The 115,343-nt window shown below is 37.6% G+C and carries 81 protein-coding genes and 2 tRNA genes (1 of these 83 running past the window's edge); 35 read left to right on the top strand and 48 right to left on the bottom strand.

Features of this window, described 5'->3' with window-relative positions; all coding sequences use genetic code 11:
- Window positions 1–189: 189 nt before the first annotated feature.
- The 20 genes from A6733_RS02220 to A6733_RS02320 form a co-directional block, all read right to left on the bottom strand.
- Window positions 190–672, bottom strand: coding sequence for a hypothetical protein (locus A6733_RS02220; RefSeq protein ID WP_141663441.1), 483 nt, complete (start codon window positions 670–672; stop codon window positions 190–192).
- Between the two features lie 22 nt (window positions 673–694).
- Window positions 695–1,114, bottom strand: a complete 420-nt coding sequence (locus tag A6733_RS02225) for a hypothetical protein (protein ID WP_092403386.1) — start codon at window positions 1,112–1,114, stop codon at window positions 695–697.
- A gap of 1,381 nt (window positions 1,115–2,495) precedes the next feature.
- Window positions 2,496–5,459, bottom strand: coding sequence for a hypothetical protein (locus tag A6733_RS02230; RefSeq protein WP_141663442.1), 2,964 nt, complete (start codon window positions 5,457–5,459; stop codon window positions 2,496–2,498).
- Window positions 5,460–6,866: 1,407 nt separating this feature from the next.
- Window positions 6,867–9,428 (bottom strand): LbetaH domain-containing protein, encoded by a 2,562-nt coding sequence (locus A6733_RS02235; RefSeq protein ID WP_092460335.1) that lies wholly within the window; start codon window positions 9,426–9,428, stop codon window positions 6,867–6,869.
- Window positions 9,429–10,781: 1,353 nt separating this feature from the next.
- Window positions 10,782–13,298, bottom strand: coding sequence for a hypothetical protein (locus tag A6733_RS02240; RefSeq protein WP_092460337.1), 2,517 nt, complete (start codon window positions 13,296–13,298; stop codon window positions 10,782–10,784).
- 417 nt (window positions 13,299–13,715) lie between these two features.
- Complete coding sequence (locus A6733_RS02245) at window positions 13,716–16,661, bottom strand: hypothetical protein (RefSeq protein WP_141663443.1); 2,946 nt, start codon at window positions 16,659–16,661, stop codon at window positions 13,716–13,718.
- A 1,147-nt stretch (window positions 16,662–17,808) separates the two neighbouring features.
- Window positions 17,809–20,859 (bottom strand): hypothetical protein, encoded by a 3,051-nt coding sequence (locus tag A6733_RS02250; RefSeq protein ID WP_092460341.1) that lies wholly within the window; start codon window positions 20,857–20,859, stop codon window positions 17,809–17,811.
- A 1,150-nt stretch (window positions 20,860–22,009) separates the two neighbouring features.
- Entirely contained in the window at window positions 22,010–24,256 is a 2,247-nt protein-coding gene (locus A6733_RS02255) for a hypothetical protein (RefSeq protein WP_092460343.1), read from the bottom strand.
- Between the two features lie 412 nt (window positions 24,257–24,668).
- Window positions 24,669–26,900: a hypothetical protein gene (locus A6733_RS02260; protein WP_092411214.1), complete on the bottom strand. Its 2,232-nt coding sequence runs from the start codon at window positions 26,898–26,900 to the stop codon at window positions 24,669–24,671.
- A gap of 160 nt (window positions 26,901–27,060) precedes the next feature.
- On the bottom strand, window positions 27,061–29,478 hold the full coding sequence (locus A6733_RS02265; protein ID WP_092411213.1) for a hypothetical protein: 2,418 nt from the start codon (window positions 29,476–29,478) through the stop codon (window positions 27,061–27,063).
- Between the two features lie 466 nt (window positions 29,479–29,944).
- On the bottom strand, window positions 29,945–32,398 hold the full coding sequence (locus tag A6733_RS02270) for a hypothetical protein (protein ID WP_092460345.1): 2,454 nt from the start codon (window positions 32,396–32,398) through the stop codon (window positions 29,945–29,947).
- Between the two features lie 2,853 nt (window positions 32,399–35,251).
- Window positions 35,252–37,219, bottom strand: coding sequence for a DUF1561 family protein (locus tag A6733_RS02280; RefSeq protein ID WP_176696091.1), 1,968 nt, complete (start codon window positions 37,217–37,219; stop codon window positions 35,252–35,254).
- A gap of 245 nt (window positions 37,220–37,464) precedes the next feature.
- Window positions 37,465–39,741: an RICIN domain-containing protein gene (locus A6733_RS02285; protein ID WP_092402652.1), complete on the bottom strand. Its 2,277-nt coding sequence runs from the start codon at window positions 39,739–39,741 to the stop codon at window positions 37,465–37,467.
- A 707-nt stretch (window positions 39,742–40,448) separates the two neighbouring features.
- On the bottom strand, window positions 40,449–40,910 hold the full coding sequence (gene ybeY / locus A6733_RS02290) for an rRNA maturation RNase YbeY (protein ID WP_092402650.1): 462 nt from the start codon (window positions 40,908–40,910) through the stop codon (window positions 40,449–40,451).
- Window positions 40,907–42,238 carry a tRNA (N6-isopentenyl adenosine(37)-C2)-methylthiotransferase MiaB gene (gene miaB, locus A6733_RS02295; RefSeq protein ID WP_092402648.1) on the bottom strand — a complete coding sequence of 444 codons (1,332 nt, stop codon included), beginning with the start codon at window positions 42,236–42,238 and terminating at the stop codon, window positions 40,907–40,909. The genes ybeY and miaB overlap by 4 nt, the downstream gene beginning before the upstream one ends.
- A 27-nt stretch (window positions 42,239–42,265) precedes the next feature.
- Window positions 42,266–43,978 (bottom strand): pseudouridine synthase, encoded by a 1,713-nt coding sequence (locus A6733_RS02300; RefSeq protein WP_242641464.1) that lies wholly within the window; start codon window positions 43,976–43,978, stop codon window positions 42,266–42,268.
- A complete protein-coding gene (gene scpB, locus A6733_RS02305; protein ID WP_092402646.1) occupies window positions 43,950–44,633 on the bottom strand; it encodes an SMC-Scp complex subunit ScpB in 684 nt (227 codons plus the stop codon). The genes A6733_RS02300 and scpB overlap by 29 nt, the downstream gene beginning before the upstream one ends.
- 9 nt (window positions 44,634–44,642) lie before the next feature.
- Window positions 44,643–45,452, bottom strand: a complete 810-nt coding sequence (locus A6733_RS02310) for a segregation and condensation protein A (RefSeq protein WP_092402644.1) — start codon at window positions 45,450–45,452, stop codon at window positions 44,643–44,645.
- A gap of 23 nt (window positions 45,453–45,475) precedes the next feature.
- Window positions 45,476–46,696: a tryptophan--tRNA ligase gene (locus A6733_RS02315; protein ID WP_278183826.1), complete on the bottom strand. Its 1,221-nt coding sequence runs from the start codon at window positions 46,694–46,696 to the stop codon at window positions 45,476–45,478.
- Entirely contained in the window at window positions 46,693–47,382 is a 690-nt protein-coding gene (locus A6733_RS02320; RefSeq protein WP_092402856.1) for a site-2 protease family protein, read from the bottom strand. Before A6733_RS02320 ends, A6733_RS02315 begins: the two co-directional genes overlap by 4 nt.
- Window positions 47,383–47,793: 411 nt before the next feature.
- Here A6733_RS02320 and gcvT point away from each other — a divergent pair, with 411 nt between their 5' ends.
- From gcvT to A6733_RS09360, 9 genes are all read left to right on the top strand, one after another.
- Window positions 47,794–48,897, top strand: a complete 1,104-nt coding sequence (gcvT, locus tag A6733_RS02325) for a glycine cleavage system aminomethyltransferase GcvT (RefSeq protein WP_175330583.1) — start codon at window positions 47,794–47,796, stop codon at window positions 48,895–48,897.
- Window positions 48,898–48,916: 19 nt separating this feature from the next.
- The gene (gcvH, locus tag A6733_RS02330) at window positions 48,917–49,321 is read left to right on the top strand and encodes a glycine cleavage system protein GcvH (RefSeq protein ID WP_092402858.1); all 405 of its coding nucleotides are present in this window, start codon (window positions 48,917–48,919) and stop codon (window positions 49,319–49,321) included.
- 33 nt (window positions 49,322–49,354) lie between these two features.
- Entirely contained in the window at window positions 49,355–50,713 is a 1,359-nt protein-coding gene (gene gcvPA / locus A6733_RS02335; RefSeq protein ID WP_092402859.1) for an aminomethyl-transferring glycine dehydrogenase subunit GcvPA, read from the top strand.
- Window positions 50,707–52,173 (top strand): aminomethyl-transferring glycine dehydrogenase subunit GcvPB, encoded by a 1,467-nt coding sequence (gene gcvPB / locus A6733_RS02340; protein WP_092402860.1) that lies wholly within the window; start codon window positions 50,707–50,709, stop codon window positions 52,171–52,173. Before gcvPA ends, gcvPB begins: the two co-directional genes overlap by 7 nt.
- 51 nt (window positions 52,174–52,224) lie before the next feature.
- Window positions 52,225–52,317, top strand: a tRNA-Ser gene (locus A6733_RS02345).
- A gap of 886 nt (window positions 52,318–53,203) precedes the next feature.
- Complete coding sequence (locus A6733_RS02350; protein WP_092460348.1) at window positions 53,204–54,661, top strand: hypothetical protein; 1,458 nt, start codon at window positions 53,204–53,206, stop codon at window positions 54,659–54,661.
- A 332-nt stretch (window positions 54,662–54,993) separates the two neighbouring features.
- Entirely contained in the window at window positions 54,994–56,409 is a 1,416-nt protein-coding gene (locus tag A6733_RS02355; protein WP_092402862.1) for a hypothetical protein, read from the top strand.
- A 548-nt stretch (window positions 56,410–56,957) separates the two neighbouring features.
- Window positions 56,958–58,490 carry a hypothetical protein gene (locus A6733_RS02360; protein ID WP_092401056.1) on the top strand — a complete coding sequence of 511 codons (1,533 nt, stop codon included), beginning with the start codon at window positions 56,958–56,960 and terminating at the stop codon, window positions 58,488–58,490.
- A 253-nt stretch (window positions 58,491–58,743) separates the two neighbouring features.
- Complete coding sequence (locus A6733_RS09360) at window positions 58,744–59,103, top strand: hypothetical protein (protein WP_092411210.1); 360 nt, start codon at window positions 58,744–58,746, stop codon at window positions 59,101–59,103.
- Window positions 59,104–59,127: 24 nt separating this feature from the next.
- On the opposite strand, the gene A6733_RS02370 is transcribed toward A6733_RS09360, so the two are convergent.
- The 10 genes from A6733_RS02370 to A6733_RS02415 form a co-directional block, all read right to left on the bottom strand.
- On the bottom strand, window positions 59,128–60,138 hold the full coding sequence (locus tag A6733_RS02370; RefSeq protein ID WP_092401051.1) for a cytochrome d ubiquinol oxidase subunit II: 1,011 nt from the start codon (window positions 60,136–60,138) through the stop codon (window positions 59,128–59,130).
- The gene (locus A6733_RS02375) at window positions 60,125–61,477 is read right to left on the bottom strand and encodes a cytochrome ubiquinol oxidase subunit I (protein WP_092401048.1); all 1,353 of its coding nucleotides are present in this window, start codon (window positions 61,475–61,477) and stop codon (window positions 60,125–60,127) included. Before A6733_RS02375 ends, A6733_RS02370 begins: the two co-directional genes overlap by 14 nt.
- A 222-nt stretch (window positions 61,478–61,699) precedes the next feature.
- On the bottom strand, window positions 61,700–62,386 hold the full coding sequence (locus A6733_RS08780) for a hypothetical protein (protein WP_092401044.1): 687 nt from the start codon (window positions 62,384–62,386) through the stop codon (window positions 61,700–61,702).
- Window positions 62,387–63,040: 654 nt separating this feature from the next.
- Window positions 63,041–63,643 (bottom strand): peroxiredoxin, encoded by a 603-nt coding sequence (locus A6733_RS02385; protein ID WP_092401041.1) that lies wholly within the window; start codon window positions 63,641–63,643, stop codon window positions 63,041–63,043.
- A 236-nt stretch (window positions 63,644–63,879) separates the two neighbouring features.
- Window positions 63,880–64,953 carry an aspartate-semialdehyde dehydrogenase gene (locus A6733_RS02390; RefSeq protein WP_141663008.1) on the bottom strand — a complete coding sequence of 358 codons (1,074 nt, stop codon included), beginning with the start codon at window positions 64,951–64,953 and terminating at the stop codon, window positions 63,880–63,882.
- A 25-nt stretch (window positions 64,954–64,978) separates the two neighbouring features.
- On the bottom strand, window positions 64,979–65,362 hold the full coding sequence (gene rplS / locus A6733_RS02395; protein WP_092401035.1) for a 50S ribosomal protein L19: 384 nt from the start codon (window positions 65,360–65,362) through the stop codon (window positions 64,979–64,981).
- A 40-nt stretch (window positions 65,363–65,402) separates the two neighbouring features.
- Entirely contained in the window at window positions 65,403–66,164 is a 762-nt protein-coding gene (gene trmD, locus A6733_RS02400; RefSeq protein ID WP_092401032.1) for a tRNA (guanosine(37)-N1)-methyltransferase TrmD, read from the bottom strand.
- Window positions 66,154–66,675 carry a ribosome maturation factor RimM gene (gene rimM, locus A6733_RS02405; protein WP_175330557.1) on the bottom strand — a complete coding sequence of 174 codons (522 nt, stop codon included), beginning with the start codon at window positions 66,673–66,675 and terminating at the stop codon, window positions 66,154–66,156. The genes trmD and rimM overlap by 11 nt, the downstream gene beginning before the upstream one ends.
- Entirely contained in the window at window positions 66,662–66,931 is a 270-nt protein-coding gene (rpsP, locus tag A6733_RS02410) for a 30S ribosomal protein S16 (protein ID WP_092401027.1), read from the bottom strand. Before rpsP ends, rimM begins: the two co-directional genes overlap by 14 nt.
- A 91-nt stretch (window positions 66,932–67,022) precedes the next feature.
- A complete protein-coding gene (locus tag A6733_RS02415) occupies window positions 67,023–67,970 on the bottom strand; it encodes a LysR substrate-binding domain-containing protein (protein ID WP_092411208.1) in 948 nt (315 codons plus the stop codon).
- A gap of 172 nt (window positions 67,971–68,142) precedes the next feature.
- Between A6733_RS02415 and wrbA the strand changes: the two genes are divergently transcribed.
- On the top strand, window positions 68,143–68,715 hold the full coding sequence (gene wrbA / locus A6733_RS02420) for an NAD(P)H:quinone oxidoreductase (RefSeq protein ID WP_092401022.1): 573 nt from the start codon (window positions 68,143–68,145) through the stop codon (window positions 68,713–68,715).
- Window positions 68,706–69,086: a DUF2069 domain-containing protein gene (locus A6733_RS09855; RefSeq protein WP_092401019.1), complete on the top strand. Its 381-nt coding sequence runs from the start codon at window positions 68,706–68,708 to the stop codon at window positions 69,084–69,086. Before wrbA ends, A6733_RS09855 begins: the two co-directional genes overlap by 10 nt.
- Here the strand turns inward: A6733_RS09855 and uvrB are convergent.
- Window positions 69,009–71,039 carry an excinuclease ABC subunit UvrB gene (gene uvrB, locus A6733_RS02430; protein WP_278183915.1) on the bottom strand — a complete coding sequence of 677 codons (2,031 nt, stop codon included), beginning with the start codon at window positions 71,037–71,039 and terminating at the stop codon, window positions 69,009–69,011. The two genes, A6733_RS09855 and uvrB, sit on opposite strands and share 78 nt — an antisense overlap.
- A gap of 92 nt (window positions 71,040–71,131) precedes the next feature.
- Window positions 71,132–71,476: a hypothetical protein gene (locus A6733_RS02435; RefSeq protein WP_092401016.1), complete on the bottom strand. Its 345-nt coding sequence runs from the start codon at window positions 71,474–71,476 to the stop codon at window positions 71,132–71,134.
- 202 nt (window positions 71,477–71,678) lie between these two features.
- Between A6733_RS02435 and A6733_RS02440 the strand changes: the two genes are divergently transcribed.
- Both A6733_RS02440 and pyrD read left to right on the top strand, forming a co-directional pair.
- Entirely contained in the window at window positions 71,679–72,893 is a 1,215-nt protein-coding gene (locus tag A6733_RS02440) for a pyridoxal phosphate-dependent aminotransferase (RefSeq protein ID WP_092460352.1), read from the top strand.
- Between the two features lie 9 nt (window positions 72,894–72,902).
- Complete coding sequence (gene pyrD / locus A6733_RS02445) at window positions 72,903–73,937, top strand: dihydroorotate dehydrogenase (quinone) (RefSeq protein WP_092401011.1); 1,035 nt, start codon at window positions 72,903–72,905, stop codon at window positions 73,935–73,937.
- On the opposite strand, the gene pdxH is transcribed toward pyrD, so the two are convergent.
- Window positions 73,926–74,567 (bottom strand): pyridoxamine 5'-phosphate oxidase, encoded by a 642-nt coding sequence (pdxH, locus tag A6733_RS02450; RefSeq protein ID WP_092401009.1) that lies wholly within the window; start codon window positions 74,565–74,567, stop codon window positions 73,926–73,928. The genes pyrD and pdxH overlap by 12 nt on opposite strands.
- A gap of 125 nt (window positions 74,568–74,692) precedes the next feature.
- Between pdxH and aceE the strand changes: the two genes are divergently transcribed.
- The 5 genes from aceE (at window position 74,693) to A6733_RS02475 (ending at window position 83,302) form a co-directional block, all read left to right on the top strand.
- Window positions 74,693–77,371: a pyruvate dehydrogenase (acetyl-transferring), homodimeric type gene (aceE, locus tag A6733_RS02455; protein ID WP_092401006.1), complete on the top strand. Its 2,679-nt coding sequence runs from the start codon at window positions 74,693–74,695 to the stop codon at window positions 77,369–77,371.
- 25 nt (window positions 77,372–77,396) lie between these two features.
- Window positions 77,397–78,611 carry a 2-oxo acid dehydrogenase subunit E2 gene (locus A6733_RS02460; RefSeq protein ID WP_092401003.1) on the top strand — a complete coding sequence of 405 codons (1,215 nt, stop codon included), beginning with the start codon at window positions 77,397–77,399 and terminating at the stop codon, window positions 78,609–78,611.
- Between the two features lie 164 nt (window positions 78,612–78,775).
- Window positions 78,776–79,474, top strand: coding sequence for an outer membrane beta-barrel protein (locus A6733_RS02465; protein ID WP_092401000.1), 699 nt, complete (start codon window positions 78,776–78,778; stop codon window positions 79,472–79,474).
- 89 nt (window positions 79,475–79,563) lie between these two features.
- A complete protein-coding gene (locus tag A6733_RS02470) occupies window positions 79,564–81,258 on the top strand; it encodes a glutamine--tRNA ligase/YqeY domain fusion protein (protein WP_092400997.1) in 1,695 nt (564 codons plus the stop codon).
- A 109-nt stretch (window positions 81,259–81,367) separates the two neighbouring features.
- A complete protein-coding gene (locus tag A6733_RS02475) occupies window positions 81,368–83,302 on the top strand; it encodes an OPT family oligopeptide transporter (RefSeq protein ID WP_092400994.1) in 1,935 nt (644 codons plus the stop codon).
- 41 nt (window positions 83,303–83,343) lie between these two features.
- On the opposite strand, the gene A6733_RS02480 is transcribed toward A6733_RS02475, so the two are convergent.
- The gene (locus tag A6733_RS02480) at window positions 83,344–83,817 is read right to left on the bottom strand and encodes a 6-pyruvoyl trahydropterin synthase family protein (RefSeq protein ID WP_092460354.1); all 474 of its coding nucleotides are present in this window, start codon (window positions 83,815–83,817) and stop codon (window positions 83,344–83,346) included.
- Window positions 83,814–84,452 (bottom strand): 7-carboxy-7-deazaguanine synthase, encoded by a 639-nt coding sequence (gene queE / locus A6733_RS02485; protein WP_092400988.1) that lies wholly within the window; start codon window positions 84,450–84,452, stop codon window positions 83,814–83,816. The genes A6733_RS02480 and queE overlap by 4 nt, the downstream gene beginning before the upstream one ends.
- 131 nt (window positions 84,453–84,583) lie before the next feature.
- Between queE and A6733_RS02490 the strand changes: the two genes are divergently transcribed.
- From A6733_RS02490 to folE2, 4 genes are all read left to right on the top strand, one after another.
- Window positions 84,584–84,656: transfer RNA gene (locus A6733_RS02490), tRNA-Thr, on the top strand.
- Window positions 84,657–84,676: 20 nt separating this feature from the next.
- On the top strand, window positions 84,677–85,000 hold the full coding sequence (gene xseB / locus A6733_RS02495) for an exodeoxyribonuclease VII small subunit (protein WP_141663007.1): 324 nt from the start codon (window positions 84,677–84,679) through the stop codon (window positions 84,998–85,000).
- Window positions 84,984–85,889: a polyprenyl synthetase family protein gene (locus A6733_RS02500; protein ID WP_175330464.1), complete on the top strand. Its 906-nt coding sequence runs from the start codon at window positions 84,984–84,986 to the stop codon at window positions 85,887–85,889. Before xseB ends, A6733_RS02500 begins: the two co-directional genes overlap by 17 nt.
- Window positions 85,890–85,942: 53 nt before the next feature.
- Window positions 85,943–86,779 carry a GTP cyclohydrolase FolE2 gene (gene folE2 / locus A6733_RS02505; protein WP_242641588.1) on the top strand — a complete coding sequence of 279 codons (837 nt, stop codon included), beginning with the start codon at window positions 85,943–85,945 and terminating at the stop codon, window positions 86,777–86,779.
- Here folE2 and A6733_RS02510 read toward each other — a convergent pair.
- Together A6733_RS02510 and A6733_RS02515 are read right to left on the bottom strand one after the other, a co-directional pair.
- Complete coding sequence (locus tag A6733_RS02510; protein WP_092401059.1) at window positions 86,776–87,252, bottom strand: peroxiredoxin; 477 nt, start codon at window positions 87,250–87,252, stop codon at window positions 86,776–86,778. The two genes, folE2 and A6733_RS02510, sit on opposite strands and share 4 nt — an antisense overlap.
- A gap of 22 nt (window positions 87,253–87,274) precedes the next feature.
- Window positions 87,275–88,297, bottom strand: coding sequence for an HAD family acid phosphatase (locus A6733_RS02515; RefSeq protein WP_092400976.1), 1,023 nt, complete (start codon window positions 88,295–88,297; stop codon window positions 87,275–87,277).
- A 625-nt stretch (window positions 88,298–88,922) separates the two neighbouring features.
- Between A6733_RS02515 and A6733_RS02520 the strand changes: the two genes are divergently transcribed.
- Complete coding sequence (locus A6733_RS02520; protein WP_092400973.1) at window positions 88,923–89,354, top strand: DUF1841 family protein; 432 nt, start codon at window positions 88,923–88,925, stop codon at window positions 89,352–89,354.
- Between the two features lie 99 nt (window positions 89,355–89,453).
- Here the strand turns inward: A6733_RS02520 and A6733_RS02525 are convergent, their stop codons facing one another.
- From A6733_RS02525 to lpdA, 5 genes are all read right to left on the bottom strand, one after another.
- A complete protein-coding gene (locus A6733_RS02525; RefSeq protein WP_092400971.1) occupies window positions 89,454–90,440 on the bottom strand; it encodes an L-threonylcarbamoyladenylate synthase in 987 nt (328 codons plus the stop codon).
- Window positions 90,437–91,570, bottom strand: coding sequence for a 5-(carboxyamino)imidazole ribonucleotide synthase (locus A6733_RS02530; protein WP_092400968.1), 1,134 nt, complete (start codon window positions 91,568–91,570; stop codon window positions 90,437–90,439). Before A6733_RS02530 ends, A6733_RS02525 begins: the two co-directional genes overlap by 4 nt.
- 25 nt (window positions 91,571–91,595) lie before the next feature.
- The gene (gene purE / locus A6733_RS02535; protein WP_092400965.1) at window positions 91,596–92,099 is read right to left on the bottom strand and encodes a 5-(carboxyamino)imidazole ribonucleotide mutase; all 504 of its coding nucleotides are present in this window, start codon (window positions 92,097–92,099) and stop codon (window positions 91,596–91,598) included.
- The gene (locus A6733_RS02540; RefSeq protein WP_092400963.1) at window positions 92,092–92,931 is read right to left on the bottom strand and encodes a bifunctional 5,10-methylenetetrahydrofolate dehydrogenase/5,10-methenyltetrahydrofolate cyclohydrolase; all 840 of its coding nucleotides are present in this window, start codon (window positions 92,929–92,931) and stop codon (window positions 92,092–92,094) included. The genes purE and A6733_RS02540 overlap by 8 nt, the downstream gene beginning before the upstream one ends.
- Window positions 92,932–93,018: 87 nt before the next feature.
- On the bottom strand, window positions 93,019–94,755 hold the full coding sequence (gene lpdA, locus A6733_RS02545) for a dihydrolipoyl dehydrogenase (RefSeq protein WP_092400960.1): 1,737 nt from the start codon (window positions 94,753–94,755) through the stop codon (window positions 93,019–93,021).
- 154 nt (window positions 94,756–94,909) lie between these two features.
- On the opposite strand from lpdA, the gene rsxA reads away from it, so the two are divergent.
- The 11 genes from rsxA (at window position 94,910) to A6733_RS02600 (ending at window position 105,880) form a co-directional block, all read left to right on the top strand.
- On the top strand, window positions 94,910–95,494 hold the full coding sequence (gene rsxA, locus A6733_RS02550) for an electron transport complex subunit RsxA (RefSeq protein ID WP_092400957.1): 585 nt from the start codon (window positions 94,910–94,912) through the stop codon (window positions 95,492–95,494).
- Window positions 95,491–96,048 carry an electron transport complex subunit RsxB gene (gene rsxB, locus A6733_RS02555; RefSeq protein WP_092400954.1) on the top strand — a complete coding sequence of 186 codons (558 nt, stop codon included), beginning with the start codon at window positions 95,491–95,493 and terminating at the stop codon, window positions 96,046–96,048. The genes rsxA and rsxB overlap by 4 nt, the downstream gene beginning before the upstream one ends.
- Before the next feature lie 4 nt (window positions 96,049–96,052).
- Window positions 96,053–97,576, top strand: coding sequence for an electron transport complex subunit RsxC (rsxC, locus tag A6733_RS02560; protein ID WP_092400951.1), 1,524 nt, complete (start codon window positions 96,053–96,055; stop codon window positions 97,574–97,576).
- 11 nt (window positions 97,577–97,587) lie between these two features.
- Window positions 97,588–98,592 carry an RnfABCDGE type electron transport complex subunit D gene (locus A6733_RS02565; RefSeq protein ID WP_092400948.1) on the top strand — a complete coding sequence of 335 codons (1,005 nt, stop codon included), beginning with the start codon at window positions 97,588–97,590 and terminating at the stop codon, window positions 98,590–98,592.
- The gene (locus tag A6733_RS02570; protein WP_092400945.1) at window positions 98,589–99,227 is read left to right on the top strand and encodes an RnfABCDGE type electron transport complex subunit G; all 639 of its coding nucleotides are present in this window, start codon (window positions 98,589–98,591) and stop codon (window positions 99,225–99,227) included. The genes A6733_RS02565 and A6733_RS02570 overlap by 4 nt, the downstream gene beginning before the upstream one ends.
- Before the next feature lies 1 nt (window position 99,228).
- Entirely contained in the window at window positions 99,229–99,870 is a 642-nt protein-coding gene (rsxE, locus tag A6733_RS02575) for an electron transport complex subunit RsxE (protein ID WP_175330465.1), read from the top strand.
- A complete protein-coding gene (nth, locus tag A6733_RS02580) occupies window positions 99,863–100,498 on the top strand; it encodes an endonuclease III (protein WP_092400939.1) in 636 nt (211 codons plus the stop codon). The genes rsxE and nth overlap by 8 nt, the downstream gene beginning before the upstream one ends.
- Before the next feature lie 45 nt (window positions 100,499–100,543).
- The gene (gene yaaA / locus A6733_RS02585; RefSeq protein WP_176695531.1) at window positions 100,544–101,305 is read left to right on the top strand and encodes a peroxide stress protein YaaA; all 762 of its coding nucleotides are present in this window, start codon (window positions 100,544–100,546) and stop codon (window positions 101,303–101,305) included.
- Window positions 101,306–101,329: 24 nt separating this feature from the next.
- Window positions 101,330–102,469 (top strand): M14 family metallopeptidase, encoded by a 1,140-nt coding sequence (locus A6733_RS02590; protein WP_092400934.1) that lies wholly within the window; start codon window positions 101,330–101,332, stop codon window positions 102,467–102,469.
- 154 nt (window positions 102,470–102,623) lie between these two features.
- Window positions 102,624–103,172, top strand: a complete 549-nt coding sequence (locus A6733_RS02595) for a hypothetical protein (RefSeq protein WP_092400931.1) — start codon at window positions 102,624–102,626, stop codon at window positions 103,170–103,172.
- 395 nt (window positions 103,173–103,567) lie between these two features.
- Window positions 103,568–105,880 (top strand): hypothetical protein, encoded by a 2,313-nt coding sequence (locus tag A6733_RS02600; protein WP_092460356.1) that lies wholly within the window; start codon window positions 103,568–103,570, stop codon window positions 105,878–105,880.
- A gap of 44 nt (window positions 105,881–105,924) precedes the next feature.
- Here the strand turns inward: A6733_RS02600 and A6733_RS02605 are convergent, their stop codons facing one another.
- The 6 genes from A6733_RS02605 to phaZ form a co-directional block, all read right to left on the bottom strand.
- Window positions 105,925–106,350 (bottom strand): FKBP-type peptidyl-prolyl cis-trans isomerase, encoded by a 426-nt coding sequence (locus tag A6733_RS02605; protein WP_092401940.1) that lies wholly within the window; start codon window positions 106,348–106,350, stop codon window positions 105,925–105,927.
- Entirely contained in the window at window positions 106,337–106,819 is a 483-nt protein-coding gene (gene lspA, locus A6733_RS02610; protein ID WP_176695530.1) for a signal peptidase II, read from the bottom strand. The genes A6733_RS02605 and lspA overlap by 14 nt, the downstream gene beginning before the upstream one ends.
- Entirely contained in the window at window positions 106,812–109,613 is a 2,802-nt protein-coding gene (ileS, locus tag A6733_RS02615; RefSeq protein ID WP_092411204.1) for an isoleucine--tRNA ligase, read from the bottom strand. Before ileS ends, lspA begins: the two co-directional genes overlap by 8 nt.
- Window positions 109,614–109,644: 31 nt before the next feature.
- Window positions 109,645–110,610 (bottom strand): riboflavin biosynthesis protein RibF, encoded by a 966-nt coding sequence (ribF, locus tag A6733_RS02620; protein ID WP_176696092.1) that lies wholly within the window; start codon window positions 110,608–110,610, stop codon window positions 109,645–109,647.
- Between the two features lie 87 nt (window positions 110,611–110,697).
- Window positions 110,698–113,298, bottom strand: a complete 2,601-nt coding sequence (gene clpB / locus A6733_RS02625; RefSeq protein WP_092401929.1) for an ATP-dependent chaperone ClpB — start codon at window positions 113,296–113,298, stop codon at window positions 110,698–110,700.
- Between the two features lie 316 nt (window positions 113,299–113,614).
- Window positions 113,615–114,829: a polyhydroxyalkanoate depolymerase gene (gene phaZ / locus A6733_RS02630; RefSeq protein WP_092401926.1), complete on the bottom strand. Its 1,215-nt coding sequence runs from the start codon at window positions 114,827–114,829 to the stop codon at window positions 113,615–113,617.
- Between the two features lie 231 nt (window positions 114,830–115,060).
- On the opposite strand from phaZ, the gene A6733_RS02640 reads away from it, so the two are divergent.
- Window positions 115,061–115,343, top strand: partial view of a c-type cytochrome gene (locus A6733_RS02640; RefSeq protein ID WP_092401923.1) — the 5' portion only. 362 nt of this gene lie beyond the right edge of the window; only the first 283 of its 645 coding nucleotides appear in the window; its start codon is at window positions 115,061–115,063; its stop codon lies off the right edge, out of view.

Raw genomic sequence — 115,343 nt, forward strand, 5'->3', positions numbered from 1 at the left:
ACATCTCTTAGACTCTTTTTATACGAATCTAATAATCCTGTAATTCCTGGAATATCTTTTCCAATAGCACCCAAAACAGTACCCAAAACCATACTCACCAAATATCTGTTCTCTAAAAGAGACACTTCACAGAGAAATTTACTATTTAAATTTAATATGTTTTGTGCTACCGGAGAGAAAATTTTTCTTTCAAAACCAGAAATCTTTTTGAAAAAAAACCTTCTTTAAAATTTCACAAGAAGTAATCAGTTCTAAAAATATAGGTACACATTTACAAAATGAACCTTCAATTGAATAGGAGATCAAAGATATTAAATCAGCTGTAAAAAGTCTTCTTTTACTTTTTTTATTTTTATCATAAGTTAGAGTCGAAACAGTTTCCGTAATACTTTCTATAAAATAAGGAGTTAACAACTCAAGCTCTGCCCTAAGTAAAGCCATGCTACTTTCTGATAAAAATCTATCTTCAGTATAGCACGAAAGGTGGACATCTGGACACTTTAAAAATCTATAAGCTGCTTTCATTGAAAAAATATTATCAATATAACTATCCAAAGTAATACTAAAAGCAGATTCTATAACTCTCTCCGCATGACCCTTAACCTGCGGAACTACTCCTGGTATATTTTCATAAATACGCAACAATATCTTATCACGGTAAAATTCGAACAACGCACGGAATAACAGTCCCAAATTAAAAATAATTACTGTACATTTTTTCAGGCGGTGCATATTCATATATTTCTTCAAGAGATAAATCTATACCACAAACCGTATCAACACTACAAATGGAATCAACATTACAACTTGGTTCTATATTACAACTGGAATCAGTACTACAACCGGGATCGATAATATGACTGGACTTGTAACTGAAGCAAAACAACGTGGATAAACTATAAGAATGTTCCGAGCAAACTTGCGATTGTAACTCACGATCACAACTTGAACTACACGTATGTCGTACGCTATCAGGTCTCTCATTGGATGATGATAGCATAGCAAGCACTTCCACAGCCTCAGATTCAGCTTCATTTACAGGACACAACGATAACAAAGCAAGAGTTTCTGCAGCCTCTCTTTTCTCTTCGTCTATATAACATAATATTGCCACTTTGACTTTTCACTTACCTTCTTTATCTCTAATTTACCCTTTAACTTCTCTCCTTTGAGACCAAATACAACAAGAAAAAATAACGCATAGCAAACTTCGAGGAACAACACTAACCTACAACCCACACCAGATAGTGGCCCAGTGTATATTCAAAATATTGTTTAATATGTTGATTTATTTTATATTAACGATGATAAAGTAATCTAAATAGACAACATAAGATAATACATCTTTTTACTTGATTTGATCATATCTGCAGCAACAAGAAAAAAAGTAGGAAAACACCACAAAATATTGCATACAACTCACTGCACCTACATGTAAACCCTAGTCACAACTAATAAACACCAACTATCAGCAAAATATATACACCTTATGCCATGAGCGCCCCATCAAAAAAAATGATATCAAAAATCAATACTGTAAACGAATAATAACGTAATATTTACAGTAACTACTTATGCAAAAACTTGCTATTATAAATATAAATTTAAATAACACCTCTATCAACATAAATTACGTCTATAGAAAGTATAGAACATTAGCTCATTACAGAAACAGTTTCCAATAAATTATCTATCGACTTGCATAACTCTAATACCACTCAACTAGATCACATAACAAAAGTTGACTCAGTTACTGCCTCTTAGTAGACCATCCAGATAAAGCATAAATCTATGCTGGTATTGATACGTTAACACCAGATTTCAAATATGGAGCTTCACACAAAATACTTTTCTCGCATTCCAATCTATCATTTTTCTCAATAATTTTACAGAATTAACTTTTGATACCTCAACACTTGATAGATAAATATCAAAGCCATAGAAATAAAATAAGCAATCAAAAAATTTCTGAAATCTAATTCATAATAGATAAAAGATACTTATCTCTTAAAAGTCATATACCAAAAATCATACTTACCAAACATCTACGCTATAAAAAACTCATCTCACAAAAAACATCCATTAAAATCTGATATTTTTTGTAGTGCTAGAGAAAAAAATTTAATGTTCCACCCAAAATCACTTTTGAAAAAGTCTTTTTAAAGACTAATTAGAGACGTAATTACGCGGACACTAGTTCATTAAATGTGATTGCGTTTAATAAAATAATATTACTCAAAGAGTTAGAGATTCCAAAAAAACAAAGAATTGTCGCTAAAAAAACTTCAAACTAAATCATCTCTACAAAAGATTACACTTATGAAGAACGACAAAGACTAAACAACAAATTAAGAACGCAACAGCTTAAAAAGTACCGTGAAAATTAATCTTGCAAATGTCATTAACTTAATATATGCTAGCCGCATAACTACAAAAAAATAATAAAGTCAAAATCACAAACTATGCCTCCGTATGCAGAAAATTTTATTATGCTCTTACTCCCTTCCTGCTTTCCTCTTCTGCTTCCCTACTTTCCTAGCCCTATCAACTACAACACGATCTTCATCAACATAAATTACATCTATAGCGATCGATAAACATTCATCCATTAAAGAATTAGCAATCGCTTCCAACAAAGTTTCCAGCAACTCTCCTGACTCTGATATTACTCCATCTGAACTCAAAACCAAAGTCGATTCTGTAATTACTAATTTAATTTTCCCACGTAACCACGCCATAAACTCGCCAGTTTCAAATTTATCAGAACTCAATTCAAAGTTTACCCCTCTAGCAGGAAGAAAAAAATCTGGTGTTCTATGAAATACTCTACTCATATAATATGATATATCAATTTTATTAACAATTTTACAAATTAAATCCAATTTTATAGGATAAATTTTCGATATATCCACATTTGATACAGCAAAACAGCACTCACCAAATCCTTTAAAAAGTGTCTCTTCAATATAAAAAATTAAAAAATCTTTTCCTATTACAATGTTTTTCATTTTCTCACAAAAAATACTGGCGCAACTTTCGAATGTACGATTAATCATATCTTCGGTAATACTCACACTCCTACTTTTAACTTTACTGTCGATAATTGATATTGTTCTAGGGAAAAAGCTTTTAAACGACTCAACAGTAAACGAGCTAATAACAGCTTCCTTGACAGCTAAAATCATATTTTCAGAAAATATATCGTCACACAATTCACAAAGATTCATACCTACATGAGGAAAAATTTTTTCAAGTTTTTTGTCTGCTTCACTCAGAATATCCATGCCTGATAAAACATAAAAAATAAAATCAAACATTCCATAACGTACTCTTGACTCTAACCTAAAACAGGTTGATGAACTCAATTCACCACCCACACTACAACCAAAAATTTTATTAACATCGCGCGCTACTGACACACATATGGGAGTAAAAACACTCATTAGATAGTAACTAAATCCGTTACCAACATAATTTTTTCTATTAAGAATTACATCATTCAATGATTTATAAAAATCATCCTCTCCCCCACTTGGCCCATCTAATTCCCAAAAACCAAGTATTCGTAATCTGTCCCTAAAAATCTTCTTTCTAGAAGTAATTCTAAGAGATGTCTCATGCCTTAAATGATCACATGCTCCTTCTATTACAGGCATAAAAGCTTTCAGTGGTACAATATCACCTGACGAACCCACGGCAAAAAATAACCCCTTAGATGCACTATCAAGTACTATATCTCTTAGATTTTTTATATACGAATCTAATAATTTAGTAATTCCTGGAATCTCTTTTCCAACACCCAAAACAGTACCTAAAACCATACTCACCAAATATCTGTTCTCTAAAAGAGACACCTCACAGAAAAATCTCCTATTTAAATTTAATATGTTTTGTGCTAGCGGAGAAAAAATTTTCCTGTCAAATCCAGGAACGCTCTTGAAAAAAACTCTCTTTAAAAATTCACTGGAAGTAATCAGTCCTAAAAACATAGGTACACATTTATGAAATGCACCTGTAATTGAAGAAGAGATTAAGGATATTAAATCATCTGTAAGCAATGCTTTTTTATTTTTTCTTTTTCCTATACTTTCACTGTCAGATAAAGCTAAAACAGTTTTTGCAATACCTTCTATAAAATGGGGAGTTAACAACCCAAGCTCTGCCCTAAGTAAAGCAATGCTACCTTCTGATAAAAATTTATCCCCAGTGTATCCAGAAAGGTGGATATCTGGACGCTTCAGAAATCTATAAACTGCACCAATCGAAAAAACGTTATCAACACAGATATCGGAAATAACACTAAAAGCATCTTTGACAACTCTCCCTATACAAGCTTTAGACTTAGGAACTAGTCCCGGAACATTTTCATTAATACGCAACAATAACTTATCACGATAAAGTTCAAATAACGCACGAAATAACAGGCCCAAATTAAAAGAATCACTATACATTTTTTCGGGTGTTACATATGCATATATTTCATCAATAGATAAGTCGATACCCCAACTGGGCTCAATACTACCACCAGAATCTGCACTACAACTAGGTTCTACAACACTACAACTGGGTTCAACACTACAACTAGGTTCTACTCTGCCACTAGGTTCAGTACTATAACTTAGTTCGACACCGGCACTTGGTTCAATACTACAACTAGGTTCGACACTACCACTGAGACAGGGAAATTTGTATAAACTGTAAGAATGTTCCGACAAAAAACTGGAATCGACACTAACACTACCAGTAGGTTCAACACTACAACTAGGTTCTACACTGCCATTAGGTTCAATACTACAACCAGGTTCGAAACTACCACTGAGACAGGAAAATGTGGATAAACTATAGGAATGTTCCAATAAAAATCGTGATTGTAATTCTCGCTCACAACCTGAACTACCTGCATGTCGTACGTTATCAGTTCTTTCATAGGATGATGAAAGCACGGAAGGCGCTTCGGTGGCTTCAGCTTCACTTACAGAACAAGTTGATCCACCCAAAGCTCCCAACGCAGAAGCAACACCTTCCTTAAGCAATCCAACTTCTCTAGTCAATAAAGGTGACTCTGGAGAGAAGGAGGAAAGATCAGCATCCCGTCCTGATTCAGATGAAGACGAATACATATATGAAGATGAAGATGCCGGTGAAACCGAAGGTGATCCACCACCTAACCCCCACAACTCAGAGGCAGTATCAATCGCATTCAATCTAACCCCACCTTCACTAGCCGGAGGGGAAGCAGATAAAATACCGGCAGCTAATCCTAATTCAGATGGAGATAAAGACGAAGGTAAAGGTAACCCATCTTCCAAAGCTTCCGCAGCTTCAGATTCCCTAACAGGACACAACGACAACAAAACAAGCGCCTCTGCAGCCTCTATTTTCTCTTCATCTATAAAATTTATTACCACCCCTACCGATCCTTTAATTTCCCATTCAACCTCTCCCTTGAGACCAAACAAAGTAAGAACAATAACTCATAGCAAATTCTAGGAACAATATTAATACATAACACAGAACCGCTACACATACCCAACCCTACCGGCTTCAGCATATATCCAAAATATTGTTTAATATGTTGATTTATTTTATATTAACGATGATAAAGTAATCTAAATAGACAACATAAGATAATACATCTTTTTATTTAATCTGATCATCTCTGCAGCAACAAGAAAAAAAGTAGGAAAACACCACAAAACTATGGCATACAACTCACTGCACCTACATGTAAACCTTAGTCACACAACTAATAAACACCAATTATCAGCAAAATAGATAGACCTTATGCCATGAGCGCCCCATCAAAAAAAAAGATATCAAAAACCAATACTGTAAACGAATAATAATGTAATATTTACAGTAACTACTTATACAGAAACTTACTCTTATAAATTTAAATAACACCTCTATCAATATAAATTACGTCTATAGAAGTTATAGAACATTAGCTCATTACAGAAACAGCTTCTAATAAATTATCTATTGACTTACCTAACTCTAATACCACTCCACTAGATCACATGACAAAAGTTGACTCAGTTACTGCCTCTTAGTAGACCATCTAGCTAAAGCATAAACCTATGATGGTATTGATACGTCAATACCATATTTCAAATCTTGAACTTCACACAAAATACTTTTGTCGTATTCCAATCTATCATTTTCCTCAATAATTTTTCAGAATTAATTTTTGATGTCTCAACACTTCATAGATAAATATCAAAGCCATTAAAATAAAATGAGCAATAAAAAAATTCCTGAAACCTAATTCACAATAGATAAAAACACTTATCTCTTAAACGTCATATACCCAAAATCACACTTACACAATACCTATGCTATAAAAAAATTCATCTCACAAAAAAACATCCATTAAAATCTGATATTTTTTGTAGTGCTAGAGAAAAAATTTAATGTTCCACCCAAAATCACTTTTGAAAAAGTCTTTTTAAAAACTAATTAAGGACGTAAACCACGCGGACACAAGTTCATTAAATGTGATTGTGTTTAATAAGTTGGACTAACAAAAACGGATAAACATTCATATCACTAATTAGGAATGTAGAAAATATCCGTTACACCTACAAACGACGTCGTAACAATGTTACTCAAAGAGTTAGAGATTCCAAAAAACAAAGAATAGTCGCTAAAAAATAACCTTAAACTAAACCACATCTACAAAAGGTTACACTTATGAAGGACAAAGAATACACAACGAACCAACAACGCAACGGCCTAAAAAGTACCGTGAAAATTAACGTTGTAAATGTCATTAACTTAATATACACACATATAATTAAAAAACTAATAAATCAGACAAAGCCACAAACCATGCCACTCAATACGTAGAAAATTTTATTACGCTATTACTCACCTCCCACTCTCCCCTTCTGTTTCCCTACTACCCTAGACCTATCAACTGTAGCACGATTTCTATCAACACAAATTACATCTCTAGCGATCAATAAACATTCATCCATTGAAGAATTAGCAATCACTTCCAACAAAGTTTCCAGCAACTCTCCTAACTCTGATACTACTCCATCTGAACTCAAAATCAAAGTCGATTCTGTAATTACTAATTTAATTTTCCCACGTAACCACTCCATAAGCTCCCCAGTTTCAAATTTATCAGAACTCAATTCAAATTTTACTCCTCTAGTAGGTACAAAAAAATCTGGTGTTCTATGAAACACACTACTCATGTAACATGATCTATCAATTTTATTAACAATTTTACAAATTAAGTCCAATTTGATGGAATAAATTTTCGATACATCAACATTTGATACAGCAAAACAGCACTCACTAAATCTTTTAAAAAGGGTCTCTTCAATATAAAAAATTAAAAAATCTTTTCCTATTACAACATTTTTCATTTTCTCACAAAAAATACCAACACAACTTTCGAATGTACTACTAATTATATCTTCAGCAAGACTCATATTTCTACTTTTACCTCTACTATCGAGAATTGATATTGTTTTAGGAAAAAAACCTTTAAACAACTCAATAGTGAATGCGCCAATAACATCTTCCTTCACAGTTTCAATTATATTTACGTAAAATATATCGTCGAATAATTCACAAATATTCATTCCTACACGAGGAGAAATTTTTTTAAGTTTTTCGTCTACTTCACTAAGAAGACCTATATCTAGCAGAACAGAAAAAATAAAATCAAACATTCCATAACGTACTCTAGCCTCTAACCTAAAAAGGGTTAATAAACTCAATTCACTACCTACACTACGACTAAAAATTTTATTAAGATCACGTGCTACTGACACACATATAGGAGTAAAAACCCTCATTAGATAGTAACCAAATCCCTTACCAACATAATTTTTTCTATCAAGAATTACAACATCTAATGATTTATAAAAATCGTCGTCATCCCCACTTGCCCCATCCAATTCCCAAAAACCACGTATTCGTAATCTCCCCCTAAAAACCTTCTTTCTAGAAGTAATTCTAAGCAATGTCTCACGGCTTAAATAATCACGTACTCCTTCTGTTACAGGCACAAAAGATTTCAGTGGCACAATATCACCTAACGAACCCAAAGTAAAAAATAATCCCCTAGATGCACTATCAAGTACCATATTTCTCAGATTTTTTACATACGAATCTAATAGGTCTGCAATTCCTGGAATCTCTTTTTCAATACCCAAAACCATACTCACCAAATATCTGTTCTCTAAAAGAGACACCTCACAGAAGAATCTCCTATTTAAATTTAATATGTTTTGTGCTACCGGAGAGAAAATTTTTCTGTCAAACCCAGGAATGTTCTTGAAAAAAACCTTCTTTAAAAATTCACGAGAAGTAATCAGTTCTAAAAATATAGGCACACATTTACAAAACGAACCCGCAATTGAAGAGGAGATAGAAGATATTAAATCATCTGTAAACAATTTTTTTTCATTATCTAGAGTTGAAACAATTTTTGTAATGCCTTCCATACAGTAAGGCATCAACAACTCAAGCTCTGCCCTGAGCAAAGCAATACTACTTTCTGATGAAAATTTATCCTCATTGTAGCCTGAAAGGTGAATACCAGGACACTTTAGAAATCTATAGACTGCACCCATTGAAAAAACATTATCAGTATAACCAATCGAAATAACACTAAAAGTATCTTTAATCACTCCCTCTGCATAAACTTTAAACCGCGGAGCTGCTAGTACCGGTATATTTTCATGGATATGCAACAACAAATTATCACGATAAAGATCAAACAACGCACTAAATAACAAGCCCAAATTAAAAAAATCACTATACATTTTTTCAGGTGTTACATATGAATATATTTCTTCAATAGACAAATCTGCACTACCACTGGGTTCAAGAATACAAGTGGAATCGACACTACAAATAGGCTCAGCACTACAACTGGTCTCAACACCACCACTAGGTTCAACACCAGCACTGGATTCGATACTACAACTGGAATCTACACTACAACCTGGATCGACACTGTAACTAGGTTCAACACTACCACTAGGTTCAACACTACAACTGGGTTCAACACTACAACTAGGTTCAACACTACAACTGGGTTCAACACTATCACTAGGTTCAACAATACAACTGGGTTCAACAATACAACTGGGTTCAACAATACAACTGGGTTCAACAATGCAACTGGGATCAAAAATACAATTGGGATCGACACTACAACTAGGACCGATACTACACAATGCGGCTAAACTATAAGAATGTTCAGATAAAATTTGTAATTGTAATTCGCGTTCAAAACTTGAAATTGAGAAATTAGTATGTGGTACCTTAACAGTACCATCGTATGCCGATAGCATAGCAAGCGCTCCCTCAGCTCCAGCTTCACTTACATGAGGAAACAATGATAATGAAACAACCTCCTCTGCATCCTCCTTTTTCTCTTCGTCTGTAATATTTATTACCAATTCGATTCCTCCATTACCTTCTTTACCTCTAATTTAACCTTTAACTTCTCTCCTTTGAGACCAAACACAATAAACATAGCAAACTTCGAGGAACAATACGAACCTATAGCCCCCACCAGATAGTAGGCCAGTATATATTCAAAATATTATTTAATATGTTGATTTATTTTATGTTAACGATGATAAAGTGATCTAAATAGACAACATAAGACAATACATCTTTTTACTTGATTTGATCATCTCGGCAGCAACAAAAAGAAAAGTAAGAAAGGCACCCCAAAATATCGCATACGGCTCACTGCACCTACATGTAAACCCTAGTCACACAACTAATAAACACCAACTATCAGCAAAATAGATACACCTTTATGCCATGAGCGCCTCATCAAAAACCAATACTGTAAACGAATAATAACGTAATATTTACAGTAACTACTTATGCAAAAACTTACTCTTATAAATATAAATTTAAATAACACCTCTATCAACATAAATTACGTCTATAGAAAGTATAGAACATTAGCTCATTACAGAAACAGTTTCCAATAAATTATCTATCGACTTGCCTAACTCTAATACCACTCAACTAGATCACATAACAAAAGTTGACTCAGTTACTTCCTCTTAGTATACCATCCAGATAAAGCATAAATCTATGCTGGTATTGATACGTTAACACCAGATTTCAAATATGGAGCTTCACACAAAATACTTTTCTCGTATTCCAATCTATCATTTTTCTCAATAATTTTACAGAATTAATTTTTGATACCTCAACACTTGATAGATAAATATCAAAGCCATCGAAATAAAATAAGCAATCAAAAAATTTCTGAAATCTAATTCACAATAGATAAAAGATACTTATCTCTTAACCATCATATACCAAAAATCATACTTACCAAACATCTACTCTATAAAAAACTCATCTCACAAAAAACATCTATTAAAATCTGATATTTTTTGTAGTGCTAGAGAAAAAAATTTAATGTTCCACCCAAAATCACTTTTGAAAAAGTCTTTTTAAAGACTAATTAGAGACGTAAACTACGCGGACACTAGTTCATTAAATGTCATTGTGTTTAATAAAACAATATTACTCAAAGAGTTAGAAATTCCAAAAAAACAAAGAATTGTCGCTAAAAAACTTCAAACTAAATCATATCTACAAAAGATTACACTTATGAAGGACGACAAAGACTACACAACAAATTAACAACGCAACAGCTTAAGAAGTACCGTGAAAATTAATCTTGCAAATGTCATTAACTTAATATATGCTCGCATAACTACAAAAAAATCATAAAGTAATCACAAACTATGCCTCCGTATGTAGAAAATTTTATTATGCTCTTACTCCCTTCCTGCTTTCCTCTTCTGCTTCCATACTTTCCTAGCCCTATCAACTACAACACGATCTTTATCAACATAAATTACATCTATAGCGATCAATAAACACTCATCCATTAAAGAATTAGCAATCGCTTCCAACAAAGTTTCCAGCAACTCTCCTGACTCTGATATTACTCCATCTGAACTCAAAACCAAAGTCGATTCTGTAATTACTAATTTAATTTTCCCACGTAACCACGCCATAAACTCGCCAGTTTCAAATTTATCAGAACTCAATTCAAAGTTTACCCCTCTAGTAGGAAGAAAAAAATCTGGTGTTCTATGAAATACACTACTCATATAATATGATATATCAATTTTATTAACAATTTTACAAATTAAATCCAATTTTACAGGATAAATTTTCGATATATCCACATTTGATACAGCAAAACAGCACTCACCAAATCCTTTAAAAAGTGTCTCTTCAATATAAAAAATTAAAAAATCTTTTACTATTACAACGTTTTTCATTTTCTCACAAAAAATACTGGCACAACTTTCGAATGTACGATTAATCATATCTTCGGTAATACTCACACTCCTACTTTTAACTTTACTGTCGATAATTGATATTGTTCTAGGGAAAAAGCTTTTAAACGACTCAACAGTAAACGAGCTAATAACAGCTTCCTTGACAGCTAAAATCATATTTTCAGAAAATATATCGTCACACAATTCACAAAGATTCATACCTACATGAGGAAAAATTTTTTCAAGTTTTTTGTCTGCTTCACTCAGAATATCCATGCCTGATAAAACATAAAAAATAAAATCAAACATTCCATAACGTACTCTTGACTCTAACCTAAAACAGGTTGATGAACTCAATTCACCACCCACACTACAACCAAAAATTTTATTAACATCGCGCGCTACTGACACACATATGGGAGTAAAAACACTCATTAGATAGTAACTAAATCCGTTACCAACATAATTTTTTCTATTAAGAATTACATCATTCAATGATTTATAAAAATCATCCTCTCCCCCACTTGGCCCATCTAATTCCCAAAAACCAAGTATTCGTAATCTGTCCCTAAAAATCTTCTTTCTAGAAGTAATTCTAAGAGATGTCTCATGCCTTAAATGATCACATGCTCCTTCTATTACAGGCATAAAAGCTTTCAGTGGTACAATATCACCTGACGAACCCACGGCAAAAAATAACCCCTTAGATGCACTATCAAGTACTATATCTCTTAGATTTTTTATATACGAATCTAATAATTTAGTAATTCCTGGAATCTCTTTTCCAACACCCAAAACAGTACCTAAAACCATACTCACCAAATATCTGTTCTCTAAAAGAGACACCTCACAGAAAAATCTCCTATTTAAATTTAATATGTTTTGCGCTAGCGGAGAAAAAATTTTCCTGTCAAATCCAGGAACGCTCTTGAAAAAAACTCTCTTTAAAAAATCACTGGAAGTAATCAGTCCTAAAAACATGGGTACACATTTGTGAAATGCACCTGTAATTGAAGAAGAGATTGAGGATATTAGATCAGCTGTAAAAATCTTTCTTCTTTTATTTTTTATATCTTCATCTAGAACGGAAATAGCTTTTGCAATACCTTCTATAAAATGGGGTGTTAACAACTCAAGCTCTGCCCTAAGTAAAGTAATGCTACCTTCTGATAAAAATTTATCCTCAGTGTATCCAGAAAGGTGGATGCCTGGACACTTCAGAAATCTATAAACTGCACCAATTGAAAAAACGTTATCAATACAGTTATCTAAAATAACATTAAAAGCATCTTTGATAACTCTCTCTGTACAACCTTTAGACTTAGGAACTAGTCCCGTAATATTTTCATGAATACGCAACAATAACTTATCAAAATAAAGTTCAAATACCGCACGAAATAACAGTCCCAAATTAAAAGAATTACTATACATTTCTTCTGGTATTACATATGCATATATTTCCTCAAGAGATAAATCTACACTACAACTAAGTTCGACACTACAACTGGGCTCAACACTACAAATAGGTTCAGAACTACAACTGGGCTCAACACTACCACTAGGTTTAACACTAGCACTGGATTCGACACTACAACCGGGATCGATACTACAGCTGGAATCGATACTATAACTGGGATCAAAAATACAATTAGGATCGATACTACAACTAGGATCGATACTACATAATGCGAATAAACTATAAGAATGTTCAGAGAAAACTTGTAATCGTAATTCGCGTTCACAACTTGAAATTGTATGTGGTACGTTAGCAGGCCCATCATATGCTGATAGCATGGCAAGCTCTTCCTCAGCTCCAGCTTCACTTAGGTGAGGAAACAATGATAATGAAACAATCTCCTCTGCATCCTCCTTTTTCTCTTCGTCTGTAACATTTATTACCAATTCGATTTCTCCCTTACCTTCTTTATCTCCAATTTGCCCTTTAACTTCTCTCCTTAGAGACCAAACACAATAAGAAAAAACATAGCAAACTTCGAGGAACAATACGAACCTACAGTCCCCACCAGGTAGTAGCCCAGTGTATACTCAACATATTGTTTATATTGTGTTTAATAAGTTAGACTAACAAAAACAGATAAACACTCATATTACTAATTAGAAATGTATAAAATATCCGTTACATCTACAAACAACGTCGTAAAAATGTTACTCAAAGAGTTATAGATTCCAAAAAAACAAAGAATTGTCACTAAAAAATAACTTTAAACTAAGCCATATCTACAAAAGGTTACACTTATGAAGGACAAAGACCACACAACAAATTAACAACGCAATAGCTTAAAAAGTACCGTGAAAATTAATCTTGCAAATGCCGCATAACTTTATATATGCATATATAATTAAAAACAGCTAACAAACAATAAATCAATACCACAAGCTATGTCTCAGTACGTAGAGCTCTTAATTACTCTTCAGCTTTCTCTTCTGTTTCACTACTTCCCTAGATCTATCAACTGTAACGCGATTTTTATCAACATAAATTACATCTCTAGCGACCAATAAACATTCATCCATTAAAGAATTAGCAATCGCTTCCAACAAAGTTTCCAGCGATCCTCCCAATTTTGATACCACTCCATCTGAATTCAAAACCAAAGTAGATCTTGTAACTAATAATTTAATTTCTTCACGTAACCACAGCATAAACTCACTAGTTCCAATCTTATCAGAACTCAAATTACAGTTTGCCCATTTATCAGGCATAAAAAAACTTGGTTTTGCATGAAACACTTTACTCATGTAATATAATCTATCAATTTTATCAACAATCTTACAAATCAAATCCAATTTTACAGGATAAAGTCTCGATATATCTACATTTGATATAGTAAAACAGCATTCACCAAATTCTTTAAAAAGTGTATTTTTAATATAAAAAACTAAAAGATCTTTTTCTATTACAATGTTTCTTATTTTCTCACAAAAAATACTGGCACAACTTTCAAATATATAATTAATCACATCTTCAGTAAGACTCGTACTTATACTTTTACCTCCACTATCAATAGTTGATATTTTTTTAGGAAGAAAACCTTTAAACAACGTAACAGTGAATGCGCTAATAACATCTTCCTTCAAAATTTCAATTAAATTTACAGAAAATATATCGTCATATAATTCACAAACATTCATACCTACATGAGGAGAAATTTTTTCAAGATTGTTGTCTATCTCTCTCAGAAAATGTATACCTGAAAGAAAAGAAAAAATAAAATCAAACATTCCAGAACGCACGGCGGACTCTAACCTAAAACAGGTCAGTGAGCTCAATTCGCCACTTACACTAGAAGCAAAAATTTTACTAAAATCGCGCGCCATTGATACACATACAGGAGTAAAAATCCTCATCAGATAGTAACTAAATCCATTACCAATATAATTTTTGCCATCAAGAATCACACCATCTAATGATTTATAAAAACCAACACTACCCCCACCTGAACCATCTAATTCAGCAAAATCACGTATTCTGAATCTGTCCCTAAAAACCCTCTTCCTAGAAGTAGTTCTAAGCAATGTCTCATGGCTTAAGTAATCACATACTCCTTCTATTACGGGTTTAAAATCTCCCAGGGGGACAACATTATTTGACGAATCCAAAGCAAAAAATAATCCCCTAGATACACCACCAAGTACCACATCTCTTAGACTCTTTTTATACGAATCTAATAATCCTGTAATTCCTGGAATATCTTTTCCAATAGCACCCAAAACAGTACCCAAAACCATACTCACCAAATATCTGTTCTCTAAAAGAGACACTTTACAGAGAAATTTCCTATTTAAATTTAATATGTCTTGTGCTACCGGAGAGAAAATTTTTCTTTCAAAACCAGGAATCTTTTTGAAAAAAACCTTCTTTAAAAATTCACAAGAAGTAATCAGTTCTAAAAATATAGGTACACATTTACAAAATGAACCTTCAATTGAAGAGGAGATCGAAGATATTAAATCAGCTGTAAAAAGTCTCCTTTTACTTTTTTTATTTTTATCATAAGCTAGAGTAGAAACAGTTTCTGTAATACTTTCTATAAAATAAGGAGTTAACAACCCAAGCTCTGCCTTAAGTAAAGCCACGCTACTTTCTGATAAAAATCTATCTTCAGTATAGCCCGAAAGGTGAACATCTGGACACTTTAGAAATCTATAAACTGCTTTCATTGAAAAAATATTATCAATACAACTATCCAAAGTAATACTAAAAGCAGATTCTATAACTCTCTCCGCATGACCCTTAACCTGCGGAACTACTCCTGGTATATTTTCATAAATACGCAATAATATCTTATCACGGTAAAATTCGAACAACGCACGGAATAACAGGCCCAAATTAAAATAATTACTATACATTTCTTCGGGTGTTATATATGCATATATTTCCTCAATAGATAAGTCGATACTACAACTGGGATCAATAATACCACCAGAATCTACACTAATACTGGGTTCAACACTACAACTAGGTTCAACACTACAAACGGTTTCGGTACTAACACTGGAATCAACACTAGCACTTGGTTCGACACTGGCACTTCTTGGTTCGACACTACCACTAGGTCCAATACTACAACTAGGTTCTACACTGCCACTAGGTTCAATACTACAACCAGGTTCGAAACTACCACTTAGACAGGGAAATGTGGATAAACTATAGGAATGTTCCAATAAAAATTGTGATTGTAATTCTCGCTCACCTGAACTACCTGCATGTCGTACGTTATCAGTTCTTTCATAGGATGATGAAAGCACGGAAGGCGCTTCGATGGCTTCAGCTTCACTTACAGAACAAGTTGATTCACCCAAAGCTCCCAAAGCTCCCAAAGCAGAAGCAACACCTTCCTTAATCAATCCAACTTCTCTAGTCAATAAAGGTGACTCTGGAGAGAAAGAGGAAAGATCAGCATCCCATCCTGATTCAGATGAAGAAGAATACATATATGAAGATGAAGATGAAGATGCCGGTGAAACCGAAGGTGATCCACCACCTAACCCCCACAACTCAGAGGCAGTATCAACCGCATTCAATCTAACCCCACCTTCACTATCCGGAGGGGAAGCAGAGAAAATACCGGCAGCTAATCCTAATTCAGATGGAGATAAAGAAGACGAAGGTAAAGGCAACCCATCTTCTAAAGCTTCCGCAGCTTCAGATTCCCTAACAGGACACAACGACAACAAAGCAAGCGCCTCTGCAGCCTCTATTTTCTCTTCATCTATAAAATTTATTACCACCTCTACCGATCCTTTAATTTCCCCTTCAACCTCTCCCTTGAGACCAAATACAGTAAGAACAATAAGAAACAATAACTCATAGCAAATTCTAGGAACAATATTAATCCGTAACACACACAAAACCGATACACCCAACCCTGCCGGTCCCAGTGTATATTCAAAATATTGTTTAATCTGTTGATTTATTTTATGTTAATGATGATAAAGTAGACCGGCAAACAAGGATTTTAGATTTTATTTAATCAGCTTAGCAAAAACAAATAGAATACAAACACACCACAAAATACAATACACCGCACCAATACACTGCACCCATGTAAAACAAATATCTTAGTTACATCACCCAATAAATACTATCACCACTACCAGCAAAATAAATATATTCTATATCATAAGCTCTGCATCTAAATGCGATATCACAAAAACAATACCGCAAATAAAACAATAACGTAATGATTAAAGTATAAGTAATTAAATTACTTAATTGAGATGGTACAACTCCATTACATCCCTTAACCAAAGTTGAATACCCCCGTTACTGCTCTTGATTTATCACTCAGCCGAAACAAACAAGTTTACTAATATTGATACGTCAATACTATATTTCAAATCTTAAACTCCATACAAAATACTTTTCTCATATTTACAACCTATCATTTTCCTGAATAATTCAGAATTATAATTTTTTTTACCGTCTCAAAACTTGATAGAGAAAGATCAAATACATCAAAAGCAATCAAAAAATTTATTAAATCTGATTCACAATAGATGAAAAACACTTATATCTTTCTCATCGTATACCTTAAAAATAATACTTACCAAATATCTATTCTATAAAAAACTCATACGACAAAAAACCCCTCTAAAATCTATCTAGCATTTTTTAGTGCCAGAAAAAAAATTTCATGCTACACTAAAAAGCACTTTTGAAAAAATTCTTCTTAAAAATTAGTTAAAGATAGTAAATTTTATAGTCATAGATTCGCATTTATTAAATATATTTACAGTTAGTAAGGTGGATCGATAAACAAATAAGCCAAATTACTAATTATAAAGATAGAAAACATCAGCTCTATCTACAAAATGTCACACTCATGGACGACAATGACCACACAACAAATTAACAACGCGATAGCTTAAAAAGTACCGTGAAAATTAACGTTGCAAATATCATTAACTTAATATACACATAATTAAAAAACTAATAAATCAGACAAAACCACAGACCATGCCCCCCATATGTAGAAAATTTTATTATGATCTATTCCACTTCTGCTTTACTCTTCTGCCTCTCTACTTCCCTAGACCTATCAACTGTAACACGACTTCTATCAACATAAATCACATCTCTAGCGATCAATAAACACTCATCCATTGAACAATTAACAATCGCTTCCAACAAAGTTTCCAGCGACTCTCCCAACTCTGATACTACTCCATCTGAACTCAAAACCAAAGCCGATTCTGTAATTACTAATCTAATTTTCCCACATAACCACTCCTTAAACTCTCTAGTTTCAAATTTATCAGAACTCAATTCAAGGTTTACTCCTTTAGTAGGTACCAAAAAATCTGGTGTTCTACGAAACACACTACTCATGTAATATGATCTATCAATTTTATTAACAATTTTACAAATTAAATCCAATTTGATAGGATAAATTTTCAATATATCCACATTTGATACAGCAAAACAGCACTCACCAAATTCTTTAAAAAGGGTCTTTTCAATATAAAAATTTAAAAAATCTCCTTCTATAGCAGTACTTTTTATTCTATCACAAAAAATACTGGCACAACTTTGGAATGTAGAATCAACCATGCCTTCAGCAAGATTCATTCTTATACTCTTACCTTTATCTAGAACTGATATTGTTTTAGGGAAAAAATCTTTAAACGACTCAACAGTAAACGAGCTAATAACAGCTTCTTTAACTGTTTCAATTATATTTTTAGAAAATATATCATCATATAATTCACAAACATTCATACCTACGTGAGGAGAAATTTTTTCAAGTTTTTTGTCTACTTCACTCAGAATATCCATGCCTGACAGAGCAGAAAAAATAAAATCAAACATTCCATAACGTACTCTGGCTTCTAACCTAAAACAGGTTAATAAACTCAATTCACTACCAATCCTACGAACAAAAATTTTATTAACATCGCGCGCTACTGACACACATATAGGAGCAAAAACCCTCATTAGATAGTAACTAAATCCGTTGCCAACATAATTTGTGCTATCAAGAATTACTTCATCCAATGATTTATAAAAACCATCATCTTCTCCACTTGGCCCATCTAATTCCCAAAAACCACGTATTCGTAATCGCTCCCTAAAAACTTTCTTTCTAGAAGTAATTCTAAGCGATATCTCGCGCCTTAAATAATCACTTACTCCCTCTATTACAGGCATAAAAGCTTTCAGTGGCACAATATCACCTGACGAACCCAAAGCAAAAAACAATCCCTTAGATGAACTATCAAGTACTACATCTCTTAGATCTTTTACATGAGAATCCAATAATTCTTCAATTCCTGGAATCTCTTTTCCAATACCCAAAACCATGCCCAAAACCATACTCACCAAATACCTGTTCTCCAAAAGAGACACCTTACAAAAAAATCTCCTATTTAAATTTAATATGTTCTGTGATACTGGAGAGAAAATTTTTCCGTCAAACCCAGGAATATTTTTGAAAAAAACCTTCTTTAAAAATTCACGAGAAGTAATCAGTTCTAAAAATATAGGTACACATTTACAAAAAGAACCTGCAATTGAGGAGGAGATCGAAGATATTAAATCAGCTGTAAAAATTTTCTTTTTATTTTTCCTATTTTTAGCATAGATAATAGTTGAAACAGTTTCTGTGATACCTTCTATACAATGAGGAGTTAACAACTCAAGCTCTTCCCTAAGTAAAGAAATGCTACTTTCTGATGAAAACCCATCCTCAGTGTAGCCCGAAAGGTGAACACCAGGACACTTTAGGAATCTATAAACCGCACCCATTGAAAAAACATTACCAACATAACTATCCAAAGTGGCACTAAAAGCAGCCTTGATAACTCCCTCTACGTAAACTTTAAACCGCGGAGCTAATCCCGGTATATTTTCATGAATGCGCAACAACAACTTATCACGATAAAGATCAAATAACGCACTAAATAACAGGCCCAAATTAAAATAATTACTATACATTTCTTCGGGTGTTACATATGCATATATTTCATCAATAGATAAGTCGATACTACAACTGGGATCAATAATACCACCAGAATCTACACTAATACTGGGTTCAACACTACAACTAGGTTCAACACTACAACTAGGTTCAACACTACAAATGGGTTCGGTACTACAAATGGGTTCGGTACTAACACTGGAATCAACACTAGCACTTGGTTCGACACTGGCACTTCTTGGTTCGACACTGACAGTTCTTGGTTCTACACTGACAGTTCTTGGTTCTACACTGCCACTAGGTCCAACAATACAACTAGGTTCTACACTGCCACTAGGTTCAATACTATAACTTGGTTCAATACTACAACTAGGTTCGAAACTACCACCGAGACAGGAAAATGTGGATAAACTATAGGAATGTTCCAATAAAAATTGTGATTGTAATTCTCGCTCACAACCTGAACTACCTGCATGTCGTACGTTATCAGTTCTTTCATAGGATGATGAAAGCACGGAAGGCGCTTCGGTGGCTTCAGCTTCACTTACAGAACAAGTTGATTCACCCAAAGCTCCCAACGCAGAAGCAACACCTTCCTTAAGCAATCCAACTTCTCTAGTCAATAAAGGTGACTCTGGAGAGAAAGAGGAAAGTAAAGGTGACTCTGGAGAGAAAGAGGAAAGATCAGCATCCCATCCTGATTCAGATGAAGACGAATAGATATATGAAGATGAAGATGCCGGCGAAACCGAAGGTGATCCACCACCTAACCCCCTCAACTCAGAGGTAGTATCAATCACATTAAATCTAACCACACCTTCACTAGCCGGAGGGGAAGCAGATAAAACACCAGCAGCTAATCCTAATTCAGATGAAGATAAAGACGAAGGTAAAGGTAACCCATCTTCCAAAGCTTCCGCAGCTTCATATTCCCTAACAGGACACAACGACAACAAAGCAAGCGTCTCTGCAGCCTCTATTTTCTCTTCATCTATAAAATTCATTACCACCTCTACCGATCCTTTAATTTCCCCTTCAACCTCTCCCTTGAGACAAAATACAGTAAGAACAATAAGAAACAATAACTCATAGCAAAACCTAGGAACAACGTTGATCCACAACACAACCGCTACACATACCCAACCCTACCGGCCTCAGTGTATATTCAAAATACTGCTTAATCTGTTGATTTATTTTATGTTAATGATGATAAAGTAGACCGGCAAACAAGGATTTTAGATTTTATTTAATCAGCTTAGCAAAAACAAATAGAATACAAACACACCACAAAATACAATTCACCTCACCAATACACTGCACCCATGTAAAACAAATATCTTAGTTACATCACCCAATAAATACTATCACCACTACCAGCAAAATAAATATATTCTATATCATGAGCTCTTCATCTAAATGCGATATCACAAAAACAGTACTGCAAATAAAACAATAACGTAATGGTTAAAGTATGAATAATTAAATTACTTAATTGAGATGGTACAACTCCATTACATCCCTTCAGCAAAGTTGAATACCCCCGTTACTGCTCTTGATTTATCACTCAGCCAAAACAAACAAGTTTACTAATATTGATACGTCAATACTATATTTCAAATCTTAAACTCCATACAAAATACTTTTCTCATATTTACAACCTATCATTTTCCTGAATGATTCAGAATTATAATTTTTTTTACTGTCTCAAAACTTGATAGATAAAGATCAAATACATCAAAATAAAACATAAAATAAGCAATCAAAAAATTTATTAAATCTGATTCACAATAGATGAAAAACACTTATGTCTTTCTCATCGTATACCTTAAAAATAATACTTACCAAATATCTATTCTATAAAAAACTCATACGACAAAAAACTCCACTAAAATCTATCTAATATTTTTTAGTGCCAGAAAAAAAATTTAGTGCTACACCAAAAAGCACTTTTGAAAAAATTCTTCTTAAAAATCAATTAAAGATAATAAATTTTATAATCATAGATTCGCATTTATTAAGTATATTTATAGTTAATAAGATGGATCAATAAACAAATAAACTAAATTACCAATTATAAAGATATAAAATATCAGCTCTATCCACAAAATGTCACACTCATGGATGACAAAGATTACACAACAACTCAAAAAGTGCCGAAACAATTAATTTCGCAAACATTACATAACTTGATGTATGCATATGCGATTGTAAAAATACCTAACAAAAAATAAACGAGAAATCACAGACTGTGCTTCAGTAAGTAGAACGTTTTTATTATTCTTTTAATTCCTCTTCTGCTTTCTTCCTCCTATGTTTCATAGACTTATCAACTGTAATGAGATTTTTATCAACACGAATCACGTCTCTAGCTACTGATAAACATTCATCCATTAAAGAACTAGCAATCTCTTTCAACAAATTTTCTAGCGACTCCCCTAACTCTGATACTACTCCATCTGGACTCAAAACCAAAACCGGTTTTGTAACTACTAATTTAATTTCCTCACGTAACCACATCATAAACTCAGCAACTTCAAATTTATCAGAACTCAAATTAAGGTTTGTTCCTTTACCAGACATAAAAAAACCTGATGTCCTAGGAAAAGCACTATTCATGTAATTTAATCTATCACTTTTACAAACAATTTTATAAACTAAATCCAATTTAACAGCAGAAATTTTCGATATATCTACATTCGATACAGCAACACAGAACTTGCCAAATTCTTTAAACAGGGTGTTTCTAATATAAAAACTTAAAAAATCTTTTACCATTACAACACTTCTTATTTTACCACCAAAAATACTGGCACAACTTTCGAACATAAGCTTAATCTTAGCTTCGGTAAGAGTCATACTTACACTCTTACCTTTACTATCAAGAACTGATATTCTTTTAGGGAAAAAATCTTTAAGCACCTTAACGGTAAATGCGCCAATAACAGCTTCCTTAGCAGTTTCAATTAGATTGTCAGGTAATATATCGTAAAATAATTCACAAATATTCATTCCTATGCTAAGAGAAACTCCCCTAAGTTTGCCGTCTACTTCTCTCAGAAGATCCATACCTAACAGAACAGAAAAAATAAGATCAAACATTCCAAAGCGCACACCAGACTCTAACCTAAAATGTGATAATGAACCAAATTCACTACCTACACTACTAACAAGAATTTTAATAACATCACGCGCTACTGACACACATACAGGAGTAAAAATCCTCATTAGATAGTAGACAAATCCGCCACCAATATAATTTGGGCTGTTGAGAATTACATTGTCCAATGATTTATAAAAATCATCACCACCTCCACTTGAAGCATCTGATTCCCAAAAACCAACTTGGAATTTTTCACTAAAAATACCACTCCTAGAAGTCATCCTAAGCGATGCCTCATCCCTTAAATAAGCACCTACCCCTTCTATTACAGGCTCACAGTCTTCCAGGGGCAAAACAACATCATCTGACGTATTCAAGGCAAAAAATACATCATCACATACCATATTTCTTAGACTTTTTTCATATGAATCGAATAACTTTACAGTTTCCGGAATCTTTTTTATATCACCCAAAACCATACTCACCAAATATCTGTTCTCTAAAATAGATAACTCACAGAAAAATTTCCTATTTAAATTTAATATTCTCTGTGCTAGTGGAGAGAAAATTTTTCTGTCAAACCCAGGAACTTTTTTGAAAAAAACCATCTTTAAAAATTCGCAGGAAGTAATCAATTTTAAAAACATAGGTACACATTTATAGAATGTGCCCGAAATTGAAGAAGAGATTACAGATACTAAATCATCTGTAAGCAACACTTTTTTATTTTTTCTTATATTCTCACTGTTAGCTAAGGATAAAACAGTTTTTGTAACACCTTCCACACAATGAGGCATGAGCAACTCAAGCTCTGCCTTAAGTAAAGCAATGCTACTTTCTGACGAAAAACCATCCTCAGTATAACCAGAAAGGTGAATACCCGGACAATTTAAAAATCTATAAACTGCATCCATTGAAAGAATATTATTGATATATCCATCTAAAATAGTAGCAAAAGTATCTCTGATAATTCCCTCTACAAGATCCTCAATCTTAGCAACTAGACCCGGTATATTTTTGTAAATACTCGACAATAACTTATCACAATAAGAATCAAACAATGCACGAAATAACATTCTCAAATTAAAAAAATCACTATATATTTCTTCAGGTAGTGCATATGCATATACTTCTTCAAGAGATAAATCGATACTATAACTGGGATCAACGCTAGAGCTGGGATTGTAACCAACACAAGACAATTCAGATAAACTATAAGAATGTTCCGGGCAAATCTTTGATTGTGATTCAAGTTCACAACTTGAATCACCCATATGTAGTACATCACCATGTCCCTCAGAGTGTGATGACAGAACAGTAAGTGCCCCCCCAGTTTCAGGTTCCCTTTCGGGACATGATGATAATAAAAGGAGCGCCTCTGCAGCATCATTTTTCTCTTTTTCTATAACATTTATTACCACTTCGATTTCTCCTTTAGCTTCATCTTTGGAATAAAAAACAATCGAAACAATAACGCATAGCAAACTTCAAGAAACGAGACGAACGCGATAACACCATGAGGGGCCAGTGTATATCTAACATATTGTTTAATCTGTTGATTTATTTTATGTTAACAATGATAAAGTAAGCCAGATAGACAACATAAGACAACACATCTGATAGGATTTTATTAGATCTAATCAGTCCAGCGGCAAATAGAAAAGTAGAAAAACATCACAAAATGCTGCACCTACATAGAAACCATATGTCACACCACCCAGTAAATACTATCACAAAAATAGACATATTTTATAGGATTGCCACATCAAAAACGATATATCAAAATCAATTCTGCAAATAACAATTAATACATAATATTTACAGTATCATTACTCACTCAAGTTTACTTTTGTAAATTGAAACAACACCTCTATCAACTGAAACTACGTCTACAGCAGTTCTAGCACATTCATTCACTATAGAGCCAGAAATAGCTTCCAATAACTTATCTATTGACTCACCTAACTCTAATACCACTCCATTCGATCCCATAACTAAAGTTGACCTTGTAATTATTGCTCTTAGTTGATCATCCAGCCAAGGAATAAGCTTGTCGAGTATTGATACATCAATACTCGATTTATAATCTGGAGCTTCACACAAAATACGCTTCTCGTATTCTAATCTATCATTTTCCTCAATAATCTTACATAGAAAATCTAATTTTACAGAATTAATTTTTGATATCTCAACATTTGACACGGAAAGATCAAAGTCATCAAACTTTGTAAAAACAGTATTCATAATATAAAAATCCAAAAATACTCGATCTATCACATAACTTCTTACTTTCTCATGAAAACTATAAACGGACTTTCTTATTATTTTAGATACAATTTTACTATTCTTAAAATATAAATATTTAGATTTACTAACTTTACTAGCTCTAGAAAGTAACAATATTTTCTTGGGAAGAATACCTCTAAGTACTGAAAAATTAATTGACCTATTAACATATGACTTTACACGATTGATCATATTACCTCTAAATATTTTTTCACTAATTTCGTGCAAGTTCATCCCTATATGTGGAGAAACTTCATTAATTGCATTATCTATTACACTTAAAAAACCTATATCCGATAGAGAAGAAAAAACAAAATCAAATAGACTAGCACGCACATTGCTCTCTAGAATAAAAAATGATCGATCACTGACTTTATTTACAAAATAACCAGACATCATGTCCCTAACATCATACGCCACCGACATACATATGGGAGCAAATATTTTCATTACATAGTACCTAAATCCATTCCCTATATAATTATTACCATCATCAATTATAGACCTTAGTGATTTATAAAACATACTACTATCAATCGAACTTAAATTAGATGGTAACAAACATTTATCCATTTTACATTTTCTTTTGAGAACTCTCTTTCCATAATATATTCTATGTCGTACATCTTCATATAAAGAAGATACTATTTTTTTCATTAATTCAGGAACAATAGAAGTACCTACAAATGCTATAGTACCATCTGATCTAAGAACTGGAACTTCTTTGCTAAATGTGTCAGTAACTAATAGATCTAAATTTTTTATATGTAAATCTAACAACTCAAAAAAACCTGGAATATCTGTATTAATATCCATGAAATACTTACTTTTAGTTCTTGCACCAATAATGGTACTGGAAAGGTATCTGTTTTCTAAAAAAGATATTTGGCAAAAAAATTTCCTATTAAAACTAGATATAATCTGCGTTACTGATGAAAAAATTTCCATATCAAACCAGGAAACTCTTCTGAAAAACAATTTTTTAAAAAATGCAATGGATGTAACTAATTCCATAAATATAACAACACATTTATTAAATATGTCTGATACTAGAAGGGAAACCGTTTCTTCAAAATCAATTGCAGATACCTTACTAACATCAAACTTTCCAATGATTTCTGTAATTCTTTCACTAAAAATGATACCTTCGAGTTCTGATTTAAGTAAATTAATATCACTTTTGGATAAAAAATTATCTTTTATTGAACGAAAGTTTAGTCCTGGAACGATATTAAAACATTTTATAAATTCATCAACTACATTAATATATAAAATATTATAAATACAATCGTGCAAAGTACTATTAATAACATTGTTTACTATATTTAACTCATAATTTTTGTATTTATTTTTTTCTAGAAGCAATACTACCAATTGCTTGCGATAGGCTTTAGCCAATCTACCAAATAACAATTTTAAACTAAAAAAACTGCTGTTAACTTCTTCAGGTATCAAATCTATATCTACTTTAACTTCATAATCATCACAAGATAATTTCAATAAATTAGAAATACACTCCAAATCAATTTCCATGTCTTTGGGTTGGCAATAAGCTTCTTGCTGGTAGGTGTCCATTTTTTTAGGACACTCTGATAGCAAAACAAGAGCTTCTGCAGCTTCTGTTCTTTTAATTATTTCATCGATATCGATTGCCACTTCTTCAATACCAACATTTCCTACACCAATATCATTACAATCTGTGTCAATAATTTCATTTTCACAACAATCTAAATTATTGCGATCATCTGCTGTAGGTAATAAAGTAATTGATGGGCTCATAATATCGTTCAACTATTAACTTATAAGTAAGTAAAACTAGATTGTATAAATACACAAAAGCTATATGTAGAAACACCATATATTACATAACGAGAAAGATGTAAACACAACCACTAGTAACAATTGCTCTTAGCATACAGGATAATCATTTATTTTTACCTTACTTGCTTTTAAGATTGCTTTTATCAGCGGAAATACGACTTTTATCAACACAAATTACATCTCTCACGGTAGAGACACATTCATTCATTACGGAATTAGATATTATCTCTAATAATTGATCTACTAGAGGTTCTCCCAATTCCGATACTACTCCAGAGTCCAAAACCAAAGTTGATTTAGTAATCATTGCTTTAATTTCGTCACGCAACCACGGCATGAATTTGACTATTTCCAGTTTATTATCATTCAATAAAGAATTTGTTTTCTTACCAGACACAAAAAAATCTGACCTTCTAGCATGCATAATATTTATGTAATTTGACCTATCAATTTCCCTTATAATTTTGTAAAGCAATTCCAATTTTACAGAATTAATTTTTGATATATCTGCATTAGATACACAAAAATCAAATCCATCAAATTTTGTAAAAAGGGTATTTTCAATATAAAAATTTAAAAACTCGGGATATATCAAAACACTTTGTACCTTTTCTCTAAAAACATCAACATAAGTTTTGAATATGTCATGAATCATATCATTAGTAATCCGTTTAATTTTACTATTATCCTCACTAAGAACTGATATCTTTTTAGGAAAAATATCCACAAACAATTCAAAAGTAAACAAACTACTGACACCATTCTTTACATTATCAATTAAATTGTTGGCAAACATTTCAGCACAAACATCGTGTATATTCATTCCTACATGTAGAGAAACTTCGCCAAATTTAGTATCTACATCATTCAAAAATTCCATATCTGACAAAACAGAAAGAATCAAATTAAACATTCCACAACGCAAGGTAGTCTCTAGTCTAAAACATGACTGTGAACTCAATATATTTCCAAGATTAACAATGATTTCCCTGATATCATACGCCACAAAAACACAGACGGGAGTAAAAATTTTCATTAGATAATATCTAAACCCGTTACCAATATAATTCTTGCCATCGCTAATTACAGAGTTCAGTGATTCATAGAAATCATTACTAGAAATGGCTAAACTAGACCTATCTGATTCTGAAAAATTATCTACCTTGTATCTTCTCCTAAAAATCTTCTTTCTAGAAGACATTCTAAATAATACATCCTCCTTTAATGAATGTATCACTCCCTTCGTTAGTTTAGGTAAACCAGAAGAATTAAAAGTTACAACATTACCGTCTGATTTCAAGGCTGGAACCGCTTTCTTAAATAGATCAGTAACTAAACATTCCAGTTTTTTTAAATGCAAATTTACCAACTCAAAAATTTTTGGAAATTTCGCCATTACATATAAAAAATTTTTATGCTTTAACCTTACATCAAAAATAATGTTGACTAAATATTTTCTCTCTAAAAAACATATATCACAAAAAAGTTTCCTGTTAAAATCATGTATTGTTTGCACCAATGGAGAAAAAATCTTTTTATTAGACCAAGAAACACTTCTGAAAAATATGCTTTTAAGAAAGGAGGCAGACGTAACTAACTCTATAAATTTACTGACACATTTATTAAACAAATCTGTGATTGAAAATGAAATATCATCTCTTAAACGACCTGATAATAGGTGTTTATTATCAAAGTATATGATAGTTCTCGCAACATCTTCACTACAATTAGAAAAAACATCTCTAAACTCTAATTTGAGCAAATCAACGCCACTCTCAGACAAAAACCCGCCTCTCACATAATCTAAATTTGTTCCATTGACATAGTAACACTTTAAAAAATTATCAACTGTACTCATTGCAGAAATCTTACAAAGATACATATCAAAAATATTATTAACAGTATTGTCAATGATCCCCGTCATATAAAGGTTACTTGACGACATTACTCCTTTTTTAACCAAAGAAAAAACCAACTGATTTACACAAGATTTAACTAACAATCGAAACAACAAATCAATACTAAAAAAACTACTGTATATTTCTTCTTCAGGTAATACACTAACATCTAAATCTAATTCACTATCACCACGAGATACAACCGATGAACCATGAGTGGGAACTGAGCAATTTTTAATATCTTTTTTATAACTCGTATCCGCTATTTGATGGATCGACGAATCAATCTTTTCAGAATCTGACGATAAAGTAAAGAGTGCATTTGCAGAATTTTCTAGCTTGCCCTCTCCTACCGTTTTATAAGAAGATGAGAGCAAAACAAGCGCTTCTGCAGCTATCTTTATTCCGCTTTCCTCTTTTACCTTATAGGAAGATGACAGCAAAACAAGCGCTTCTGCGGCTCTCTTTGTCTCATTATCTATATCTCCTGCAAAAAATCCTACCTCTGTAGATGCTTTTGCCTCTGGATCCTTAACATAAGTTTTTGTGCATATATCCTGACCACTAACATCATTTTCACAATAATCACAATTAAAACAATCGTGCTCTGCACAAACTAAAGTAACTGATGGAGTCATAGTACGGTCTAAATATTAAATTTGTTTATAAAAAAGAATAATGATACTAAGATTGAGAAAATTTAGTATTACACTATTACACAGTAAGTATAAATTATTATTAATAATATAAATTTTTAAATTAATCGATTTTCACACGATAATAATACAAGTATCTCAAATTTGGTTTTATTATCAAACACATCCAAGCCAAGACAAATATAAACGCGTATCAACACAAATACAGAACATTGAAGACACTGCAATTAAATCAATCTTCGCCAGTGATATCCTAATAGCAAACAATATAAAGCTAAAACTACAAGCACTGAAAACTACAAGCACTGATATGTAATATCAAACTACCTCCCACACTTGCAGTGTGAACCAATATTATTAACCTACTTAATTAAAAATAAACAATAAAATGACAGCAATAATTCCGCGCTATAACGATGATTTTAAGTTAATTTTTATTACACATGCTCTATACTTTATTCATAGCTGCCCTAATTCTATCTACAGAAATAATATCCTTAGCAATTACAACACACTCTTTGACTATATGGTTAGAAAGTGCTGCCAATAATCCTTCAATTAATTCTCCTACTTCTAATATCACTCCATCAGATCCCAAAACCAAAGTAGATCCAGTAACTATTTCTCTGAGTTTGAAATTCATCCACGGCATAATTATGTCCACCACTTCTTTATCAATACATGAAAGCAAATTTTTACCCCCACCTACAATCCTCTTACTGTGCTCTAATTTATCGCTTTCTGCGATAATTTTACAAAGGAAATCCAATTTTACAGAATTAATCTTCGACATCTCCACATTTGATACAGAAAAATTGAAGTCACCTAACTTTGTAAAAAGTGTATTCCTAACATAAAAATCTAAAAATTCCTTTTCCACTGCACAATCTTTTATTTTCTCACAGAAATTATAAACAGACTTTGTAATCACATCAGATATAATTTTACGGTCTTCAAATGACGGGCGCTTGTATTTAGACTGACCAGAGGATAATATTCCCCTAGGAATAATACCTTGAAGGGTATAGGACGAAGTCATAATTGATTCAATCACATTTCTCTTTATGATTGTAATCAGATTTATATCAAAAATTTTGTTACCTATTTCACATAAATTCATTCCCATATATGGACAAACTTGTTTAAATGCATTGTCTATTTCGTCTAAAAATACCATACTTGATAGAGCAGAAAAAACTAAGTCAAACATACTAGAACGCAATTTTCCCTCTAACATAACACACGATCTTACACTTATTTTGTTTCCAGAATAACTAAACAACATTGTCCTTATATCACATGCTATAGAAATACAGATAGGAGAAAATATTTTCATAAGATAGTATCTGAATCCATTTCCAATATAATTGGATCCGTTATTAACTATAGAATTAAGTTCCTTGTAAAACATATTGCTACAAATATTCGATCCCAAATTACTTGAAAAAGTATCCAGTTTAAATCTTCTTTTAAAAACTTTCTTTTTGGCACATACTCTATGGCATATATCTTCACGTAAAGAAGATAATATATTCATTATTAATTGAGGTATAATAGAATTATCCACAGAAACTACAACACCATCTGGCCTCAAAGCAATAACATCCTTCTTAAATAGATTAATAAATAACTGCTCTAGATTTTTTGCGTGAGCATTCATTAACCCAGAAGAATCTATCTCTGCATTAACAGCAGTAAAATGTTTATGTTTCAGTCTTGCACCCATAATAATACTAATTAAATATCTATTTTCTAAAAAACCCACCTCGCAAAAAAGTTTCCTATTTAAGTCAATTATATTTTGTGGCACTGAAAAAAAAATTTCAATGTCAAACCAAGAAACTTTTTTGAAAAATAATTTCTTTAAAAAGTCAGAAGAGATAATTAATTTTAAAAATATAGATGTACATTTATCAAAAATTTCTTTAGCTAAGCAGGAAATAAAATTTCTTAATTTTTTAAAAACTGAAGGGCCAAATTTAAAAGTTTTTAAAGATTCTTCTACGATATCCTTACTATAGCTATTGGGCACACTTTCAAGTTCTTCTTTAAGTAGATTATAATTACTTTCAAGTAAAAATTTATCTGTTACCAAATTAAAATCAGTCTCTGGTGCAATGTAAAAATGTTTTATAAATTCATCAATTGCTTTCATAGAAGTCATATTATCAATGCAAATATTCAAAATATTATTAATGGCCATACTAATAGAAGTAACGTTAGATAATATATACGTTCGCATCTGGCATTCTTCGTTTTCAAAAATCAGATTAAACACCTCATATTGATATGACCTGAATAACCTACGGAACAGTAACTCCAAACTAAAAAAATTATTGACTATTTCTTCAGGTAATAAATCTATATCTACTTTAGATAAATATCTATTGTAAGACAAAGCAAACAAATTAGAAAAATCTTCTGAAGATATTAGTGTATCTTTTTTATGTAAACTTGGACTAACACCACCCTGATAACTTGGACCAGCAACCTCCTGATAACTTGGACCAGCAACCTCCTGATAACTTGGACCAGCAACCTCCTGATAACTTGGACCAGCAACCTCCTGGCAACTTGGACCAGCAACCTCCTGGTAACTTGGATCAGCAACCTCCTGGTAACTTGGACCAGCAACCTCCTGATAACTTGAACCAACAACCTCCTGGTAACTTGAACTATCAATTCTTTGTGAAATATAGCTTCGTTTATAAGATGACGACAGTAAAATAAGGGCTTGTGCGGCTAATTCTATTTCATTTTCTTCTACTGATCTTATGTCATGTTCCTCTACGTCACCCATATCTACTGTCGCATGGCAACCCGGATCACTAATTTCAGTTTCACAACAGTTGCAATTGTAACAATCATGTATGGCACATGCTAAAGTAGCTGATGGGGTCATAATATAGTTCCAATATTAACCTATTTATCCAAAATTCATAATACTAAGATTAAGTAAATTTAATGAACATAAATTACACAGTTACTACTTGCAGGTAATACTTTATACAAAGTTATATATTATAGATATGACATAAATTGCTTTATAAAAATTAATGACTATAATATAATATTTTTTATTATAATTAATTAGCATGGCTTAAAAAATTATGCCGAGTAAGCATCTAAAAAAACAGAAATTCTGTCCCCATCATAAAAGTTAACTCCCACACACAACATATATGCACGATAACTAGCAAAAGAAAGACGAACAAAAAGTTTTGGGCATCAATTATCGTAAATACATATCACTCATACACATAACAATAATCACAAAGCATCAACAATATAATTTTTTAAAATCACATGTTATAACTATATACAGACATCCAATCAAGACAAACGCTTGTTTTTTATTAGTCTTAATTGATTTTTTATTTCGATTATACCTCTAGCACTTCTATCAACAACAATATCTTTCGCAGTTCCAGCACATTATCTCATTACATAATTAGAAAGCGCTGTCAATATCTCCTCCATTAAATCTACCACCTCCAATACTATCCCTTCGGATCTCATAATCAAAGCAGGTTAGGTAATTACCTATCCAAGTTCAGAATGTAGTAACGGCATAAATTTAGCTATTAACTATTTATCAACAAAAAATGCCAAATCTAAGCTTTCAGATAAAATCCTCTTCTCGTGTCTTAATTATTCACTTTTATCTACAATTTTATAAATAAAATCTAATTTTGCAGAATTTCGACATCCATAAATTTGATATGTAAAAATCAAATCCATCCTCTTTTATAAAAAGAGTATTTTTAATATAAAAGTCTAAAAACCATTCATGTACCGTATAACTTCTTATTATTTTTAATAAAACTTAAAACATAACTCTCCACTGCATTTAGTATAATTGCACTATCAATAAAACAGTGCCTTTTAATTGAGTGTCTAGCAAGAATAATTATGCTTTGGGGAAACATATCTTTAAAACATTCTCTGGCTCACTAATGCCTTGTTTTACAGCTTGTACAAGAGTTTACCAAATACTTATGCACTTACTTTTTTATATTCATCCCTTCACAAAGAGACATTTCTTTAATTAAACTGTTTATTGTAACTAAAAAATATACAAAATAGCACAGAAAAAATTAAATTAAACATATTAGATCTGATTTTACTTCCTAACATAGGATCTTAAAATAATTACATTTACATAATTAATACTCATCAGAGAATCAACATCATATGCTAATGAGATAGACATAGGAGCGAGTACCATCATAAAAATACGTACTACTACAAGTACTTACTTCTGAAACATCCTATAAAAAACTTGTCTGATCTAAATTTTCTTTCAAACACCACCTTTACAAGACATATTATATGCCATATATACTCATGTAAGAAAGATGACATTTACTCATTAATTTAGGTACAACAAAATCATATAACATAACTACATATCCATCCGATTTCAAAGCAATAACTTCTTTACAAAACGCACCACTAATCAAACATTTTATATTTTTTATATATAAATTTAATAAGTTAAAAGTTTTTGTGATTTATGTTAGCTCCAATGATCATACTAACCAAACATTTTTTTCTAAAAACCTACCTCGCAAATAACCCCCCATATGAGCTCTATGAAATAGAAAAGGAAATTTCCACACTAAACCAAGAAATTTTTCTGAAAAATATTTTTTCAAGAAAAGAAAATAACTATAAGAAACTTATTACTTTAATAAAGCCATATATTTGATTAAGTAAATCTGAAATTAAAGATAAGGATATTTCATTAAAATAAGCTTCACATAAATCACCATCGCTAAAAATTTTTAATATTTTCTTTGATTATTTCTCCAACTGCTTCAATATAAAAAATGAAATAATTCCTTCTTTGAGTAGTTTAATACTACTTATAGATAAAAATTTATCTTCTATATAAATTCATTACTTAAATAATATTAAAATATTTTAAAATATTATCAACACCACTCATGGAAAAAAATATTTCCAATGTAAGTACCTAAAATACTATCAATAGTTCTATTATTAATTTTAATTTAAAACATCTAATATTAAAACTTTGTTCTCTTATTTCCTCCAAATCATCTGCGGCTAATTGTCTATTATGAATTTTAACTAATCTACAAAAAATAATTTTAATCTAAAAATCTCTTCAGGTGATAAATCTATACTAGCTTTAAGCGCAGTGTTATCACAAGATGGCATGAATAAATTTGATGCTAAATGAAAAAGTGCCTGTAAAGCAGATTCTATTTAGCTCCCCTCTTATGAAGAAGCATCACATTCTACTTCACCCATATCTCTAACATGCATGAGCATCACTATTAACTTCATTTTCAAAATAACTGCAATTGCACAAATCATGAATTAAACAAGGCAAAGTATATAATGTACTCATGATACAGTTCAGACATTAATTTATTTATCCAAAATTAATGATACCGACACTGAGTAAATTTGGCTGATGTAAATTACACAGTTACTACCGACTAATAGTGCATATAATTTGTTGTTATTACAAATCAAGTAATGTATTTCTTAAAATTGCAATACACTATTAACTGCTAATATTTAATCAAATAGAGGGGTTATATTATATTCATAGCAAGCTTACTAGATACTTAATTGACGTTTATAAAAACAAATCATCTTTAATGATCAACTTGTGTATAAACAGCATGGTATACCCCCCAAAAAAAATAAACATATACTGGGTGCAAAAAAATGCCCGACAAATATTAATCATCGGGCAGTTGAAAACAAAATACCTAAATTACTAGTAATACCAGCAACGAGAAGGAACTAAACCACCATTATATTCGTTAGTTGCACACTGGTAAACACTATCCAAGGAAAATCCTTTATTAGTTTCAAGGGCTTGATAATACGAGAAGTCTAATCCATATTCTCCATGCTCTTCATGTTCTGCATGTTCTTTATCGCAATCCCTAAAAGAGTAGAAGAAACTACCTTCATCACCAACCCTATCTGCAACAGAAAATGCATAAACATTATCCACATTCAGATGTTCACTGGCAAAGAATCCCCCCAAATCGTACCCACCGAAAAATGCGTCAGTAAAATTATGAACACTCACTTCATCATTAGGTATATTTGTATCCAAGATTCGTACCCCTTGGAATTTTAATGAAGATTCAGAAATAACTAACAAAATACGCTTCTTCTCTGGATGAACTCTATCCTCAGCTAATACAAGCAATATCCCTTCAGGATGAGAATACACATACCCCATCAGAGTAATGATAGACATGGGGACATCTTTAGTTAAGGAGCTAACCCTGCCAGGTAGTATCTTATCTAGAATCGTATTAAGAAGAATAATCCTCTCCTTATCAGTAACAGGAACCCGACTTATATCTTCCCATAGCGAATGACGAGAAGCCGCTAGAAATTCCGAGACGGTACCATTGTACTGAGAAGGATATAAGGATTCACTTCCAACCGGATGAGTGACAACATACAAAGCGTTAATACCCTGTATAAGGCAAAGTAGGCTATCACTAACACCAACCTCTCTACAGCTAGAAAGACCATCGTTGCGAAGAGCGTAATCCCTTAAAATATCATAGTACTTACCGAAGGTTTTGGGACGCTTTTTAGCATTATCAACAGCCACATCACTGCCAGAACAATACCTACCACTATCACCAAAAATTCCCATAAAAGCTTGAGACTCAAAACTAAGCCAGTCACGACCAACACCAGAAGAAACATTAAACACCGATGGAGTCATCCAAGAATCTTCATAATCAACGCTTTTAGAATTTATTACATAAAGACTGCCGAAATTGTACCCGTATGGGGCAACCGACAAGTAATTACCTTGCGAATCGCGCCAGTAAACATCACCATCCACACTGTACTCAGAAAAGAACCCCGTACCACCAACCCTAATAGGAATCCATCTCTGTTTTGGATCTACATCATCGACAGATCGAATAGTATCATCACAATTCTCCCAAAAAGCCCATGCCCAATTATGATTGCTAACAGATTCATCAATATGGGAGGACAGACACACTTTCTGTGGTATATGATAAATAGCACCGTGAACATGCCCTACACGATACGACTGACTCGTTAATCTTCGTGTCACTGGATCATAATTAATCGACAAGCCTTTTTTAACATTGCTGGAACTCAATCCTTTCGCACCAACATAATACACAAGACCGTTAGTGTACTTCCAGACTAACTTCATTGGAATATCGAGATTAGCTGGATAAGAGTAGTGGCTATCGAAGACATCAGGATGGGTCATGTAAGTGTCATAGCATTCTGATGAACGGTAACATATAGCACCATAAAGAGAAGTATTAATAGATGAACGGCGACTCTGTACTCTAAAACTTGTACCATGTAAAAGAAGCTGGTTACCCTGAACATCCCACTGCTGGTAGCGATTACCAACTTCACATCTATCGAACGACAACCAGCCCCAATCGTTATTCAGTTCCACTGTATCTTCAGGAGCTGTCAGACAGTAATTTGAATTTTCGTATTCGACAGACAAGCGTCCATAAATATCGTACCTAACATTAGGAGCATTGTCACATGAATCAAGATACAGGTATAACTCATTACTAAAGACAGTAAAAATATTTCCTAAACCTGCAGAATAACAATACTCAACTCCGTTATTGTCAGTAACTTCTAATTTATCAGAGAAATCATCTGCCTTGCCACCATGGTAATAAATAGCCATAGCTGGAAAACTCGTCATAACCAAAACTAGATAACACAAAACCATCCTAAGTAAAGGCAACATATACTTTATCTTTCGCATATAATGTAAATAAATAACTAAACAACGCTACCACAAACCTACATTACTCAAAATCACATATATAAAATCTATACTATCAGGAAATTGGACAACAAAAACACCTAAAAGCCAATTATTCCCTCCTTACAACCTTTTTTAGGATATATCAAAACCTTACTAAACGCACGTACCAACAAGTCCAACTAATCTGCTAAAAATGGTACAAGCTTCCAGAACTGACCACTTCTACCATCACAAACATCTATCGTTACAGGATCCATTGCAGTAACACTAGCACTTAAACAAAAATCGCCAAGACTTATGGTACTATCATAGTTGATTCTAAAATAGTTGTTCGCGTGGGTAAAGTTGCTTAGACTAAGTAAAGATCCAGCGCTTAAACTATCAGCAGTTATATAGTAATCTGAGTATGCCCCAAAAGTAAATGATCGGGATGATGCATCAAAACCAAGATTTATTGAAAACAATTGCGAGATATCGGAGGCACACTTTGTAGAAAAAATATGCGCACTGCTATGATAATACGGACTATCAGCCTTAATACATGATTCATTGTAGTTGCTAGCAGTGTTGACAATCGAGAACAGAACATTTGCGTCACGATCGTAGTTTTTAATATTGTAATAGTGATAATTATACTTAGTACTACAATCTACCAACGACATGTAGTGGCCATCGCTATTACCAGGGATAAGACAATTGCCAAATTTAGAATTACGTATCCGTAGACTATTATCTAGGTACCATAATTGTTTGTCATCATTGTATTTACAGTTATAAAATAAGATTGGGCTCTTTGGACCGGCAGCCGTGGCACAGTACTGAACAAATTTTATATTACCTGACACTTTTCGGGAGTAATAATAAATAATTTGAAAATACTTAGAAAACAAGTTTGGGCGGTTAATATATGCTACTTTGTTAAATCTATATGAATCTTCTGAACATAAAAACATACTAAGATTAACATAAGACAAGTCATAAATATCCTCTGCAGCAATACAGTTTCCCTTTTCAGTTATAGTATGTGGAATTCCTATTGGCTTGCTGGAAAATAAAATAAGCATAGGATCAGTACCACCTGCGACCGAAGAATGGAGAACCAAACTAAGCTTTCCTCTACGGTCACTTTCGAGACAAAAGTATCTCCCAGATGAATCCTTGGAAGTAGAACAAATATTCATGACATAAATATCTGAAGTATGACCAACAATATTATATGACCAAACATCAGTTTTACCGGGAACACAATCCTCTTCAAAAAATTCATTATTCTCTCTGGGAACAATGCAGGAATTATGAGAGGTCATGAGGTGAGATACCTGTCTCCCACCTTCTTGCAGCACTGGGAGCACAATCTCAAAATTAGGAACACTATCTATATACCCGGTGGGCAAATAATGCTGATCAGAGAATTCTAATTTAACCCTACGATCCTTATTTTCTGTATAATCTCTAGAAATTACAAGCTTCTTACCAAAAGGAAAAGAATAAAAATTGCCGGCTGAAATGCTTGGGGAAAACAATTCACCCATGTAGCCAGTACAGTCCTTACCTGTAGTAGCGGATATGATTCGCCACTTGGTTGATAATAACTTATCCCAAGCAAGCAAAACTACAAGTCCACTTCCATTTACAGCCATTGCCATATCTCTCATAATAGGAGATGCATACATCAAAAACACAGCATCACTATCACTATCCTTCTTAATGTAAAAATTACCAAAACCTGAGTATAAAAATGGACCATGCACAAGAGGAGAGTTACTGCCATCAAACTCAGGCATAACAAACTCCCCCCAATCATGCCAAAATTGAATATACGAAGAAGAATCAAATGAAGATCCTACTGGAACGATATGCAACAGATAATTATTGGCATAGCGACCATAATCTACACCTAGATATGAATATCCTAAATTGGATAAGACCATGTCATCATTATAAGTATGTAAATAAACATCCCCACATTCTCCAGTAGACAATTGCTTAATATCTTTTTTATGAAGCAACTTATAGACACTATCAATACAATTAGCAGAAGTAGTATGTTCGCTCAACTGAACACGAAAAGCAGCACCAGCCCAATAATTAGGAATGTACTGCATAATAGTTAAATAATTATTACCCTTACCAGAAACAATCCAATTACTTTCATTAGAATCAAAAGACATACCAAGAGATGTTGGGCTAAGCAAATCAAGCGCCAAATAAGATCCAGTACTTGATCCCGATGGCTCTATCCTAAATACACCAGTTGCATTATCAACAATTGAAAAGCTCCATCCACGATCGCGTGCGTTGGATTCTATAACGTTACCGTACTTAATTTTCCACCATTTAGGTGAATGATAAAATTTAATATCAACAACATCACATTCACTACTGGAAGAAAAAACATTGGCTGCTTGAAAAAAAACAATAGTAGCTGTTAACCACAAAAAAAACTTATTTAACATAAATTTCCTCACCAACAGCACCTATAAGCACCCTAATGCAATAGCAAAGTTATGATACAAAAACACAATATATGACACTAAAAACGTTACTTAGGGCAGAAAATTTTCTTTCAAAAATGTCCGCCCTAAATAAGTGTGGATAGTATCATAAGCTTCTCTGCCAAAGATTATTATTTTATAGTCCACTGCAATGTAAATGATATATTTGATTCAGCAAACCTAAAAAACGGCTTCATCTAATAGAGTCTGTAATATATACCATACCCTAAAAAACTTTGGTATGTATTACAATTACTTACGAAACAAAGCTGATTGAGTACATTAGTATGGTAGTTAATGTCATACTTCAATATTACGAGTTATATCATTATAATTATTTTTGTAATTATTATAATAATGCGCACAACATATAAAATTAGAATACATTCCCTATAATTTTGGTCTATAAATTATTGTAGTACACATAGTAGATTACTACTTGTAAAATACATAAGAAAAGAAAAAATTACTCGATTAATTATATTTCTTATAGATAGTTTACTGCGAATTACGCGTAGTAATTTAATAAAAAGACGGTGCATAAAACCACGTATAAAAACACGCTAAGTCATAACAGAATCAAACAACACATGTAGGAAATGGGTGGCTCACAAAAAGCAGGAAAAGATAACAATTACAAATCTAATCTGCAAAATCACAAGCTACGACTAGCCTACTCTAGGATCAGGAAAACTCATTTGGTAAAGAATTTGCCTTTCAAGATCTTCCATGACCTCAGCATCATGATCATTCTCATGATCAAAACCATAAGCATGCAAAAAACCATGAACCAGTAAATGGGCATAATGGTCCCTAAGTATTTTATTTTGTATAATAGATTCTTCGCGAACCACCGGGACGCATAAAACAATATCAGCATAATAATCACCCAACTCCTGGTAAGAGAATGTTAACACATTGGTGGGATAGTCCTTACCACGGAAGGAAGCGTTAAGCTTCCTTGAATCGTCCTCATCAACAAAGCGTGCCACAACATTGCAAAGAACATACCCTACTCTACCAGAAACAAAATTTGAGGTATTGCGTAAAAATGTCCTGACCTGCCCATAACTAACGTGAGGTGGATAAAAGCGACTACACCATTGATACACCAACAAACTAGAGCTCATACCACAGAAACAAACTCACCACGAAAGCTATTGGAAAGTGCTTCAAGCAACCTAACCAACACAAATTTACCATTAGCTTCCGGTGGAGCAGAAAAATTTACAACCCTATTGCTACTCGTTCTACCACTAAATATGGAAGGATCTTTCTTGGATGTACCATTAACCAAAACAACTTGCTCCGTACCAATCATAGATTGACTTATGCACAGTGCCTTTTCATTCAAAAGATCTTGCAACCTGTACAAGCGATTCAACTTTTCTTCTTTTGATACAGAATCTGGTAAAAAAGAGGCCGGGGTTCCAGGTCTACGACTGTACACAAATGAAAAGGAGAGATCAAAATTAACACTATCCACCAACCCCATCGTTTCCAAAAAATCCTCCTCAGTCTCTCCTGGAAAACCAACTATAAAATCAGATGAAATAGATATATCAGTCCGAACCTGTCTAACGCGACGGATTATGGACTTATATTCCAAAGCTGTATAGCCCCTCTTCATAGCCGCAAGAACCCTATCTGATCCAGACTGTACTGGCAAATGCAGATGAGAGGCCAGCTTGGAAAGTGTACCGTAGCTATCAATAAGGCGACGAGTCATTTCACGTGGATGAGAGGTTGTATAACGTATGCGCCTCAACTCAGGAATAGCGTGCAAGTAGGACAACAGTAAAGAAAAATCCACTTCCTCACCAGACTCATAACAATCGCGATAAGCATTAACATTCTGTCCCAGAAGCGTTACCTCTACAACACCATTTTGAACTAACTGATAAACTTCAGCCAAAATATCCTCAAAAGGACGAGACACTTCCTCTCCACGTGTATATGGAACTATACAAAAACTACAATACTTAGAACACCCCTCCATAATCGACACAAAAGCAGACGGTCCATCCACACTAGGCTTGGGAAGGGCATCAAACTTTTCTACTTGAGGAAAAGAAATATCTACCTGGGGTCTACCTAATTGTTTTCTTCTTTCAATTAAATCTGGTATGCGATGCAAAGTTTGAGGACCAAAAACCAAATCCACAAATCCAGCACGATTAATAATTGATTCACCTTCTTGAGAAGCAACACAACCACCAACACCTATCATAACTTCGGGATTCTTCTCTTTGATAATCCTCGCCCGACCAAGATCAGTAAAAACTTTCTCTTGAGCTTTCTCCCTAACGGAGCAAGTATTGAATATTAGCAAATCCGCATCTTCCGGAACGTCAGACTTCGCATAACCAGATTCACGCAAGATATCAAACATCTTATCGGTATCATATGAGTTCATCTGACAACCAAAACTCTTAATGAATACCTTTTTCCGCTTCATAATCGCACTCACTTTAAAAACCTAAGACTAGGAAGAAGAATCCCTTCTTCTAACGAGCCACCTCCTACGGTGAACAGGAGAACGCCCAGACTTTTTTCTATCAAAATAATAGTTAAGACGTTTCTCAAGCCTTGTCAAGAAACTCTCTACGTCAGAACTAGGCAACTCTCTACACTGTCCTCTTTTTAGGTCAGTTGGTAGCCATAAATCACCATACCTAACCCTTATAAGTCTGGTTACAGTTATCCCAAAGAATTCGAACATACGACGGACTTCACAATTCCTACCTTCTGAAAGAATAACACGGTACCAATGATTGTAAGAACCGCGCTGTACCACTTCAGAATCACCTGACTCTGGCTCTCCAGAATCATGATGTCCACTATGTTGAGGATGAACATCTATTACAGTACGAAAGCGTGCTAAACCATCACTCAATTCAACTCCCTTCAACAAGGATTGAACCTGATCCTCTGTTAAAATACAGTTAATTCTAACGGCATACTCTCGCTCAATCTCATACCTGGGATGCATGAGATGGTTAGCTAAATCACCAGATGTAGTAAACAAAATTAAACCACTAGTATTAAAATCTAACCTACCTATGGGAATCCAAACACCCTCCTCTAACACAGGCAAATTATCAAACACTGTAGGACGTGACTCCGGGTCATCACGGCTAACTATCTGCCCCTCTGGTTTGTAGTACAAAAGCAATTTAGGCATAGCAACCGCGTGGTCTACTTTTATAATTTCACCATTTATTGAAACCATGTCAGTAGGAAAGATCTTCTGACCTATCTCAGCCACACAACCATTAACGTTAACAGAACCATCAATTATAAGTTGCTCCATATCACGTCTGGAACCAACACCAGCATTAGCAAGTATCTTGTGAAGACGCTGCGGGGTATCAGCAGATGGTAACAGGGAAATTCTAGAACTCTTATTATTGGCGCATTTATTTGCGTTAGAGTAGCACCTGTACGGAGAACGCCTTCTGAACCCTTGATTTTCTGAGACTACATTCTCTTTACGAGTATAATAGGAATTGCCATTGCAGTTAGCATCTACAGAAAGATCATCAGAGGTAGGTAAATCAGAAAATTGACCACTGTTCTCCCTTCTATCACGACGAACATAGCTACGACAAAAATCACGTCCGGAGGATGACACTAAATCGTTGCGCCGATGTCGCTGGCGACGACCGTTGTTATTATTATCAACAACAGGCAACTCGCAACTACGACTATCTCGCTTTGGGAAAGAATCGCTACTATTACCGGAACGAACAAATCGCTGAGTACGGACATCAGTACGGTCACGATTACGGTAATTACCACTACCCCTGAGATTATTTCCAGGTTGTGAACCATCGCTGGATCGATATGGATACCCAGAACTAGTATTTAAACGATCGCGACCACCGCCATAGTTGTTACCAGAAGAATAGCCAGCAGAAGAACGCCTAGTCTGATTAAAATTATTGCCTGACTGTCTCATATCAGAACGATCAGGACGGAAAAAGGTCGACGCATTATAACCACGAGATGCAGAAGACGAATTTGGGGAAACTCCCAATGTATGCAAAGTCATCACATCTGGACGATAGTTATCACTATAATCGGCCCCATCATGAGCGGGATCACTGCTATTACTATTAGCAATGCTATTACTATTAGTAGTAGACTTCTGAGCTCTAGATGAGTAATTAACTCTTCTCTTTTGACGATAGATCATCCATTGGTTCCAATATAGGTCCGAATGTCTGCAAAGCTGGCAACTCAGCCAAGCTATGCAAACCAAAGTCATCTAAAAATTGAACGGTCGTTGTGTACAATGCCGGGCGACCAATTGATTCACGACAGCCCTTAACAACAATCCACCCACGATCCTCCAATACCCTAACAATCTGTGGAGACAGGGATACGCCCCGAATTTCCTCTATATCACCCCTAGTAACAGGTTGCTTGTAAGCAATAACTGCCAAAGTCTCCATAACCGCTCGGGAATAACGTGGTGGCTTAATCTGTTTCAAACGATCCAAATAATGCTGGACTCGGAAAGAGGTCAAGAAACGCCAACCCCCAGCAGTTTCTACTAACTCAACACCCCTGCCGCAGTAACGATCCTTTAGGGATAACAAAACGGATATCAAATCAGACTCCGCAAAATCATCACCTACAATAATCGACAGTGCCTTTATAGACAAAGGTTCAGGGGAGGAAAAAATAGCAGCCTCTAAGACTACATCCAAATTATCATCTACAAAATCTCTGGACTCAGTCACAAAACCATCGCTACAGCCACCTGAAATAACCCGTACGTCGACTATATCCGGACTTTCGCAACTTTGTGAAGGGTAATCGTTGGAATTTTGCCTATTATTATTCATCCATATCACCTACTTCGCAGCGTCTGAAGCTTCTCTTCTTCTGACGTAAAGGTAAGATAATGGCTCATCCTGAGCAACTTCAGCCTCCCTTAGCTTAACTAGCTCCAATATTGCCAAGAAATACACTACCTTATAGCAAATCGCCATGTTGTAATTACATAGCTCCTGAAAAACGAAAAATCTAGATATTTTCAAATTATTTCTCAAAATATCAACAAATTCTGAGACAACTAAAACTTCCCGAGCAACAGAATGGGGCTTAGAAAATAATCTAAGCTGGAGCAATCTTTTCCAGGAATAAACCAAGAAAGAAAGATCAGCCTTAGGCAAAACGGTGCCAACAGGACCACTCTGCTCCACAAAGACAGCCTGACAATCACGACCCACCAAGGTCATATCAGTTAAATACCTAGAAGCTCCAGATATCTTCTCGTACTCTATGAGCCTTTTTACTAAATCATCCCTCGGATCAGAACCTTCTGCGTCAGAATTTTCAACATCTTCAACACATTTGCTAGGCAACAAAGAGCGCAATTTAATATCGATCAACAAGGCAGCCATAAGCAAATAGTCAGCAGCTAACCGCAAATCGCACTGTCTAATCCTATCAACGTAGCATAGATATTGCTCAGTTAGAAGCGCCATAGGAATATCAATAATATTTATCTTTGTTTGCTTTATTAAATACCACAAAAGGTCCATGGGACCAGAAAACGCTTCCAAACACACCTCCAGAGCTTCGGGAGGAATATAAAGCGCATCAGGAATAGGCAATTTCTCACCATATACCAAAGCTTCTTTACCAAAGTACTCACCCAACCTATACGCCCTATTACTAAAAATTATGGTAAAAATGTTTTCGTCGACAAACCAATGGAGCTACGTATATCACGCATAGTATCTTGCGCTATGCTGCGGGCGCGCTCACAACCATCAGAGAGAATATTACGAATCAACTCAGGATTCCTTAAAAAAGGCTCTGCGCGCTCGTGGATTAGCTTTTGCCCCTCAACCATGTTACCAGAAAGGGCTTTCTTGCAATCAACACAACCTATATTCGCAGACCTGCACCCATCATTGACCCAAGACTGTACTTCTGAAGTGGAATATACCTTATGAAATTGGAAAACTGGACAAAGATCCGGATTTCCAAAATCTGAACGACGAACCCTATTGGGATCCGTAGGCATCTTTTTTATTTTATCAGGTAAAGCAGCAAGGTCTTCACGAAAATAAATCGTATTCTTGTATGACTTAGACATTTTCTGGCCGTCTGTACCAGGAAAGCACGAATTCTCGGATAACAACCCCTCAGGTTCACAGAGAATTTCCCGAGAACACCCACCAAGATACCCGTACAAACGTTCACAATCGCTTGCTGTGAGGTTTTGCTGCTCAGATACAAGTGCCCTAGCGCTCTCCAGGGACTCCTTATCCCCTTTCTCTTGATAATTAGTCCTTAGATTCATGTACAAGGAAAACGACTTCTTTCCCATCTTCCTAGCAGCCTCGCAAGCATTCTCCATAAACCCTTGCTCAAAACCGTACAAACTATTAAATCGACGAACTACCTCCCTAGCTAACTCAATATGTGGTAGCTGGTCATCACCAACTGGCACATAATTGGAACGATACAAAAGTATATCAGCTGCCATTAACAGCGGATATCCCAAAAATCCATAGGTACTTAAATCCAAATTCGATAACTTCTCCTGTTGCTCACGGTAGGTAGGAACACGTTCCAGCCAGCTGATAGGAGTCACCATGGATAACAGTAGGTGCAGTTCAGAAATCTCTGGAATATGGGACTGAACGAAAATAACTGCCTGTTGTGGATCAATTCCGGCTGACAACCAATCAACAACCATATCATAAGTATTTTGTTCTATATCACCGGCATTTCTGTAATGAGTTGTTAGACCATGATAGTCAGCAACAAAAAACAGACATTCATATCTACGCTGAAAATCCACCCAATTCTTTAGCACACCGTGGTAATGGCCTATATGGAGGCGACCAGTTGGCCTCATGCCAGATGTTACTCTATTTAAGTGAACTCTCACGAAAATCTGCCCCCAAAAATACCATGCAACAGCCACAAAATGGAATCATAAAACGGAGCAACCCACAGATAAACTATATTCACCCCTATCAAGTGACCCAAAATAATAACGGCCAAAACAGCAAAAACACCCCACTGCTCGAAACTACCATACACAATGGATAGCCTAGGCGGCAAAAGAGCATGTACCACCCTACCGCCATCAAATGGAAGTATCGGTATCATATTAAAAGCAAGAAAAATCGCATTGATCTGAATACCTGCCACTGCAACTTGAATCCAAAAGTTGCTAGAATCAACAAACGATACCAAAATACGGGCTACAAAGGCCCACGCAAAAGACATAGCAAAATTAGCAAGAGGACCTGACAACGAGACCGCAACCAATGGGTATCGTCCAGATCTAAGACGAGCACGATTTACTGGTATAGGCTTAGCCCAACCAAACCAAAGCGGTAGCCCTATAGAAGACTTTAGGAGAATGTACAAAATTATAGGCAAAATCACAGTTCCTACTGGATCAATATGGTGCAATGGATTCATGCTGAGCCTACCCTGACGAAGAGCAGTATCGTCGCCAAACTTAGAGGCTGCATAGGCATGAGCAATTTCATGCCCAGTCAAAGCAAGCATTATGGGCAAAAAAATTACAGAAATAGTCCCCAACGATTGGTAAACAGACTGCACTCTCAACCACCAATATCATCCCGTATGCCAAATCATAGCAAATTACCTAACAAACCAGAAAGGGTGGAATGCACAAATGCGCTAAAATTAACCAATAAAATAGTAATAAGTAACGAATTAATGGAAAATTACTTACATACTAATAGCTTAGAGGGATGTTTACTAAAGTACCCAAAACCGGATGCGGTACATCAATATCACATGCATAAGCACGCTAAAAACTAAAATCCCTGTCGCGAGCGCACAGCCAATTAAAAACAAAAATTTCTCTTACTTCCGTATTAAAGACATTAATTTTCTCCTATAATGACACTCCGGTCGCTACTGTAACGGCAGCACTTAGTCTCCTCAGTTAATAAGCAGCGCCTGCACTCATAAATCTACTTTGAACCTTAAACGCTGGGGGTATACTTGGAATATTCTGATTTAAAGAGGACTGCTTTATTTTCAAAGCATCAGTTGAGCGAAGCACGCTTCGCTCAATTCTCTGGGTGGTATATGCCTCTGCACTACGGATCTCAGATAGAAGAACATAAATCTGTTCGTAAAAACGTCGGGATATTTGATGTTTCTCATATGTGCTGTCTAGATGTCAGAGGAGAAAGTTCTGAATCATTCCTTAGGTACGTGTTTTCTAACGATATTACTTCTTTAGATGGTTACGGTCGGGCCATGTATGGGTGCCTTCTAAATGACCAGGGGGGCATAATAGATGACCTTATCGTATACAGGATGCGCAAGGACTGGATCAGAATGGTTGTCAATGCTGGCCGTAGTGAGTACGACTTAAAGTGGCTACAAGACAAAAATGAATCATTTAGATGCGATATCGTAAAAAGCTCTGAACTTTCGATATTGTCTATACAGGGACCAAACTGTGTTTCCTTACTAACAAAGTGTGAAAATTCTTTCCTGACAAACAGCAGCTCGTCTCTTTCGGCATTTTCTTGTGAATTTGATGAAAATAGTAATTACTTTATAGCAAGAACGGGCTATACGGGTGAGGATGGGTTTGAGCTTATTGTCCCCAACGATGATGCTCTTTTGATTTGGGACAAGTGCACTGAAAATGGCGCCTCTCTTTGTGGATTAGGAGCCCGAGACACCCTTAGGCTAGAAGCGGGCCTAAATTTGTATGGCCATGAGATGGATGACACAATAACGCCAAGTGAGTGCGGCATTGGATGGGCGGTAAACACCAAAGATCCAGAGCGTCGTTTTGTAGGTAGAGATGCACTAAAAAACCATGAGCCTCGCTTCAAAAGAATCGGGGTGGTTTTAACTGAACATGGAGTACTACGCCAGAACCAGAAGTTGATTGGAGAGTATGGAGATGGTGTGCTTACATCTGGTGGTTTTTCACCAACCATGGGCAAAGGTGTAGGTATAGCACGTATTCCAAGAGGCTTTACGGCTGGGCAATCTGTTGAGATATCCGTCAGGGGAAAGCAGGTTACTGCAAAGCTTTGTGCTCTGCCATTCGTACGCAAGGGAAAAATTTTGGCTATGGTATAGACTATATGAGGATTTTATTATGAATCGTGATGACATAAGGAAATTACTGAAGTTTACAAGAACTCATGAGTGGGTGTTGCTTAAGTCTGATAACATAGCAGTTGTTGGAATATCTGATCATGCTCAAAGCGTGCTTGGGGACATAGTTTTTATTTCTCTTCCTGAAGTTGGGTCTTCTGTTTCCAGTTCTCAGGATTGTGCTGTAGTTGAGTCAGTAAAATCTGCTTCTGATGTATATGCGCCGCTTTCTGGAAAAATAAGGGCTATAAATACAGCACTAACAAATGACACCCAGGAAATCAATCGCAGTGCTTACGATAATTGGCTTTTCGAAATTGAATTCTCCAATCCTGAAGAACTAAATAACCTACTCTCCATAGAAGAGTACGAGTACTTTGTAAAAAGCACTGACTATGTTGACTAGCTTGGTCCTAAATTTCTAGCATGGGAAAAGCATATGCCGTTCGTACCACATAACGACGATGATTTAAGAGAAATGATGAAAGTCATAGGAATAAGTGACTTGCATGAGCTATTCGATGAAATTCCAGAATCCATTCCCAGAGCCAAATTAGATGGAATACCTAACGGAATGACTGAGCATGAACTTGTATCCCACATGACCAATCGCTCTCTGAAGCAGAATAATGCTTGCTGCTTCCTAGGGGCTGGAGCATATGACCATTACATACCAGCTAGCATATGGTCATTAATAAGTAGAGGTGAACTTTACTCTCCGTACACGCCATATCAGCCAGAATCTAGCCAAGGAACACTGCAGGTGTTATTTGAGTTTCAGTCTATGATATCTGAATTAACTGGCATGGATGTATCAAATGCCAGTCTATATGATGGGCCAACTGCACTTGCAGAGGCTATATTAATGTCGTGCCGTATCAATAGCACAAATCGCAGCCGCAAAATAATTGTCCCTAGAAGTCTCCATCCACACTATTTTGAGACTATAAAAACACTAACAAATTACCAAGATGTACGTCTATCGGTATACGAATATGATAAAGAGAGTGGCAAAATAGCGCTAAATAAAAATGAAGATCCCGCTCAAGCAATTGTTGTATCGCAGCCTAATTTTTTTGGATGTCTAGAGGACGTAGATGAACTAACTAATTGGGCTCACAGCATGGGGATGCTGGTAATAGCCGTAGTTAATCCCATATCTTTGGGAATACTCACCCCCCCTGGAAAATGGGGAGAAAATGGTGCCGACATTGTAGTTGGGGAAGCCCAACCGCTAGGGATCCCTCTGTGTTCTGGTGGTCCTTTTTTGGGATTCATTACTTCTCGTGATAGGTTTGTTAGGCACATTCCAGGACGCTTAGTTGGGTATACGACTGATTCAGAACAGCGCCCTTGTTACGTTCTAACACTGCAAGCAAGAGAACAACACATTAGACGCGGTAAAGCAACGTCGAATATTTGTACTAATCAGGGCCTTTTGGTAAATGCGGTCGTGCAGTACTTAAGTCTTATTGGAGGAGATGGCTTGCGCCAAGTGGCACTTGCCTGCCATCAAAGAGCATCTGCTCTATCCAAGAAAATATTGTCCATAGAAGGCGTTAACAAGGTATTCTCGTCTCCTTTCTTTAATGAGTTTGTTATTTCTCTACCCGTACCTCCTTCTGAAATACTCAAATCAATGCGTAGGCATAACATACTACCTGGATACAATATGAGCATGTACTATCCAGAAATAAAAAATCCTCTTTTGGTTTGTGCAACGGAGAAGAGAACACTAGAAGAGATCCACGATTACGCTAAAACGATGCAATCTATCATTTCGGGTGACGTATGCTAATATTTCAGCGCAGAAAACAGCGGCCTAACTTAAACCTGTTGCCACGCCTTATTGATGTAGAAACAAGCATACCAGATAGTCTCATTCGTAAGGAATTGCCAGAATTACCGTACGTTTCTGAATTAGAAATGGTCAGACACTATACACTTCTATCTCGCAAGAACTTCTGTATTGACACGCATTTCTATCCTCTAGGATCGTGCTCAATGAAGTATAACCCTAAAGTTTGTAACACAGTTTCCATGTTACCTGGCTTCATTGACAAACATCCCTTAGACGATAGTCCATATAACCAAGGATTACTTTCTTGCTTGTGGTATCTGCAAGAAATGCTGACAGAAATTACTGGTATGGCTTCGTCTTGCCTAACACCAATGGCTGGAGCACAAGGAGAACTAGCTGGTTTGCTAATGATAAGGGCTTATCACGAAAATCGTGGGGACAAAGAACGTTGCGAAATTATAATACCTGATGCTGCTCACGGAACTAACCCAGCAACTGCAAATTTCTGTGGATACAAAACAAGAGAAATACCAACCATGAGAAATGGTGATGTGGACATGGAAATACTTAAGAATTCCCTAGGGCCGCAAACAGCCGGTCTAATGCTGACCAATCCATCCACTTTGGGGACATTTGAACGCAAGATAGTGGAGATTAACAATCTAATACATGAGGCAGGCGGTTTAACCTATTATGACGGAGCCAATCTCAATGCTATATTGGGCTATGTAAGACCTGGTGACATGGGATTTGATGTAATGCATATGAATCTGCACAAGACATTTGCCACTCCACATGGAGGGGGAGGACCTGGGTCGGGAGCAATTGCTGCTAATAAAAAGTTGCAACAATTTATGCCTATTCCTGTTGTCATGAAGGACGAAAATGGGGTGTTCTTCATGTCAGACCATACTCATGTTCCCAAGACAATAGGTCGGTTAAACGGGTTTGCTGGAAACACTGGGGTTTTGTTGCGTGCTTACGCTTACATCCTGCTTCTTGGAAAACAGGGTCTAAAGAGGGTATCGGTAGCAGCAACCTTGAACGCAAACTACCTCGTGTCTCGTCTTAAAAAGGCTGGATTCGTCGTACCTTTTCACGATAGAAGGGCCAGTCACGAATTCATAATATCCTGTTCTGATCTCAAAAAAAATTACGGCGTTAGTGCGATGGACGTTGCCAAAAGATTATTAGATTTTGATATACATGCTCCAACTACCTATTTCCCTCTTATTGTTCCGGAGTGCTTGTTAATAGAGCCTACAGAAACAGAATCTAAGGAGACATTAGACAAGTTCATTGATGCCATGGTTGTAATACGTCGTGAGGCTAAAGAAGATCCTGGTATGGTCAAATCTGCCCCGCACAATCAACCTATAAAGCGTCCAGATGAGGTTGCTGCTGCAAAAAATCTACTGCTAAATTGGAAAAAGCTCAAATTATATCTAGGAATGTAGGGTTATAATTTGCCGACTGTAAGCAATCACTGGTAAGATTGTCCGTGGTGTGGAGAAGTGGCCGAGTGGCCGAAGGCGCTCCCCTGCTAAGGGAGTATGCGAACAAAATTCGCATCGAGGGTTCGAATCCCTCCTTCTCCGCCAACCTTCTCTCTTTTGGGTATATAGGTTTTCCTGGTGGATGTTGTTGTACACCTAAGCTGCTGTATGATGTGGGCTATTGCTGCCTCTATATTCTCATAAATAGTTGATGATTATAAAAACAAAGTAGCAGACAGTATTATTCCACACATTTTCCGTATTAACATACGCAGTGACATAGTTACTCTTGAGTATTACTAAAATATGCGTCTTAATACACAATTACCATGCTTTATCTTCATAATCTGGTGCATATTTATAGTAATATGCAGTACTGTTGATATATGTTCAGTATTTACACGTCCGTTCTTATAATTTTTCATCCTTCTATTTCGATGTATTATGCGTATATGAAGAATACACATAATGCGTTATGCATATACTATACGTAAGTCATGCTGGGTAACATGGTATATAGTATACTAACTTTGATATTAGGTGCACTAGCTTAAGCCATTTGCGGATATAGTATTCGTTACAAACTACATTAATAAGCATCAATTAGGTTAGTAATAAAATGGATAATTCTTAGCTTAAGTCATGTTAGTTAGCGGTGTCACGAGTTCATTTTATTAATTAAACCCAACAGTACGTATAAGTTTTACAGCAGTAACATGTATTAATCAAATTAATAGTGCAAGTAAATTACCTTCTCCTACTAAATGTAAATGGATAATTGCTTAAATTACAACTCTTTATATTGTGTAACTTATTAGCATTAGTATCTTTACTATGTCTTGATCATAAATTAATTGTAGTTCATACTGATTGGTGAACATATTATATTTTTTGTTGTTCGTGTATAAATTTATGCTACTTACCTTGATTTTGTTTTGTCTGATTTTAGGCTAATTAGAGTTATTTTTTTACCTGGAGAATTGATTTTTTTATGGATAAACATCATAAAGAATTATGTACCCATAGTTATGGTATTAGACTATCAAGAGCAAAAAAGTACAGAAATGAAAAATATCTTAAGTTAATTTTTAGTACAGTAATTTGTTGTATTTTATCACATAATGTATATTCGTCAGACAATCCTTATACTGCTTATGATGAACAAATAGTTGACATCAATTTATACAATAAAGAAGAAAATAGAGCCTACACATTAGATGATAGAGATAATTATTTTTCCTATCCTAGAAGATGGAATCCTTTTAGAAGTGGAAGTTGTTTTGGTGATTCTCACAGCCGTGGAAGATTAAGAGTTTTGTTTGAAAATGAAAGACTAATTGTCACAATGGGAAGCCATCCATTTGTTTTTAGAAATGCGTCCTTTATGGGAAACAATATGAACTTTCTGACTTGGCTTGTAGAAGCTGGCTGCTCTGGAGAGCTAATTCTTAACAGTAGATCAAGTCCATACTGTGCAAGCTTGTCAGGTGAAAAGGGATTTATTGAATTATTTTTTATGGCTCTTGATTCTAGTAAGTGTGATCGCTTTAGGTATCGTGCTACTAAGCAGAGGGCTTGCTCTGGTGTACTTGAAAAAAGCACAGAGGATATTTATGGAAACAGTATCCGCATATTTAAGCCTTCTAGTGGCGACAACAGGTTCTTCAGGACTAGGATTGTACCGGTGGATGAAGAAAAAAATCCATTAAATGATGGGGAAATATTTGATTTTTCTTCTAAAGGTGGACATGGATACATAACTCTAAAATGGTCTGCGGAAAAATCAGAATTTTTAGGTGATTTACTTGATATCCTCAAAATTAAGGACAGGCAACCCAAAACTACTAAGTTCAACTTAGACAATCCAGGGTTTAGATGTTACGAATGGCCTATGGTGAACGATGCTGACAAACATATTGGTTCACTAGGAGAGGTATCGACTCTTCCGTGCGACAAACAACCAGGGTGTAAATGGATTAATATCCCAAGTAATTTTAAACTATCTAATTGGGGATTAGGATTGTCTGAGGTAAATAAACTTGGTGGATCACTTTCTGATTGGGAAGCAATACAGATAGAGTTACGTAATGATGGTACCCTTGAAGGTAAAAGTTCTTCCAAACATTTTTGGAAAGTGATTCAGGGGTCGCGTATTAGAATTAGAGATTTGTGTGTTACATCTGATGATGACGGCAGCAATATAAAGCTTGAGGAATGTGATAATGCGGGAGAAAACAGGTTCTACGTACCAGTAATAGTGGAATTTGCAAACAGAAATTACACTACAGTTGAAGAATTTCCTTATGATGTAGTTATTAGACCTTGCATTAGCATGGGGGATAATAGTACGGAGATAGTAAACATTAATACCAATCCTTCTCCGGAAAGTGTAGAAAAGTACATTTGCAAACTTCCCAGAAACTATTATCAAGAAGCAAAGCATAAGTAGAGTATAGAGTGATGTGTGATGTGTGATGTGTGATGTGTGTATTATCATTTAGTTCTGGTATGTGTTGCTCCCAGAACTTACGTTTTCTTATGCTGTAAAGACGAAAAACTGCTCAAAACCTACCATCCCACCCATTACACTTACTAATATCTGCACTGATAAAAACACTATCTCTGGTTAGATATTGTGGCGTATATCATGTTGGCATAATAATTGCAAATTTCATTGAAAAATATTAGCATATGTAATAGTAATGCATTTCATAGTACCGCCAATTATTTTTACTTGCGGAACATGGGTCGGTAGTTACATTTACATAGGAATTTGTTTTTATGAAAAAAAAATGTTATCTGCGTCATAGTAGCGATACAAAATCAAAAGAGTGTTTCAAAAGAAATTCTACCACAAACTATTTACCTACCATAGTTGGTGTAGTGGCTTCTTACTTCCTAGCTGGTAACATATTTGCACATGCTGCTCCTGAGTGGGAATATGTAGACGACGGAAAAATAGTAGACACCACAGAATACCAAGAACCTGATACCAGGGAGTATACAATAGATACAAGGAATAATGATACATCCTATCCTAGGAGGTGGAACCCATTTTCTAGTGGAAGATGTTCTGAAGATTCTGGTACTGCTGGGTTATTAAATGTTTTGCATGAAGACAAAAAATTTTCCGTTGGAAGATCTGTGGAAGCCTTAGGGAGCATAGAATCTTTCGTTCTTACTTCTTTTAGCCAAGAAGATGCAGCAGAACAACCTCTTTGGTTTTTTGACGCGGAATGCTCTGGTCGGTTAAATACTTTAGAAAGCAGAGAAGGACCTTCTTACTGTTTGAGTATGTCAAAAGAGATTGGCCTAGTAGAACTTAATTTGAAAACATCCAGTGACAGTGATAAATGCGAACATTTCAAATATCTACCTATAAGAGAGAGAGGATGTTCTGGAGCTCTTGAGGGTATATATGCAAGTTCTGGTGATGGCAGTACCAAAACATCTCCTCACAACTATCGATTATTCAAATATCTAGGCAATACTGGACATATTGTTTACTGGGATATAACCCAAAACCTAGAGGAACAGTCTACTATTAGAATTGGGGATATTTTTGACTTCTCATATAGGGGTAGGCATCCATATACCAGCGGAGTCCCTGTAGGGTTCAATTGCCGAGAAAAGCCGATGGTAAACGATGCACTTGAACATTTAGGAGATCAAGGAGAGATATCATTTATTTCTTGTGACAAGCAGCCGGGTTGTAAATGGATAAGAGTGGATAACATTGGGTTAGAAGTTAGTGGACTACCAATACAAAATGAGGTAATGGAAAAATTGGGAGCATCCGAACTCAATGTTCATACTGAAGTACGTAATGATGCACCTCTTTTGTTTGGCAGATTCCATAATCACTACTGGACTCTTGTACAAGGATCTCGTATACGTACAGATAGCAATTTGTGCCTCACTTCTGATAAGAATGGATCTAATATCGCGTTTGAAGACTGTGATAATGCAAATAGTGAACGCTTTTATATACCGGTGAGAATGAAATTTACAAATAGAACATACAACAGTAAGGAAACTACAAAGAATGATATTTACATTGGAGCATGCGTAAGCATAAACAAAATCTCACGTGAAATAGAAAACGTTAAGCCAAAATTAGACATAGCCACTAGAATAGCTGATGATATCTGCAAATTACCAAGAAACCACTACCAAAAAGCTAAGGTATCAAAATAAAAAAACGAAAAACTTGTGGTAACCATAGGGTATGGTATAAAAAGTGTGCTATACCCTTTCTTTTTTATGATGATTATCTAATTTTAATATTTTTAATTAAGTTTGGTGCCAGGTATTACATAGATAATACAGGTATCAAGTATCAGATATTTTTACACTTATAAAAATGTAAATTACGACATATAAACTTAGCAATATGAGCAAATTTTAAAATTATAGATTAATTACTTACCTATAATTACTTTTATACAAAATATCACTTACTTCAGTTTGTTTTTATGTAGGAATTGTATATGTCATATAAATATATGAGATTTGATAATATTAGAAATTAGTATCGGTTATTACTTGTTTTTCATACAAAATAATTGCGCATTGTGTTGCTACATATTAGTATATATTATATCTAGTTATATTCTAGGTGTTTGAAGTAGTTGTTAGTCTGTGGTTTTAAATAAAAATAGTTACTGATTGATTATCATTGATAAAATGTCTCCTATCGGTATCTTGATTCCTAAAAATCCATTTAAGTAAGGATCCCTATACTCATGAAAAAAAGTTTCTCAGAAGTGTTGCTTCCCCCTAAAAGGGCAGCTAAAAAAGGTGATTCTCCTAACACTATTGGAGCCGCACTATTTCATAAGCAAAAGCATCTTAGAAGTAAGTGGCATATCATAGGCGGTGCAGTTGCGTCTTGCTTTATGATAAGTGCGTTTGCATCTGTGAATAGCAGCATCCACAAAACCAACGGAGAATTTGTTTTTGATACTAACAATGGCAAAAGTTCTGGAATAGGAATATCATCACTATACACTTTAGATATGCGTGATCCAAAGTCTACCGACAGCTATTATCCACGCAGATGGAGTCCGTTTAGGAGAGGTGTATGTGACAACTCTCTTTCTCGTTTAACAAATCTTCGCATATTCATCAATAATGATAGATTGGGCGTTGGGTACTTTAGTATTGGCAATGCTCATGGTGATCATTTTGATTACGTTGGTACGCATGCAACTGGCACAATGTCTTTCCAAGCAGATTGCTATGAACACTTGTTTGGAGTATCACATGAAAACAGAAGAAGCGCATGTATAAATGTGGAAGGTCATGACAAGTATGTACCTCTATATTTTCCTCAGTCCATGGATGATACTTCATTGTCATGCAACAAATTTACATACATTCCATTAAAAGAACGCTCATGTTCAGGCGTTATTCAGTCCAAGGTTAGTCAAGCATCTGGGTTTCCATATTACAAGCCTATACGTATATTTGCGCAACCTTATTCTGAAGATATGGCATTAGGCAGCCGCATTGTTGATGCAGATTCTTACCTTGTTTCTGATGGAGATATATTTGACTTCTCTTCTGAAAACATAGTGGATGTAGAGCAAAATGTTAACCCCGATAATGGTTCATTCATGTCTACGTTTGATGAGCCGTATATTTACCATAGTAAGTTACATAATAAGGAGGGATTCCACTGTTTCGAGGCTCCAATGGTTTACTCAGGTGGCAACAACTTTGCTAAGATGGGTGAAATCTCTCACAAACCTTGCGATAGGCAGAATGGATGTTTCTGGCAGGCATTATCATTACCGGTGTTTGGAAAAGTAATAGGACACCCTCTACCAAATAGCGTTATAGAAGAGTTATCTAGAGCTCAGCCGTACGTTGATATGGGACCAGATGATTTGGTTACAGAGATTAGGGTTGATGCACCTATGTACCATGGCGATCAATATGATCCATTCTGGAGATTGCTACGTGGTTCTCGTATCAGAAGTGGAAGATTGTGTCTCACAGTAGATGCAGATGCCATAGAGATCAAGTTTGAATCTTGTGACAACGCTTCTGCTGGTCGCTTCTATGTCCCAGTTGCCATTGCTTTTTCAGACAGGAAAGAACTTTCTAGAGATTCCTACCCATTCGATACATTGCTCGAATCATGCTTGACAGCTGATTTTGGAGGACACATTACTTTCTGGACTTATGGCTCTGGAATGATTTGTGATTCCTATTACTCAGTTTACCAAGAAGCAAAACACTTATATGCTAATGGCATAGACAATGTTAAATAATAATTGTTAGGTCTACTGGTCTGGCACGTACTTTTGTGCTGGACCTTTTTTATAATTACAAAAAGTAAAGTACAACTTTATCTCTAGTTACTTATTTTTTAAATGCAGATCATAAGCATACATGACACTTAATTAAGTACTATACATAAATTATCTTCATTGATATAAAAACTTTCTAAAATTTTCTAGACAAAAAGAAACCCCCACAATACAATTGTGTAGCGTAGTTTTGTGATTGTATCGATAGACATGATTGGAAACGGCCATTATTAATCTTTTTGGTGCAAAAACCTTAGATGCTTATAGCATGACTTATGGCAATGAGGAACGAAGTGATGCATGTTCTGCCCCAGATGAAAGCACACTGTCTGCGTCTGCTTCATCTAAAGCACAAATGAGTTGTGTGATAATAGTAGCGCTCTTAGTGTGTCTCTCCTTATTGTTCTGCGTCGTACAAGGGGCGCTACACAATATTATTAGCGATGGTTTGGGCAGCGTTCTGGGGGGAGCTAGAGATATCATGAATATGATGGCAGTCTCTTGTTTTTCCCTGATTGTACTCACGCTAGTAACAAGGGAAGCTATCATTCATTTCACCGGAAATGTTGAGTAACTGGTAGATTGTACGAACCAAGATCTAGTACAAGTTACCCAGTTTTCCTTTAAACACCGTGTGAACGTATCCCGTGTATACGAACACTAGCGGCAAAACGATGGCTGCGCCTATAAAAATAAAATTAAGAGATTGGGTAGCAGCAGCAGCGTCCCAAATGTTTATCTGATCCATAACCAAATATGGAAATAAGCTGTACGCTAGTCCTATGAAGGACATAAAAAAAATGAGTACAGTTCCCCAAAATGGCCAAATTGAGCAGCGATGATCGCCAGATTCAGACAGAGAACGTAAATGAAACCATACAAACAGGAAAAGTCCAGCTGTCACCAGGGGAATAGGCATTAACAAAATAACATTGGGAAAACGAAACCATTTCTCAAGAATAGTATAACTAACAACCGGAGTTACTACAGAAATTGCAGCAACACCAAGTGCTGTACCCACCACCCCCCTCTTTGCCCAGCAAATAGCCTTACTATGGATATCTCCAGAAGACTTTATAATAAGCCAGGAAGATCCAAGCAGGATATGGCCAAAAACTAAACAAAATCCCGTCAAAATAGAAAAACAAATTGTAACAAAAGAAGGAGAAAGTCCAGTAACGTATTGCCCTAGCATAACCCCTTGAGAAAAAGATACAACGACACTAGATATATGAAAGGCAGAATTCCAAATATCCTTATGCTCTTCGAATTTAGCCCTAAATTCAAACGACACACCCCTTACAATTAATCCAATCAACATAATCACAACAGGAATGTACAACTTACCAAGCACAACACCCTGAGCCAAAGGAAAACAGACTATCAATAAACCAACCCCAAGAACCAACCAAGTTTGATTAGCGTCCCAAAATGGAGCTACAGTATTAACCAACCGATCCTTATCTTCCTTAGAAAAATACCTTGAAAGAACTCCTATACCCAAAACATACCCATCTAAGATTACGTATAATAAAAGGGACAAACCCATCAATCCCATAGCAATAACAGGCGATAAAAAGCTCCATGAGTACTGGTCAATCACTTTCATGCATAACTCCTCTACCAGCAACTACAGCTTTGTTTTTTCTTCCATCAAGCCTAGCAAGATAAAATATTGTGTATACGTATATCACTAAAAGCACCAAGTAGGTAGTTAGGTATAAAAATAGGCTAAACCACAACTCCTCCCTAGGTAATAGCTTAGTAGCAGCGGCAGCAGTTTTAAGAACGCCCATAACTAAAAAAGGTTGTCTGGATACTTCTGTGGTGTACCAACCTGCCACTACAGCGATCCATCCGGAAAAAGAAAATAGAACCAAAATCTTAGCAAGCCGTGGAGAAAAATTATCCCATCCTTTATTTGTTTTAAAAAAAGCAAGCCAAGAAAAAATCACCATTAGTATAGACATAAAAACCATAACCCTAAAAGCCATAAACACCGGCAATACAGGAGGATGATCCTTAAAGTCAGATATCCCCTTGACTTCACCTGAAAGATCATGCGTAAGATATAGGGACGCTAACCGAGGAATTGAGAGCTCATAGTCTACCCTGCCCTCACCTTCATCTTGCGGAATTCCAAATATTATGGCTGGAGCCCCCTTCTGGGTTTTAAATAAACCTTCAATAGCAGCAATACTTTGTGGGTTGTATTTAAGGGAGTTGAGTCCGTGAATATCTCCAACTATCATCTGCAAAGGAGAACAAATAGCGGCAACAATTATGGCAAAACGAAGGGCTAAAAAAACAGAACGGCAAGTATCACCCCTCAAATATCTGTATGAAGAAATCCCGGCCACAATAAATGAAGTAGTTAAAAAAGATGACAAAACAACGTGGGTAAATCGAGGCAACAATGAGGGATTAAAGATGACCTTGAACCAATCAGTTGGGATAGCAACATTGTGGCTATTCATAACAAAACCATCAGGAGTATGCATCCAAGCATTAAGAGAAACAATCCAAAACGCTGAAAGCGTCGTCCCCGAAGCAACTAAAAGGTTGGAAATCAAATGAACTCGCTGGGATACCCTACCACTCCCGAAAAGCATGATCCCCAAAAATGTAGCTTCCATAAAAAAAGCGGTCATCACCTCATAAGTAAGCAACGGACCAGCAACATTACCAACCTTTTCCATGAATCCGGGCCAATTTGTGCCAAACTGAAAACTCATAGTAATGCCGCTAACAACACCTAACCCAAAAGTCAGCGCAAAGACCTTGACCCAAAAGCGATAAGCATCCTCCCAAGAAACATCGCCGGTTCTAATTAATCTAATCCTAAAGAACAATAAAAACCAAGCCAGAGATATGGTAATGGACGGAAACAATATGTGGAATGTCACATTAGCTGCAAACTGCACACGGCCAGTAAGTAAAGCATCCATAAAACACCCCTATTGATACTTAACACAGGCACAGCAAGTACATTGTACCACCAAAAACATAATCAACAAAAAGAAGCAAGCAAGCAAGCAAGCAAGCAAGCAAGCAAGCAAGCAAGCAAGCAAGCAAGCAAGCAAGCAAGCAAGCAAGCAAGCAAGCAAGCAAGCAAAACATTAAAGCTAATTTACAAAAACACAACAATAACAATACTCGGCAAAAAAAGCCTAAAACACAGGTACATATGGTCTGCCAGAATTTCTGCCAGAATTTCTAGAAAGAATAACACTAGAACAAATGCCGGGCCCTCCTCTCCAGTTGCTAGCCACCCAGCCAGGAAAACCTTCAGGAGTTAATTTGAGGGAAATAGGCACAAACCCACTATCCCTCGATTTCCAATCAGGAACTACATACAAACCCGTGTTCCTCAAAACCATATGCAACCTAGTATCGCCAGAAGCATGTCGAAAATCCACCCTAGCATTAACATTAGCATAGTACCCAAGGGGTGCAGGGTACAGAATCAGAGATGGTTCTTCTTTATCATCTACATACATGCTATCTGACAACGACAAAAAGTAGCGCTCCGGCATACTAGAGCCACCTCCGGCATCGCCAGATTTCATCCAAAAGACATTAATCCATGGTGTACGCGTAGCAGAACTTTTATCAGATGGAACAGGATAAGTACTCCTTAGTTCCCAAGCCTGAGAATCTGTAGGATTGCCACGATCGAAACCCCTATGAAGGCTAACATCATAATCCAAAGAACCTGTAAGGTAATAACTAGAACCCCCAGGTCCCACAGCAGAAAAAGTAACAACATCACAAGGCAACTCCACAGCTGCCAAGACCGCCTCGCCCAAAGACAAAGCAGTGAAAAATACTAGACCACTAAAAATATTACGCAACATACAACACCGCCCTATACTAAACAAGATGCACGCTCTAAAAAACATTGGCACTAGAGAACAACCCTACAGTATGAAAAATAGTGCTAAACCCCAACACCACACTATGTACGAATATAGTCAACATTACATAATCATTTAAAGGCAATAACACACGATTTACAAACTAAATCATGTACATCATGAATCACAGAAAAACAAACCAAATCACAAGTACTAAAAGTTCCTCCAGGAGCAACACCTAAGCTAAAAACAGTTTTATAACAAAACCTTAGCAGATACTATCATACTCGTACGAGGAGGTGCATATAGAAAAGCACTTACAGCAGAACTTAACTGTGTAGTCAAATCTAATCACGGACAGGGCATAACCAATAAAGCACAACTAATACCTACATACAACTAATGCCTACAGTTCACAGTAAGGCGAGAGGTTAGCACAAAAGTGCGGTACATAAATAACCACATTATGAAAATAAACAATCACACTTAAAACAAAAAAACACCACACACCAAATGAGGTAAAAAAGCAACTTGGCAAAGTAATGTATGCATAGTGTTAGTAGAGAGAGAAAAATCCAGACAGCCGGGCACCGTCTGGATTACATTAGAGTTCTGCTTATTCTTACAACAGAAACAACAACACAATAACAAAAATCAAAGCTTCTTAGAATTATCTTTCAGATACGAAGACACACCCTCATTGGTGGGAACCATACCTTTTTGACCATGTTTCCAACCAGCTGGACAAACTTCACCATGAACCTCGTGAAACTGTATTGCCTCAAACAAACGAATAACTTCGTCGAAATTACGTCCCAAAGGTAAATTATTGACTATCTGGGATTGTACTATTCCAGATTTATCTATAAGAAAAGCAGCCCTATAGGAAACTCCACCTGGAGACTCAATGCCATACGCACGAGAAATCTCATGTTTCAAATCAGAAACCAGTGTAAAAGAAACCGGACCTATACCTCCTTCACTTCTATCTCCATTGCGCCAAGCCACATGAGCAAACTTGGAGTCAATAGAAACTCCCACAACCCTAACATCAAGTTCATTAAATCTACTCATCCGATTGTCAACTGCAATAATCTCTGAAGGACAAACAAAGGTAAAATCAAGAGGGTAAAAGAATAACAAGGCATATTTACCGGAAATATCCTTATAAAAATTATACCCCTCCTGCATATCCCCATTTCCCAAAACTGCATCGCTACTAAAATCAGGAGCATAACAACCAACTAGAACTGACATACTTCCTCCTAATACCTACGCATATGAATACGAAATACCCGCCACTCCAACAAATTCCACACTTTACCTAGTAACAACACGATCACCAAAAACAATTATATCAAACCTACTTCCAACATTTTTCACCAAGTGATCTCAAATAGTTATTTACATTTTTATTACTATGACATACATTATTACCGCTGGCCCGGGTAAAGCCGCAGGTGCTTATCTGCCTTAAACGCAGTGGGGGGGGTTTAATGCAAAGAAACAGCATCAGCTGGCTTTGCTGGGTCAGCCTCCATCACCTCCTCGATAATACCCATTTTCTCAGCAATTTGCACGGCATTAAGAGCACCTCCCTTGAGAAGTTGATCTCCTGCAACAAAAAAATCCAGCCCATTTAGACCAAAAACTGCGGATTGACGTACCCTACCAACATGCACTCTCGAATCTTGAGAAACAATAAGAGGAGTAGGATAGGTACCGAGATCATCGTATAAAACCACACTAGGTGAAATACGCCAAACAGAATAGGCTCTGTCTACAGTAACTTCCTCGTCGAAACTAACACTTACAGAAAGAGAATGAACACGTAATGTAGGAACACGAACAGAAGTGCACGATACCAACATATCGGGGGCATCAAAAATTTTGCGCAGCTCATCTCGCATCTTCAGCTCTTCGCGTGAATTGCCATCATCATCCAACTCACCTATACAAGGAATAATATTTAGAGGAAGCGGATGATCGAAAACACGGTTCCTCACTGTTTTTCCTAATACATAATCCCCCATACCAATTAACAACTCATCCATGCCAGACAAACCAGCACCAGAGGCTGATTGATAAGTAGAAACAATGACCCTCTTTGCTTTAAAGTGAACGTGAAGTGGGTACAAAGCAACGCTTAAGATAGTGCTAGAACAATTTGGACTAGAAACAATACCTGTATAGCCGCCCAAAGACGACGCATTAATCTCGGGAATAACTAATGGAACACCATCGTGGTTTCTCCAAGCATCCGAGCAATCGATAAGCACAGAATTAGACGAATCTGCCAGCACAGGCAAAAATTCCTTAGCCAACAAAGAACCAGCCGCCCAGAAAACTACATCATGCCTCTTAGAGCACATAGAATCCAGAGAATTGATAACCAAAAATGATCGCCCATATGGCACAGACAGACCGACTGACTGCCAGCTAGCGTAAACATCAATTCGAGACTGATCCACGCCCCTTCTATGAAGAAGGTGCAAAATCTCCCTGCCGATAACACCGGTAGCACCAACAACAGCAACCATCGCGCTATTCATAAAAACAAACGGCACATAGACAAATGAAGAACCCTAAAACCTAAACCGCAGCCAATGATTTTTTGCTTGATGGAATAATTTTTTCCCTTATACGCGCTGAGCGACCAGAAAGCGCTCTTAAATAGTAAAGCTTAGCTCTACGAACATCGCCACGACGTGTAACTTTCACGGAAAAAATGGAAGGAGAATACATCTGAAACGTCCTCTCCACACCAAACCCAGAAGAAATCTTACGCACAACAAAAGAAGAATTAAATCCCCTGTTGCGCTTTGCAATAACCACCCCTTCGTAGATCTGGACACGCTTACGCCCACCTTCAATTACGTAAACGCTAACAGCAACACTATCTCCGACAGAAAAAGCAGGAACTACCTTGTTCAATTTTAACAACTGCTCCTTTTCCAAAGACTCAATTATGTTCATTACTTTTCCTCGAAACCTTCAACAAAGACCAATTGCCGACCTAAACAGAGTCAGACAAAAACTCATTCAACAAACCTTCTTCTTCAGCAGACAAGCCGCGAGAGAGAATTAGATCAGGACGTCGCAGCCAAGTCTTACCTAAAGATTGTTTCAACCTCCAGCGAGCAACGAGCGCGTGATTACCAGACAACAGAACGTCCGGCACCGCAACACCATCAAAGTTTACTGGCTTGGTATATTGCGGCCAATCAAATAATCCGTCGGAAAAAGACTCATGCCTCACAGAGTCAGGATCACCCAATGAGCCTGGCAACAAGCGAACAACGGCGTCCAAGACTACCATAACCGCCAAATCTCCACCAGTGAGAATATAGTCCCCAATGGAAACTTCTTCTGTTACATAACGATCAATAATACGCTGATCAATTCCTTCATACCGACCACACAGAAACACCACAGAAGATAGTTGACTAAATCGTAAGCACATACTGTGATTAAACTTCCTTCCCTGAGGAGTCAAATATACAATCGGCGCTTCAGTACAACCAGTGCTCTCTTGTGCCGCACGCAAAGCTAGAGACAATGGGCCAGGAGTAATAACCATACCAGAACCGCCCCCAAACGGGCGATCATCAACTTGTTTTCTGATATCGGAAGAGTAGTCACGCAAATTGTGAACAGATAGCCTACAAACCCCCGATTTAAAGGCACGCCCAGTTACACCATACCCAGATATTGCGGAGAACATTCCAGGAAAAATAGTCACCACACTATAGTGAGGAACGAAAGACTCACCGGCCATCTATGAACCAATCCACAAGGACGACTGAACGCTCGGCATCCAGGCCGAAAAAAAATGGTGACCTAGCAGGGATCAAAAAGCTACCAGTACCCGAAAGAGGACATACATCTAAAAAATCATCAGAAACACCCCGCATAATGCGATTAACGGTTCCCAAGGTATGACCCTGCTGGTTCTCAACTTTCATATGAAGCAAATCTACCCAATAATACTCCCCATCCAAAACTTCAGGAAAGTCACAACGACGGACCATAAAATCAGCACCGACCCAAAAATCTGCTGTAGAACGATCCCTAATGCCGCTTATCAATAACCGCAGTCTAGAAGAACAAGAAAACCACGAAACAACAGAAGAATGCAGAGAATCGGAACTCTTTCTCAAACAACAAGAAAGACCAGGCACAAGATGAACGGCAACCTCGCCGTAATCAAATAGCCAAAACCATCCATTAATAGAAAATGGACGAGCTACCCTGCCTAACGGGACCCATTCCGAATCACGCAGAGCCATCTTCCCCACAGCAGGACTTTCGGTACTCCCTACACAAACGCACAACAGTCGGGGAAGGCTTAGCACCACTACCCTTCCAATAGGAAAAACGATCCATATTAAACAACAAGGAACCAGCATCACCTCGATTGGACGGATCGTAGTAACCTATTTTTTCGACAAACCTGCCGTCCCTCTTAAAGCGAGAGTCAGCAACAACAATCCTGTAAAAGGGACGATTCTTAACACCACCCCTAGCTAAACGAATCACAACCATAAGGTACCCACAAGCCAGTATAAAGTCCGGCCCATTCTAATCCCAAGAACAAGTATCAGCAAGAAAAAATTACATGTAATACTATCAATAATCACTCGTTAACTAAGGAAACCCCATTGGAAAATTTCATAGAATGAATAGCACTAATGATTGAATCAATTGCCTCCTTCCTTCTGAAACGCTTGCGCCACATTAAAACCAGCCTACGCTTCACTATCTCATCACCCTTAGTTAATTGACAAACTGAAACCACATTACTATTGTCTTCTATGTTTTTGTAATTAACAGACAAAGCTGGCATTATGCCGACACCAACCCCAGACATGACCATACAATACAAACTCTCCAGAGAGTTACCATCAATTAACCTGTTCATCATTATGCCTGGCCAAAACATACGATGTATAGTTGGGCAAAGCTGGAGGATATAGTCCCTTAGACAACAAGAACTACCAGTCAGCAAAACCCCTTCAGATTCCAACTCCCCTATATCAACCGAATCACGATTAGAAAATCTATGATCCTTGGGCATAACAAATATCAATGGCTCGTCGTAAAGAGGACAAAACTCAACCAAACCACGACTATTAACGGGTAAAGAACATATAACAGCATCAATTTCCCCCTGACGCAGCATATCCACAAGACGAGAAGAATTATTTTCTATAATAATCAGTGGCATAGTAGGAACAGATTCTTTAAGCAACAAAGTCAAATTACTCAGCAAATAGGGAACAACTGTATGAACGATTCCCAAGCGCAAAGGACCTTTTAAAGGGTCCTGTCCCTCTTTGACCAAGTGTTTTATGGTTTCTACTTCCTCTAGAACTCTACTAGCTTGCTCGATAACACTTTCCCCAATGACGGTTAGTGTTACTTCGTTTGACCCACGCTCAAACAGCTTTACCCCTAGCTCTTCCTCCATTTTTTTTATAGCTATGGACAGTGTGGGTTGGCTAACAAAACAAGTTTGGGCTGCATTACCAAAATGGCGCTCCCGAGCTAGAGCAACAATATATCGAAGTTCGGTCAGAGTCATAGGCACTCACAATTCTTTTAGGTATATTGTAATAGGTATGATTTTTTGTATAATTTTATAGTAAAAGGATTTGTAATTTATTTCTCATTACATTCATAGTGACTTTCCGCAGTGTCTCTGCCCCTTGCCACGGTTCTAGTATCCTTTAAACATAACTGGGTTTTTATCAAAAATGACCGATATACTTGTTCTTTTTCACTCAAGATATGGTAACACAAAGAATTTGGCTGAATTTATAGCTAACGGCATCCAATCTATAACTTCAATGAATGCAAGGATAAGAACAGTTCCGGAAATTGACGGGAGCAATCTTAACGACCACTACAAAACTGCATCACTAGAAGACCTTAGAGAATGTGTGGGCCTAGCCATGGGTAGTCCGACACATTTTGGTAACATGTCCGCTCCTCTGAAGGCGTTTATAGACCAAACAACCCCTTTGTGGATTAAAGGAGAACTTGTAGACAAACCAGCAACGGTATTTACTTCAACATCGTCTATGCACGGTGGACAAGAAAGTACTTTATTGTCCATGATGCTACCGTTACTACATCATGGCATGCTTATGGTAGGGATTCCATCAACAGCAGAAGAAGTTCACAACACTACCTCTGGAGGAACACCATACGGTGTGAGCCACTACGCAGGACCCGACGGCAAAAATCCAATAACCACAGAGGAGAAAAGGCTGTGCATATCTCAAGGGAAACGATTGGCAGAAATAGCCAAAAAACTATGGTGCTAGAAAAAACACATAGCTACTACGCTCTTTGCTGTATCAGTGCATCTGCTCTAGCAGCGCACTGCGTACTGTGGGAAAGTGTCCTGGCGCCGATACGCCCGCATCATTTTTGGCTCTCGCTAAAGTGCATACCTATTGTATGGGCTTTGATGTGCTTCATTAAGAAAAAAATACGAACCTTTCAAGCAACAACACTGCTAATATGGATATACGTGTTTGAAGGATTAAGCCGCTTATTCTCAGACACAGCGCCATACAGTAGGGTATGCGCTCTAATTGAGATCATATTATCGATATCAGTTTTTATTTTTTGCACCAACCTCGTTCGCACACAAAGACAGCTCACTATTGTTAGCCGGAGACAAACCAAGTAGCTTATCTCTCAGTTTATTAATCTTGTCTCTCCATTCTGCAGCCTTCTCAAATTCCAACCTTCTCGCACAGGCAAACATTTCTTTTTCATATTTACTTATGATCTCATCTGCATCATCTAACAAAATATCAATATTATCCATGGAAGTAGACTCACAGCTAAAACAATCAACAAAACTTGTCAAATCCTTTTTTATACCAGACGGGATAATCCCGTGCTTATTGTTGAACTCCTCCTGCATTGCCCTCCTACGAGAGGTCTCTTCGATAGTATACTTAATTGAATTAGTTATTTCGTCAGCATACAAAATTGCCCTACCATTAATGTTACGAGCAGCTCTGCCAATTGTTTGTATCAAAGATCTAGTGGAACGCAAAAAACCTTCCTTATCAGCATCAAGTATTGCCACAAGTGACACTTCAGGAACGTCCAAACCTTCTCTCAAAAGGTTAATTCCTACCAGTACATCAAATTTACCCAAACGTAGATTACGAATAATTTCAGCTCTCTCAATAGTATTTATGTCGGAATGCAAATAGCAAACACGGACACCTTTCTCGCTAAGGTACTGGCTCAAATGCTCGGACATCCTCTTGGTAAGGGTGATAACAAAAATTCTCTCATTTTTAGCTACCACATGTTGTATTTCATGAAACACATCATCAACTTGCGTTGATGCTGGGCGAACCTCAACAACTGGATCTAATAATCCAGTTGGACGAACAAGCTGCTCGACACACAGCTGTTGATGAGCAGCCTCGTAATCACCTGGTGTAGCAGAAACAAAAATAATTTGATGTTCGAACTGTTCAAACTCAGAAAGATTAAGTGGCCTATTATCCCTTGCAGACGGTAGCCTAAAACCAAATTCAACTAGATTGTCCTTGCGCGCACGATCACCACGATACATTCCTCCTAGTTGAGGAACAGTAACATGCGACTCATCAATGACTATTATGGAATCAGCAGGTAAATAATCAATCAATGTGGGAGGAGGCTCACCGGGAGATCTACCTGAAAGATGACGTGAGTAATTTTCTATTCCCTTACAAACTCCGATCTCGTTTAGCATCTCCAGGTCAAATCGTGTACGCTTTTCAATACGCTCAGCCTCAATTGGACGATTTTCTTCCCGAAAATGCTTTATACGATCTGCCAATTCCTTCTTTATAGAGTTAATAGCATTCAAAACAGTACCGCGTGGTGTAACATAGTGATTGGCTGGGTATATAGAAAAAAAGTTGATGCTCTTTTTAGTTTCACCGGTAATAGAATCGAATAAACTCAGTCTCTCTAGCGTCTGATCAAAGAATTCCATTCTTAATGCATAGTCCTCATGTTCTGCCGGAAAAACATCTATGACATCTCCTCGAGCTCTGAAGTGACCTCTAAAAAAGTCTTTATCACTTCGAACATACTGCATGGATATCAGTTTATCCATAACTTCCCTGGCCGATATATTTTGACTAACACGCAAAGTCAAAATCATTTTGTGATACTCACTCGGGTCGCCAATACCATATATTGCAGAAACAGTTGCTACAATAATAACGTCTCGCCTTTCAAGCAAACTTTTAGTAGCAGATAGCCTCATCTGATCTATGTGACGATTAATGGAGGAATCCTTCTCTATGTATAAATCACGTGAGGGAACATAGGCTTCTGGCTGGTAGTAATCATAGTAGGAGACAAAATACTCAACGGCATTGTGTGGAAAAAAAGAAGCCATTTCAGAATAAAATTGCGACGCCAGAGTCTTGTTAGGAGAAAGAACAAGTGTAGGTCGCTGAGATAGGGCAATAACATTCGCTATGGTATAAGTTTTTCCGGAACCAGTAACACCAAGTAATGTTTGGTATCGTAGTCCTTGATTCAATCCATCACAAAGTCCACCAATTGCATTCATCTGATCGCCGGCAGGAGAAAAAGACGATGCCAAATGGAACTTCGCCACATAACCCTCCAAAAAAGCAGAAAGGCCACTTCCTTAAGAAAGAAATGGCCTAACAACAAAATGTAACGCCCCCTTCACTACCCCAGCAAGTACTACATAGTCTTCCGCCTCTTGGAGACACCGCCATCCTTATTAGATTTCTTACATTTGCTACAAACACTGCTACAATTATCCTTACATTTATGGCATTTATAGCAATCACCACTAGCTTTCCCACGCCCTTTGCCCTTGTTAGCAAAAGCGGCACTAGTATCAGATGCTTTATCTACATTCCTGAGCAAGCCGTTTGCGCCCATTCTATCATAGCTACTGGGCGCGAGCGAGCCGCTAGTAGTCCTTTCTACTAAAGCAGTAGTCCCAACTGAATCCCATCTTATACCACCAGCAATAACCGCAGAAGAAATAACAGACAGTAGTATTAAAGAGTATTTTTTCATACTTAATGATCTCCCACATTAAAATCACCTAACCTAAAAGGAGAGGCAAAAGAGGCGAAAAATATCCTGCTCACCCATAGAAAAAACCGAAATGCCGCTCTTAAGCTGTACAAAAACAATAAAAAAATGCGCTACCCTCAGACATAAATTGGTGTAACATAATTATTTGGTCCTCGAGCAAAAGTGTCTGACAGGAAAACTTATGGGTGGTGCCACTTTTTTTTCTCCTATAGCTAAACGAACTAAGGGATCTTCTACCTTTGCTATGACTTATCGTGCAAACAAACTACGAGAGGCAGGCCGGGATGTAATATCTTTGAATGTTGGAGAACCTGATTTTGATACACCTGATCATATAAAAGAAGCGGCCATATTGGCCCTGAAAACTAAGAAGATTGCTACACGCTATGCTCCAATTAAAGGGATAGTATCTTTAAGGGAATCCATATCCAGGAAGTTGGATCGTGACAATCATTTGCACTTTCCTATAGAGCAGATCATTGTAAGCACAGGTGCAAAACAAGCCCTCTGCAACTGCATAAGTGTCATAGTATCTGATGGAGACGAGGTCATAATACCTGCGCCACATTGGGTATCCTACACTGACATGGTATCAATAGCTGGGGCCAGGCCTGTTATCGTAGTAGCAGAACAAAACCAAGGCTTTAAGCTTACTCCAGAACAGTTAGGCAAATCCATTACCCCCAGAACAAAGATGCTGATTCTTAATTCACCATCTAATCCGAGTGGTGCTATGTATAGCGCACAGGAACTCACCGATCTAATGGAGATAATACGCCAGCACCCCAATGTTGTAGTTCTTTCTGATGAGATCTACGAACATGTAACACTTGGCGATCAGAAGCATGTTTGTCCTTTGCAACTAGCTCCTGACCTGAAAGACAGGTTCATTGTAGTCAATGGAGTATCTAAGGCGTATGCCATGACTGGATGGCGCATAGGCTTTGCCGCTGGTCCTAGATCAATAATTGATGTAGTAGCTAATCTGCAATCTCAGCAATCTGGTAGTACCAACTCTATTGGACAGCTAGCAGCAGAAGCTGCATTAGAAGGCCCTCAGGATTGCGTACGTAGGATGCGTGATGCGTTTTCTGATAGGCAAAGGTTCGTTTTGGAGAAAATTTCCTCTGTTAGAGGCCTAAACTGTATTCCAGCTCAGGGAGGATTTTATCTATTCTTAAATGCTAAGGAAGCAATACATTCGCTTTATGAAAAGGAGGTACTTGCTTCGGAAACGGACATTTCTCTGTGTGATTATCTACTCGAAAAAGCTGGAGTAGCTTTGATGCCTGGGAGTTATTCTGGAATGTCCGGATATATCAGATTATCTTTTGCTGCTTCCCATAGCCTACTTGAAAAGGCAATTGGAAGAATGGCAGAAGCGGTTAACATATAGCTGTCGCACATGAGTTGGCAACATTATTGCTATTTGCTATCAAAACCTCTAATAAGAATAATAGACCCCGAACTGGCTCATGATCTGTCTTTGAACATACTGTCTAAGTTTAGCAAACCAAGCCCCCCTCCAGAGCAATCTCCACTAAGTAAAAATGGGGTGGTGTTTAGAAATCGTATTGGGCTTGCAGCAGGGTTCGATAAAGATGGAAAATATGTGGACCTTCTGTCTTCTATGGGATTTGGCTTCATAGAAATTGGAACTGTCACACCCAAACCTCAGCATGGACACAGTAGACCCAGACTGTTCCGCTCCTTCTCTGAAAAAGCCATAGTAAATCGCATGGGATTTAACAACCATGGAATTGACAGCATGGTGCTCAATCTAAAAAATTGCACCACCTATAGAAGAATGGGAGGAATAATAGGGGTAAATGTGGGTAAAAATGCAGCTACACCCATAGGATCTTCATATAGTGACTATATAACTTGCATAGATAAAATATATGCACTGTGTGACTACATAACAATAAATATTTCATCCCCTAATACTCCCCTATTACGTTCCATGCAGGAGTACGAAGAACTTGGCAAACTCCTACCAAAAATAAAATTAAAACAGCTTGAAATGAAACAAAAAACTAAAATACATACTCCTATTTTCATAAAATTTTCACCTGATCTCTCAATTACAGGAATAGAAGGGATTTGTGAATTGTTAGTTAAGGAAGAAATAGAAGGAATTATCCTTACAAATACTACGGTGGAAAGAAATATTAGAAACAAGAAGTTGCAAGAGGAGTCAGGTGGCCTAAGCGGAGCTCCGCTAAAAAACAAAGCTGATAAGACGCTTGAAGAGTTCAATAAGTACCTAAACAACAAAGACATGACTATAGTAGGCGTAGGTGGTATATGCTCATCACAAGACGCCCAGGACAAATTTAATATGGGAGCAAACCTAGTACAGATCTACTCTGGAATAATCTTTGAGGGACCAGATCTTGTAAGAAGATGTATCAATAGCACAACACCATTACGGGGCTAAACGCTCAATTTTCCACTGATCGTTATTATCCCTAAGATATAAAAGTCTGTCATTAAGGCGAAACGGCTGACCTTGCCAAAACTCTACTTTCTTTGGTGAAAGTTGGTACCCACCCCAATACTCAGGTCGCTGTAATACCATACCATAACCCATCTCATTCTTGAGAGCATGCCAACGATCAATTAACCATTTTCTGTCCGGTATTGAACTGCTCTGGGGAGAAACTATAGAGCTGACCTTACTTTCATCAGGCCTAGAATTAAAGTAAGAATCAGACAGATCTGGTGATACCTTAGAAACATATCCTTCTACACGTACCTGCCTGCACAACTGTGGCCAATAAAAAACTAAAGCTGCATGGGGATGAGATTGTAATTGCTGACCTTTACAGCTGTTGTAATTGGTAAAAAATATAAATTTCTCCTCGATGCAACCCTTTAATAAAACAATGCGAGCATCTGGATCACCGCATTTATTTATCGTCGCCAGTGTCATAGCACTAGCATTCAGTGGGTCCTTCTGCAGTGCAACATTAAACCACTGTAGAAAAAAGGCCACTGGATCAGACGGGGCATCAGAAATACTGGGCAAAACATCCCCACTATACTCATAAGAAAAGATATCTGTCATCAGCAAAATCCATTCAAAGTGTAACGAAATCGTCACTCAAACCCATTATTACCAAGATTACATGGATTACTAGCAAAAAAACATACTAAAATAGTCGGCTCTAGACAGTACTTGGGAGAATTTCTATGATTGACCCGCTTTGTGATGCACTGCTTAAAGGTGACTCAGATCCTGAGGAATTAAGGGAGTGGGTCTGTGCCTTGCGTGCGGTCATAGAACACATGGGACCAAAGCGTGCACAAGATATTATAGAAAAGTTAATAGAGTACGTGCAGCACCGCAGTATAAATGTAATTAATACCAATACACCATACAAAAATACAATACCAGCTGAAGAATCTGTACCATACCCAGGAGACCTTGAGCTAGAAAACTCCATCACTCAGGCCATACGTTGGAATGCCACCATGATTGTTGCTAGAGCAAATCATATGGATGGCAGCATAGGCGGGCATATTTCCACATTTGCATCAGCATGCCTGCTTTATGAAGTGGGTTTTCATCATTTCTGGAAAGCACCGCACGATAATTGCCGAGGAGATGCCGTATATATACAAGGTCACTCCAGTCCTGGAATTTATGCACGTGCCTTCTTAGAAGGAAGAATATCTGAGCAACAGTTGCAACTTTTCCGACAAGACACTGTGGGTGGGCTCCCTTCTTATCCACACCCATACCTTATGCCTAATTTTTGGCAATATCCAACTGTATCCATGGGCTTAGGTCCGTTATGTGCGGTGCATCATGCAAGATTCAACCGCTACTTGATGTCAAGAGGACTTATATCGGAAGACAAAAGCCATGTATGGGCCCTTCTGGGCGATGGGGAAATGGATGAGCCAGAATCTACGTCTGCGATCTCCATGGCAGCTCGTTACCAATTGGATAATCTTACATTTGTAATTAACTGTAATTTGCAAAGACTAGATGGGCCTGTGCGAGGAAACGGCAAAGTAATACAAGAACTGGAATCAATGTTCAATGGAGCTAAATGGAATGTAATTAAAAACATTTGGGGATCATCCTGGGATGAACTGTTTGATGAAACTTCTATTGCAACTCAACTAGCAGAAATAATGATGTCATGTGTGGACGGTGATTACCAAACATTTAGCTCTAGGGGAGCAGAGTACTTAAAGGAAAAATTCTTTAGTAGAAATCAAAAGCTTAGGGAATTTATTGAACTTTGGCCTATAGAAAAAATATCACAATTGAATCTAGGTGGTCATGATCCTACAAAGATATATAATTCTTACCTAAGAGCCCTAAATACAAAAGGTAAGCCATCTGTAATTTTGGCAAAAACAGTCAAGGGATACAATCTAGGTAAGGAGGGTGAAGCACAAAATACAGCTCACAATCAGAAAAAAATTTCCCTAGAGCACCTTAAAGAACTAAGGGAAAAATGGAATATACAACTATCAGATAAAGAAGTTGAAAATTATTCATTCTACCCCTTGAATAAAAAATCTAAGGAGTACCTATACCTTATAGGAAGAAGAGAAAAACTTCATGGATTCATTCCTCAACGTAATACGGAAGCACAGTCACTAAAAGCACCAGATATGTCGGTATTTCAATCTCTTTGTAAAAGCTCAGATGACCGGACATTATCCACGACAATGGTTTTCGTTAGAGCTTTAGGAATACTACTTAGGCAAAAGGAAATAGCAAAATTCCTCGTTCCCATAGTACCAGATGAAGCACGAACATTCGGAATGGAGGGCCTGTACAGGCAGATAGGTATTTGGTCAAATAAGGAGCAAAATTACACTCCACCAGATGCAGAACAGCTCGTATGGTACAGAGAAGATAAGAAAGGTCAGTTAATAGAGGAAGGGATAAACGAGGCAGGTTCCGTTGCAACATGGATTGCAGCAGGCAACAGCTATGCACAGCATGGGCTACCAATGATACCTATGTACATATTTTACTCTATTTTCGGCATGCAACGTACTGGAGATCTTTTTTGGATGGCTGGAGATATCCTAGCTAGGGGATTCTTATTCGGCGCTACATCCGGTAGAACTACATTGAATGGAGAGGGATTACAACACGAAGACGGACACAGCCACGTAATTGCGACTACTCTTCCTAATTGTAAGAGCTATGATCCAACATTCTCCTACGAGCTATGCACATTAATACATAATGGAATCAAAGAGATGTATGAAGAACAGAAAAACGTTCACTACTACATAACATTGATGAACGAAAATTATGCCCATCCTGAAATGCCAGAAGGCTCAGCGGAGGATATTATAAAAGGAATGTATTTATTTGATAAACCAAATAAAGATACTACCGATCTTTGTGTGCAACTAATTGGCTGCGGATCAATATTCATTGAAATAATGGAGGCAAGAGAACTTTTAAACAGGGACTGGAGTGTAGATACGGTGCTTTGGAGCTGTCCTTCCCTAACTGAGATAGCAAGGCAGGGACAGGAGTGTTGCAGGATAAATTATCTACACCCAGATAAGCCAAGGGTAACACCGTTCGTCACAGAGAAATTGTCAAAATACAACGCTCCTGTACTGGCTGCAACTGATTACATGCGCTCCTATGCGGAACAAATCAGACCGTTTGTTCCGCATACGTACCTAACCTTAGGCACAGATGGATACGGAAGATCTGGGACCAGAGAGCAACTGCGTCATTTTTTTGAAGTAGACAGACATTGGATCACTGTATACTCGCTGTCATTGTTATGTAGGGAGAACAAGATCGAAGCTTCTAAAGTAATTGAGGCTTGCAGAAAATATAACCTCCCTGTAAACGACGTTGCGCCGTGGCGTAGGTAAAAAATCACAGAAAGGACAGAATGTAATGTCGCAAGCAAGAGATATCATCGTTCCAGCTATAGGTGACTACCTTGATCTACCAGTAATAGAAGTGCTCGTCTTTGCTGGAGATCGTGTAGAGGATGGACAATCCATACTAGTACTAGAATCCGAAAAAGCTACTATAGAAATTCCATCTCCCGTAAGCGGCATTATTGAGAGTATCAGTGTATCAGTTGGCGACAAAATCTCTGCAGGTGTCTGCATAGGCAAAATAAAGCAGTCTCCTGGTGATGTGACGCAGGAAAATACCGCTGAAAAAAGTGAGGTTGTGTCTACTAAAACTGATGCTTCATATACGTCGTCCCCTACAACAACATCATCTTCTGCAATTAGCTCAGGACCATCATCAGACACTAATCTACCTTATGCTTCTCCAGCAGTTCGTCAAATTGCTAGAGACAGAAATGTTGATTTGAAAACAGTTCAGGGAACTGGGAAAAACGGTAGAATTACAAAGGAAGATATAGAAAATTACTCAACCAAAGCAAAGCCAACCCACTCTAGTAGTGAAAGTACGCGCGTCAAACTAACAAAGATAAAACAACTATCATCTGAGTTCCTGGAAAAGAGCTGGACAACCATACCGCATGTAACGAGCTTTGAGGATGCAGATATAACAGAACTTGAGGAATTTCGTAAATATTTAAACCAGAAACATAAGGCAGACAATATAAAACTCACGTTGTTATCATTTCTGGTGAGGGTTTGTGTCTTAGCCCTAAGGGAATTTCCTACTCTAAACTCATCTCTGGACGGAAATGAATTAATACTCAAGCGAAACTATAACATAGGGATAGTGGTTGATACACCTCAGGGATTAGTAATACCATCGATTAAAAATGCTGATCAGTATGGGATTATTGACATAAGCAAAGAAATATCTCGTCTTTCAGAAAAGGCGCGCAATGGAAGAATAGCTCCTTCTGATATGGAAAATGGAACCTTTTCCATATCCTCCTTAGGAGGAACAGGAGGGGGGACATACTTCACCCCCATTATAAGGGCGCCTGAAGTAGCCATACTGGGAGTTTGTCGTTCAAAAATAAAACCCGTATGGGACGGACAATCATTCCAACCGAGACTAGTTCTACCGCTGTCATTGTCCTGGGATCACAGGGTCGTTGATGGGGTTCTAGCAACAAAGTTCAATTTATTTGTTAAAGAGCTATTAGAAGACCTAAAATTGACAATCCTGTAAAGCATCTTTTTGTACATAAACAACAAATCGTGACAAAAACTTGCTAAAAAATAACATTCGTAGGATCATTGCAGCAATGCTTGGAGCAACTTTGTTAGTTGCAGCATGCAGCATTGTGATTACGGAGTTGATATGCTCCTTATTATTGATCCGGAGGTAACGGTATGAAATTTTCTCGTAAAGCGCTGTTGATTGCTTTGGGTGCTTTCGCTGCAGCTCAAGCACAGGCAATGATGCAGAATGGCAGTAGCAGTGCCTCAAGCGACAGCAATTCTTTTTATGTTGGTGGTAGCTACGTGCGTGCTATGTACAACATAGATGAACCTCAGCAAAACAAGTTCGCCATGGCCAATCTTCCTGCTGGAAACACTGCAGAAGGCAGCTTCTCCTCTGAAGATAACGGCTACGAAATACACGCTGGCTACATGTTTGTTCCCAATTTTGGCGTTGAAATTGGTTATTCTGATTTTGGTAAATTTACCCAAAATCTCAAAATCACTACCACTGCTAGCTCGACTACGAACAAGGCCTCATATGAGTTAGCAACCACAGCATTCACGGCTAGCTTGGTTGGTGCTTATCAATTGGAGGGTGGTTTGTCAGTGTTTGGTCGTTTGTCAGGCATGTATACGACTACTAAGCCAACGTTTGAATCGACCGGTGTTATAACTGACTCTGTATACACCAAAAGCGAGTACAACAAGTTTGTTCCCGGTGCAGGAATTGGCGCTGCCTTCAATGTCAATGATCAATTCCGCATTCGTGCTGAGTTTGATTACTGGTATCAGCCGACTGATAACAACCTCATCGCTGTTAAGGATCTCAAAAACATTGTTGTTGGTGCCGATGTTTCCTTCTATTAAGCTGAAACTGGCATCTTTGGAAATGGACCCTTTGTGGGTCCATTTTTTTTATGCTACGATCCGAGCTAGTTCAAACTAGATACACATTAATGCCAGACGAAAATACTCCTCCCGATCCAGAATATAAAAGCTTCATACAAAAAATTATGGATGAAGATATCAAAGCTGGATTAACCAGAATCGTCACCAGATTCCCTCCTGAACCAAATGGCTATTTGCATATAGGACATGCAAAATCGATCCACTTAAACTTCTCACTGGCTAAAATGTACGCGGGAGTATGCCATCTTCGTTTTGACGACACCAACCCTAGCAAAGAGAGCAATGAATTTATCAACTCTCTAAGAGAAAGCCTATCATGGCTAGGATATGACCCTAAAGAACACATTTACTACGCTTCTAGTTACTTTGAAAAAATGTATGAGTTTGCAGAGTACTTCATTAAAGAAGGATTAGCATACGTAGACTCACAGTCAATCGATGAAATACGGATACAAAGGGGAACATTAACCCAGGCTGGCACTGAAAGCGTTTTTCGAACTCAGGATATTGATACAAACCTTAAGAATTTTCGGAATATGAGAAATGGATTGTTCCCCGATGGTTCTCATGTACTACGCTTAAAAATTGACATGACATCGCCAAACATTAATATGCGTGATCCTGTCATTTACAGGATTAAGCACTCGACTCATCATAAAGTTGGTAATAGTTGGTGCATATACCCGTTGTACGATTATGCTCACTGCATATCTGATGCAATAGAAGGAATTACACATTCTTTATGTACATTAGAGTTTCAGGATCATCGTCCTTTGTACGATTGGATTCTAGCCCACCTAAAAAAAGCAGGGTTCTTTAGCCAATTGCCTCGTCAAATTGAGTTTTCTCGCCTAAACGTAACTCACTGCGTAACATCAAAGAGAAAATTACAACAGCTTGTAACGCAGAAAATTGTGGATGGGTGGGATGACCCTCGTCTTCCAACGCTGCATGGACTAAGACGCCGCGGTTTTACTCCAGAATCTATAAAGGACTTTTGCCAGAGGATTGGAATTACCAAAGCAAACAACTGGGTTGAGTACTCATATCTGGAGGAATGCCTACGAGAACAGCTGAATAGAGAATCACAACGGAGAATAGCAATTATAGACCCTATTAGGGTAATCATAACAAACTACCCGCCACACATAAAAGAAGAGGTATGCCACGCTTCAAACCATCCATTAGTAGAGTCTATGGGGCAAAGGGAAGCATTTTTTGGACGTAATATTTTTATAGAAAAATCTGACTTCATGTTAAACCCATCACCTGGATTTTTTCGTCTAAGCATAGGTAAAATGGTACGTTTAAGATATGCATATATAATCATGTGCGATGAAGTAATGTGCGATGAACATGGTAATCCGGTCACGTTACTGTGTAGATATTTGAAGGATACAAAATCTGGTCATGGCAGTGATGTAAAGGTAAAGGGTAATATACACTGGCTGAATGCGAATCATGTCCTTCCTGCAGAAGTACGCCTGTACGATCATCTTTTTTGTGCAGATCAACCGGTAGATGATCTGGAGAATCTGCAGATAAACAAAGACTCGTTGATTGTGTGTAAAGGACTGGTGGAACGGGCGCTTGGGAGCAGTATTCAAGAGGAGAGATTCCAGTTTGAACGCTTGGGGTACTTTGTTGCTGATAGACACAACCACATACCTAATAAAAAATTGTGTTTTAATAGGATAGTTTCGCTAAAATCGTCAAAAGATAAGAGAGCCGTTTCAACTTAGCAATAGAGAGAAAATATTGGCAGCAGGCGCCTTATTTGGCAGCAGCACCTTATTTTTTTATATATAAAGTACGTATCATCCTTACAAATCGGAAATTATGAGGGGCTGTATGTCAGCAAAAGTCAGCCAATTAACACCTAGAGCAATTATCTTAGGCATATTCTTGGCAGTCGTGATGGCAAGTGCTAACGCGTACCTTGGATTGTTTGCTGGGCAAACGGTAGCGGCATCTATACCTGCTTCAGTAATATCGATAGCAATACTTCGCATGTTTAAGGATAGCAATATACTCGAGAACAACATCGTACAAACTGCAGCATCAGCTGGGGAAGCGATAGCAAGTGGAGCAATATTTACGATACCAGCTTTAGTGCTCATGGGGCACTGGAAAACTTTTGATTACTGGTGGGTTGTAGCGATATGTGGCATGGGTGGTATCTTGGGTGTTGCTTTTTCGACGCCGCTACGTCGTATCTTGGTAATTGAGGAAAAGTTGCCGTTCCCGGAAGGACTGGCGACTGCGGAGGTTCTCAAATCTGGAGATAAAAAGGGAAAATCTGTTTCTGTATTGATTCTAACCGCTCTTGCTAGTGCTCTAGCAAAGTTCTGTGAAAGTGGTCTACGATTATGGACAGGCACTGCCCAAATAGCACACATTTTTGGTAATTATTTATTTTTCTTTGGTATGTATGTATCTCCAGCCCTCATGGGGGTTGGTTTTATAATCGAATTAAACATATGCATGAATGTTTTCATTGGTGGTGTACTAAACTGGATGGTAGCTATACCGTTATATTACAGTCATTATGTAGCCGGTAACCTTGCAAGTATAGGATTGAGCGAGAACGCCTCGCCTATATCTATAGCGTATGCAATCTGGTCAGAAAAAATGCGTTTCCTTGGGGTAGGAGGAATGATAGTAGGTGGTGTATGGACTATTATTTCTTTGGTGCCTCCAATCTATCGTGGTGTTTTGCAAGCGAAAAAAGTTTATAAGATTAATAGAACAAATCCAGCAGACATACCGGATACTGCTAAAGATTTACCTATGAAGTGGGTTCTTATAGCTACTTTGGTATCCCTTATTCCGATATTCGTAATTTACTTCAACATTGTTCATTCGTACTTTGTTGCAGCGATAATGACCGTTACTATGGTTGTAACTGGATTCCTATTTTGCTGTGTTGCTGGATACATGGCTGGAGTAATTGGCTCAAGCAACAGTCCTATTTCCGGAGTTACTCTTTCAACATTGCTAATTTCTGCTTTTGTGCTTCTGCTTCTTTTGGGACCTGGAAACGTTGATGGACCTGTTGCAGCCATCATGATTGGGTCTGTGGTTTGCTGTGCCACTAGTATAGCTGGTGAAAACCTACAGGACCTTAAGGCAGGATATATTTTGGGAGCAACTCCCTGGAAACAGCAGGTCATGATGTCTGTTGGTGTTTTATCATCTGTACTCGTCATCGCTCCGATACTAAACCTGCTACTCCAGGCTTATGGAATTGGGGCCCCGACTCTTGAACATCCAAATGCCCTTCCAGCCCCTCAAGCGGTACTTATGATGTCTGTAGCCACTGGGGTATTTGGCAAAGGCCTGCCATGGGGAATCATATCCATTGGAGGCATTATAGCAATAGCAATAGGTATGATAGACATCTTGCTCAAAAGGAGAAATTCGCGTTGGAGAGCAGGCATTTTGTCGGTATCTGTAGGATTATATCTACCATTTGAGGTATCTGTACCAGCGCTTATAGGCGGATTAATAAATGAGTTTGTGCGTATCAAGATGAAAAAGAAAAATATGGATCCTGCTGCTGGTATAGGTTTGGGCTTACTTGTTTCGGCAGGGTTCGTAACTGGTGAAGCTTTGATAGGTATCATGACTGCCATACCTATTGTTGCTTTTGGAGATAGCAACATCCTGGCAGTCTCCAAAACACCATTAGGGGGACAATGGGCTGGAGCAATCGTATTTGCTGCTATTGGGTACCTCCTGTGGCACTATTCGTCACGAAATTACAAGGAAGATGGTGAAGAATAAATGCTATCCACTACATATAGTCACAAACATTAGAGTTAGGATCAGCTTGGGGAAGTAATGTCTGCCCAGCAGTTTGGTGTTTCGTACAGCCTGACCTTGTTTAGAAACAAGCTGTTTTTATATTCAACTCTAAGCACATCCTGCAAGCAACGAAACGCCGTTGCTGCCAAATTTTCCACTGTAGGTGGTTGATCCAGGACAACTGTCTTGTGACCTGGTATTTTCTTCAAAAAATCTAAGACAAAATCGTCTTTGTAGACAAGAAATGCGTGGTCCCATTTATCAATAATATGTTCATGGGCCAATTTTTGTATAGCCTGAAAGTCAATAACCATCCCGTTATCAGAACGCGACTCCTCTACCACCAAAGGACCGGATATAGTAATTTCCAAAGCATATCTGTAGCCATGAATATTACAGCACTGTCCGTTATGGTGTGGCACCCTGTGCCCGGCATCAAACTCCATTCGCCTAGTAACTTCAAAGCTGGGCACAAAAAGTCTACTTTCCTTCATGATATACCCAAAAACTTATGCAACTGAACACTAAGATGCCATTTAGGATTTCGCTTGCAGTAAGAAATAGCGAGCATAGTATTCTTTTTTAAGTCCGGTCCGTCCATAGGCTGAACGAAAAAATGATCAAATTTTAATCCTTCATAGTAGGAAAAATCTTGTCCATACTGGGGGAATACTACTTTTAATTCATTTCCACACAATAGATTAAGCGGAGCCTGTGCCTTAGGACTGACACAAATCCAATCTAAATTGCAATCAGGGACGATTGTCCCATTGGTCTCAACGGCAACAAACGCTTCCTCATCATGTAAAGCATCTATTAGTAATTGATCAACTTGCAAGAGTGGCTCCCCACCAGTCAATACTACAAAAAATTCTCTCCTATCATCACGCAATGGCCAATAAGAGGCAATACGACGAGACAACTCTACTTCTGAGGAAAAGCTACCACCTCCTTCTCCAAAAGGCAAAACAAAATCAGTATCACAAAATTGGCAAATAGCATCCTTCCGCTTTACTTCCTGGCCTGACCAAAGATTACAGCCTACAAACCTGCAAAACACAGCCGGCCTACCGGAATTAAAACCTTCACCTTGGAGAGTATAAAATATCTCTTTCACATGGTAAGTCATGAATCCACACTTAAATAAACCAAGGAGACAGCATAACAAACGGCCAGCATTGCAACAAAACTTTTAGTCATCTTTAAATAGGATAAAAAGTAATGAAGCCAACCACAAAATAGTGGATAATATTTGTCCTAGCTGCTGTAGCTCAGTTGGTAGAGCAACTGATTCGTAATCAGTAGGTCAGGGGTTCGACTCCTCTCAGCAGCATTATTGTTCATCCAATTAGCTTGGTAGTACTGGATGCTGCGATGTTTTGTAGTAATGGTAGCTTCTTAAATTTAACAGGAGGAATTGCTGTGTCTAAGGGACAATCTAGACCATCTCTCGACCAGATGCTTAAAGATCTTGAAAACCTGGTGGTGGAACTAGAGGAGGGAAAATTGTCACTTGAACAGTCCATGATCACCTTCAGTAAGGGATGTGAACTGGTGCGTGAATGCCAAACAGTACTGAATGAAACTGAAAAAACAATCAAGGTACTAGATGAGCAAATGCAATCCCTGCGTGTGCTAGGAAATGATGAACTGGGGTCTAATGAACAGCTACAATAACTGGGCGGAAAGTATTCAGTCCCAGGTATATGATTACCTACACACACAACTTGAGAAAAAATTATCTTCTCACAATAATACTCTGTCCAAGGCTCTTAGCTACGTAATATCAAATCCAGGACGAGCGCTAAGACCTCAGATGCTTTTTTCTGCTCAACTTGCCATAAGTGAATGTGAGTATTTTCCGCTAGAGCTAGCTGGTTCTGTTGAACTTATTCATATCACGTCACTTATATATGATGATTTGCCATGTATGGATGATGGCATCACCAGGCGCGGTAGGCCATGCGTACATAAAATATTCGGTGAGGACATAGCAATATTAGCTGCCGACAGTCTAAAAAGCATGGCTTTTGAGCAATTTTCCATGCCCAACCTTCTGGCACATATAAATAATATGCCTATATTGTTATCACATATAAGCCAAGCATCTGGATACTCTGGCATTTGCCTAGGACAGGCTATGGATCTGGGAAGTGTTAGTACTGATATAACTGAGGACGGCATATTAGAGATGTATTTTCTCAAGACGGTAAAACTCATAGAAACAGCGGCTTTCTTAGGAGCTTGGTCCAACCCTGATATGTCAGAAAGTTTCTGGGATCCATTATCTAAAATCACTATAAACCTTGGTATTGCTTTCCAAATAGTAAATGACTTAAGAGATGGATTATCAGTTGAAGAAACCGGTAAAATTCCTGACCAAGATCTAAAACAGGACAAGAGCACTCTGTTATCCTATCACGACCATCACGTATGTGCTAGAATCGCGACTGACCTTCTGGATAAGTCTAAGCTGGAAACTAATCTGCTGCCGGGAGATAGCACTAGGCTATGCCAGATAATAGAGTGGGTATTACGTCAAATACCGGTCGATTTTCTTTCCTAGTTATATTCTGGTATTCGCGCGTATCTCTACGCTTGTTATAAATGGGAACCCTCATGAGCTCTCAAGTATTTGAAAAGATGCCAGATGTCATGGACAAGAGCGACGATCGTCGCCTTGAGATACATCGCGTTGGTGTTAGATCAATTCGTAGGCCGGTAATGTTCAGGGATAGAAATAGTGCCATTATTACCACTATCGGCAATTTTGGCATGCACGTGCGTCTTGACAGCAAAAAAAGAGGTACCCATATGTCTCGCTTTATTCAATTGCTGGAGGAGAGCGAGGAGCCACTAAGTGTGAAGTCTTTCATTACCATGGTTAGATACATGTTAAATAGACTAGAATCTGTAGAGGGAGGAATAACTGTAGAATTTCCGTTTTTTTTAGTTAAAAATGCCCCTATAACTGCTATATCAGGTAGCATGGATTACGACATAAAGCTGTCTGGTTTTGTAAGCAGGCAGGAGTCACGCACGCAACTTACCATACATATACCTGTAAGCACTCTCTGTCCATGCTCTAAAGAAATAGCAGAGTATGGAGCCCACAACCAGCGCTCAATGGTAAGGTTAACCGTGCAGACTACCCATCACATTTGGGTTACAGACCTTATCGAGGTTGTAGAAAAAAATTCTTCCTGTGAGCTTTTTAGTGTCCTAAAGAGGCCAGATGAAAAGTTTGTCACTGAGCATGCGTATGACAACCCTAAGTTCGTAGAAGACATAGTAAGAGACATAGCTCAGAGGCTAATCAAGGACAAGAGGATACTATTTTTTGAGGTTGAGTCAGAAAACTTCGAGTCCATACACAATCACTCGGCCTATGCCTACATCAGGCACGGCACACCATTTGGTTGTTCTATGATGGGTAATAATCCATGGCAAAATTAGCCGTTACCATCATACATGGCCTTAATTGCCTCCAGTACCTCGTCAACATGCCCATTAACTTTAACTTTTCGCCACTCATTAACTAGAACCCCATCAGCTCTTATAAGAAAAGTTGATCTTTCAATGCCCTTAAATACTTTCCCATACATGCTCTTATCGTTGATTACACTAAATAAGTCACACAACACTCCATCAGTATCTGATATTAGGACGAACGGAAGGTTATACTTATCAACAAACTTCTGATGAGAAACCCCGTTATCTTTGGAAACACCCAAAACATTGCAATACGGACTAAGTTTAGGCCAAGAATCCCTAAAATCACATGCCTCCCTGGTACATCCAGGTGTGCTGTCCTTAGGATAAAAATAAAGCACCAGCATCTTACCTTCATCAAGAAAGTCAGACATGCTGCAAACATCCCCAGTGTGAGAGACAGCTGAAAAATTAGGAACTCTTTGACCAACTTTCATAAGTGCCAGAAAAAAATGCTGATTAATATTCTTGATCAAAAAAATTATCATCACGATCATCGGACAATGAATAGCGGGACAACTTACCCGATAATCCGTCAGCCAGACAATAAAAACTGCGAATGGACCTACTACCACACCATTTCAACTTCTCATAATGATGCCAATCCCCATAGAACGGGTTCGGCAACAACACCCACCTATCCAGGATAGCATGAGGCACAAAGTCCGTGATGCTACCAGATCTCCTCGCATTAATCAACATTGGTAGCGGCATAAAATCATACAAACTGCTGGATATCTGCAACAAAACATGATAATTTCTCGAGATAAATTTGCGCCTAGAAATTTTGTTTGCCCCCCAAGGAGACCTACTACCAGCGAGTAGGACATTTTCCCTGTCCGCACGTATACCCAAGCGGCGCAAATTACGAATCAACGCATCTTGTTGTGGACATGGGTTGGATGATCTAGAAAGGCAGACCCGATCAGACATAAAAACGATCCTTATGCCCTTGCTCTGAGCTGATCTTATAAAATTAACAGCACCTGGAAGAGGAGGCAAATTGTCCATAACAGCAATTCTTCTGGGCAGTATGTAGGGATTAATAAAATAACCTCTACCCAAAAGTATGGACAGTGGTAGCGCCGTATCCAACACAACTTGGTCAACACTCATAACCACAGCTGCTGGAAGACGGGATAACCCAGATTTGCCGGTTTGCTCAAGCATCGCAGTATGCTCACTACCCATTGGTAGAGAAAACAATTCTCTTAGAGCATTACGGTAAATTTTGCTAACAATTACCTTATACTCAAGGGAATTCCTGATATACAAAGCAGCAGAAACGTCCTCACGAACCGGCCTAACATTACCATCAACATATGGCCTATGCGCACCATACTCTCTGCTGTACCAGCTGTATCCATATAGATCATCACGAGACCAATAACTATCGCCCTGTATCTCAGCTACAATGCGACCTGCACTGGCCGAAGAACAGAATATAGCCACAAGAATAGCAGATAAACAAATACCTCTCACTGGATCCCCTAGAGTAACTTAATTGTAGAACCAAGAAAACACCATTGATACATACATGAACCATTGGTACTTAGCATCGGCAAAAGCACAGCGCTGATAAAAAATACCACCCCAACAAACCCGCCCTGGAATCACACCCATCCTGGGACCACAAAGCGCCAGGTGATAATACTATTACCGTAAAGGAAACAGTGTCAACAAATTACACATATCCAACAACTTTCAATTAATAATTATATGAATATACAATGTGTACACAAAACTTATGAACTTCCAAAACCTGCATCCCGTATGTTTGGGCATTTACAATAAAAAAATATGTCTGGGCTAGCAGATGAAAATGTGACTTAAGACTTAATGTTTTGTGCAGTAGTGCAAGTAGTAACTGCCATACTGGTATTAACACTTAGTACACACTATATGGCCCTACTCTAGGTTTTGTCAGCAAGGAACTTCTAGATCTATTCCATTTGCATAATACAGTAAAAAAAGCAACCGGTTATATATTAATAAACCATCTAGTAATATTTACCAAAGCTTGTAAAATAATGGACAAAAAAACACTTCTAACAGGAAATGTTAGCGCGTGCATTAGAATAGCTACTTACATAGGGACAGATTTTACATGTTTCCACCGTCAAGGCATGAAGCTAGGTTATTCTTTTTTAATATCTGGGGGAAAAAACTAAAAAAAGAACCATTTACTGGTATTGAAAAAAAAGCTTCTTTGATAATAGAAGATCATCCGGAATACCACTACATACTGGATCACCCTAAACTATACTCCGATTTCGACTTCTCTACAGAACACGGAACAATCAACCCATTCTTACATTTATCATTACACCTAACAATTGTAGAGCAAATTGATACCGATCAACCTCGCGGAATTGTAGACCTGTTCCAACAATTATGCATAAAACATACTAACGAACACGATGCAAAACACGCCATACTAGATATTTTAGCAGAAGAAATATGGAGCACTATCCACAATAAAACCATATTTGACAATGTCCGTTATCTTCAGCGCATTAAGAAAGTAACAAAAAATTAGAACTCTATCGGTGGCAAAACTTTTAATTATGTTAATACCGAACATTGGCAGCAAAATAAATATACAGCGTTACTCAACATATATTGCGTTACTCAAAAATCATGTCTTGGGGTATTTGTTTGATCCACAAGCAGCCTTAGTTAACCTATCAATAATATGACACCACGATATGTCAGATGGAGGCATCTCAACAACTATAGCACTAACCAGCTTTTCAAAAAACCGCAACCTCTCATATAGCCTACAACCATAAGGCACTGCCAAATCTGGCATTCGAGTCCAGTAAATATCAGTCAAATCCTGTGGCATAAAAGCAGTCCTAGCCAAAACACCAACCGGGCCACGCTTGCGTAGATCATCTAAAAGATCATAAAAATCATCCATATCTACCAAAAAAAGCGGCACAGAAGGCGCATAGTGAGAAGATAAAGTACCAGGAGCCTCATACTTTGCAACAGGACTACTTTCAGGTTGCAGGCCACAAACCATCTCCATAGCATCAGCTGATATATGTCCCTTCCTCAAAATCCTAGGCATGGAACCTGAACAATCAACTATAGTAGACTCCACACCGTACGAACAGTATCCACCATCCAAAATACCAGCTATAGAGCAACCAAAATCATCAAACACGTGCGATGGCAAAGTAGCACTTACGCGCCCAAAAAGATTTGCCGAAGGGGCAACTACACCAAAACACTCCCTTTCCTTCAGCCGATCTAACAAGGACGTAGTAAGCGAATGTCTTGGAACGCGAATAGCAACTGTATCCCGGCCAGCAACAACTGACGACAAAACAGATTTAGATTTTCTTAAAACTATTGTCAAAGGACCAGGCCAATATGCCCTGCACAAAGACTCTACATAGGAATGATCTATAAACGCCCAGTGAAATATATCTTCAAAGGAATGAACATGAATTATAAGCGGATGAGATAAGGGCCTGCCTTTAACCGAAAACACTCTATTTACAGACGAATCATTACTAGCATCCGCCGCCAGTCCGTACACTGTCTCTGTAGGAATAGCAACTACCTCACCACTCAACAAAAACTGGGCTGCACTCTCAACTGTAAGTAAGTTCATCGATCCTCTAAATTATAAAAATCCCGATAAAACTCAATAGAAGCATCAAGTATATACTCAGGTACACCTGACCAAGTCACGTGACCCATCTTCCTTCCTGGACGAGCATCATACTTTCCATAAATATACAATCTTCCACCACTATTCAAAAGAGATGACCAATCAGGAACTCCATTGGAAAATCCATCACCCAACAAATTAACCATTGCTGCATCATTGAGCTTCCTAGGCTGAAAAACCTCCAAACCACATAAAATCTTTTGCTGACAATCAAATTGCGAGTATGACATAGCATCCATTGTATAGTGCCCGGTATTATGTGGTCGTGGCGCCATTTCATTGACATATAACTTACTTCGATCATAAAAAAATTCTATAGACAAAACACCAACGTAGTAAAGCCTTTGTGCAATTAAAGAAGCAATATGGCACAATTGATCGGTAACATCATTGTCTATGTTACAAATGGTTGATGAGTAACATAAAATACCGCCACGGTGTAGGTTCCTAGTCACCGGAAACAATACAACCTGTCCACTATCTAACCTGCCAGTCACAACTGAAAACTCAATCATTTCAGACGATAGCCGCTTTTCCAGCACACACTCAACCCCAAGCGACAGCCAAGCCTCCAACAACGCACTAGAATCAAGGACCGTAAACTGGCCACGTCCGTCGTACCCCATCCTAGCTGTTTTTAAAATAGCCGGAAACATGCTGGAAGGTACTAAACGACAATCTTCTTCAGAAGATATTTCACAATAATCTACTACTGGAAATCCATTGCTTTTAAGGAAAGATTTTTCCAAAATCCTATTACTACAAATTTCAACTGCGTTAGCAGAAGGAGAAACTCGCAACTTTGAAGATAGTGAAGATAGTAGCAAAGAAGGCACATTCTCAAATTCAATAGTAGCCGCCTTACATAAATTAGAAAATTCCTTGAATGCATCGCTACTATCATATGGCAAACAAATATGAACATCGGAATCCATCCGCGCCGGACACATAGGATCTGGGTCCCAAACAACTGTCCTATACCCCTGCCTGCGTGCTGATTGCAAAAAGAAACGACCCAACTGGCCACCACCTAGTACCCCAACAGCAGCTGGAGGAAATATAACTGACATAACTAACTATCACTTATGCTCAAAATTAACTATCACTTACACTCAAATTAGACTGCTCAATTACTGAAAGACGTTGACGTTCACGAAAATCATGCAACTTAACACCAAGCTCATTGTCACCTATACTCAAAATTGAAACAGCAAATAATGCTGCATTAATCGCCCCTGGTTTACCTATTGAAAATGTAGCAACAGGTACACCATTTGGCATCTGAACTATGGAGTACAAAGAATCAAGTCCTTGCAAATATGAAGATGGAATTGGAACTCCTAGAACAGGTATATCCGTTTTGGCAGACAGCATACCAGGAAGATGAGCAGCACCACCCGCTCCAGCAATTATCACCTTCACCCCACTAGAACGTGCAGAATCAGCAAAAGAAAATAGCTCATTAGGTGTACGGTGAGCTGATATAACCCGCGCCTTGCATGACACCCCAAAATCATCCAGCGTAGCAACCGAAAAACGCATCACCTCCCAATCTGACCTTGATCCCATCAAAACAGCAACAGAGACCTCTTCAACCATACAACCTCCCCAGGGAACTAAAAACCGCCTGAAGCGTATTTTTTAGCAACATTGCAATAGTCATAGGACCTATACCACCAGGAACGGGAGTAATATAGGACGCTTTTGGCAAACAGGCCTCGAAATCAACGTCTCCAACAATTTTCCCATCCTCGCCACGATGAATTCCTATATCAACAACCACAGCACCACAAGCAATACTGTCAGAGCCGATAAGATGCGGACAACCAGTAGCAGAGAACAATATGTCAGCGGTACGTGTGATTAAAGGTAAGTCACGTGTTAAGGAATTGCAAACCGTAACTGTTGCCCCCCTCTGCAATAACAACAACGCCAAAGGCTTACCAACAATATTAGAGGCACCAACTACCACACAACGCTTTCCAGATAGGGGGATATTGTAATAATCAAGCAGGTACAAAACACCTCGTGGCGTACACGGCAGAAAACTATGGTGACCCACACTTAACCGTCCAACATTGTACGGATGGAAGCCATCAACGTCCTTATCAGGAGAAATAGACTCAATTATCAGCTGTGTCTGAATAGACTTTGGTAGAGGCAACTGCACCAAGATACCATGAACAGAATTATCTTGATTCAAATCAGATACCACATCCAATAAGACTCTCTGGGATGTTGTATTAGGTAGAGAAATAAACTTGGACCTCATCCCTACCCTTTCACAAACACGCACCTTATGCTTCACATAAATCTGCGAAGCAGGATCATCCCCCACTAACACCACCGCCAAACCAGGTTGGCAAGGAAGGCTTGATACTTCGCAAACTATCTCTTTCTGCAAAAGATCAGATACATAGCGGCCGTCCATGATCTGCCCTTGCCGACAATCTCCCAATTTTCACTCTCCCAAAAACACCCACGCAAGAGACCCAACATAGGATAAGAAAAAGATTACTTAACGAACAACTGGTGGCATGATATCAGTACAAACACCCAATGCCACCTCGGCAGCCATGCCAACTGATTCACATAATGTAGGATGGGGGTGAATGGTACGAGCTAAATCAATTGCCTCAGCACCCATTTCAATTGCCAAACACAATTCTCCCAACAAATCCCCAGCATGCACACCTACTATCCCTGCTCCTATAAGGCGCTTTGTTTTTTTATCAAAAATCAACTTGGTCAAACCATCAGTACGATGCTGGGAAATAGCTCTACCGGAAACAGCCCAAGGGAAGGAAGCAACGTCAACCTCACGCCCTTCCTCACGACAACGAATCTCATTAACTCCAACCCAAGCTATTTCAGGATCAGTATAGGCAACTGACGGAATCTGATAGGCATCAAAAGAAATAGCATGTCCAACAATAGACTCAGCAGCAACATGTCCTTGGTGAGTAGATTTGTGAGCCAACATGGGGTCGCCAATTACATCACCAATAGCATAAATATGATTATAGTTCGTACGCATTTGGTCATCTACTACTACATGCCCTCTACTGTCACACACCAACCCGGGCAAATTCAAAAAATCAGTAGATACTCTGCGACCAACGCAAACTAAAACAACATCGTATGAGTTGGAAAAAGTGCCACTGGAACCTTCAAAAAAAACAGACAAACCACCTTCGTTAAGTACCTTTACTGCAGTAACCTTAGTATTGAGAAACACATCCTTAAAGCGAGGCTGATTAGTACGCAACCAAACATTTCGCAAATCAACATCAATGCCAAATAGTAGATTATTTTGTGACTCTACGATTGAAACACTAGAACCTAGTGCACTGTAAACAGTGGCCATCTCTAATCCAATAACACCACCTCCTATGATTAACAATCGAGCAGGAATACTAGAAAGAGACAAAGCATCTGTAGAATACCAAATACGCGGATCTGGGGGCAAGAATGACAAAGCTACCGGCTCAGAGCCAGTAGCAATAACAGCGGTTTTAAAAGCGTGCCTAATAGAACCTTCGTCCTGTTGAATAATAACGTGATTCAGACCATCAAATTTAGCATCGCCCTGAATAAAGGTAACTTTACGCGCCAACGCCATTCTATGCAGACCCTGCGTAAGTTTAGAGACAACACCATCCTTCCAAGCTCTTAATTTGGCCAAATCAATGGAGGGCTCACCCCAAGAAACTCCGAAAATATTGGCATCTTTAGCCTCCTCCAAACACCGAGCAACATGCAATAAAGCCTTCGATGGAATACAGCCAACATTTAGACACACACCTCCCAATGTGGAGCGCCTATCAACCAGCAAAACACGTTTTCCCTCATCAGCTGCACGAAAAGCAGCAGCGTATCCGCCTGGCCCAGCACCTACAACCAATAAATCAAAAACATTGTCATCATCACTAGAAATTGCGATATGCCCACCGGTATCAGGTGCAATAACCGAATCATCTTTAATGTTTGAATTACTGACACCACAGCCACTTTTATCAACAAGCATAATCGCCATAGTTTGGCCTACAGAAACCTTATCACCAACAGCAACCAACAGTTTATCTATAGCTCCAGAATACGGAGACGGTATTTCGACAGCAGCCTTATCTAACTCTACAATAAAGAGAGTATCACCGACATCTACTGTGTCTCCAACGTTTACCAAGCATTCAATAACACCAGCAGTAGATGCCCCGCTAAGGTCAGGAACTACAATCTCGGTGGATTCCCTCATAAGAACCTCATAATATTACTCAACTTAAAAAAATGTTTTCCCGAACGGCTTTCTCTTATTGATAAAGAACAAAACTTCATTATCATCAGGATAGTGGCCGCAAAGAGATATAATATCGGCCACACAATCAGTAACAACGTGCTAAGGAAAATATGTGCCACATAATTTATCACTTCTAATAACTACTGTCTTGGTAAACAACGTTATCCTAAGCCAAATACTGGGCCTATGTCCGTTCTTAGGACTATCAAGGAAGTGGGATAGTGCCATAGGAATGGGGGCAGCAACCAGTTTTGTCCTAACAATAGGGTGCGGTACCTCCTACATGATAGATCGTTATATCCTTATTCCACATCATGTGGAATTTTTGCGCATCCTGTCGTTCATAGTAGTAATTGCAGGGATAGTACAGTTAACAGAAAGAATAATACAGGCAGTTAGTCCTCTGCTGTATAGGGTCTTGGGAATATATCTGCCACTAATTACAACAAACTGTGCTGTCCTTGGTATTCCACTAATAAATAGTGGAATGAAGCATAACTTATCTGAATCTCTAATTTTTGGATTTGGCAATGCCATAGGATTTACCTTGGTACTAATTCTTTTTAGTAGCATAAGAGAAAGGTTGGGAGCAGCTGATGTACCGGTAATTTTTCGCGGCAATGCCATAGCACTTATGACTGCTGGACTAATGGGAGTTGCATTTAGCGGATTTAATGGATTGGTAAAGCTATCATGACCATTATCACTCCGGTTGTAATAATGGCTGGAATAGTAGGATGCATAGCAATATTGCTAAGCGTTATTCAAGAAATTGTAAAGAAAAAAGAGACTTCCATAGTCGATGAAATAGACGCAATCTTGCCACAAACTCAATGCGGTCAATGTGGATACCCAGGATGCCGTCCATACGCAGAAGCCATTGCTGCTGGAAAAGCAGAAATAAATCAATGCCCCCCAGGCGGAGATGATTGCATTAAGAAACTAGCTGAATTACTCAACCGTGATGTTAAGGAGCTCGATGAATCCCACGGCAAAGCCAAACCTAAATCAGTTGCTATCATAGACGAATCCATATGTATTGGCTGCACACTTTGCATTCAAGCATGTCCGGTTGATGCCATAATAGGAGCAGCAAAACAGAACCATACAGTTGTCAGGGAATATTGCACCGGTTGCGAATTGTGCATTAATCCATGTCCAGTTGATTGCATAGAAATGGTTTCAATACAAGAAAACCTAGGACAGTGGAAACGCAAGTACCCGGTTATACCGGTACACCTGAGGAGATAAGCGAGTGAAACCACCGTTCGACTTTTTTGGGGGACTATTTTTCCAGGATAATAATAAGCATAAATCCAGTAATGATCCTATTGCTACACTACCTATACCCAAAACCCTGGTAATACCTCTTCAGCAGCATGCAGGAAGCCCGTGCAGACCAACAGTAGAAGTAGGCAAACATGTAAAACGTGATGAGATAATAGGATATTCAGGGCAGGATATATCAGTAGGCGTACACGCCAGCACATCAGGGACTATAAAGTCAATACAAAACAGTCCTATAGCACATCCATCTGGCATAAAACACATATGCATGGTGCTAGATAGCGATGGTCTAGACGAAGGAGCGCCCCCTACTCCTTTGGACTGGGAAAAATATTCACTTAATGAAGTACTTCTTCACCTTCAGCGCATGGGGATAGCAGGACTAGGAGGTGGAGCCTTCCCATCCCACGTTAAAATGAAGAGTAAAATACACACTCTAGTAATAAACTGCGCTGAGTGTGAGCCGTACATCACCTGCGACGATATTCTAACTAGGGAGGAGGCAATTGGAATTTTAGAAGGTGCCGATATAGTACATAGGCTTCTAAACTCAAAAACACTTCTATTAGGAATAGAAGACAATAAACCAGAGGCCCTAGACGCTTTAAAGAAAGCCAAACTGCAATTATCTTCTCCTGTTGAAATCATTGTCACACCTACAAAATATCCTACTGGTGCTGCTAAACAATTAATTAAGTGTCTAACCAATGTAGAAATTCCACATGGAAAACATACCACTGAATATGGCTTTCAGTGCTTCAATGTTGCCACTCTACTAGCTATACGTAATGCCTTAGTAGATGGTACAGCACTTACGGAGCGTATAGTTACAATCTCAGGAAATGTATCCCAGGGTAAAAATTACAGGGTTCGCCTCGGCACTACAATAAGAGATCTACTGTTGCATCATAACGACAAATTGAATTGTCAAAACGTCATAATCGGTGGTCCGCTCATGGGATTTTATGTAGACGACTTAGATAGCGCCGTTATAAAATCAACGAACTGCATTCTAATTCCGCATAGTAGTTGGAATGATGTTCCAGAGGAAATGCCGTGCATACGCTGTGGGGCGTGCGCACCAGTTTGTCCGGCAAAATTACAGCCTCACGAACTATATTGGTTCGCACGAGGACATCAGTTGGAAAAAGCACAGGATTATAATCTTTTTGATTGCATAGAGTGTGGTTGCTGTAGCTACGTTTGCCCTAGTCATATTCCACTTGTACAATACTACCAATATGCTAAGGATGAAATACGCTCTCAACAAGTTGAAAAAAATTTGGCGCAAGAAGCCAAAATTCGGTTTGAATTTCGCGAAGAGCGTAAGAAACGTTATGAGGAAGAAAGAGTTAAACGTATATCAGAACAAAACAGGGAACGTGCACAAATGTCTGATGAAGAGAAAAGAGCTGTTATCATGGCTGCTGTTAAAAAGAAGGAAGAAAAAATGGCCGCTCGTGAAAAATCTCCACCAACAAATTCTTCTTAGTACAAGCACATATGTTTCCCCCGTTTATTAGGACTGATAGATCTGTACGCAGCGTGATGGCAAGTGTGCTTCTTGCTCTGTTACCAAGTGTGGCTGTGTACTTTTTCCTATTCGGACCCCCTATAATAATAAGCTTAGGAATATGCACAGTAAGCTGTTTACTAGCTGAGTGGGTCAGCTTGCTGCTAAGAAAAAAAACCGTGATTATGTTCCTCAGTGACGGATCTGCTGTAGTTACTGCGTGGCTAATTGCACTTTCGTTTCCTCCAATATCGCCTTGGTGGATGTTGGTTATAGCTAGCATTACAGCTATAGCCATCACAAAGCATTTGTACGGAGGATTAGGCAACAATATATTTAATCCTGCCATGATGGCATATGCCATATGCTTGCTGTGCTATCCACAATTTATGACTAAATGGGTTGCTGTTCAAGCAAAGTTATCCTGGTCAGAGGCTTGGTCGCTTATTGTTCAACAAAAATTAAACTTTTCCGGCCTAACTCAAGGTACTGTGTTGGACACTGTAAGAACTGGTCTGACCTCAAAAATGATGACCCTTAAACAAATTAAGGATCTATCACCGCAAAATTTCGGTCAATGGGGGTCTCCTGGGTATGAGTGGGTATCAGCATCATATTGTGTGGGGGGAGTACTCCTTTGGTATCTTCGTATTATCACTTGGCATATGCCAATACCTTTCATATTTACTTTATCTGTGTTGAGTCTTACAGGACATATAGTTGATCCTAATCGTTTTGTAGGAATTATACCTGAGCTTTTGTCAGGTGGAACTATGTTAGCAGCTTGGTTCATAATTACGGACCCAGTATCTGGAGCTACTACAACTCGTGGAAAAGTTATATTCTCTGTAGGCATAGCATTACTTACATTTATCATAAGACATTTAGGGGGTTATCCAGATGGCATTGCATTTGCGGTAATTTTGCTTAATTCATGCGTGCCTGTTATAGACAGGTACACACAGCCTGCTGTTTTCGGTAGGGGGAAAAAATGAGCAAAATTCGTACCCTAGTAACTACCATAACCACAATGACAAGCTTTGGTGCCATATTCACTCTAATAATGTCCAGTGTATATTATTGGTCTGCACCAAAAATAGAACTTAATAAGCAACAAGTAACACGATCACTACTTCGTGATTTGATGCAAGGCATTACAAGTGACAATGATCCCATTAAAAATGCCTATCAAAGTCCTCCGATACAGGAGTTGGGAATGAAAAATCCTCAAATGATTTACCCGGTTTTTCTAAAAAAAAAACCACATGCAGTAATCTTTTCAATTTGCGCACCTGATGGTTACGGTGGTCCGATATATGCAATGCTAGCTGTAGATTATGAAGGCAAAGTTCTTGGCATCCGTGTATTATCACACAAAGAAACACCGGGCCTAGGTGATTATATAGATGGACAGCACGGCGCTTTTTCTTATCAATGGCTCCGTCAGTTTCGGAAAAAACAGTTTTCTTTAGATTCAAATAAAGAGTGGGCGGTAAAGAAAGATGGTGGAGTATTCACCTACATGACTGGGGCTACCATAAGCCCGCGTGCACTTATAAAGGCAGTCTCCAAAGCTCTTGAATACTATGTTAAGCATCGCAACAAATTTTATCCTAAGGAAAAAAAATAGTATGGATAGGGAGCCTGGGTTTTCAGAAATAGCCTACAAGGGAATTTGGGAGAATAACCCGGCCATTGTACAGTTATTAGGGATGTGCCCCCTTCTAGCTGTATCAACATCTGTTGTCAATGGGGCAAGCCTTGGTATTGCAACGGTGGTTGTAATGACCATAGCCAGCGGTGCTGTTTCAGCATTACGTGGACTAATACCTAAAAATATGCGTTTACCATTATTTATGCTAATAGTTGCCTCATTAGTAACCGCCGTTGATCTAACTTGGAATGCTTATTTTCACCATATATATGGAATAATTGGAATTTACGTACCATTAATTGTAACTAACTGCATTGTTCTAGCTAGAATAGAGAGCTTCGCGTACAAACACTCATTTTTTCGTGGTGCTTTTGACGGTTTCATGATGGGGATAGGAGGAGCTATTGGTCTTACTATCCTTGGTGGTTTAAGGGAAATCATTGGTAGCGGTACTGTAGGACAGGGCATAGAGTGGATCATACCTGGTTGGAGTCCCATATACGTTTTACCTGTGGGATACCGGGGACTGATATTGGCTAAAACGCCGGCAGGTGCTTTTATAGGTTTAAGCTTTATGATAGCCTTTTACCAATGGCTTCGCGGGGTCCGCGATGAGTGATGAGGAGCGCGCAGAGATTTTTGAGCGCTTTAAGAAGGATAGGCCTGAACCGACTACGGAACTGGTGTATGAGGGCGGGTATCAGCTTCTGGTTGCTGTTATTTTGTCTGCGCAGGCTACTGATAAAAGTGTAAATAATGTAACTGCAAACTTGTTTAAGGTTGCTCCATCCCCGCATAGCATGGTGGCTATGGGTAAAGAGAAGCTATCAGAGTTTATACGGACCGTAGGACTATATAGAAATAAGGCCAGCAACATAATTAGAGCTTCTGAAAAACTCATAAAAGACCATGGGGGAGACGTTCCGAGTTCATATGATGAACTGGTTGCGTTGCCTGGAGTGGGAAGAAAAACAGCACAGGTCGTACTGAACACACTTTTTAACCATCCGGTAATCGCGGTTGATACCCATGTGTTCAGGGTTTCCAATCGTACTGGAATAGCCAGCAGCAAGAACGTTGCTGATATGGATAAGAAGATTAACAAAGCAGTTCCGATAAAGTATAAAAAGTACGCTCACCATTGGCTTATACTTCACGGTAGGTACACATGTAGATCACAAAAACCACTATGCGGAAGGTGCATAATAATGGACCTATGTGAATATCAAAATAAAAATCTGGACTAATATTATGAATGTAAAAACTTACTTGGTATGTATTATGGTGTGCCTATGCTAATCGTTCTATCAACATCTAAAACACTCAACACTGCATGTTACTTGGGCGAGAGATGGACGCTACCAAGGCACCTAGATTCATCTGCTAAATTAGCAAAAATGATATCGTCCCTCTCCTTTGTCCAGCTACAAAACACCATGTCACTATCTGACAAACTGACGGAACTCAACTACAAGCGTTACCAGGAGTGGAGTTCTGACCACCTGCCTGAAAACTCCCAGCCTGCTATTTTTACCTATAGTGGTGAGGTATACGAGGGGCTTAATATACAAAGCATCCCCGAGAAAAACTATGCTTGGCTGCAAAAACATGTACGATTATTGTCGGGTCTGTATGGAGTATTAAGGCCATTGGATAGAATACAGCCATACCGCTTGGAGATGAAGACACAATTCAGACAAGAACCAAATGAGCTATATAGCTTTTGGGAAAAGCTAGTACGGGATGATATTAATGAAGATCTAGTAGATATAGCATCGGATATTATTATTAACCTTGCATCTGAGGAGTATTCTCGTGTAACTCGTTTAGTTAAGGCAAAGATTATTCAGCCAATTTTTCAGGACTGGTCTAAGGGATCTTACAAGGTAATAAGCTTTTATGCTAAAAAAGCTCGTGGCATGATGGTAAATTATGCGGCCATAAAACAAATAACCAATCATCTTGATTTACTATCATTTAATATCGGTGGGTACAATTTCTGTCCAGATAAATCTGATGATACGCGTTGGATTTTCCGCAGGCGTATTAAGTAAAACAAGAAACTCATAAGGAATTCTATGATTACGGTGAATAGTGCTTTTGATTCGGGAGCTATTGACATTATAGATGTGTCCGATCCTCTAAATATTAGACTCAATATCCGCCGTGATTTAGCTTCTGAGTTTCGTCAGTGGTTTTGCTTCCGTGTGACAGGAAAGTGCTCTCAGAAGTACGTAATTAGACTTTGTAATCATGGTGACACTAGCTACAAGGATGGATTCAACGACTATAATGCCTTTGTATCAACTGATTATGAAAATTGGGAGAGAGTTCCTTGCCACATAGATGGAAGTAATTTTTGTATAACTTATACATCACCTACCAGCTTTTTCTACATAAGCTACTTTGAGCCGTATACCTGGGAAAGGCACATAAGATTGCTGAGTGTTGCCAACAAATCTGGTATTGCACAAATCGAAACATGGGGAGTAAGCAAGGAGGGAAGGCCTATTGACGCAGTAGTAATTAACTCATCACTCAATATGCAGAGAAAGGTATGGCTTATAGCTCGTCAACATCCGGGGGAAACCATGGCTGAATTCTTTATGGAGGGGTTCATTCACCGCCTGTTGGACACTACAGACAAAGTCTCTTCCGAGCTGAGGAAGTTATGTTCCTTTTACATGGTGCCCAACATGAACCCTGATGGCAGCGTACACGGCAACCTTCGCACCAATTGCTCTGGAAAAAATTTGAACCGAGAGTGGACAAACCCTAGCGCCGATGGCTCTCCTGAAGTTTTGTATGTACGTAACCAAATGCATGAAATAGGTGTGGATTGCTTTTTTGATGTACATGGTGATGAATCTATACCTTATGTTTTTACTGATCCTTGCCTAGATAACTCTGTAGGTAAAAATGATGTGGAAAGAATGAGTAACGATGAACACCATCTATTATCAATGATTGAGAAGCACTGCAGAAATTTTCAATACAAGACTGGTTATGAACATTCACATTATACGGAAGAAGAGATTTTATCTATGGCAAGGGGATATGTGAGTAAGGTATTTTCTTGTCCATCTATAACTATAGAAATGCCCTTTAAGGACCACACTCCTAATAAAAATCCCAAAACAGGGTGGAACGGATGTAGAAGTATTGAACTAGGTAAGGAGTGGGTAGATGGCTTACTTGCTTACTTTAAAGTAGGCTAAATTTTGGTAATATTACCCTGTGTAACAAAATCAGCGTATACGTAAATTAGTTTGTTACATAAACTGGTTACTAATGGGTTACTACAAAGTTGGTCCATAATTGAGGCATATGTCACTATACATAATTAGTGGCAATCTTTGTAGAGAGAAATTTATGCCCCAAAAAATACCCAAAGTCATATGCGTTGATCTTGATGGAACTTTAATCGCGGAAGATGTAGGAAAGATAGCAATCTGCACCTGGTCGCGTATGCCGTTAAAGAAAAGAATGAGCTTTATTCCGTACCTGATTCAAGGCAAGTTGTTTTTCAAATACAAGCTATCGCAAGTGATAAATATAAATCCCAATAATCTCAAATACAACGATAAGTTAGTTAATTGGCTAGCGCAAAAGAAAAAAGAAGGACACACTGTAATTTTAGCAAGTGCTTCACAAAAAAATTATGTGGAAGCTATATTCAATCATATCAATATATTTGATGATTATCATGCTTCAGATGACAAAGTACACCTAATTGGAGTAAACAAGGGAAAGCTACTAGCAGAAAAATATGGTGCCCACAAATTCTTATATTGTGGAAACAGCTGGCTTGATCTTGGAGTATGGCATTATGCCAGCCACGCTGTAATAGTAAATCTACCATTTATTCCAAGAAAAATAATAGAAAAAACTGGTAAAGTGGTGGATGTATTCAACCTGTAGGATAGAAATGTGCATAGATAATGTATAGCATCGCAGCAAAACATACACGACAGCATGTATTTAGGATTGACGATCTATAGATGTAATACAACAGATAAATCGAAACGAAGGAAGCATCTACTCTACAAAATTTGATTAAGGGAAAAATTCCACCACCTTAAGCAACCGCATGAAAAAGCTTAGCATGGCTCCCGCGATATAGTAGCCAACAGATATTATTATGTATTATGAATAATCAATTATGTGGTATTTATTTTCCCAAAATAATTTAGACCTATGGTCGATTATGTACAAAATTAACAAACATGATAGCAATTTGTACAGACTATTTTTACTTGCGATCATAAGACACTACAGTGATAAACTGATCACATTGTGTTGTTACGGTGGTTTATATGAATGTAGGTGATACGTGCCCTGACTTAGATTTACTTGATAACGATCTTGATTGGCCTACTGTAGGTAATAGAGGCGAAGAAAATGAACAAAGTATAACTACGGCGTTAATGCAAGAACAAAGAGAAGAAAACTACATTCCATCATATTCACCAATTAATGAGTATAGATCAACAATAGATGAATCTGAACTTAGCACTGAGCTTCTAACATTGGGTGATGATAATTTTTATCTATCCCCACAGCTTCAGCAAAAATATGTGCCAAGCACTAGCTCAGAATGTGTACCAGGCACTAGCTCAGAAATGAATACTCAACCAGTAAACACATTACCTATATCTGTAAGTAAACAGGAACAACCCATTGGGGGTAAAACCCAATTTATTGGAAATCAAATGAAGACCTTAGATGGTCAAATAAGACTTACTGGCAATTCACTACTACTTATAGGTAATACAATACGACCTATCAGTAATCCAATGCAACTTGTAGGCAATCCAATACTACCCATCAGTAATCAAATAGTGCTTATAGGTAATACAATACGACCTATTGGTAATCCGATGCAACCTACTGTTAATCCGATGCAACCTACTGTTAATCCGATGCAACCTACTGTTAATCCGATACAACCTGCTGTTAATCCGATACAACCTGCTGTTAATCCGATACAACCTGCTGTTAATCCGATACAACCTACTGTTAATCCGATGCAACCTACTGTTAATCCGATACAACCTGCTGTACCAAGTACTAGTAAAGAATCACGATCTCAATTAAAAAAAACACCGCTTCCCATGTCGGCTAATAGTAAACACAGCCATAGATTTACTATGATTAAAACAGCTACACACTCCTTCTCTAAATACCGTGGCCTTAAGATAGATAATGAAACTGGAAATGCCCTTGCTAATTTCGTTGAGTCGTTATCTAATGAGCTAGATGAAGACATCAGATCATCAGTACTTGGGATAAGAAAAACTTACCTAACGTATTTAGCAAACAGAGTGTCCTGGGATACTATTACACTTAGTATAAGGTTTGCAGCAGATGATATAGCATTAAAGCATGCCCTAAGATTCTCACAAAATTATGCCCCAAAAATAAAATCATCACTGTCATCTGCAAAGATATTTGATAATAATAGATATAGGAACATATCTGTGGCAGAAACGAAGCTTGTTTTCTGCACTTTAAGAAGGGACACTGTTATAAAATCAATAAGAGATTTAGAAGCACGAATAATGTCTTTATTGCCTGAGTACAGAGCAGAAAGACCAGTTGATAGCAGTGCACAACACAAAGCTTATAGTACAAACTTGGTGGATGATGCAGATAACAGCAAGCTGCACCTTAATATACCAGAAGAATACAACCTTGTGTCTGAGGACACACTAAAAAAAACATGTCTCTTATTTGCAGTAAATGAAAATCTGGAATCAATGAAAAACTCGACACTACCTAGTGACGTACTTAAATTAGTTAAAAATGTCGATTTTTTAGATAATGTCGCTTCGTGCATAAAAGATCTATTAATTAGAGACATATGTAAAATTAACCTCTGCATAAACTCATCTGCTTTTACAAAGTTGGAATCAATTGATTATGCATTTATAGAACTAGATATGCTAAACAAATCATCAAATTTAGATTATGATAATCCTATATGGGGAAAAATATTTACCGCTGACGTACGTAAAAAATTAGAAGAAATCGTATCTAACAGTATACTTAATACAATACCAGAGTCTAATAACAAAATACTTGAGAATATGGTAAATTTTTTTAGAGATTTAAAATCTAAAAGTCCAGAATTTAATGTTTCAGAAAAAATTGTAAGTTGCATGATGGACAATGTTAAAAAGGGACGCATACTACTGAAGGATTTTTTCTGTACTACCTTAAGAAAAGAGCTAGTATTATCACGTAGATATCACCACAAAATATCTCAAATGCAAGTAAGTATCAAAGAAAAGTATAAAATCTCTCCTGAAATAGCTATTTTATTAGAGATGATATCTAAGTTGTGCTCTAGCGGTAGCACTGAATGTGAAGTAAGAAGTAAAGTTGATAGCAACCTAATTAAGTTCATAAATGTTTCTAGATCATTACTAGAACCAGAATGCAAATCAATACAACTACTACTAAAAAAATCACCGGTTATAGTTAACGGTACCGTGTCACACATTAGTGATTCATACTGCAGTGAAATAACTAATCAAATTATGCTGGACATTATACATACTGAATGGTCGCATGCAAAAAATAAGCTTTATAAAGATTGCATAAAAAGGGCAAACATAAAAAAATAGTTATTATTTGCTATGCAAAGTCTACGTATCTCATAAACTGCACATTACAAAACATCCACAATGTGCACATAAAATTTTATATTTTCCCCAGATAAGGGATGATTAAAATCTACTAAGACACTATCGTCATTAAACTCTACAATCACCCCTGTGACAGACAGTCCCTTATTTTTTATTGAGACAAGGCGGCATTTGTCAATATCATTCTTTGCAATAAAAGACTTTTTAACTGTCTTCAAAAGATCGTCTCTCCTAAAACCAAAAGACTCTCCAGGAGATAAAAAAAACTCCCGCCTATCACCACTAGACAGTCCAATCAAACAATCCTCAAAGAAACTGTTCAACGTACCCTCACCTATCTTAAGGGTAGCGGGCGTAGAAGAAAAATTATCCAATACAATTTCAGCTGTCCTATCAACTTTTATTTGATAAAAAAGGGTAACTAAACTCCCATAATCAATGACTTTCACTAAATCCTCGCTGATTATAGACAATCAGAATAATAGCTCCCAAGGTAATAAAAAAATCAGATACATTAAAAGACGGCCATGACCATTGATGAAAATGCCATTGAATAAAATCTAATACAGCTCCCCTAAAAATACGATCTATAGAATTGCTAACACCTCCTGCTATTATCAAAATAGCTCCTTTTGATCCCCAACCACGCAAATTACCTTTATACATCATAATAAGTAAAAACAAGCTTACTAATAATGTAGCAGCGATAAACAAATAATTTTGCTTGCCATCTTGGTGATTCATAAAACCAAACGCAGCACCATAATTTAGTACTAAATTCCAATTCATATAGTCATTAACATAAACAGGATGATAAAACGAGAGAGAAGAAATAGCCCAATATTTAGTTAACTGATCTGCAAGTACTATCACAAAAAAAATAACCATCAAATTGTAGCTAAATTTTGTACTACGCATAATAGCGCTCCTCTCCACCGCCTTTAATATTGCTAAAACAACGATTACATATGCCTGGAAACTCTTCCGAAACATTTGTCACTTTACACACATGCCAACAGCGAAGACACTTGTTGCCTTTAGCAGATGAAACATCAATACAAAGTACATCACTTTCTGTAGCACGTAATAAATTAACCTCAGCCACCATAAATACAAATCGAAGCTCATTACCAATTGATACAAGCTGCTCATAATCTTCCGCATTTCCCAGAGTAACGATAACACTAGCCTCCCAGGAGGTGGCAAGATTTTCTTTCTCTCGCACTAATTCCATTGCTCTCATAACCTCTACGCGAACTCTCCTAACTGTATCCCATCTGTTACGTAAATTATCAGTACAGGTAAGTACAGGAAGTTGGTGCCACCCATTTAAAAGAATGTAATCGTCGTTATCATTAAGATATTTCCATGCTTCATCTGAGGTAAAACAAAGAATAGGGGCACAAACAGATAACAAAGATCTAGCTATATGGTGGAGTACTGTTTGAACCGAACGACGGGGAGCAGAACTTATATGGCATGAATATAGTCTATCTTTAACAATATCAAGATAAAATGCACCCAAATCATCACTGCAAAACTTGTAAATCGCTCTAACTACAGAAGAAAAATCATAACACTCATAGTAATTCTTAGCGCTAGATAAGAAATCCTCAGTAACCAGCAGCATGTACTTATCTAAATCTAACAAATTATCAATGTGTAAAATATCCTCGTTAACAGCACAATCACTTACATTAGCCAACAAAAAACGCGTGGTATTACGAATACGTCGGTAAATATCAACCGTACTGCTTAAAGTACTGTCAGACAAAGACATTTCACGGGTATAGTCAGTAGACGCAACCCACAGTCTTAAAATGTCAGCACCCTTTGTTTCAATAATTGATTGCGGAGAAATAATATTGCCGCGCGATTTTGACATCTTATAGCCATCAGCATCGACTACAAAGCCGTGTGTAATAAGCTGATTGTACGGTCTTCTTTGGTCCAAAGCACACGATGTTAAAAGAGACGAATGAAACCAACCTCTATGCTGATCAGATCCTTCCAAATACACATCAGCTGGATACTGCAAAATATCTCTGTGCGATCCCCTCAGAACTGTACTATGAGTAACGCCAGAATCAAACCATACATCTACTGTATCCATTAACTTATAGTAATATTTTGCCTCATCACCTAGCCACTCTTCAATAGATACATCTTGCCATATTTCAATACCATTTTTTTCTATGAGTTTGGCAACACGCTCAATAAATTCCTCAGTACGGGGATGAACATCATCAGTATCACGATGCAAAAAAAATGGTAACGGTACACCCCAACGCCTTTGGCGAGACAAACACCAATCAGAACGTGAGGAGACCATGCTACGCAAACGAGAATGTCCGCGAGAAGGGTGAAACTCAATCTTCTCTATCTCACTCAAAGAAAGCGAGCGAATAGTATCACGTGTTCCGGGTAAACTCTTATCCAAACAAATAAACCACTGCGGAGTAGCTCTAAAAATAGTTGGGGTTCTATGGCGCCAACAGTGAGGATAACTATGCTTTATTGAGTGACAAGAAATTAGGGTATTTTTGTTGCGAAGCATGTCTATAACTAATGAATCCGCATCCCGCAAATTTACATCAGCAAAAAATTCCACAGATTTGGAGAAATTACCATCATTTTGTATAAGTATTTTGGGTATTATGCCATTATCCAAACAGACCTTGTAGTCATGCAGACCGTGTGCAGGAGCAGTATGAACAATACCGGTACCGGAATCTGCAGTTACATGATCTCCATACAAAACAGGTACATCTAAATTGTATATGGGATGACAAACTCTCATGCCCTGCAAACAAGATCCAGGCAATATGAGTTCTATAGAAACACTATCTTCGGACCAAGAACAACGAGATACAAACTGGCCTTTTAGATCCTCAGCTACAATCATGTATCCACGAGGAGTACTCAAGAGTAAATAACACATACTCTTGTTAACGCAAATTGCTTGATTAGATGGCAAAGTCCACGGAGTAGTTGTCCAGATCACCACATATACTTGGCTAAATTTAGAACACTTATCCCTTATCTCAATGGGCCATTCCGTAATACTAAGTGCTACATCTATCGATTGTGAAAATTTATCCTCGTATTCAACTTCAGCCTCAGCTAAAGCAGAGGCACAGTCCAAACACCAGTGAACAGGCTTTAAACCCCTAGTTAACAAGCCCTTTTCATAAAGCTTGGATATTATCCTGACTTCGTTTGCCTCTAGAGAAAAATCCATGGTTAAGTATGGATTTTGCCAGTCAGCCAAAACTCCCAAACGAATAAAATCTTTTTTTTGCCTCTCAATTTGAGAGAGCGCATAAGACCTGCATAGTTTAAACAATTCATGGATGGGAAGATCACGGCCATACATTTTTTCAATTTGAATCTCAATTGGCATACCATGACAATCCCAACCTGGAACCAAAACTGCATTGAACCCCGTAATGGTCTTGTATCGAACTATAATATCCTTCAAAATCTTATTTACTGCATGCCCCATATGTATATCGCCGTTAGCATATGGTGGCCCATCATGTAAGACAAAAGGCTTACATGACTTCATTTTATCTCTTAAGCGTGAAACAAACCCGCTCTTCTTTTGGTGTTCTATCCAGATTTCCTCGTTCTTGGATAAATTCGCACGCATAGGAAAGGAAGTGTCAGGCAAATTCAAAGTGTGGCGATACCTATCTGTCTTCTTAGGCATAATTATTTAAAACCTTCAAAAAATATGTTCTCTAGTGTCCAAGAAAATAGCAAGTGGCAGCATCACAATCAGCGCTAATGCCACGCACTAATTCATCTATAGAAGAGTAATGACGCTCCTCATGCAAGTGTTTTAGAAACTCCACGAAGACACGACACCCATAAACATCATCTGAAAAATCAAGCAAATGAACCTCCAACCAGTCAAATTTATCCCCGGATGGCAATGTTGGACGCCTCCCAACGTTACACACACCTGGCAATGAAGAACTGCCAAGACCATGAACCTGTACTATAAAGGTGCCCCGCACAACAGAATTAACAGGTGGCCTTAAATTTATAGTTGGGAATCCTAGCTTGCGCCCCAAACGCTGTCCATAGCGCACTCTATCAAATAATTGATAAGAAAAACCAAGTATACTTCTTACTTGGTCAAACTTGCTCTCAGATATCATCTGCCGCAACAAGGTACTTGATATACGTTCATCTTTGTAGAAAAAATCTTGCATGGTCTCAAAATAAAAGTAACCACGTATACCATACTCTCGTAGAAGGGAAACTTTGCCTGAACGATTAGCACCGAACAAAAAATCTTCTCCCACAAGAAGATATTTTATGCGCAGAGCCAAAATTAGCACCTCTTCTATAAACAATCTGGCACTGTACTTTGAAAATTTATCATTAAACCGGACAATATAGACGTGATCTATCCCCATTCTAGCCAAACATATAATCTTGTCACGAAGAGTCCATAATTCTCGGAATAATTGTGGCTGGAAAAAAAATCTAGGATGGGGATGAAACAACATAACTGCGGTCTGAAGTCCATTTTCAGCAGCGTACAACTTAAGCTTAGATAACATGGCCTGATGGCCTACGTGAACTCCGTCAAAATTACCTATTGTCAGTGCCAAAGGTCGAGTAGGACACGGCACAAAATGTCTATGCACATTTATGCTGTGTCCATCAGATGTGGAAACAAACAACCCACCCTCCAAAATTAGCACTAAAGAGAAAGGAGAGTATAAGTAAGGTTAAGATAAAAACCAACCTTATAGCAGCAACGCACCATATAACTAATCAAATTACCTCTCAGAAACAGCCACTTTTTCTGAGTTAAAAGAAAACTTGCCATCTAGATAATCAATAGTAAGATCGTGGTCTGGAATAATTTTACCATCTATCAATAGCATAGCCAGCGGATTTTCTATCCACTGCTGAACTGCTCTTTTTAGCGGACGAGCGCCATATACAGGATCAAATCCTAATTGCACAATCTTGTTTAGAGCAACATCAGTTACATGTGCAGGAACACTCTGTGCAGCCAGTCTATCAATAACACGCTGTAATTGTAGTTTGGCAATGGGGCGCATATCCTCCTCAGTCAAACCATCGAACAGTATGATATCATCTATGCGATTAAGAAATTCAGGACGAAAGTTTTTCCTAACAACAGACATAACCTGCTCGCGAATATCATCCACTGATTTACCTTGTTGTTCCCAAAAATCACTTCCTATGTTTGATGTCATAACTATGACAGTATGACGAAAATCTACCTCTCGACCATGCCTGTCGGTCAAGCGGCCCTCATCCAAAACTTGTAACAATAAGTTAAATACATCCGGATGTGCTTTTTCTATCTCATCAAATAAAACCACGGAATACGGCTTACGACGAACTGCCTCAGTCAAATCACCACCATCTTCATAGCCAACATAACCCGGAGGAGCTCCAATTAGTAGAGAAACAGCGTGCTTCTCCATAAATTCGCTCATATCCAGCCTAATTAACTGATCCTGGCAATCAAACAAAAATTCAGCCAATCTCTTTGTCAACTCCGTTTTACCTACCCCTGTAGGTCCCAGGAACAGGAATGAACCGTAGGGCCTATTGGGATCAGACAGACCTGCACGAGAACGTCTAATAGCGCAAGAAATCTTAGACACTGCCTCATCTTGTCCAATAACGTGCTTATGAATAAAATCTTCCATATGCGACAATTTCTCTCGTTCTCCTTGAATCATGCGAGATACAGGAATCCCCGTCATCCTGGAGACAACCTCGGCAATTTCTTCTGCACCTACCTGGGTACGAAGAAGAACTAACTTTCCACCTTCATTAGATTGATTATTCTCAATTGTTTTAAGTTGAAGTTCTAACTCAGGCAAACGCCCATACTGAATTTCTGATACTCGTTGCCACTGCCCTTCTCGCTTTGCTTGCTCAATGTCGGATCGCAACTGATCTATCTGCTCACGTATATTTTGTGCTCCAGCTACAATTAACTTCTCCTTCTTCCAAATTTCCTCATAGTCTGAGTACTCTCTCTCCAAACGAGATATTTCCTCTTCTATATTCTTAAGACGTTTATGTGATAGCTCATCTTTTTCCCTACGAACAGACTCCCTTTCGATTTTAAGCTGTATCAACCTACGATCGAGCCGATCCATAACCTCCGGCTTGGAATCAATTTCCATCTTGATGCGCGAGGCTGCCTCATCAATTAGATCTATGGCCTTATCTGGCAAAAATCTATCACTAATGTACCGTTGCGACAATTCAGATGCAGCAACGATAGCTGGATCAGTAATGTCAACAGCATGATGAACTTCATATTTTTCTTGTAGACCTCGCAATATAGCGATGGTATCTTCTATACTTGGCTCTTGAACCAGGACTTTTTGGAATCGCCGCTCAAGTGCTGTGTCTTTTTCTATGTAGCGCCTGTACTCGTCAAGAGTAGTAGCACCAATACAATGAAGCTCCCCGCGCGCCAACAAAGGCTTTAAGATATTACCGGCATCCATTGCACCTTCAGTTTTACCTGCGCCTACAAGAGTGTGTATTTCATCTATAAATACAATGGTCTGACCGTTATCTTTACGAACTTCTTTAATGACGTTCTTTAATCGTTCCTCAAATTCGCCACGATACTTAGCACCAGCTAACATAGATGATAGATCAAGACATACTACCTTCTTATTCTTTAATCCTTCAGGAACTTCCCCATTAACTATACGCTGCGCCAAACCATCAACTATTGCAGTTTTACCTACACCTGGCTCACCTATCAAAACAGGATTATTTTTTGTACGTCTCTGCAAAACTTGTATAGTTCTACGTATTTCGTCATCACGACCTATAACAGGATCCAACTTACCCGAACGTGCCATATCAGTCAAATCAATAGAATATTTCGATAAAGCACCACGTTGGGATTCTGAATTTGGACTAGATACAGAACCTGGCAAAGAAATATCCTTAATAAAATTCTCCAATCTATTTCTATCAACTCCTTTCTTACGAAGCAACTCACCAACTGCTCCCTTATCTTCAGATAAAACCAAAAGAAAAATCTCAGAAGGAATATATTCGTCACCTCTCTTTTGTGATTCTTTTTCACACAAATTTAGTAGTCCCAACAACGACCTAGAAACATTAACCTGCCCCTGTAGTCCTTCAACTATTGGCAAATCATCTATCAATTTAGATATCTGTTGTTGCAATTCAGCAATAGGTAAAGAAAAGCGACCCAAAAGTGTAGTAATAGAACTTTCTGGGTCTGATAAAAAAACACTTAACAAATGCTGTGGCTCTATGTAAGCATTGTCCTTGCTAACGGCAAGACTTTCTGCAGACGACAGGGCATCACGAAACTGTGTAGTCAAACGCTCAACTTGCATCAAACACCTCTTTTATAATTCCATAACTAAAAATACTATCTACTACAACCTTCGATATGGTATTTATTTTCTAAAAATCAATGCAGTAAATGTCAATCCCTATATAGGAATAGGATAATCTAAGAATATTTAATAGAGAATAGAGCACAATCTCAATAGTGCTCTATCTCACAAGTAGGAATTGTTTGTAATATAAGAAATAAATGGAGAAAGAGAAAATAACTATAGATACTGTATGCAAAGAGAAAAAACTCAAGTGACATAAATAAAATTATTATATAAAATAGCAACTTGCTTTAATAGGAATAAAATTTAACTAATCAAACCTTCTTGTAAACTCACTGATCTTGCCACTAGTTTCTTGCTCCCATTTTCTACCACTAAAAACACCGTAGTGGCCTGCTCCCTTAACAAGCAGGTACTCCTTGAGATTATCTGGAATATTACTACAAAGACCGAAAGCCGCACTGGTTTGCCCAGGAGCACATATATCGTCCAACTCAGCCTCAACAACTAAAAGAGGAACATCAGTCAACTCATCCAAATCAACCTTCTTACCCTTAAACATCATCTCTCCAAGGGCCAAACAATGCCTATGAAAAACCATATCAATGGATTCTAGGAAAAATTTTGCTGTCATATCCATCACAGCATGATAGGAATCATAAAAATTTATATGCCGCTTTATAAAACTCTCATTACCCTCGACCATAGCCTCATAAAATTTAAAATGTTCTCTAATATGATTGTCAGGATGCATATTTATAAAAGACATATGCTGCAAATATCCTGGATAGACGTGCCTAAAAGCACCTGGATACCTAGCAGGAACAGTAACAATCAAGTTATCCTCAAACCATGATAATGTTCGTTGCTCAGCAAATCTGCAAACACTAGTAGGATTACAACGCACGTCAACCGGACCACCCATTAGTATCATACTTCCAACCTTTAGACCAATGGAGGACATGTGGTGAACAGCAACCAAAGCTGGTGCCGTAGGTTGACAAATCGCAATAATGTGTGGACTACGTCCCGTATGATTACGTATATACTCAACAAAGTCACATATGTACTGCACAAAATCATCAAAACCGAAATCACCCTCTGCCAAAGGTATATATCTAGGATTAACCCAGTCTGTAATGTAAGTATCATAGCACTTGATAAGTTGCCTAACACTTCGGCGCAATAAGGAAGCATAGTGACCAGACATTGGTGATAAAACCAACATAGGAGCATGGTCTTGGAAATTGTTCTTACAGAAATTAAGAAGATTGCCAAAAGGTTTCCGGAACAAAGTCTCCTCATGAACCTCAACAGCACGTCCGTCTATCTGAACCTCATATATGTCAAAGGGAGCACATGGGTACTCCCTGGTAAGGCGAGATAAAAAAGTCAATGGAGCCACAAAACTATTGGCTGGTTGAAAAAAATGCCCCATCTCACTAAAACTATGTCCCAACTCACCAAACTGTACGCTACAGCTGTCTAGAATGGACTTATGGAAATCGAAAGCGCTATAAAACATATAGCTTCCTTAATGAAGAAACAAAACAAATAAAAGAAAACCAGCCGCCGGTTGGACTAAAACCATACAGCATAGTTCCTATGTAGAAGGCATCATTGCTAGGGGTATATCTTTGCTTATAACCGGCCATGCTAATCAAACTAAATTCATCCATAGTAATTGGATATATCTTCCACATTCCGGTAGAATCTGGTCCGTCTCTGGTAAGACATTTCCATAGGAGTGCCGTTCATGAAGTCTTGGCAATCGTTAGCAACCATAATTATTGGCTGTATAATTCCCTATGTGGCACAGTCAGCTGGCAATGCACAAGCCGGATTTGTTAAAAGTCAGATGTGCCAAGGATGTCACAACATAACCGGCTATCACTACAATTTTCCCAGGCGCTACAGTGTGCCCTATCTTGGTGGACAATTTGCCAAATACATTGAATCAGCCCTAAAATCTTATGCTGGCAAACAAAGGCCAACAAAGTCTATGATCGTGGCTGCGATGTCTCTTAGTCAGCAGGATA

The organism is Candidatus Ichthyocystis sparus (genome assembly GCF_900078745.1).
Taxonomy (GTDB): Bacteria; Pseudomonadota; Gammaproteobacteria; order Burkholderiales; family 2013Ark19i; genus Ichthyocystis; species Ichthyocystis sparus.

Excerpts from the sequence above, each read along its gene's own strand:
- A6733_RS02260 (WP_092411214.1), bottom strand. The coding sequence starts at position 26,900 with ATGAGCCCATCAATTACTTTATTACCTACAGCAGATGATCGCAATAAT.
- A6733_RS02265 (WP_092411213.1), bottom strand. The coding sequence starts at position 29,478 with ATGACTCCATCAGTTACTTTAGTTTGTGCAGAGCACGATTGTTTTAAT.
- A6733_RS02270 (WP_092460345.1), bottom strand. The coding sequence starts at position 32,398 with ATGACCCCATCAGCTACTTTAGCATGTGCCATACATGATTGTTACAAT.
- A6733_RS02280 (WP_176696091.1), bottom strand. The coding sequence starts at position 37,219 with ATGACGAGTTTTCCAGCTATGGCTATTTATTACCATGGTGGCAAGGCA.
- A6733_RS02285 (WP_092402652.1), bottom strand. The coding sequence starts at position 39,741 with ATGTTAAATAAGTTTTTTTTGTGGTTAACAGCTACTATTGTTTTTTTT.
- ybeY (WP_092402650.1), bottom strand. The coding sequence starts at position 40,910 with ATGAGCTCTAGTTTGTTGGTGTATCAATGGTGTAGTCGCTTTTATCCA.
- miaB (WP_092402648.1), bottom strand. The coding sequence starts at position 42,238 with ATGAAGCGGAAAAAGGTATTCATTAAGAGTTTTGGTTGTCAGATGAAC.
- A6733_RS02300 (WP_242641464.1), bottom strand. The coding sequence starts at position 43,978 with ATGATCTATCGTCAAAAGAGAAGAGTTAATTACTCATCTAGAGCTCAG.
- scpB (WP_092402646.1), bottom strand. The coding sequence starts at position 44,633 with ATGAATAATAATAGGCAAAATTCCAACGATTACCCTTCACAAAGTTGC.
- gcvH (WP_092402858.1), top strand. The coding sequence starts at position 48,917 with ATGAATCGTGATGACATAAGGAAATTACTGAAGTTTACAAGAACTCAT.
- gcvPA (WP_092402859.1), top strand. The coding sequence starts at position 49,355 with ATGCCGTTCGTACCACATAACGACGATGATTTAAGAGAAATGATGAAA.
- gcvPB (WP_092402860.1), top strand. The coding sequence starts at position 50,707 with ATGCTAATATTTCAGCGCAGAAAACAGCGGCCTAACTTAAACCTGTTG.
- A6733_RS02350 (WP_092460348.1), top strand. The coding sequence starts at position 53,204 with ATGGATAAACATCATAAAGAATTATGTACCCATAGTTATGGTATTAGA.
- A6733_RS02355 (WP_092402862.1), top strand. The coding sequence starts at position 54,994 with ATGAAAAAAAAATGTTATCTGCGTCATAGTAGCGATACAAAATCAAAA.
- A6733_RS02360 (WP_092401056.1), top strand. The coding sequence starts at position 56,958 with ATGAAAAAAAGTTTCTCAGAAGTGTTGCTTCCCCCTAAAAGGGCAGCT.
- A6733_RS02370 (WP_092401051.1), bottom strand. The coding sequence starts at position 60,138 with ATGAAAGTGATTGACCAGTACTCATGGAGCTTTTTATCGCCTGTTATT.
- A6733_RS02375 (WP_092401048.1), bottom strand. The coding sequence starts at position 61,477 with ATGGATGCTTTACTTACTGGCCGTGTGCAGTTTGCAGCTAATGTGACA.
- A6733_RS08780 (WP_092401044.1), bottom strand. The coding sequence starts at position 62,386 with ATGTTGCGTAATATTTTTAGTGGTCTAGTATTTTTCACTGCTTTGTCT.
- A6733_RS02385 (WP_092401041.1), bottom strand. The coding sequence starts at position 63,643 with ATGTCAGTTCTAGTTGGTTGTTATGCTCCTGATTTTAGTAGCGATGCA.
- rplS (WP_092401035.1), bottom strand. The coding sequence starts at position 65,362 with ATGAACATAATTGAGTCTTTGGAAAAGGAGCAGTTGTTAAAATTGAAC.
- trmD (WP_092401032.1), bottom strand. The coding sequence starts at position 66,164 with ATGGCCGGTGAGTCTTTCGTTCCTCACTATAGTGTGGTGACTATTTTT.
- rimM (WP_175330557.1), bottom strand. The coding sequence starts at position 66,675 with ATGGCTCTGCGTGATTCGGAATGGGTCCCGTTAGGCAGGGTAGCTCGT.
- rpsP (WP_092401027.1), bottom strand. The coding sequence starts at position 66,931 with ATGGTTGTGATTCGTTTAGCTAGGGGTGGTGTTAAGAATCGTCCCTTT.
- A6733_RS02415 (WP_092411208.1), bottom strand. The coding sequence starts at position 67,970 with ATGACTCTGACCGAACTTCGATATATTGTTGCTCTAGCTCGGGAGCGC.
- wrbA (WP_092401022.1), top strand. The coding sequence starts at position 68,143 with ATGACCGATATACTTGTTCTTTTTCACTCAAGATATGGTAACACAAAG.
- A6733_RS09855 (WP_092401019.1), top strand. The coding sequence starts at position 68,706 with ATGGTGCTAGAAAAAACACATAGCTACTACGCTCTTTGCTGTATCAGT.
- A6733_RS02435 (WP_092401016.1), bottom strand. The coding sequence starts at position 71,476 with ATGAAAAAATACTCTTTAATACTACTGTCTGTTATTTCTTCTGCGGTT.
- A6733_RS02440 (WP_092460352.1), top strand. The coding sequence starts at position 71,679 with ATGGGTGGTGCCACTTTTTTTTCTCCTATAGCTAAACGAACTAAGGGA.
- pyrD (WP_092401011.1), top strand. The coding sequence starts at position 72,903 with ATGAGTTGGCAACATTATTGCTATTTGCTATCAAAACCTCTAATAAGA.
- pdxH (WP_092401009.1), bottom strand. The coding sequence starts at position 74,567 with ATGACAGATATCTTTTCTTATGAGTATAGTGGGGATGTTTTGCCCAGT.
- aceE (WP_092401006.1), top strand. The coding sequence starts at position 74,693 with ATGATTGACCCGCTTTGTGATGCACTGCTTAAAGGTGACTCAGATCCT.
- A6733_RS02460 (WP_092401003.1), top strand. The coding sequence starts at position 77,397 with ATGTCGCAAGCAAGAGATATCATCGTTCCAGCTATAGGTGACTACCTT.
- A6733_RS02465 (WP_092401000.1), top strand. The coding sequence starts at position 78,776 with ATGAAATTTTCTCGTAAAGCGCTGTTGATTGCTTTGGGTGCTTTCGCT.
- A6733_RS02470 (WP_092400997.1), top strand. The coding sequence starts at position 79,564 with ATGCCAGACGAAAATACTCCTCCCGATCCAGAATATAAAAGCTTCATA.
- A6733_RS02475 (WP_092400994.1), top strand. The coding sequence starts at position 81,368 with ATGTCAGCAAAAGTCAGCCAATTAACACCTAGAGCAATTATCTTAGGC.
- A6733_RS02480 (WP_092460354.1), bottom strand. The coding sequence starts at position 83,817 with ATGAAGGAAAGTAGACTTTTTGTGCCCAGCTTTGAAGTTACTAGGCGA.
- queE (WP_092400988.1), bottom strand. The coding sequence starts at position 84,452 with ATGACTTACCATGTGAAAGAGATATTTTATACTCTCCAAGGTGAAGGT.
- A6733_RS02500 (WP_175330464.1), top strand. The coding sequence starts at position 84,984 with ATGAACAGCTACAATAACTGGGCGGAAAGTATTCAGTCCCAGGTATAT.
- folE2 (WP_242641588.1), top strand. The coding sequence starts at position 85,943 with ATGAGCTCTCAAGTATTTGAAAAGATGCCAGATGTCATGGACAAGAGC.
- A6733_RS02510 (WP_092401059.1), bottom strand. The coding sequence starts at position 87,252 with ATGAAAGTTGGTCAAAGAGTTCCTAATTTTTCAGCTGTCTCTCACACT.
- A6733_RS02520 (WP_092400973.1), top strand. The coding sequence starts at position 88,923 with ATGTTTCCACCGTCAAGGCATGAAGCTAGGTTATTCTTTTTTAATATC.
- A6733_RS02525 (WP_092400971.1), bottom strand. The coding sequence starts at position 90,440 with ATGAACTTACTTACAGTTGAGAGTGCAGCCCAGTTTTTGTTGAGTGGT.
- A6733_RS02530 (WP_092400968.1), bottom strand. The coding sequence starts at position 91,570 with ATGTCAGTTATATTTCCTCCAGCTGCTGTTGGGGTACTAGGTGGTGGC.
- purE (WP_092400965.1), bottom strand. The coding sequence starts at position 92,099 with ATGGTTGAAGAGGTCTCTGTTGCTGTTTTGATGGGATCAAGGTCAGAT.
- A6733_RS02540 (WP_092400963.1), bottom strand. The coding sequence starts at position 92,931 with ATGGACGGCCGCTATGTATCTGATCTTTTGCAGAAAGAGATAGTTTGC.
- lpdA (WP_092400960.1), bottom strand. The coding sequence starts at position 94,755 with ATGAGGGAATCCACCGAGATTGTAGTTCCTGACCTTAGCGGGGCATCT.
- rsxB (WP_092400954.1), top strand. The coding sequence starts at position 95,491 with ATGACCATTATCACTCCGGTTGTAATAATGGCTGGAATAGTAGGATGC.
- A6733_RS02565 (WP_092400948.1), top strand. The coding sequence starts at position 97,588 with ATGTTTCCCCCGTTTATTAGGACTGATAGATCTGTACGCAGCGTGATG.
- A6733_RS02570 (WP_092400945.1), top strand. The coding sequence starts at position 98,589 with ATGAGCAAAATTCGTACCCTAGTAACTACCATAACCACAATGACAAGC.
- rsxE (WP_175330465.1), top strand. The coding sequence starts at position 99,229 with ATGGATAGGGAGCCTGGGTTTTCAGAAATAGCCTACAAGGGAATTTGG.
- nth (WP_092400939.1), top strand. The coding sequence starts at position 99,863 with ATGAGTGATGAGGAGCGCGCAGAGATTTTTGAGCGCTTTAAGAAGGAT.
- yaaA (WP_176695531.1), top strand. The coding sequence starts at position 100,544 with ATGCTAATCGTTCTATCAACATCTAAAACACTCAACACTGCATGTTAC.
- A6733_RS02590 (WP_092400934.1), top strand. The coding sequence starts at position 101,330 with ATGATTACGGTGAATAGTGCTTTTGATTCGGGAGCTATTGACATTATA.
- A6733_RS02595 (WP_092400931.1), top strand. The coding sequence starts at position 102,624 with ATGCCCCAAAAAATACCCAAAGTCATATGCGTTGATCTTGATGGAACT.
- A6733_RS02600 (WP_092460356.1), top strand. The coding sequence starts at position 103,568 with ATGAATGTAGGTGATACGTGCCCTGACTTAGATTTACTTGATAACGAT.
- lspA (WP_176695530.1), bottom strand. The coding sequence starts at position 106,819 with ATGCGTAGTACAAAATTTAGCTACAATTTGATGGTTATTTTTTTTGTG.
- ileS (WP_092411204.1), bottom strand. The coding sequence starts at position 109,613 with ATGCCTAAGAAGACAGATAGGTATCGCCACACTTTGAATTTGCCTGAC.
- clpB (WP_092401929.1), bottom strand. The coding sequence starts at position 113,298 with ATGCAAGTTGAGCGTTTGACTACACAGTTTCGTGATGCCCTGTCGTCT.
- phaZ (WP_092401926.1), bottom strand. The coding sequence starts at position 114,829 with ATGTTTTATAGCGCTTTCGATTTCCATAAGTCCATTCTAGACAGCTGT.